This is a genomic window from Methanovulcanius yangii (assembly GCF_018687785.1).
Classification (GTDB): Archaea; Halobacteriota; Methanomicrobia; order Methanomicrobiales; family Methanomicrobiaceae; genus Methanovulcanius; species Methanovulcanius yangii.
In genome coordinates this window covers 1095366-1208418 of record NZ_LTBL01000001.1, presented here as the reverse complement: position 1 = coordinate 1208418, position 113053 = coordinate 1095366, and the positions used below count along the sequence as shown (strand labels likewise).

The window sequence follows — 113053 nt, the reverse complement described above, 5'->3', positions numbered from 1 at the left end:
ATCCCTGAACCTGCACTGCTGCAATGATTTTTGCATCGAGGCCCTGGTCAAGTGCGGAGATGACGGGGGCGGCACCGACATAGGCGACATCAATCTCCCCCGCAAGCATTGCCTGCATCTCGGGTGCTCCGGTCGGGAACTTGTGGTCGGTGATGGTGGTTATGCCGAATGGTGCAAGATCCTCTTCCCACCAGCCCTTGTCCTTTGCCACCATGTAGGCAATCTGGTGGGTGGAGGGCTGGTACCCGAAGGAGAGTTCGGTCTTTTCTTCTGTCGGTCCGCCGTTTCCGCCATCAATACATCCGGCGGCAAAAATGACGGCGAATGCAACGAGTGCGGTCATAATAAGAAGTGATTTTCCTTTCATACGGTATGCCTCGTGAACGTTTGCAATGAAACAGTAGAAATTTCGGGGGACTCTTATAAAATAGTATCCAATTACACACAATTATTTGCCCTTATTGGGAAATAGGTGGCGTGACATTTTCCTCTGTGTATGGTTGCTTCCGTCCCCGGTATTCATGTTCGCCGTCGGGAGGAGGGAATGGATTTAACATTTTTCCCTTCGCTCTAATAATAAGGAGTAATCAGAGGGAGAACACACATGAGCGGGGATCTGGTACGACGGGGACGGTTATCCGCAGCCCGTCCGGAATTGGTCACGGAATACCTGTCGTCGATGGACACTGACCGGTGGATTGCGATGGCTGATATCAGGGTCGATATCGCCCATCTGCTGATGCTTGACCGGCAGGGGATCGTCAGCAGGGATACCTCGTCGGCCGTGATGAAACAGTTGATAGGGATGTACGAAAACGGGATTCCCGAGTCGGCGTTCGATGAGCAGTATGAGGATATCCATGCCGGCATCGAGGCTCACATCATCGCCGAGGCCGGCATGCAGCACGGGGGGCGCCTCCATATGGGGAGATCCCGCAACGACGAGGTCGCAACCTGTATCCGGATCCGCCTTCGAGAGGATATACTGGGGCAACTGGAGGCTCTTCTGAAGCTCCGCAGGACGCTTCTGGAGATAGCGGGTGCGAACAGTGGGACGATCATGCCCGGATTCACGCATCTCCAGCATGCACAACCGACAACGCTTGCGCACTACATGCTCTCGTACGAACATGCATTCGGCCGCGATTTCGAACGGCTTGTGGATGCCTATGTGCGCGTGAACCGCTGTCCGCTCGGTTCGGCGGCTTTCGCCTCCACGGGCTATCCAATCGACCGTGCCTACACGGCAGGGCTCCTCGGATTTCCTGATCTCTCTCTCAATACGATGGATGCCGTATCGGCGCGTGACTTCGCACTCGAGACGGCTGCCGCATGCACCATTCTGATGAGCACCATGAGCAGGCTCTGCGAGGAACTCATTCTCTGGAGTTCGGCCTTTGTGGAATTCGTTACCCTTGATGACGCCTACTGTTCGACGAGCTCCATCATGCCCCAGAAAAAGAATCCCGACACCGCCGAGATTATGCGGGGGAAGACCGGTGCGGTTGCCGGAGCATTTGTGGCGGCGCTGACGACGGTGAAAGGGCTTCCGATGAGCTATAACCGGGACCTTCAGGATCTGACCCCCTCCCTGAGAACGGCGATCATGGAGGCGGGGCGTGCCGTGGAGATTGCCGCCGGCATGCTTGCGACGGCGACGTTCCATCCCGACCGCATGCGTGCGGAGGCGGGGAGGGGCTTTTCCACCGCGACTGATCTTGCGGACCTTCTGGTCCGTTCCTACGGGCTTGCCTTCCGTGAGTCGCACAACATTGTCGGGCGTGCGGTGAAGAAGGGCTCGGTCGACCTGGCGTCCCTTGATGAGGCCGCCGTGGAGATTACCGGGACGACGCTTTCGGCCCGCGGGCTGACACAGGAGGCAATAGAAGAGGCCCTGGACCCCGGTTATTCGGTCAGTGTCCGGCGGGCTGCCGGAGGGCCTGCGCCTGAAGCGGTCGCTGCCCAGCTGGAGGTCCGGCGGGAGGCCATGGGTGAGGATGAAGCCTGGGTCCTTGATGAACGCTTACGCCTTGCAGAGGCGGAAACGGCAATGTTGGAAAAAGGACGGGAGTTGATAGCATACCACATTTAACATCTGGAACGAGGGTTGCCTGCAGTTTTGCGGGGATCACAACGGAAGGTACCTATATCACCGACCGTGACGGCATGGCGGTCGTCAAACTGGATAGCGGATATAATATCGGTGTTGCACCGGAATCTCTCTCATTTCTTGCGAAAGGAGAAGCGCAACCGGCGTTTCACACGGAGGTCGTCCAGAACCCCTCCCTTCCCGAACTCTCGATCATCTCGACGGGCGGGACGATTGCAAGCCGGGTCGATTACCGGACGGGCGCGGTGACCAGCCAGTTCACGGCAGAGGATATCCTGAATGCGATTCCCGGGCTGGGAGATATCGCCAGGTTCCGGGCGGAGGTACTGGCGACCATTCTTTCGGAGAATATGAATGTCAGCATTTGGAAGGACCTCGCACGGGCCGTCTACCGGGATATCAGGGAGGGCGTGGAGGGAGTCATCGTGACACATGGTACGGATACGATGGCCTACTCTGCCGCTGCCGTCTCCTTCATGCTCGAGACGCCTGTCCCTGTCGTCTTCGTCGGGTCCCAGCGGTCTGCCGACCGACCGTCGAGTGACAACGTCATGAACGGGCTGTGCAGCGCCGCGGCCGCCACCTCCGACCTCGGCGAGGTTGCGGTGGTGATGCATGCGTCGACAAACGATGATGCCTGTGCCATCCACCGGGGCACCCGGGTGAGAAAGATGCATACGTCCCGGCGCGATGCGTTCCGTTCATTCGGAATGAGTCCTCTCGGGACGGTGCAGTATCCCTCGCTTGATGTGACCCTCTCAGCGGATGCGGTGCGGCGGCGTGACGATGAGCCGGTCCTCCACGATACGCTGGAGGAGAAGGTCGGTCTTCTCACCTTCTATCCCGGAATGGACCCCGCGCTTCTGTCCGCCTTTGAGGGATGCCGTGGTCTGGTCGTCAGCGGTACCGGGCTCGGTCACACCTCTGCCGATATGATTGCGGGCATCCGGGAGCTCACCGATGCGGGAACCACCGTCGTCATGACCTCGCAGTGCCTCAACGGCAGGGTCTGCGACCGGGTCTATGATACCGGCCGCGACCTTCTGGCGGCAGGCGTCATCGAGGGGGAGGAGATGCTTCCCGAAGTGGCCTACGTGAAACTGATGTGGGTTCTCGGGCAGACGAACGACGCAGAGGAGATACGGCGGCTGATGGCAACGCCGCTTCGCGGAGAGTTCGGGAGGTGTTCGGTCCATGGATTATGAGACACTCGGCCTGAAGGCGGGCATTGAAATTCACCAGCAGCTCGACACCCGTGAGAAGCTGTTCTGTCACTGTCCCACGGTGCTTCGCGATATAGGGGAGCGAAACGAGGAATTCTTCCGCTATCTCCGGGCGACGGTCTCCGAGATGGGGGAGATCGACCGGGCGGCCCGCGAGGAGATGATGGTGATGCGGCCGTTCACCTACTATGCCTACGACACCACCTGTCTCGTGGAGCACGATGAGGAACCGCCCGCACCCCTCAACCCCGAGGCGCTCGAACTTGCGCTTACGATGGCACGCATGATGGGAATGACGGCGGTGGAACAGGTCCATGTGATGCGCAAGCTCGTCATCGACGGCTCGAACACGAGCGGGTTCCAGCGCACCGCCCTCGTGGCCCTCAACGGGATGCTGCCCGCAGGGGCCCGCATCGAGTCGCTCTGTCTTGAGGAGGAGGCGGCCCAGCGGGTGGAAGGGGTGACCTTCTCCCTCGACCGTCTGGGCATTCCTCTCGTCGAGATTACGACCGCACCGGATATGCACACCCCCGAGCAGGTCCGTGAAGTTGCAGCCTATATAGGTATGCTGCTTCGGTCCACCGGGCGGGTAAAACGGGGCCTTGGGACCATACGGCAGGATGTGAACATCTCCATCCGCGAGGGTGCCCGGGTCGAGATTAAGGGTGTACAGGAGCTCGCTCTCATCGATGAAGTGGTGCGGCGCGAGGCGAGCCGGCAGGTGAACCTCGTCGCGATACGGGATGAACTGCTGGGGCGCAATGCATCGATTGACGAGCAGACGCATGAAGTGACGGCACTCTTCGCCGAGACCGGGTCCGCCATCCTGAAGCGGGCAAAGTACATCGGCGCGGTCTGCCTGCGCGGGTTTGCCGGATGCGTGGGAAGGGAGATCCAGCCCGGACGGCGTCTGGGAAGCGAGATGTCCGACTACGCGAAGAAATGTGGTGTCGGCGGCCTTTTCCATACAGACGAGCTGCCGGCGTACGGGGTAACGGCGGAGGAGGTGGACACCCTGAAGTCGGCACTCGGCGCCGGGGAGGAGGACTGTGTCATTCTTGTCGCAGATACGAAGAAGAAGGCACTCTGTGCCCTCGCGCAGATCCAGCGCCGTGCACGGATGGCACTGGAAGGTGTCCCTGAAGAAACCCGCAAGATGCTTGAGGAGGGGAGTACGGCCTACATGCGTCCGCTCCCGGGAGCAGCCCGGATGTATCCCGAAACGGATGTGCTGCCGGTACCGGTGTCCCCGGGATATGTCGCAGGGCTTTGCGTTCCGGAACTTTTGACGGCAAAGGAGGATCGTTTTGTTGCGGAGATGGGGCTCGACCCTGCCCTTGCCCACCAGCTTGCCTTCTCTGCACAGGTCGGGCTCTTCGAGGACGTCGTCTGTGCCGGGGTCAAACCGAACCTGGCTGCGCGGACGATTCTTGCCACTCTTCGCGAACTATCGCGCGATGGTGTTGCGGTCGAAGCCGTCGGTGACGACGATGTGCTCGCCGTCCTCCTTGAGGTGGAGAACGGTTCTGTTGCAAAGGAGGCAATTCCGGATATCTTCCGGGCTGTTGCCGGGGGTATGAACGTCCGTGCCGCTGTCGAGTCGGTTGCACCGGGCATCTCCGAAGATGAGCTCCTTTCCATCATCCGCACCATCCTCTCGGAGCGCGTGGATTTCGTTCAGGAGCAGGGGATGCGTTCTGTCGGCCCGGTAATGGGCGTTGTCATGAAGGAAGTCCGCGGCCGTGCCGATGGCAAGAAGATCAGTGATCTGCTGAAAAAAGAGATACAGGGAATGCTGTGAGGGATCCTAATCTCTCATGGTTACTTTTATGAAGATACCTGTCGTAATACATAAGGAGTTGAAATATGGGCAAAACCGGATCCACAAAATGGACTCAGATTAAGAGTGTGACGGGACAGATCAGGCTGGTCCCCGAGAAGGAGACGAACTACAAAAAGCCAGGTCCCAACCAGCGGTTCAAAACCGGCACACAGCTGAAAAGAGCACTGCGTGCAACACAGGATGACAGCAGGGGCCGTGGCGGCCGTGGCGGTCGCGGGGCCCGCGGTCGTGGTCGTGGTCCCGAGAATGATCCGCGCTTCCGCAGGCGCATGCGCCGCTCGGCAGCATCGATCAAGGGAAGCAAATAATCCTCCCTGAAATACCGGATAATCACCTCCACATTTTTATACGAGACGTACAGTAGGTTTTGTGATGAATCAAAAAGAAGCAGTCACCGTGTATCAGTTGTCAGAACGGTCGAAATCCGAACTGATCGCTGCATCACAGGTCATAGCCACCCTTATTGATTACAAAGGGGCGGAAAAGGTCGGTGCAAAGCGTGTTGTTGTGAGCTTTCTCGAGCTGTTCCGTTCGAATCTCCAGCTTGCACACAATATCTCAAAGGATGTGAATTTTTCAAAGGCGGCCGGTATTGTTAGCGATGCCATCTCCGCGATCGAAAGTGAGGAATACGAGCAGGCATCGGCAAGGATTGCCGAGGCGATCGGTCTTGCCACCACACCCGCACAGGAATCATGGGCATTCCTGAAGGACAATGGATTCCTCTGATTTCCTCTCATTTTTATCGACCCGTTCATCAGTACGTGACTTTTCGGATGAACCCCTCACCGAGGAGCAGATCGCATCGATTCTCCGGTGTGCGGGGACTGCACCCTCGGCGGGCAATCGGGAGTCATGGGATGTCATCATCGTGACGGATGAGGGGCTGCGGGAGGATCTCTCGGATGCCGCCTTCCAGCAGGAACACGTGATGGCAGCGCCTGTGATCCTCGTCGTATGTGCCAACTATGTGCGGTCCATGTCCCAGTACGGGGAACGAGGCATCCTGTATGCCATCGAGGACGCCTCGATTGCCGCGACCTACATGATGCTTGCAGCGCACGCCGGCGGGATGCATTCCTGCTGGACCGGCGCATTTGACGAGGAAGGAGTCTCGGAGATCCTCGGGCTGCCTCCTCACATCCGGCCTCTTGTCCTTCTTGCGGTCGGGAAGGGCACGCTCCCCCCGGTTCGTACCGGCCGTATGCCGATTACCGATCATGTGCATGAAAATATCTGGTAGGAATTGATTGAAATGAGCGATTATCTCATCACCATGGAAGCAGCATGGGTGATCCGTGATGTCTATACACTGGACGATGCCATCGGCATCGCCATCAGCGAGGCAGGAAAGCGGCTTAACCCGTCGGCAAAGTTTGTTGAAATCGAATCAGGGATGACCATCTGTCCCTTCTGCGAACAGGAGCTTGCAAAGGCCCTTATTGTAGGAAATATCGCCCTTGTCGGCCTCACGCTTGAGATGAAGGTGTTCAAGGCCGAAACCGAGGAACATGCGGCGAGGATTGCAAAATCCGTCGTGGGCAAGGCACTCCGGGACATTCCTCTCAAGGTCCTGGAAGTCGAGAAGATATGATCGCAGTCGTTGGCCACACGGCCATTGATCACATCTTTTCCGTTCCGGTGCTGCCGGAACGCCATGGCTCGACCTTCATTACGCGGCATACGGTCTACTACGGCGGAGGCGCCGCCAATATTGCTGCAGGGATAGCGCGTCTGGGGGGGGAAGCGGAGCTGATTTCAGCGGTCGGTGGAGATTTTCCCGGCAGCAAGTACGAGACGTGGATGAATGAACTGGGCATCCGCCGCCGCCTCTTTATGGTAGGAGACGAGCGGACGGCTACCTGTTATCTCTATAATGACGCAGACGGGGACCAGATGACCTTCTTCGAGTGGGGGGCCTCCAGTGCGTTTGCAACGGCCGAGGCGCCGGCGCTCGATATGGTGCATCTGGCAACGGCCGACCCCTCCTTCAATGTGCGGGTGGCGGAGAGAGGGAGCTTCGTCTCCTTCGATCCGGGTCAGGATCTGCTGCGCTACTCGAAGGAAGATCTCGAGGCCATCATAGCAAACACCGACATTCTCTTCGCCAACCGGCATGAGGTGCGAGGGATGTGCACCACGATGGGCATCACCAAGGACGCGCTCTTTGCGCAGGTGCCGCGTGCCATCTGCACGATGTCGGGAGACGGCAGTTTTCTGATTGAGGGTGGAGAGCGGCGTTTTGTCCCCGCCATTCCCGTCGGGCTGGCCGATCCCACGGGGGCGGGGGATGCCTACCGGGCGGGCTTCCTGACCGCTCTTTCAGGGGGGTATGACGCCCTCACCGCCGCGAAGGTCGGCACCACCGCGGCCTCCTTCGTGGTCGAGGTGACGGGGTGTCAGACGAACCTTCCGACCTGGGAGACGATGGGGGCCCGGTACCGCGAGCATTTCGGTGCGCTCCCGGCGCCAGGTGAATGACGGGGGATTCTTATTTCCCTTCCTCCTTTTCGTCCAGATTATATAGTCACTCATCGTAAGTACAGCAGAATGGATGCTTCCGCCGGCCGGGAGATCTGACTGGAGCCTTAAGTCCATGAGCACGCAAGGAAATACTGCCCTCGAAGGCCTGAGCAAATACATCTTTGCTGCTCCGGAATGGCCGCGATCCCTGGGCATCATGGTCCTTCTGGGTCTGTTCATCGATTTTTCCGGGTATTTTGCCGGTACGGAGTATGTGATATCCTTCGGGATACTGGGATTCGGGATCTTCGGGTACCTGATTCCGGCACTCGTTGCGTTTATTCTTACCAAACCGCTCGTGGAGATATTCGGGCAGAAGATCACCTGGAACCGTTCCGCGCTTCTGGCGATGACCTGCATGGTCTTCCAGATCATTTTCAGTTTCCTGCCGCTCTTCTTTACCGAGCGGGACGTCTACCCCCTACTCTTCGCGATAGCAGTGAGTGTCGTCTTCTCGATACGCCTGATAACCCTCCTTGCGATCGCGGATTCACGGGTGACGCGGATGCTTCTTCCTGCGCTTATCCAGAGCATGGCGGCACTCGCGGCGGGATACTTCTATTTCGGCTTTGATCTGGTCCTGTTCGCCCTCATCCTTCACCTGCTGTTCGCCGGGGGGGTGCTGCTGTTTATCTGGATGGTGGAGAGACCGCTTCGGAGAAATTTCGATATCAGCGCACTGGCGTTCATCAATGCGTTCATCGCCCACAATACCGACGGGTCAAAGAAGCTGGAGGAGTATTTCATGGAGATCGGCGAGGACGTCTACGTCCCGCAGGCGAGCATCTTCTTCCGGCGAGAAGGGAAGGAGGAGACGATTCTCACGGTTCCGAACCTTCACCCCGGACCTATGGGGGAGATCGGCGGGGGGAATCTCCCCGCGGTTCTCCACTCCTCCCTCGGGCCGGACAGCTTTGTGTTTCATGGGTGCGCCACGCATGACTTCAACCTCGTCTCGGAGAGCGAGGTGCCGCGTCTTGCAGAGGTTGTCCGTGAATCGGAGAAGAGCGCGGTCTTTGCAGCGACCGCATCCGTTCCCCGGCGCTATCAGGTCGGTTCGGTGCAGGTGCTCGGGCAGCGGTTCGGCGATACGCTGCTTCTCGTTTCGACCCGGTCGCCAGCCAAGACGGAGGATCTCGACTTCTGCATCGGGCTTGCGATCATGTCGGAGTGCCATTCGTGGTTTCCCAACGTGGCATTCGTGGACGGGCACAACTGCATGGTCGATGTGACCGAACCGGTGCTTCCCGCCTCGCTCGAGGCCCATGAGTACTACCGCGTCTGTGCGGAGGCGGCACGGGATATTGCGTCCCTGCCGGAATATGCGCTCGAGATAGGGACGTCGCAGGTGGATGTTCCCTTCTCCCGCGAGGAAGGGTTCGGCGATCTCGGCATCCAGGTATTCGTATCACGGGTGGACGGGAAAGTCATGGCCCTCATTCTTTTCGACGGCAACAACGTCCATCAGGGTGTGCGGGAGGAGATCATCGCGGAGATTGGCTCCATCGTCGATGAATGCGAGATCCTCACGACCGATTCGCACGTCGTCAATACGATATCCGGCAAGAACCCCGTCGGCTTCCGCGTGCCGGTCCGGGATATCATCCCGTACGCGAGAAAGGCGGTCCTCATGGCCCTCGACGATCTCGCCCCTGCTGAGGCGGCCGGGGCGACCGGGTGGGTCGAGGGCATCACGGTCTTCGGGTCGCAGCGGATCTCCCAGCTCGCAAGCACGGTCAACGCCATGCTCATCTACGTCGCCCCGCTGGGAGTCGCCATTCTCCTCTTCGCGTTCCTGCTCTCGCTGATTGCGTATATCCTGCTGTTGTCGTGAGGGGAAAAAACAGGGATACGGGTTTCCAATACCAACACTTTTTGCCTTTCCTGTCGATGGATAGTAACGCAAGGAACGGATGTTTCCGACCGACTTAAAAAACGGAAATTGAAGGATTTGCGCATCACCTGCGAGAGTAGCCAAGCCAGGCCAAAGGCGCTGGACTTAAGATCCAGTTACGTAGGTATTCAAGGGTTCGAATCCCTTCTCTCGCATTTTAAAGAATTCCTGAAATCGAGAATAATCATATTTTTGAATGCTAATTCGATTTTCTCATTCTGATTGCATCAACATTTATACTATTTGGAATTGACCAGAATGTATAACATTGGCAAGATGGTAGATTGAAAAATCAAACAAGAAATATCGAGAGTATAATTTTTCAAAAATTAAACTCATCAAGAAGAAAAAGAGGATTAAAACCCTTAAAATCAAATAAGTGCTATGCCAAATTATCGCTCGAACATAGTATCATAATGTCAAATAAGAACTGTATTTTTCATGGCAATAATGTCAAAAAAATTCAGATTTGCCATAATTATATTTCATTAGATCCATTGTGGACAAAAGACCGTATCTATCTTTCAGGGTATCTAGCCTTTCTGATATTTAGTTATATATTCAATAGTATGTTGGGTATAGGACTCATTATTGTGAGCGCGATTATTTTCGGAGTAAATTTTCATATTATTTTTGGAGCATTACGAGGTCATAGAGGATATTATGCCGGTGAAAATTGTGCAGTAATCTCAACTGGATATGTAAAGGGTTTTAAGCGCGAAATTATCTCTGATCAGGACATTGCGTATGCCCTCCATAAAATCTGGATGGGTAGTCCAGGTCATCGTAAGAATATTCTCGAAAATAATTTTTATCGTGTTGGAATCGGTGTCCATAGGAAAGGTAGCAAATTCTATGCGACAGAATTGTTCAGTGATTAATTCATCTGAAGTAAGACAAAACTAAACAAATCATTAATAAATCTCCCTCCAGCCGCTATTCCTCCTTCACCGCCTCGTGGATCTCCAGCTTCCTTCTCTCAATACCGGCCCTGGAGACGACACTCAGGACATATCCTATGGCGACCATGATGAGCGAGATGCCAATTCCAAACCCCGCGACCATAATCCCGTCTTCGGCCGTGGTGACATAGCCAAGGAATGTCACGGGGAGGACCACGAGGATGACGATGAGAAGGCGGCCCTTTAAGGATTCCAGTGAAGTGGTATTCAGCCAGTCGGGAAGAATGAGATCCGGATCGATGAACAACTGGTACAGGCCAAGGGCAATGATGATGAGGACCACCCCTATCAGGAGCAAGTCGATCATCTCCGACACCGCGACCGAAAGAAGCGTTCCCGCTTCACCGGAGAGGATACCTTCTGTGAGGAGAAATGAACCGATCCGGAATAATTGGCCGACTCCGGCTATCATGGTCACGACAGAGCCGATCATAAGGCCGATAATGGCAATAACGACCAGAAAGCGGCTGAACACGAACATGGCCTTCAGCCAGTACCGCTTTTTCGTCACCTCACCCGCAGGACTGTTCTCGCTCATACGATCGTATAGACTACGCTTCCGGTTTATAGACATTCTCCAAAAAGGACAATCACCATACAGGTGATCGGGTTTCCGGATGACCGTATGGAAAAACGGACAGAAATGCACGAAATAGGAACCTTCCTCGGAGCATTGTCGAAATTATATAAAGTGGAAGAGGACCCGGTGCTGTTATGAACGCAATGGAATCGAGTGGCCTCCTCTCAGAAACAGGAAGGTGAGAAGATTACTTCCTCTCCCTCACTTCCTCCTGAATCCTCTTCATCCACTCCGGAATCCTCACCTCATCTGCCGGATAGAACTCCCGCACATGCGGTTTGATGTCGAGGACGGGGCTCCCGTCGATGGCGTCGAGGCCGGTGACGTGGAGGGTGGTGCCTTCCCTTCCCACGAGGCGGACAACGGTGGTGAGAATCGGGTTGGGGCGGGCCGGGCTGCAGGTGGAGAAGAGGCCGACGAGAGGATAGGCAGGGTTACCCATCGGGTGGACCTTCTTGAGGGCACGGCCTTCGCGGGGGACGCCGTGGGCCCAGTAAAGGATCTTGATATGGGAGTATTCGTCGATTCCATCGAGGAGGTCGGCAAGGTCTCTGTTGAGGACGACCTCGGAGATCGTCTCCTCGGTCCTGCGGACCTCCTCGATGGTCGGCGTCAGGTCGTCGCGCATGGAAAGGCCCTGTTCGTTCGCGATGAGGAAGGGCTGCTTGGTGGTATTGCGGATCACGCCAATCGGGTGCAAAATGATATCGTCGAATGTTGTATCCATCATCAGTCTCCTATTTTCATAGAATTGGCGAAGTGGCTATTTATACCGTTCATATGTCACAATAGTTCCGGGAAAGGGATTTTTTTACTCTCATTTTCCTCCGGCATCTCCGGGAAATGAGATGCGGACCAAAGATTTTTCATCCTTCGGGAACACCCTCCTCCCGGGAATTCCATGCAGGGAGGAGATACCGCGAAACACCCCTGTGATCGCCACATCGTGCAGGAAGCTATCGAAAAAGCCCTATCCCTCGGTGCGAGCGTCGCAGGCTATGTCCCGGCACGGCTGCTTCGGGACTGCCCGTCGGCACGGGTGGAGGGCTACCGGGGATGGAACACCTTCACCGGGACGGTCATTGTCCTCGGGCTCTATCATGACCCGAGACGGCCGGAGATGGACTGGTGGGAAGAGGGCCGGAGTACCGAGGGGGACAGGATGCTTAGGACGGTGACGACCGCCGTCGCAGACTGGCTTTCGGTGAAGTACGGTCGGGAGGCTTGGGACATCCCCTACCAGATCGACGACGGCGGGATTTTTTTGAAGGATGCAGCGGTGCTTGCGGGCCTCGGGTGCATCGGGAGAAACAACCTTGTCATCGTTCCGAAATACGGTCCGCGGGTGAGGTTTCGGGCCCTTTGGACCGACCTCGAGCTGAAGGAACCGGTGAGTGTGATCCATCCTTCTCCCTGTGACGAATGTCCCGGCCCCTGTGAAAGAGCCTGTCCCCAGAAGGCCCTCTCGGGCGGCAGATACATTCGCGAACGATGTCTGAGCAGGATGGACGCGGACAAGATGGAGGCGGCCAGGAAAAAAGCGAAGTCGGGGAATCCCGAGCCGGTCGATCACTGCCGGACCTGTGATCTCGTCTGCACGGCCGGGAAGGAGTCCGGGAGGTAAAGAACGGTTGGCGAAGGTCCACCCGTTCTGACCACCATTGTTTTCTTCCCGGACCGGTACACAACGCATAGCATTATCTCCTCGGTATTACACACAAATTTTCATGGAAAAAATCATCGACGCGAACAAGACCGAAACCGGTGTTCGGGTGATTTTTCTCTCAGGGCTCCAGCCGGTCGCCGAGTACTTCAGCATCGAGACCCTGAAGTGGATGGACATTCATCCTCTGGACCTGCTCGAACATCCGGGGCGGTATGCCATCAATACGTCCGAACGAAAGCTGGTGCCGCTTCTGGTTCCTCCCGAAGAATAACCGGAATATCTCCGCCATATCTCACATTCTCGAAAATATTCCTCATTTTCTAACGTTCCGGGCCCGATCATACAGTTTCCATCCGGATGTTAGGCCTTGCAAGGGAGCACCCGCAGTCTTTCTTTCATGTCGGTGAACCATGAGGTTTTTGACAATAGGTTTATGTTCCTCCATGCGGTTATTGGGATTTTGTCGGGTCATGATGAACGATGGGGGTTCAACGTGTCTGACTGGATGGTGAACAACGTGAACAAAAGAATTTGTATTGTGTTGATTGTGCTGGGGGTCCTGACTGCCGGGTTGTGCGGGGGAGTTTCAGCCAAAATGGACGCCGGCAGTGATGCATGGGTGAAAATATCCGGGGTTCCCGATGAATATGTGGGGGTAACCGACGGGATTGACGGGACCCGGGAAAACTCCTATGCATGGGCGATGGAAATCTTCGACGGATATCTCTGGGTTGGAACAAACCGGAACATCTTCGGTACCATGTTTACGATGGGGGGCATGCCAACGCCGGGAGGCATACCGGTGGAGATTCCCCCGATAACCGATATGCGGCCGGGAATTTATCGAATGGACCTCGCAACCGAAGAGTGGGAAACCTATTATGTGCCGGATGACATGACGGGTGGTATGAGTCCTGTCCCCATGGGTATCGACCTTGGGTACCGGATGATGAAGACCTTCGAGATGGAGGGCGGTGAGCCTGTCCTGTATATCGGGAGTCTGGGTTATACCACCAGCCTGATCGCAATCGACGGCGACGGCGGGATGGAACGGGTCTTTACCATGTCCGGGGAACGGCTTCTTTCGATCCGTGGCATTGCGGAGCATGAAGGGTATCTCTTCTGGGCGACGGAAGATACTTCGGGCGGGGTGATGAAGGCGACGCCGGCACTCTGGTATGCGAAGGACCCGCTGGGAGCATTCAGGGGAGAGCCTTCGGTTGTGTATCCGAGGGTGAATGTGCCGGAGGAATGGCTCGGGGAGAGGGGGGCTGAAATCCTCGACATGGTCAGCTACAACGGGGCGCTCTATGTCTTTTTCCTGCCGTACGAGGATAATGAAGGGTTCTGGTGCGGAAAACTCACAATGAACTGCGAGGATTATACATGGGATCTCATCGTCGGGGATCAGAGTCTTGGCGCCCGGTATCCGGCCGGAATGGGGAGTCCCGTCAACGGCGGCGCAGTTCCGATTGTCTTCAAGAACAAGGTCTACGTGGGGACAATGGATGGTGCGGCATTCCGTCTGATGAATGGCATATCACAGCCCGTTCCCGGTGATCTCACGATGGGAGGCACCCATGGCATGCAGATCTACCGGTTCGGTTCAAATGACAAATGGGACCATGTGATGCCGAAACACAACGTCAGGGATGATGAGACCCTTGCAGTACTGAACGGGTTTGAAAACCCCTACAACAAGTATATCTGGCGCTTTGGCATCCAGGAAAACAGGCTCTATGCAGGCACCTTCGATATCGGCACCGGGACGCAGGTCATTTCGGCGGCATTTGGGATGGATGCTCCGGAACTTCCGACCCCCCCCGGATTCGACATGTTCTGGACGGTTGACGGCGAACAGTGGCGCGAGGTAACATCCGATGGTTTTGGGGACAAATTCAATTATGGGACGCGTGCCTTCGTCACCGACCCGGCAACGGACACGCTCTATATGGGGACGGCCAATCCGTTTTACGGATGCCAGATCTGGAAGAAAGTGGCCTGAAACCTCTTTCTCCTACATTTTTTACGATTTGGACCTCCTGATCCCGGTATCCTCCGTGTTCCGGCCTTAGGTGATATCGGGCACGGAATCGTAATTGCCGTCCAAATCGCAAAATGTCCTCGGCAGTCCTGCGACACATTAATTCCCTCTCTGGTGCACCTGACTACGTTGAGTCATGCCCTCCGATGCCGTCATCATCTTTCCCCATCAGCTCTTCGAGGTACATCCCTCCCTTTCGCCAGGATGTATGGTGTTCCTTGTCGAGGACGATCGTTTCTTCACTGATTTTGCCTTTCATCGCAAGAAGCTCCTCCTTCATCGTGCTGCGATGCAGTATTACTCCGATTTTCTCGACGAGAAGGGATTTCGGGTGACCTATATCGGGAACCGGTCGAAACAGACGACTCTCGAGGATCTCTTCCGGCTCCTCGGTGAGATGGATGTTCATGCGGTCCGTATGGCGGAGGTGACGGATCATCCTCTGGAAGAGCGCATCGGGACTCTTGCGGATGCCGGTGGCGTGGCCGTCACTATCGATCCGTCACCCGCATTCCTCACTCCCGCCGCCGTCATCCGTAAGGAATTCGGTGGAAAGGAACACTACATGATGGATCATTTCTACCGGCACCAGCGTGTCCGGATGAATGTCCTGATGGAGGATGACCACCCGGTCGGGGGGAAATGGAGCTACGATGTCCTCAACCGGCGCCCCCTTCCCCCGAAAGAAATCGTCCCTCCTCTCCTCTCCCTCCCGCCATCCCGGTACGTACGGGACGCGGCCGCTTGGGTCGATGACCGGTACCCGAAAAATCCCGGGTCGACGGAGGGGTTCCGGTACCCGGTCACCCACGCAGATGCCCGGTTGTGGTTCAGCGATTTCCTCGAACACCGGCTGGCCCGGTTCGGTACATATGAAGATGCCATCAGGAGAGAGGAAACCTTCCTCTACCATTCCGTCCTCTCCCCCCTTCTCAACACCGGCCTCATCACTCCGGGGGAGGTAGTACACCAAACCCTTGCCTATGGAGGAGATCACGACACTCCGCTCAACTCTCTTGAGGGATTTCTCCGGCAGGTGATCGGGTGGCGCGAGTTTGTCCGGGCCGTCTATCTCTGCCGGGGAGAGGAAGAACGCCGGTCCAATTACTGGAATCACCGGCGACGCCTCCCGTCACCCTTCTATGACGGCACGACGGGGCTTGTCCCGGTGGATATCGTGGTCAGGAGAGTTCTCGAACATGCATTCACTCATCATATCGAACGCCTGATGGTGCTTGGCAATATCATGTGCCTTGCGGAGATCGACCCCGATGACATCCACCGGTGGTTCATGGAACTCTTCATCGACGCCTATGACTGGGTGATGGTCCCGAATGTCTACGGCATGTCCCAGTATGCGGACGGGGGACTCATGAGCACCAAACCCTATATCAGCAGTTCCAACTATATCCGGCGGATGAGCGACATCCCCGAAGGTGAATGGTGCAGGATATGGGACGGGCTCTTCTGGCGGTTTGTGGAGAAAAACAGGAAAAAAATCAGCGAAAACTATCGGATGAAGCTCATTCTCGCAAATCTCGACCGGAAGAGTGATGAGGAGAAAGAGGCGCTCTTCGGGGTGGCGGAAGAATTTCTGGCCCGCCTCTGAAGACGTCCGTGGACCGGAAAGATACCCCTCTCACATGTATATGGCTGATTGCATCCCGTAATGGGGTATCCGGCCTCCGGAACGGATCCTGGCAAAAAAGGTACCGGGGGCTGGAAGGGTGGACGATGAACCCGTCCGCGGGCCCCGGGCGAAATGATTCAGTGACGTCCCCGAAGGATGCATGCCAGTGCAAGCCCGGCGCCCACACCGAAGAGCGGGACCGGCGTTGCGGGAGCGCCCATATCAGCGGCCTCTTCCATGTGGCCTGAAAAATCCAGGGTGATGCCTGTGACCCGGTGCACTGTCCGTTCAGGGGATACATTCTCCCCGACGATGGTAAGGGGCCAGTTCCTGTCACCCGGTGTGAAGGGGTCGCCATCCACCGCATTTGCCAGGATGTACGCATGACTCTTCATCGTCTCGGCCGCGGTAAAGGACGCCTGTTCACCGGCATCCCCCTCCACCACGATGGCATAGGCATTGGTCTGTGCAAGCGTCGTGTTGTATGCCCGGTTATTGACGAGGTTTTCATCATGCTGGATGTCATCATCCACCCAGCCGGCAAGCATGTAGAGGGGCATGCCGGTCCAGACATGCCCGTCGGTATCGGTATAGGATACAAGATGACCGCTGGCCCGCTCACCGCAGGCGAGGCCCTGTTCAAACTCTTTCCTGCTTATGGCGGTGGTGAGATAGCCGTCAAGTGCAAGTTCCCATTCATTGGTGTCACGCGGGTAGATCTCCATGGTCGCGACATTCCGTATGGCAAGCCCTGCCGCAGACGGATACTCAGTTCCCTCGCACCAGTAAAAGCGCCAATATGCCTCATCGGTGTAATCCATCATGTCCTGGTTGCCGAAGGTTTGGTCATCGGCGAGGAAGAAGAGGGCCGGACCACCGGTATATGCCGGAACATACCCCTGTTTTTGCGTCCACCACGCAAGAATCGGAAGGCCCTGGGCGGGGTGTGGTCCATAGATGTTTCCGTACATGAGCTCGACGACATATCCGTCGGTCGCTGTCATCCGCAGTTCGTCTCCTTCCTCCATGCCGCCGACGAGATCACAGAGATCGCACAACGCCGTCCCCCGGACAATCTCTTCGACCTTGGCGAGGTTTTTATTCTCAGCCGGATTCCAGAGATCGGTTGTGTCGAAGGTCGGGCCCTGGAAACGGTAGGGGGTCACGGTGTCACCATGGATGGGAAGATGCTCCTCCATCCATGAACATCCGATCTCCGTCATGTTCAGGATGGGGCCCCCATCCGTCTCTCGTCGAAGGATGGTGACAACACAGGTGGTATCTTCCGGGACGCCGGTGATTGCCGGCCCGGCAAGAGTGATGTCCATGATGTTGCCAATTCGCATATCCGCAGAAACGTCCGGTCCGATCAAGAGCAGCGGGGCAATCTTGATGTCGCCGTCCTTGGCAGGGAGGGGGAGTCCGTTGCAGGTGTCGGCAACCAAAAATCCGTTCTGTGTGATATCCCCCGCGGAGAACGACCGGTCATGCCAGTCGGTCGCCCTGATGATGACGGTATACCCTTTTGCCGGAAGGGAGGAGTTGTACGAGGGGTCGTCGCCGTCATCGACGAGACCGATGAGGTAGGTGAGAGGCAGACCACCGTACACATCTCCGGAGGTATCAGTAAACGTGGCACCAGAGGTTGTACTGGCCGAGATGAATTCTTCTCCGGTAAGGGTAATGGTTCGGTCACCGATGAGGGTAAGTTCCCACTGCGATTCATCCGGTGAGTCCCGGGCCGTGCACACCGGGCAGACGATGAGGAAGAGAGCCATGCAGGCAATTAATGGGCGGAGTATGGTATTAGTCAGTATATCACCACTTTTAAAATATTTACAGATAAATCGTGGATTTTGATTTGATTATGGAAAAAATTGCCGATATAATCATCAAATGTAAATTTAACCCTGTTATCGTGCGTATAATGTGCCGAAAACCCCCGGTGACGGGGGGTCCGTTTGTTTCAGGGATTTGGGGCTCATCGGAGAGCATTCAGGGGCCGCAGATATGCTCTCTTGCCTTCCATCATACCGACGGGAGGAAACCACCACCGTGTCGTCAGCCGTAGGGCATTTCCATCAGCACAGCCCTCGCCCAGAGGATGCGGGGTTCTTTCACAAATTCGAACCCTCTTTTCTCTGCTGCTAAGATGGTGTCGGAAAATGCCTCCTCACTGACATGCATCGTGGGTTCGGCAAGAAGGAGGTATCCTCCCGGCTTTATCACCCGGGCAATCTCGCCCAACGCACCGGAAATATCGGGCAATTCATGCATGACATAGAAGGCAAGGGCAAAGTCGACGGGTGTTTCGGGGTCGAGGTTCAGGGTACCTTCTCCCGCCTGACGGCATTGGATTCTTGGGGCGAGGTCCTCCTTCGCGGCCTTGATACGGAGGATTTCAAGCATCTCCTCCTGAATGTCAACAGCGATGACCTTCCCCGATGTCCCTACCATCCGCGCCATTGCCCGGGTGAAGAACCCCGAGGCGCATCCGATGTCGAGAGCCGTGTCCCCCGGCCTGATATATGGGCCGACAATTCTTTTCGGCGGATGGAGGAGGCTTCTCAGGGGGTTGTCGAGCCAGCGTGCCAGACGGGCCGGACAGATTCTGTCATCGGGCATATCTTTCTCATTGCTCTTTAGAACTAAAGGATATTGCGCAGGGAATCCGACAGTTCATGCACCGGAGAGGGCACTCTTCCTCTTCAAATAGATCATGAGGGGAATTATCAGAATATAGAGCCAGTTTGCATTTTCCGGCGATATGGCGAATGCAAATATGATGACCAGGATGCAGATGAAGGGCGTGACGAGCGAGCGTCTGAGTGCCATGTCGATTCTCTCCTGACTGACCTCCTTTTCTATCAGGCGATGGTTTCCTGATGCATAAGCCCATGAGGCCGCCCCGAATATCCCGATGACCATGAGATTTGCCGCAAGGAGGGAGACCGCGAGGGGATAGCTCTCGAAGCCGCTGTTGATGCTGATCGTAAAGGGCACGAGGGCGACGAAAAACAGTCCGAGAAAATGGAGCCAGATGTAGGTATTGTCCACATGGCGCAGGCTTCTGGTCTGGCGGTAATGAATGATCCAGAATGCGACGAGGATAAAGAAGGCGATGGCATAGTTGATGACCGCCGGAATGAAGGGCAGAAGGATGTCAAGGAAGGTTCCTCCCGGAGGTATGGGAGGGATGCCTTCGTCATTGATGGTCAGAACCCCGATGGTAATGACGATGGCATAAAATCCATCGGTCATTGCCTCCAGGCGGTGTTTTGATAAATACGCGGAATCATCGGGGATCATCGCGCCTCCGGATGGTATGTATACAATCTCGGCAGGATTCTGTATCACCCTTTCCATCGAAGGTGATGCCATTTGCATGGTCCTCCCACCCCGATGGATTGGCGTTATGCCGGGAGGGAGAATCAATTCTTTTTTCGAAAATGCCGGGGAATGATTCTCCCCGTCCTCTGCATGTAGGCACGGTATTCGTCCCCGAATGCCTCCTCCATCATCGTCTCCTCCCTTGGCACCCTGACCAGATAGAGGGGGAGAAATGTGGCGAGCATCGAAAACCCGGCAATCCAGTTCCACAACAGAAGGGGTTGTGCAAGCGCCCAGAGGAGATGTGCTGCATACATCGGATGCCGGATGAACCGGTAGACCCCGCCCGTCACCAGGTGCTGTCCTTCGGTGATCTCGGTAACCGGGGAAAAGGCGGAGCCCAAGTCGGCATGGGAGCGCCACAGGAGGATGAAGGCGGCGGCATACACTACGGTCCCCGCCCATCCTGCCCATTGCGGCAGGAAATAGTCGGCAAAGGAGAGCAGGGGTGTCAGGATATAGACTGCCGGAACCAGAATCATTCCGAGGACGGGCAGATAGACAAGAGGAGTGTCCACATGAGGCCGATTACCCGCTGTTCGTGCCCGCCTCCGGTATGTGCGGGTGTAGTGCCACCGGATTGTACTTCCCGCAAGAAGCCCGAGAAGATAGACGGCTATGAACACTATGTCAGCTGCCGGTTCTCCTGTTCCGGTCGATGTCTGCACCAGCTATTCCTCCCGGTTTCTCTTTCGATCCGGTAGGGAGAGATAGATGTGAATCAGCAGGAGTATCAAAAAAGGCCCCCAGGAAAGCGTGTGGATGATATATGAGGTGGACTTCTGCAAAAGTCCGAAGGTTGCCGGTTCGATGATGTATGGGTGGGTAATCCCGAACCCCGTTATGAGAATGAGAAGGGTAAGGATGAGAAGACAGCGGGATACCCAGAACTGCGCCTTTCGTCGATTCATCATGTCCTCCGCTTTAGTCCGGAAAGCTCCTCTCAAGGTCCCCGTCATTGGCAAATCCTCTCCGTTCCCAGTAGCCCTGATACGATGCATCGTCGGAGACTTCGATCGCCGTTATCCATTTGATCCACTTGTACCCCCACTTCTCCTCTGCGACCAGCTGGAAGGGATAGCCACGTTCGGGAGGCAGGGTCACTCCGTTCATCGAATATGCCATCATGATGTCGTTTTCATAGAAGTACTCCACCGGGAATGATGTGGTGTACCCGTCATGGGCAGCAAATATCACCGTATGTGCCACGGGGTCTACGCCCGAGGCATCGAGAAGGTCGCGGACGAGGACTCCCTCCCAGAGGATGGTCACATCCCACCCCTCGACGCAGTTGAGGGTCACCACCTTCGAATAGTGGGGGAATCCCTCAAGAACGGCGGAATACCGGTATTCCCTCGGCTCATCGACCATCCCGTACACCTTCAGTGAATAGGAGCTGTTTGCGATATACTGGGGCCCTTTTATCGAATTTTCCCGAAAAGCCGTTATCGAGGAGAGATCCTCTCCCTCGTACTCGCGGATCTCCGCGGGGGCAAGTTCCTGCACCTGTGAATCCCGGACACCCGATAATGCGATGAGATCCACGGCATAGAGTGCCGCGACGATAAGAATTGCGATGATGATAACAGTCTGCCATGGATTTCGCATAGCTTGTCAGGAGGACTGGTGATGCATGAGCATATGAAGGTATTGGAGAATTCAGTCACTAATTGTGAAGTTTTCAGGGCACCATGAATCCAGGCCAGCCTCGTCCGCCTCTACATTCCCGCAGACGGCGCTCGATGGTATGGAGGGGTCCTGCAGGTAGGCAAGAATGCAGTCCATGGCCTCCCGGTTGGAGGGGAGGGAGATATGTGAATATTCATCGGGTGAGGCAGTGAATCTCTCCGTATCGGCCGGGAGAATATCCAACTCCGCCCCCGGAAGGAAGGAATCGATGTGCGGGATAACCCCGTCCCCCGCATACGTGAGTACCCATCTGCCATCCGGTGTGTGCGCCCATGTCTTGCCGTCCAGCCAGGGAAAGAGTGCCGGTGTTCCTGTTTTGTTTTCGGTCAGGATCATCCTGTATCTGATATCCTTTCGAATTCCTGCCTTCTTCAGCTGTATCATTGTCCGGCTCCCCGCGCACAGCTCCCTTGTCATGATATCCTGTGAGGGATCATAATCCCTGGGAACAAATACCCTGCCAAGCATCCTGAAGAGATCCGGGGCGTAGATCGGGTGATAGAACAGCTCCGCCATGGCCGATCCGTTGTTCGGCGGTGCGAGGGCAATCAGCTGGCGGATTTTCTGATCGTACGAGGGGGTATCCAGCACCTCCAGCAGGTACCTGACGATGGCAGTTCCGGCAGAGTGGCAGACGATGTCAACGTCTCCCATATAGCCGGATGCTTCGCGCCGATCCCGGATAAACTCCCGGAGACATACCGCTATCTCGGCCGGGGCGGCATTCATGCGGGCATGGGAAAAATTCCAGTGAACAATCGATGCCTCTTCGAGACGTGCACAAAGAGCCGCCCAGACCCGGGGGTGACTTTTCCAGCCATGGACCAGTACGACCGGACATGTGGTTGCAGGACTCTTTGTCATCGGACCCCCATGAAATCAAAGGTTCTGCACATTACTGGGCCCGTAAGGACGAAAGAAATTGCGCTGCACATCGGTGGAAATGAACCCCCGGCAACGAAACCGACCCTGTCCGAATATAAGGAACCGTTCAGGGTTCCCGCCGGTGTGGCATACGATCCTCTACCGGTTAAAGGGACGAATATCTGCGTAATTCCGGAGTATTCCGACAGGCGCCCCCGGAGACGGGCAGACCTGCGGATGATTGCGGTATGAAAGGCCTCTTCGAATTGAGAGGAAGAATCTGCCGTAAAGACAGCTTCTGAACTTTGCGATAAAGCAAAAAATTCGTTCCTTCAAAAAAAATTCAGTGAATATTCACTGTTGAGTCACGTACACTATTGAAATATTCAATCGGTGCGGAATCTAATCTTAGTAACGCGGGCGGTATTCGCTGCGGGGTTTCGGGGGGCGTGCTTCGTCGATTCTCATCGTACGTCCCTCGAAGACGGTCTCATTGAGTGCTTCCATTGCCTTCTCGGCTTCCTCGGGAGTTCCCATCTCAACGAATCCGAATCCCTTGCGCTCAATGACCCGAACTTCTTTCACCTCACCATATTCAGAGAAGAGCTCTTCGAGCTGTTTGTCTGTGACCGAATAAGTAAGATTACCAACGTAAAGTTTGCTGCCTTGCATAATGGCTTCCTTCTATGTTCATAATTTAACTCTTGCGTATATCTAACTATGGACGGTTGAATTATTTTTCAGGTCAATTTCCATGAAAAATTAATGTATAATAATTAATTCAGTGAGGGGGATGTTCTGTTCATGAGTGGGAAACCGGGATCATGGGGGGGAAAGTGACCCCGAATTTTCGCTGTTGCGCGCAGGGTAATGCCGGTTGTTGCATCTATGTAATGCGCTCTGTCATTCAGCAGGGGCTTCGGTGACGTGCGCGGGGAACCGCGGCGGTTCTATCCCCTGTCGCTGCAGTTCAATCCATGCACGTCGCGTCACCTCGGAGCGAAATTCGAATTCCGAACGAAGATCATTGACATAGGCTTTTGCACGAATGCGTTTGTAGTATGGAAAGTCTGCGAGGAGGATGGTATAGGGGCGAGTGGGCGATATATAGACATATTTCGAGGTGACGACCGCATCACGCAGAATCGCCATTGCTGTACCTGCATCACTGTGTGCGTCGATAAACAGATCGATGACGACCATCATCTCTGTTTTTCCTGCATTGGCACTTGCAGTAGCTTCATTGAAGACGGAAAAATTAGGGATTGAGACGGATGAATCGTCCGGAGTGACAATACGGGTCGAACGAAGCCCGATATCTTTTACTTCGCCGTATGTCCCCTGGACGGAAATCTTATCGCCAATCTGATACGGTCGTTCAAATGCAATGACGATGCCCCCGATGATATCGGCAAAGACATCCTTGAGCCCGAATCCGAGCGCCGCTCCGAAAAGCCCTGAGAAGGCGACCAGCTGTGAAAGGGACGGCTGGAGGACGGCGGCAATGATGAAGTACAGTGCGGATGCGTAGATGACTATCTTCAGGAGAGGGATGATCATCGTTGCCGTAATCCGGTAGCTCCCGGCTTTATCGGCAATTCTTCGGAGCAGATAGGACAGAATCTTAACGAGGACGTAGGCAACGACAATGATGTAGACAATCTCCAGTATCATCCCCGTGTCAAAGGTCCGGAATGGCCACTCGGCAATCGCTTCCGTTTCATTCAGCGTCGAGATCACCATTTACCACACCATCCGTATTCGTCTGAGATGGGATATGACGCAGTTGAGGGTCTCCGGATTGACCCGGTAATATCCCTTATCTTCTTCAATGAGCCCCTGTCGTGTCAGCCGATAGAGGGTCTGTTCGATATCGATCTCGGGGCTTGCGATCTCTGCGAGGTCGGTAAAACTGATCGACTCCATCGAGAGCACGATATTGAGGAGAAACGACTCATTGATATCAAGATCGACGGCACATGGAGGGTCGGGGATGCGGCTCAGTTTGAGCTCAGGATAGTCAAGGCTGCGTTCCCATATGCGCAGCGCAACCCCGTAGTTTCCTTCGGCTATCCGGGTGATCTTATCGAAGGCCACTTTTTTGGCATCAGGTTCTTCTTCGGTGGTTTTCGCAGACGTACCCCCGCCTATGTTCAGCCGGGGCCAGGGAATGTCCCGGGAATATCCGAACGGCAGGGGGAGACGGACCCGTTTTGTGGTAACAACAGGCTGTTCCCCGGGCGGTTCCACGTCATCGATAAACTGTATGTCCCCCTCATAGTGGGATAGCACTGCAGACATCAGCGCCTTACTGTCCATTTTTGGAACCTCGATTACAACCGGAAAAAATTTATCGATATCCTTGACCGCCCGAAGGTAGGACCATGTGAAGCTGTTCCATGATGTGATGAACATCTTCTTGTCGGACATTGAGATCATGTCAAGGAATGCATCGAGCATGGCAAATCCGCCAATCCTTCTCAGGGCAAGGAAATGACACCGGTCCATCAGGACGATGTCTTTCGTCCCGTAGGTGGAGGTGATGGCCTCCTTTCCCTTCACGACATTGAAGAACGGGATATATGTGACGGTACCCGGATTTTTTTCCCGTATTTCTCCCATGATCGTATTTTGTCCTGCAAATGGTTCGCCTATCAGGGCAATATGGGAGAATTCACCCTTCGGAAATGCATCGATGGCATCCTGGATGCGGGTGATCTCCTTCTCAAAAAGGATGAAATCCTCCTTCTCCATTTCCTGCCCGGCGGGTTCGTCTTCCATACTAGTAGAGAATAGCTCCTGTGTCATATTCTTTTGGTCGCAGTGTTCTGGTGGCGCCGGAGATGAAGATCGCCGATATTTTCGGAGGAATGAGACTAACCACCCCAACAAAATCCGTCCGGACCTGACAGTACAGACGGTACAGCGGGAATGTGACTTCAGAGTGGGTGGTGATAAGCCAGTCAGGCCGTTGCATTTAATGTGGGCGGTGTCAAATTTTTACCGGATATGGTTCAGGTCGGAGATGTGGTGCTGGCATCGGGACTCTTCCCCGGGGACCGTAAGATACGACCTGCGGTGGTCATTTCCGGAGACGACCCCTCGTCCATCGTTGTCTGCCCGGTCTCATCGAAACGGCCGACGGATACTGCGTGGATAACGATCGACCTGCATGATTTTGCCGAAGGGGGGCTGGATGTTTTCGATGAGAGTTATGTCATCATCGGACACCGGTGCAGGATACGACGAACCTCCATTGTCGGAAGCCGAAAGGGCCGCCTCTCTGGTGATGTGATTCGGACCATCTGCATCACTGCCGGAGACCTGTGAAAAAAAGGGCGGGCCGGGCACCCTCATCTCCGGTATCCGGCCGTCAGAGGTATCCTGCCATTACCCCCGGCATCCGTCTCCTGTTTTTGCCCTTTTTTTAGAGGGCGCAAAGTATCCCCGTGGGACCGGGGTCTACAGGCCGTATTCCCCCGGGGTCCCCCGAACTGCGCAGGGTCGCACGTGCCGGGAAGGAGGATCGACACATTCCGGGTCCATACCTATTTATATCCAAATTTCAAAATTATCATCAGGACACGTCCTTTTTCAACATTCTTCAAGGAGATCATCCAGATATGAGCAGCCTGAACGACGTGGTGGATATCGCCTATCCCCAACAACCCCATTGCCCGACGGTTCTCCTTCTCGACACATCCGGTTCCATGTCCATCGGGGGAAAGATCCACGATTTGAGTGCGGGAATCCGTACGTTCAAAGAGGAGATCGAACTGGATGACCTCGCCCGCAAACGGGTCGATGTGGCGGTGATCACCTTTGGCGATACGGTAAGCGTGACAAATGGATTCTCTCCCGTGGAGACCTTCGAACCCCCGGAACTTCATGCAGACGGTCTGACTCCGATGGGTGAGGCAATCTGCCGTGCCCTCGATCTCGTGGAGGACCGAAAGGCAGCCTACCGGGAGGACGGCATCGATTACTACCGTCCGTGGATCTTTCTCATCACCGACGGGGAACCGACTGATATGCTCGATGGGGACGACCGATGGAGGGAGGTCACCGCGAGGATTCATGAGGGGGAGGAAGCGGGCAGATTCCTCTTCTTTACGGTCGGCCTGGATGAGGCTGATATGGGACTTTTAAAAAAGCTGTCCCCGCCGAACCGTGCCCCGGTGCGCCTACGTGACCACCGGTTCCACGAGATGTTCCTGTGGCTCTCACGGAGCCAGGTGAAGGTGTCGGCGTCAGGGCCGGGCGATCAGATTATTCTTGAGGATTTCTTCGGCCCCGATGGCTGGGGAGAGATCCAGGCCTTCTGAACAATGCTTCAGGGAAGCCCTTCCGGGAGGGGAGAAAAAATTGTGTGCGGCGCATCCGTCGCCGGGAATGGCCGCCGAAAGGACGGTGGGAAATGTCAGGATGCGTGGGGGACATTGCGTCTCCCCCTCAATGCCGTTGTGATTGGAGTGGCAGACGGGTTCGGGAGTGCCTCGCGGGGTGGAACCGGAGCGCGGAGAGCAGTTGATATCGCGCTTGAAAGGGTTGCAGGATTTTTTCATCCGGCCGATGATGAGGGCGATGTGCCTGCATTTTTTGAAAAAAACCGTGATATTGTGCGTGCCGGCATCGTGTCGGCACACGAGGCCCTCTGGAGCCTTGCCGGTGCAGAGGGATTATCCCCGCGGGAGTTTGCCTGCACCATGATTCTGGTCCTCTGGTACGGCTCTTCCTGCACCGTTGCGCATATCGGCGATGGCGGTGTCGTTGTGCGGACACCGGACGGGCTCATCTGTCTGTCATCCCCGCAGAAGGGGGAGTATGTCAATGAGACCTGTTCCCTTGCGGCGGCCGATTATACCGAAAATCTCCGGGTTATCGAGAATGTGCCGGGAACCAGTGCCTGTGCGCTCTTTACCGATGGCGTCGAACGATCTCTTCTCGTGAAAAATGGTGCAGCATGGGAACCCTATGGTCCGTTCTTCTCCCCTGCATTCATATATCTGGAGACGCTATCAGATACTACCGGAGGTGGGGATGAGATTCGATCATTCCTCCTCTCAGAACGAATGCAGAACCAGTCGGATGATGACATGACGCTCGTCATGGGAATTACGGCAGAAGGAACATGTGATGACTGAACGCACCGTCTACGATGAATCCGGAACACCCATCGTGCTGTCCGGACCGGTGAAGAAAGGGGGCGAGGGTGAGATGTATCTCACGAAGACCCCGGAGCACCTCTGTGCCAAACTCTATTACGAACGGCGTATGACACAGCTTCTTCAGGCCAAGATTGCTGCGATGGTCAGAAATTCCCCCGTGGATGTAAAACCGGAGACGCGGCGGGCCGGTCCCCGTGGAAGCGCACTTGCCTGGCCCATCTCTCTTCTGTATGACTCCCCTCTCGGAAGCAGGTCGTTTGTCGGGTATCTCATGCCGCTCATCGACACCACACTCTATATGGAAGCCCACCGGTTCTTTGACCCGGATGACCGGATTCGGCTCTTCGGGGGAGGGTTTTCCTGGCGGTACCTGCTGACCGCTGCGTACAATCTGGCGTCGGTGATGACGGATATTCACTCCCGCGGGCACTGTATAGGGGATGTGAGCAGCAGAAACCTCCTCGTCGCCCGGACGGCAGCGGTGGCGATCATCGACTGCGATTCCTTCCAGATACTGGATACGGAAAATGACCGCGTCTTCTATTCGCGGGTCGGGACCGGAGAGTACCTCCCTCCCGAACTTCAGGGGGTGGATTTTGGAAAGGAGGATGTCGACCGGTATGCCTCCGACCTCTTTGGCCTTGGCGTGCTCGTCTTCCGGTTCCTGATGGGAGGGGTCCATCCGTTCCAGGCAAGCGGTGAAGGGGTGAGCGGTGCCCATTCGATAGAGCAGAAGATACAAAAAGGAAAGTTTGCCTACCTCGCATCCGACCCTTCCGTTGCTCCCCCGAAATTTGCCTATGATTACCGCATCATCCCGGCGTCATTGCAGGATCTCTTTTACCGCTGCTTTGTGGAGGGAATATCCCATCCGGCAGCGCGGCCTCCGGCGGAGGAGTGGAAACGGGTGATTCTTTCGGAACTGATGGAGATCCGCCACTGCAGCGCCAACCCAAACCACTGGTACGGACGACACCTGACGGCGTGTCCGTGGTGTGCCTATGAGGAAACGGGCGATCCGTTTCCCCGATGGGTCCGGACGCCAGAACCTCCGGCGCCGGCGGACGAAACCGTGGAGTCTGGCGGGGAGCCGGAGGAAATGCCGGCCATCGAGGCATCACCGGCCGAACTCGTCCTACCCGCTCCCCACATCACCATTCATGATGTGGCGCGTGACATCGTCATCCCATATTCCCTGGTCCTCAACAACCGGGGGGATATGCGCCTCTTTGGGACTGCAGAATCAACAGTTCCCTGGATAACCGTCAATCCCGGGGATTTTACCTGCGATGAAACAATTGCCCTCACCCTTGACATCAATACCGGAGATATGGACGAAAAGGATTTTCAGAAGGCAAAGATCCGTATCTTTTCGAACGGCGGCAATGCCGAGGCAATTGTATTCGTGAGTCTCCAGCCGGATTCGTAAGTCAAAGAATGGCCGTCATCAGGACGGTGACGCCCGCCATCCCGATGCCGGCGCAGCTGAGAGGAAGGGTAAACTGCTTCAGGACGTCAGGGACCGTATCGCCGGTCGTCCGTCGAATGAGCCAGAAGTACGGGTCGGTGAAGATGCTCAGAACCATGGTGCCTGCCACCGTCATGAGGACGAACGGAATGATGCCGACGGCGCCGGGAATACCGGTCCCCGCAAGGATGGTGGTGGTGACGATGGCGGTGACGACACGCGAACCCTGGGATGCCTGCAGAAGTGCAGCCAAAAGGAAGGGAACGAGGAGCGGGGCGAACAGATCCCCGTGGGCGAGGACGAAATCGGTAAGCCCTCCCTCGGCGGCGATGACCGCTCCCAGCCCACCCGCACCACAGAGGTCGAAGATGATAATGCCGGCATTTTTTGTTCCGGATGCCGCTGCCTCTTCCCGCAAGTCAGGCGTGCAGACCGCAATTGCAGCGACCAGTCCTCCGATGAGGGCGAGGTTGATATTTGCAAGGAACGCCAGTGCCGGAACAAGATTTCCGGTGATAAGAAGGGCGATGGGCAGGAGTACCGGCAGCCATCCTGCCTGGAGAGGGACCGGTTGTTCCCCTGCCGGGGTTTCCGGCCGGCAGCAGCGCGCTTCCGGCCTCATCAGGGCGAATGTTGCCAGAACGAGGATGACAAGGGAGAGTGGGAATGCGGTCAGCATGTACGCCGGGACATCGAAAGTCATGGTCGCATCCAGCCCGCTCACGATGGCATAGGTGACAGGAAGGGGATAGAGGAGGACGAAGGAGACGACCGACCCGATGGCGCCCACGTAGTATATCCTGGTTGTCAGGCCGTACTGCGAGCGGACATGGCCGAGAAGGGGGGCAAGGACGATGAAGGGGGTGATGCAGCACATCATGGGCACGGAGAGGAGATATCCCGCAACACCTGCGGCGAGATGGGGGCGGCGGGTGGCTCTCCCGAGATCGGTTACAATCCGTTCCACTCCCCCGTTTCTGCGGATGACGGCTGCAATGACCGCTCCACAGAAGATGGGGATGGCCAGAAGGGAGAAGATGGCCCCGGCGCCCTTCGTGAAGGAGGCTATCGCCTCCGTGCTCGTCCCGGTGAGAAGGGCGAAGATCAGCGCACCGACAATCAGTGTGAGAAACGGCGGATACCGCGACCGCCAGGAAACGACGCAGAGAAATGCGAGGGTAAGTGCCAGGGCAGGAAGTGCTGATATCATGTATCCTCTTATTTCTGATACTCCAGACGTTCCCGAATCCGTTCACAGGCACATTCCCGGTAGGCCGGATCGATTTCGTAGCCGATATACCGTGTGTTCAGGGTGATCGCCGCAAGCGCGGTGCTCCCGATACCCATGAACGGGTCGCACACCACGGTCTTTTCATCAAATCCGTGCAGCCGGATGCACATCTCCGGAAGTTTTTCCGGGAAACTTGCCGGATGGGGCCGCGAGGTCCGGATCGTCCGGTAGGGAATGAACCAGACGTTTCCCCGGTCACGAAGGTCACGGTCTGCCTGCTTCCAGCGGCCGATGTTGCTCTTGTCCTGGTATTTGACTCCGACCCCCAGTTTGTCGAGAGGAACGCCCCCGTTCTTTGTGAAATGAAAGAGGTGCTCATGGCACTGGCTCAGGTACCGGCGGCTGTTGACCGGCTGGTAGTGGCCGACGGCAACATCCTTTGTGATCCCGTCGTATGCCCCGATGTCCGCCTTTTCGATGGCGACCGACTTGACCCAGTGAATGACGTTCTGGAGTTCGTAATGCTCACGAAAACGGGCAAGGACGTCATAGGGAATCCACTGGTCGCTGGGTTTCCCCCCCACATTCAGGAAGAATGAGCCCTCATCCTTGAGGATGCGGCGGGCTTCGGCGGCGACCCGGCCCATCCAGGCAAGATACTCATCCCGCGGCATCGTGTCGTTGTGCGAGTTGTATGGTTTGCCGATATTGTAGGGCGGCGAGGTGACGATGATGTCTATGGATGCGTCGGGAAGTTGCTGCATCCCTTCGATGCAGTCGCAGAGGTGGATGGAATCAAGATATCCTGCAAGGCCCGGTGCTGTCTGGTGGATGGTCATGGGTAAATCCGTCGTCAGGGAATCCTCCTGCAAAAATATTGTTCTCTCTCTTTATTTCAAATGCCCTGGATGTTCCGGCCGTGATGGAGGGGGGAAATGGTTCCATATACACAATATTCAAGGAGGGAGTGGAGTATCTGTATAAGGAAGAGGGGGGCGAGAGGAATGTCGAGGAACCAGTACCTGTACCGGCAGAGGGACCACTATGCAGAGGAGCTTGATGCCCTGAGGGCGTATCCTGTCGAAGAGTTCGTCGGGGCGGTGGCCGAGATAGGCTTCGGATGCGACTGCTGCAGCCGTTGCTGCACCCGGGCGTTCAATGATCATGTCTTCCTGCTGGAGGAGGATGCCGTCCGGGCACAGGAGATCGACCCTGCGTCCCTGGTGCCGGCCCCCTACTATGAGGCCTGCGACCAGAACGGGACGTTTTATGTCTCCGGATATGCGCTCAGGACCCGTGAAGACGGCAGGTGCATCTTCCTTGACGACGAGGGAAGATGCCGGATCTATGACCGGCGCTTCTCCATCTGCCGGGTCTACCCGTACATGCTTCACCGGGAGACCGGGGAGGACGGGGCGTATGACTGGCGCCTGATTAGCGGCCTCAACGAGCACGGGACTTATCACAACCCGATTCCCGACGAGGAGTGCCGGCGTATCGCAGCGGAGACGGTTGCCTATGAGACGGCGTATCTCGAACAGGAGATCCGGTTCTTTGATGCTCTTGCAGTGTACTTCGAGGAGAACGGCCTTCGCCATATCCGGCGGACGTTCGACATGAATATGCGGGAATTCGAGAAGGGAACGGAAGTCCGGGTGCGGGTCTATCACCAGGGACAGTTCTTCGATCACTGCGTCTCGAAATATGATTACTGACACCGGTGTTGATTGACACAGGGCAAAAGGAGTGTGGAATGATTATGGGGAAAAAAGGGTCCCGTACGGGAACGCTGGTGAAATTTGTTCTGCTGGTGCTCGGGGTAGTTGTCATTCTCACCGTTCAGTGGGATTTCATGGTCTTCCTCCCCGCCCATGGCGGGAATGGAGACGATGACGGCCTGAAGGTCGGTGCCTTCAATGTTCAGGTCTTCGGAACGACGAAAGCCGCGAAAGAAGAGGTGATGGATGTGCTGGGGGATGTCATACGGTCCTATGATATCATTGCAATCCAGGAAATACGTGACAGTACGGGGACGGCACTCCCTGCGCTTCTCGAAGAGGTGAACAGCGACGGGTCGGCCTATGCGTATGTTGCAAGCGATCGTCTCGGGCGGACGGTTTCAAAGGAGCAGTATGCCTACTTCTATGACACGCAGACATGCTGGCTCATCGGCACCCCGCAGACCTATCCCGAACCGGAAGGCGATGTATTCCATCGTGAACCCTACGCCGCCTACTTTTCCAGCCGTGAGGGGGCATTTACCGCAGTTCTTATCACCGTCCACACAGACCCTGATGAGGCGGAAGAAGAGATTGATGCCCTGGCAGAGGTCGTACCGTGGGCCATGGAGGCATTCGGCGGCGAAGAGGATGTGATCGTCATGGGCGACTTCAATGCCGACGGGGTGTATTTCGATGAGGAGACATATCCTTCCCTGAGGGCGTCGGGGTACACCTGGCTCATCACCAATGATATGGATACGACGACTGGGCCTACGGACTGCACCTACGACCGCATCGTTATCACGGACAGCCTCCTCCTCGACGGGTATACGGGGAGCAAAGGGGTCGACCGGTTCGATCTGACGTACGGCCTCGACGCTGGCCTGACATCAGCGGTCTCCGACCATTATCCGGTCTATGCGGTATTTGCTGATTAGTTCTTCGTTTACTTTCACCCTCCCTGGCCCCTGTTCATATGGGGAAGGACAGATGGTAAAATGGGGAGGAGGACGCCCCCCATTCAACACCTCCGCATGCGAGGGGAATACACCGCGACATGTTCCTCCCGTATGAGAAGCTTTCATTCCACACCAAACCATCCTACCTATTTTTTCGGTTTCATCATCTGCAGACGATGCCTGACCCGGTGTTCATCACTGGAACGATGTCATCGCAGGGCGGATATTTCGAAAAAAAGAGATGTTCGCCGGTACGAACCGAATATCAGAGAAGGCCGACAATCTCTTCAAAGGATGAATTTTTTGGAACCCACACCGTCTGGCCGGTATAGTTCAGACCCGGCGTCTCCCGGAGTGCCTCGAGATCGTACACCCGTGGACCGTACTGGTATTCCGCTTCCTGGTACCACCATGCAGGATAGCCGGGTTCGTCGACCTCTTCGGTCGCCGGGTCGGTGATCAGGCCGTTTGAATATTTGACGATGAGCATTCCCGTCAGGCGCTGCCACTCATCGATGATCTCATCGCCCCTCTGCACGGTGAAATTGGTAAGGAGACGTCGTGCACCGTCGTCATCGCCGTCTGCAATGAGGGCTGCCGCCTCCTGATCGGTCACCTGGATCGCTTCAATGGATTGTAATTCCAGTTCCGACTGTTGTGCCTGTATATCCACAATCATTGCGTCATAGCGGAGCATTGCCCAGTTTGTCACGAAGTCAAACGTCCAGTAGGCGGCATCGGGGTCGTACTGCGTCCTGTTGCCGATGAGATAGGACGAGGAGACGTTCTCTGCACCTGCGTACATCGGAGCATAGACGGTTTCATAGGCGACCGCCGGACCGAACCACAGGACGCCGCCGACCGGGTCGGGAAGTGTGGAGCGTGCCTGTGCAACATAACTGTAGGAACAGAATATTGCGGAAACCGGCCGCGGGTTTGCCCCGGCCCGAACTTCGATGTATGATGCATTCTGGAAATCGGTGTGTGCATCGGCCGGTCCCAGGTAACGGTACGGGTTCTCGAAGGGACCTGCGGCGATGCCTGTCGTCAGGTCGAATTCCGTTCCTTCGTAGTGATCCCTGAAGATGGAGAGGGCTGTCGTGATGTTGACCTTCTCATCCGGTTCGATGGTAAAGGGAAGTGCCCGTGTGTAGGAGTTCCCGACATACGGGCTGAGGTTCAGCGAGGGTGCGAGCCGGTTTTGTATGCTCCATACCCGCATGAGTGAGTAGTAGGGGTGGGAATACTCGCCGTAGCTGGTCGCTTCCAGCCAGTCGAACGTCCCGTTAGCAGGTGACCACATGCCGTGTTCTTCTGCTACCTTGAAGAGGTCGGTTGCATAGAGCATGTCGGGGTCGCCCGGCACGACATCCCGAATCCGGAATTCGTTGCCTGCCACGAAAATCTCCCCGTCGGGGATCCTCTGCGCGACCCAGAGACCGCCGGTCCCGTCGGGGCTGCAGCACATCTCGATGACCCACGCCTCCTCCGGGTCGGCAAAGATGAGCGTCTCGCCGGTGCCGTAATAGCCGTACGTCTCGATCAGTTCTCCGACCAGTTCCACTGCCGCACGGGCGGTCGTGCAGCGTTCGAGGGCGAGGTTGGAGAGCTCGGACGAATAGAAGATCCTCTTTCCCTCCTCGGCATCCAGCTGGATTTTGGCATACTCGGTACACTCGGCGGAGAGGAGCTGGTGCTCGTTCATCATGCCATAGGACGCCGTGTAGTATCCGTAGGTGTGGGGCACCTGATCGATGTATCCGAGAACAGGGGCGGAACCATCGCCCTGCGAATGCCCGGCTGCATCGGAACCGCTGACGGGATCGAATACGATGACCCGTTTCTCACCCGGTGCATGATCGGCAGCCGGAATATAGGTCAGGCTGATATCGTCGCGTTGTCTCCAGTCGAATCCGACACCGTCATTTGTATGGCCCGCATACATCGACCCGTCGTCCGATGCACCGGGGGTGACGGCGAATACCGTGCATGCTGCTGCGGTTCCTGAGAGCGTCGCGAGAATCAGCAGAATCAGCAACAAAGTGGGAATTCCTTTTCTATTCCGTATGGCTGTCCAGAGCATAGTAGAATGTCGGAGGAGCGCTATAAATAGGATGGGTCTTCTCTTTCGGGATTGCTGTCCGGCCGAATTGGGTATTATGATGTCCCAATTGTCATTATGAAAAGGAAGGTTTGGAATTCCTCACGGAGAGTCGGACAAAGGCCTTCAGCATATCTCTACACCGGGTTTGTAAGCGTCGGGGAGAGAATTCATCGGGCCGGGGGCACGGTCAATGGGATACGGGAAAATAAATGACAGTCCTGAAAACTTCTTATTTAAACGAATAACAACAAAAGAGCTCAAACAGTGTTTTAATGCTGATATGGGGATTCGAACCCCAGTCGCAGGAGTGAGAGTCCTGCATGATTGGCCGGACTACACTATATCAGCAGTGTTGTAGTGCCTACATAGATTGGGAATAAAGGTACTTAAATGTGCGGATTTGGCTCCGGCAGGTGGGCGAACGTCCGGTTGCCGTTCCCTCCGGTTCCTCAGCGAAACAATTCCTGTTTCTGTAATAATCCGGAGATATCGCTTTCATATGGAAGATGTCAGCCGGAAGTTCCGTTCAAGAGGGGTGAACGGGGGCAAATGCTTTATCAGAGGCGGAGTTATCATCACACAAAGGGGACCGATGTGCCGTTTCAGGAGATAGCCCGGATACAGGAGGCAGAGACAGAGGCACTTGCGTCAATCGAACAGGCGCGTCGGGAGGCCGACACCCGTCTGAATGATGCACGCATGGAAATGGAAAATGCCGCAAAGGCGTCACGGGAGAAGGCGGCATCCGAGGCGGCCGCCCTGATATCTGCCGCCGAGGCGGAGGCGGGAAGCGAGCGGGAGGAGATCCTCGCAAAGGCACAGGTGAAGAAAGCGGCCATCCTGGCGGCGATCGAGGCCCGTCTCGATGAAGCGGTGGCCTATGTGGTGGCGGAGGTGACCGGGAATGTTCAGGACCGCTAGGATGGTTCGGGTCACCGCCGGGGTGCATGCTGCTGCGAGGGATGAGATGGTGGCCGCCCTGCACGAGGCCGGTGTCATCGAACTGCAGCCCGTAACCGGGACCCGGGACCCGGGAACTCTTATCCGTCCTGTTCCCCGCTCAGCATCGGTCCCGGAGATTGCAGAGGTCCGTTCGCGTCTGGACCGGGCGATCGAGATCCTCGAATCCGTGATCCCGGAACCGAATCCGATAACAGCCCTCTTTGGCCGGGGAGAAATGAAGAGGACATCGTTCACCGGCATCGATGCACCGTCGGTTCTTGCAGAGGCGGAGCGGTTCAGGGAACCGGTCTCCACGATTCTCTCCCTGCATTCCCGCGACATTGCCCTCGGTGAACGTATGGCGCGGCTCGATGAGGAAGAGGAGATGCTCCGGCTGCTGACGCCCTTTGGTATCGAACCGGGATGGCTGAAGGCCGCCGAACTTGTGGAGGTGCGGGCGGGCATCATCCCGGACGGAGAATGTGCGGATATTGAGGCACATTTGCTGGAGAACGTACCTGACCTCGCAACGGCTGCTACCGTCTGCGGGGTGGGTGACCGCCCGACGACTGTCGTGACGATCGCCCATCCCGATGCCTCGCAGAAACTGGATGCGGTGCTCCGGGCCATTGCATTTCATGAATTCGTTCCGGAAACGGCAACCGGTTCGGCCGAAGAGGGGATAGCAGCTGTCAGGGAGGAACGGGGCGGAATTCGGAAAGAGCAGGAGCGAATACACTCCTCGCTTTCCGCCATGGCAGCTACCCACCTTGTGCCGCTGCGGGCGATGGCGGAGGAGCTGGCGATCATACGGGATCGCGAAGACGCAGCCCCGCTCTTCGGAAAGACGGAGACCATCACGGTTTTGGAAGGATGGGCCCGGGAAAAGGACATCCCCCGGATTACTGCGCTCTGTTCCTCCTCGTCGGCGGGGCTTGCATTCTGCACCACGGTGCCTGCAACGGGAGATGATGTGCCCGCGGCGTTCGATCATCCCCGATGGCTGGCCCCGTACGGCTTTCTCACGACGATGTTCGGAATGCCGGAATATGGAAAGGTGGACCCGACGGTGTTTCTTGCGCCGGTTCTCGTCCTCACCTTCGGTCTGATGCTCGGCGACGCGGGATACGGCATCCTTCTCGCTCTCATCGCCGCCCTTCTTCTCCGAGGGGCCGGGCATGCGCCCGGTACCGTGCGTGACCTGGCAATCGTCCTCATCGCATGCGGTATCGCCGGGACCGTCTTCGGCCTTCTGATGGGGAGTTTCTTCGGCGATCTCCTCCCGAGGGTCTTTGGGGTAACCCTCCCCGGAACTCTCATCGAACCTCTGAAAGATCCGCTTTCAATCCTCATCATCGCCCTTGCCATAGGGATTGCACATCTCAACCTCGGGCTCTGTATTGCGGCTGCCGAACACCTTCGGGAAGGGAAAGTGCGTGCGATGCTCCTCGAGGAGGGTACATGGTTCTGTCTTCAGCCCTCCGCAGCGGTCCTGATCCTCTCGTTCTTCGGATGGGGCACGTTCTCCCCGCCGGTCATGACGGCTGCCTGGGCCGGTGCCGCCCTCGGCATCGGCGGTATTATGGTGAACGAGGGCCCCCTTGGGTTCTTCTCCATCACCGGGTACCTGGGCGACTGGCTCAGCTATGCCCGTATCCTCGCCCTCGCCCTTGCGACCGGCGGGATTGCGATGATGATCAACACCCTCTCGGGGATGATTGCAGGCATCGGACCGGTCTTCGTTATCGTGGGTGTCATCTTCGCCGTTGTCGGTCATGCGGCCAACCTGATTCTCCAGTCCCTTGGGGGATTCATCCATGCGTTGCGCCTCCAGTATGTGGAATTCTTCGGCCGGTTCTTCACCGCCGGCGGGCGGGCGTTTGCACCCTTCGCTGCACGGCGCAAGGTCACCGAACCCCCGGGAGGGAGCAGATGACGGTCGATGCGGGGCTCATTCTTGCAGTGATTGGGGCAGGCCTCGCGGTCGGCCTCTCTGCCATCGGGTCCGGCATCGGTGTCGGGATAGCCGGTGCCACGGGAGCGGGTGTCATTGCCATTCGGCCGGAGAAGTTCGGGCGTGCCCTTGTCTTCCAGGCGGTACCGCAGACGCAGGGGATGTACGGCCTCCTGATTGCGGTTCTCATCCTCCTCTCGACGGGTGTCATCGGTGGTGACGGAGGGAGCGTCCCGCTCCCCCTCGGGCTGGCGGCGGTGGGCGCCGGGCTTGCGACGGGAATTGCAGGCCTCTCTGCCATCGGTCAGGGCATTGCGGCATCGGCGGGCATCGCCGCCACGGCGGAACACGATTCAGCGATGGGGCGAAGCCTGATATTTGCGGTGATTCCCGAGACACAGGCGATCTATGGTCTTCTGGTTGCCATCCTGATCATGGCGTTTTCCGGACTTCTGACGGGGGACTCCACCGCAACGGAGGCGACCGGGCTTGCTGCCATCGGGTGCGGCCTTGCAGTGGGTATTGCGGGGCTCTCTGCCATTGGTCAGGGCATAGCCGCCGCCGCGGGGTCGGCGGCCTCCGCCGAACACGAGGAGAGTTTCGGGAAGAACCTGATATTTTCGGTCATACCGGAGACGCAGGCCATATATGGCCTCCTGATCGCCATCCTGATCATGGCGTTCACCGGGATGATCGCAGGCTCGCCGACGGCGGATATCGCCCTCGGATTTGCAGCCATCGGGTGTGGATTTGCCGTCGGCCTTGCCGGCATCTCGGCCATCGGTCAGGGCATTGCGGCCGCTTCGGGTACCGCGACCACCGCGGAGCATGAGGGAACGTTCGGGAAGAATCTCGTATTCTCGGTGATTCCCGAGACGCAGGCGATCTATGGTCTCCTCGTTGCCATCCTCATCATGGTCTTCACGGGCATGATCACGCGTGACGTCACCGCCACCCTTGCCGCGGGGTTTGCAGCCATCGCATGCGGGTTTGCGGTGGGCTTTGCCGGCATCTCGGCCATCGGTCAGGGCATCGCCGCATCCGCGGGCATTGCCGCAACGGCGGAAAAAGAGGAGATGTTCGGGAAAGGTCTGGTCTTTACGGTGATTCCCGAGACGCAGGCGATCTATGGCCTTCTGGTTGCGATCCTCATCATGGCGTTTACCGGCATGATCACCCGCGATGTGACCGCGACGGCGGCGGCGGGTCTCGCCTCCATCGGTGCGGGATTTGCCGTAGGCCTCGCAGGTCTCTCAGCCATCGGGCAGGGGATGACCGCCGCTTCCGGAATCGGAGCGACGGCCCAGCGCCAGGACGCCATGGGTGCAAGCCTTGTCTTTGCGGTCATGGCCGAGACGTTTGCGATATTCGGGCTCCTTGTGGCCGTTCTTATCATGTTTGGCATCGGCCTCTTTGGAGGTGCCTAAGTGGGGGTGGAGGAGATCATCGCACGAATCCGTGCCGATACGGCTGCTGAAGTGGAACGGATCTGCCGTGAGGCCGCGGATGAAGAGGCCCGGATTCGTCGCGAGGGGAACATTGCCGCCACCAGGGAATATGCCGCCATCCTTGAAGCCGCGGAACGCGAGGCAAAGGCCCGGCGCAGAAAGATCCTTGCCCTGGCGCATCTGAATGCACGAACAGGGATTCGTGAGGCACGCGAATCCGGGATCACACAATGTTTTGCCGGAGCACACCGCGACCTATCCGCCCTCCCGGGTTTGCCCGCCTATCGGGCAGTTCTTGAGCGACTGATCGCCGAAGGGCGGGAGATCGTCGGTCCCGGTGATGTGCGGGTTCTCTTCCGGGAAGAAGACGAGACGGCAGCACATGGCGCCCTTGAGGAGTTCCCGGAGATTGTAGCGGAGGTTCTCCGGGAGAAGACGCCGGACCGCGGGAGCGGGGGCGTCGTCGTCACACGGGGTGCTCACCGGTGTGACCAGCGGTTCTCTGCACGATGTGAGCGGATGCGGGAGCGCCTGACCCGGGAAACGGCGCGGATACTCTTTGGTGACGATGACTGACAGCACACTTGACATGATGTTTGCAGGCCTGCTTGGTGGTGGCGACGGGTCGGCATTTCTGGTGGTTGCCCTCGTGATCGCAGTCCTCATCGCCCTGTTGATCGCTGCATCGGCTGGATATTTTCAGGTAATCCTGAACATCGCTGCCTTCGCCCGCCCGGATGCACGCGTCCGGGCAATCGGCAATCCCATGGTCGACCGGGAAACCGTGAATGTCGTTCTCGAGGCGCACACCCTCCACGACCTCTTTGACCGTTTCAGGACGGCGGGCCATCCCTTCTCCCCGGCAGCGGAGATGGACATCGATATGGCGGAACAGTCCATTCGCAGCCATTATTACCATTCGATGATACGTCTCTCGGAGAACGTTCCTGACAGTGTCCGACACTTCTTCAGGGCCTATACGGAGATGCTCCTTGCGGGAGAAGCGGGATGGATCATGTCCGCAAAAGCACGGGGCGTCTCCCCGGCCGACCTTGAGCGGCGGGCTTCCCCTGCCGGTCCCCTGACCCCTGAAATGATACGCAAGGCGGTGCATGCCGCAGGACCCGATGATGCGATAAGCCGTTTTTCCTCAGCGCCGTTCGGACCACTGCTGGCTGAGGTGTATAAGGAGGCAGCAGGGGATATCTCCGTATTCTCCACTCATCTCCACCGGGCAGGCATGAGAAATCTCTCACTTGCCGCACGAGAGGTCGACATCTCCCTTGCTCCGCCGGTGACCGAAGTTGCCGGACGACTGGTCGACGTCGCCAACATCCGTGTGCTTGCCCGGGCCCTTGCCTTCGGGATGGAGAGGGAACGGACCGACCACCACCTGATCTTTGACGGCGGGTTCGAACTCATCGGGGAACGGTTCCAGCGCGCCCGACGTGCGGGATCTCTCCCGGATCTCGTATCGAGCCTTGCAGGAACGCAGTATGAACCGGATCTCTCCGAACGGCCGGATGCAATCCGTGATGAGAATATCCCCGTGATGGAGGCGGCCCTTGACCGCTGTCTTCTGAATGCCGTCCGGGCGGTGTCAAACCAGTATCACCTCGAAAGCGGGCCTCTCCTCCGGTATCTGGTCGCCCTCAGGTATGAGTCGCAGAATATGCGGGCCATTGCAAACGGAGTGGAGGCGGGCCTATCGCCGGAGGAGATTGAAGAGGTGCTGGTTCTGGAGGAGAAGGAAGAATGAAGATCATTGCTATTGGTGACCGCATGACAACCTCTGCCTGCCTGGCGGGCGGAATCGCCCACACAATTACCTGTACTGACATAACCGACGCAGAACATGCCCTTGAAGAGGTGCTCGCGGATGAGGAGACGGCTATCGTTCTCGTGCTTGATCGGTACCTCACGGAAATTTCGCTGCCTCCGTTACGGGGGGCATACCCGGTCATTATCGGCATACCCGGGCCGTCAGGCCCGGTTCATGGTGAGGATGCGGTTACACGGGCGGTCCGGAAGGTGGCGGGCAGACATATGCCGGGGGTGAGGAGGTGACCGGACGGATCATCCGGATCACCGGCCCTGTCGTGGAAGCGGACGGAATGCGGGGTGCCCGGATGTATGAAGTGGTCCGTGCAGGAACGGACGCCCTCATCGGCGAGATCATCGGGCTTGCCGGTGATGTGGCAACGATTCAGGTGTATGAGGACACGACCGGCATCGGCCCCGGTGAACCGGTGGAACGGACCGGAGCGCCCCTCTCCGTCGAACTCGGACCCGGTCTTCTGGGCATGGTCTATGACGGAATACAGCGTCCCCTTGAGGTTCTCCGCGATGAGATGGGGGACTTCATCATCCGCGGCGCATCGCTTCCTGCCCTCGACCGCGAACGGAGGTATGAATTCACTCCCCTCGCCGAAGCCGACGGAAAGGCGGTCCCCGGGACCATCGTCGGGACGGTGGCCGAGGGACGGTTCGAACACCCGATACTCGTTCCCCACGGAATAGCGGGGGTCTTTACGACCGTCGCCGGTTCCGGAAGGTATGCAATAACCGAAGAGGTTGCTGGCGTTCTCACCGCAGGAGGAACGGAGGTGCCCCTTTCCATGATGCGTCGCTGGCCTGTTCGGGTTGCGCGACCCTTTGCGGAGAAACTCCGTCCCGATACCCCGCTGGTCACCGGGCAGCGGATCATCGATTCCTTCTTCCCCATCGTAAAAGGCGGAACAGCTGCCGTCCCCGGTCCTTTCGGGGCGGGAAAGACCGTGGTTCAGCACCAGCTCGCCAAATGGTCGGACGCCGATATCATTGTCTACGTGGGGTGCGGGGAACGGGGCAACGAACTTGCGGATGTGCTCCGGCAGTTCCCCGCCCTCACCGACCCCCGGAGCGGCGACCCTTTGATGGACAGGACGATTCTCATCGGCAACACCTCGAACATGCCGGTTGCCGCCCGTGAGGCCTCGGTGTATACCGGCATAACCATCGCGGAGTATTACCGCGATATGGGCTATGACGTAGCCCTGATGGCGGATTCCACTTCCCGGTGGGCCGAGGCGATGCGGGAGATCTCAGGGCGGCTGGAAGAGATGCCGGGTGAACACGGGTATCCCGCATATCTTGCCTCCCGGCTTGCAGGATTCTATGAGCGCGCCGGAAAGGTCCGTGTGCATGGGCCGTCCGGGAAATCGGGTTCTGTCTCGGTCATCGGGGCGGTCTCTCCGCCCGGCGGGGACTTCTCCGAACCAGTCACCCAGAACACGCTGCGTGTTGTCCGGGTTTTCTGGGCGCTGGATGCCGATCTTGCGCATGCACGCCACTATCCGGCGATTAACTGGCTAAGTTCCTACTCCCTCTATCCCGACGACGTCCAGGAATGGTGGAAAGGCCGCGGCGGGGAGGAATGGAATGCGATGCGGGGTGCAATGATGGCGGTTTTACAGAAGGAGAGCGAACTGGAGGAGATCGTACACCTCGTCGGCCCGGATGTACTTCCCGAGGATGACAAACTGTCGCTGCATGTCGCGGAGATTATCCGGGAGTGGTTTCTCATGCAATCGGCGTTCGACCCGGTCGATACGTTCTGCCCGCCGGAAAAGCAGTACGCCATGATGCAGCTCATCACGGATTATGCCAGGTTCGGGAGAGCGGCGGTCGCCCGGGGAAAGACCGTCGCAGAGATACGGGCGCTTCCGGTCACCTCACGCCTCGCCCGTCTCGGAACGGTTCCCAACGATGAATTCGAGGGGTATGTTGATGAGACCGAACGTGAGATGGCTTCGGCGTTTGGCGCCGGGGAAGGAGGGAGTCGATGACCTCGCCTGCACGTGAATACACCTCGGTCGCCCGTGTGTCGGGTCCGCTGATGGCGGTCTCGGGGGTCGGTGACGCCGCCTACGGGGAGGTGGTGGAGGTGCGGCTGCCGGACGGGGAGAAGAGGCTCGGACAGGTCCTCGAGAGCCGCACGGATGTTGCTGTGATTCAGGTATTCGGCGGGACGCGGGATCTTGACACCGACATCACCTCGGTCCGCTTTACCGGCGAACCTCTTCGGATGGTGGTAAGCCCCGAGATCCTGGGGAGGATCTTCGACGGGTCGGCAGCACCGGCGGACGGGGGGGGCGCGGTCATCCCGGGAAAAGTCATGGACATCTCCGGGTCGCCCATCAACCCGACCGCCCGTGCCTTCCCCGAGGACTGTATCGAGACCGGGATATCCGCGATCGACGGGATGAACACCCTCGTGCGGGGGCAGAAACTGCCGATTTTTTCGGGGGCGGGGCTGCCGCACTCAAGTCTGGCCGCACAGATTGCCCGTCAGGCCCGGGTACTCAGGGATCATGAGGAGTTTGCCATTGTCTTCGGGGCGATGGGGATCACCAACGAAGAGGCGCGCTTCTTTTTGAATGAATTCGAAGAGACCGGTGCGCTTGGCCATGCGGTGGTCTTCATCAACCGGGCGGACGATCCGGCCATCGAGCGGATCATCACACCGCGCCTGGCACTTACCGCCGCAGAGTACCTGGCCTTTGATCTCGGGATGCATGTGCTCGTCATCCTGCAGGACATCACCGCCTACTGCGAGGCTTTGCGAGAGGTCTCCGCGGCCCGCGATGAAGTCCCGGCACGGCGTGGATATCCCGGGTACATGTATACCGATCTCGCCTCCATCTTCGAACGTGCAGGAAGGATTCACGGGAGAACGGGGTCGATCACCCAGCTTCCCATCATCTCGATGCCGGACGATGACATCACCCACCCGGTACCGGATTTGACCGGGTACATCACGGAAGGGCAGATCGTTCTCTCCCGTGACCTCCACCGCAAGGGCATCTATCCCCCCATCGATGTCCTTCCCTCTCTCTCCCGCCTGATGTCCGGGGGAATCGGGGCGGGAAAGACCCGCGAAGACCATGGCAGTGTCTCTGATCAGCTGTATGCCGCCTATGCGAAGGGCAGGCGGCTGGAGAGCCTTGTGACCGTGATCGGCGAGGAGGGCCTATCGGAGGCCGACCGGCGATATCTCACATTTGCCGAACGGTTTGAGGAGGAGTTTGTTGGTCAGGGAATTGCACGGGGGCGGACGATTCGCGAGTCGCTGGATGCTGCGTGGGACCTTTTCCGGCTCTTTCCACCAGAGGAGCTCAACCGGATTGACCCGGCACTGATAGACAGGTACCGGGAGGGAGAGGAGGAGTGAGCCGGCAGATCATCCCGGGGACGCGCCCGACACGTATCGAGCTATTGAAGATCCGCAAGCGCATTGTCGTCGCGGAGAAGGGGCATGAACTCCTTCAGGAAAAACTGGATACGATGGTGATGGAATTTTTCCGTCTCAGGGACCGGCGGGATGCCCTGAGAAAGGAGGCGGAGGATGCCTTTGGGCGATCCTATCCTCCCCTCATGCGGGCCAGGATGGCCATGGGGCTCCGGGATCTTGAGGATGCGCTTTCCATGGCGCCACCGGTGGCAGAGGTGGCAATGCGAACCGAGACGGTGATGGGGACGGCCGTCCCCTCGCTGACTCTTCCCGACAGGCTTCGGGATGCCCATGAACCCGGTTACCCGCTTGCCGTCCCGTCGTCCCATCTCGATGAGGCGTACCGTGCGTGCGGGGAAGCGGTCCGGGCTGCGCTGGTGCTTGCCGAACTTGAGGGATCGCTCGTGCGCCTCGCAGAACAGATTGCCACCACCCGACGCAGGGTCAATGCACTGGCAAACATCCTCCTCCCCTCCCTCTATGATACGGCGGCGTATATCGACGGGTATCTCGAGGAGATGGAGCGTGAGGATATCTTCCGGAGAAAACGGGCAAAAGGGACCCGGTCCGGGGAGTTCTTCCCATGAAGCCGGAAGAGATCGCCCGCCTGTATTTTCTGCTCCGGATGGGCGGGTTTGTGACGCTTGTTGCCGGAGGGTTCATTCTCATCGTCCTTCTGGCGGCAGGTGCCACCTGACACCCTCGCCCGAAACGCCCCGCCGGACACACCGACATCCTGTTTTACGATGAAGACCGACTGAATTGTCCCAATCCCTGCCTGTCCGGAGAGGTCTGCGCGGCATTGCCCTTCAGCCGCCATGGGTGACTTCCTTATGGATCCGCTCATCATTTCTGTCTCCCGTTTTCATCGATACCTGCCCCATTTTCCCGGAATCGTATCAAAATGAAATGTATAAATACACTACCAATAAGTATCTCGAAATCCCACTTGTACCAACAAAAATGGCCTCAGTTGAAGAAGAGATTCGGGATCTTGAAGAAGAAATCCGCACTACCAAATATAATAAGGCGACCTCAGGGCATATCGGGAAACTCAAGGCAAAACTCGCCCGGCTGAAGGACGAGGCGGTCAGCCGGGCCATGGCCTCCAGCGGTGGTGGAGAGGGATATTCTGTCAAGAAATCCGGGGACGGAACGGTCGTCCTTGTCGGGTTCCCGTCGGTGGGGAAGTCGACGCTTCTCAACTGTCTGACCGGGACCCGGAGCGAAGCTGCGGCATATGCCTTCACCACGCTGACTGTGGTTCCCGGCTCGATGGAGCACAAAGGGGCCAATATTCAGATCCTTGATATCCCCGGGCTGATCGCCGGTGCTGCGATGGGCAAGGGGCGCGGCAAGGAAGTGATCTCGGTCGTCCGGGGTGCGGATCTCATTCTCCTTTTGGGAGACGTCTACAACGAAAAGCACATCGATGTCCTCATCCGCGAACTCTATGACGCAGGAATACGGATTAACCATCAGAAACCCGATATCACAATAAAAAAGAAATCAAGCGGCGGTATCCGGTTCAATACGGTGGGGGACGCTGGCCTCGACCTCGAGGAGATCCGTGCCATCCTCGCTGAGAACAAGTGTGTCAATGCAGATGTGCTCGTCCGCGGCCACGTGACCCAGGATGATTTCATCGATGCGATGATGAGCAACCGGGTGTATACTCCGGCATTCTTTGCCATCAACAAGGTCGACCTTGTCGACCAGGAGACAAGAGAGGAGATTGTCAGGGACGTGAGCGACCGGTTCGGGCGGCCTCCCATCATGCTCTCGGCGGCAAGCGGCTACAACATCGAACTGTTGAAGGATGCGATCTTCGATCACCTTGGCTTCATCCGCATTTACATGAAACCGGTGGGTGAAGCGGCCGACCTCGAAGAACCGCTCATTATCCGAAAACCCGCCACCGTGGAGGACGTCTGCAACAAATTGCACCGTGACTTCGTGGAGAAGTTCAGGTACGCGAAGGTCTGGGGAACGTCGGTCAAGCACGATGCGCAGCGGGTCGGCCTGCCCCATGAACTCGACGACGGGGATATTCTGACAGTCGTCACAAAACCCTGAAATTCCTTTAATACTACAGTATCAATCAGATGCATTCCCGCAGGACATCGAGAGGTGCCGTCGTCTTGAGTCCCCTCCCGTCATAGTGGGTCCGCGATGCCTCGTACCCTCCCTCCTTCAGGCAGGCGAGCACGTCGTCCATGCCCCGGGGCGAGGTGTGCCACAATTTTGCAAGCCGGTGATAGTTGTAGAAGGTGGAGGTGTCGAGTTCCTCCCCGAGGATGGCGAGGAGCCGTTCGATGGCGCCGGATGTGCCCAGCGGGACGGAGGGAAGCCCAGCCGCCATCGTATGAATGAGGTCCCGGTCATTGACCTGCCCCAGCCAGAGGGGTCCGGTGGGGGTCATACGCTTTCCGCACCGCGGACAGATGTGGCACCCGGCAACGATGCCCGGCTCTTCCAGCCGCTCAGGGCAGGCCGGACACTGGTGGATGTAGCCGATGCGGGCGACGGTCTTGTCGGCCCTCCCTGCGCCCCTCGTCACGCGGAGGTGAAGGCGGACAAAGTGCTCCCGGGCAAAACAGAAGAGGGGTTCGATGCCCCGGTCGTATTTGACCACTTCGCGGGCGACAAATCCGAGGAGCACACGGAGCCCCACTTCGCTGTGATACTCTGTGTTGAGAGGACGTGCCCCGTACCGCCGCATCCCGGCCTTCAGGTGTGCGCCGCAGAGGGGTGCGGTGTCGGTGGCCGTCACAAAGAGGTAGCGTTTTGCGCTGGTGGCCGCGCCATCGACGAAGGGAGCCGGTGTTCCGAAGGGATCGAGGTCGATTGCATCAAACCTGCGCCCTCCCATCAGCACCCTGCAGTCGGCCTGGGTGACGGTGATGTCTTCTTCCGTAAATCCAGTGGCATTGCGTTCGATCAGGTCGACCGCGTCGGGATTATAGTCGTTGATGGTAACCGGGATGCCGCATTCGTTGGCTACCCTGAGACCCCTGGCTCCGGATGCCCCCATGGCATCGAGATAGGAGCTCACATCGGTGTGCCGGAGGAAGAGAACGGTGGCGTCGCGGTTCAGTTCCATCCGGCGATTATAAAATACTGCTCCGGTTCCGGGGGGAAAGGAGCTATCGGCATCCTGTTCGGGGACAAAAAAATGCGTTGTACCCTCTCTTACTTCAACAAGTCCCATCGCTCTCAGAATGTGCGATTCAGGTAATCTTATAGCTTCTGATGCACAATAGTAATGGCAGCATTGTGGGCTTGTGGCCTAGCCTGGATAAGGCGTTAGCCTCCTAAGTTAATGATCAGGGGTTCAAATCCCCTCAAGCCCGTCTTCTTTTGAAAATCTTCTTCTCGGGTCAGCAGCATACCTGATGCATAATCAATGGCTCTCCCGTGGTATATCCGGATTCTTCGCCCCGTCAATGCAGTGATGGCGGGCATCGCCTCGCTCTTGGGCGTCATCGTGGCAACGGGAACCATCCCGCCGATGTCCCTGCTCCTCGTCCCCGTGGTGTTCCTCATTACGGGCGCCGGCAATGCGGTGAATGATTATTATGACCGGGACATCGATGCAGTCAACCGGCCGGACCGGCCCATTCCCCGTGGGGAGGTCACCCCCGAAGGAGCCTTCAGGTACAGCCTCCTCCTCTTCGTGGGGGGCGTGCTTCTCGCGACGCTGGCGTCGCCTGCCTGTCTCGGAATCGCCGTTCTCAATTCCCTCGTCCTTGTGCTCTACGCCCGAAATCTCAAACGGCTGCCTCTTGCCGGCAACCTCGCCGTTGCCTATTTTTCGGGGAGCATCTTCCTGTTCGGCGGTGCGTATGCGGGCGTGGAGGGGCTTCTTCTCAATATTCCCGTTGCAGGTATCACCTTCCTGTGCATGACCTCGCGCGAAATCCTCAAGGATGCGGAGGATATCGAGGGGGACCGGATAGGGGGCGCCCATACCCTTCCGATGATCACCGGGGTCCGAAACGCCGCAGCCCTGGCCTTTCTTCTCGCGCTCTGCGCTGTTATCGTGAGTTATCTCCCGATATTTCCCTGGTGGGGGGCGGTGTATGTCGGAGCGATCACCGTCGCAGACGTCATCATTCTTGCCGGTGCGGCCCTCTCCCTCCGGTGCAGCGACCCTTCGTGCGTGCGTGCATCGAATGCAACAGGTATTCTGAAAAACGGCATGTTTCTTGCTCTTGCCATCCTTATCGCATCCGCACTTCTTCTCTGAAGGGGTGCCTGGCAGGGGTAAGTGAATACCTTTATTATTCTTTGAAAAATGAGAAATAAACAATGAAAATTTACCGTCAGGGAGATTCGTTCATCGCACCACGCGGCTCATATTTCGACGGAAATGTCAAGGTTCCGGGAAATTTCATCGTCCCGCCCGAGACCCACATCTGGGGGCGTCTTGATGTGAACGGGACACTTGAGCTGGGGCCCATGTCCACCGTGGGAGGGGACGTAACCTGCGAGCGGGCGGTTATCGGAAACAAGGTGCGAATCAAGGGAACACTCGATGTCATCGAGGATGTCGTCCTCTGCGATGATGCAAAGGTTGCAACGGTGCGTGCCGGAGGAGATATTACCCTTCGCCCCGGTGTCAAGGTGGGAGAAGTCTCAAGCGACGAGACCATTTATGTCGTGGGAAAGATCCAGTCCGGTCGGCTGACCGGAAGAAATGTGAAAGTGCTCGGAAACGGTCACTGAGAACTCTTTTTTTCAATGCCGAGACAGGCGACATCATAGACGTCCGGCCAGTTGACGATCGTCTCGACACACCCGTCTTTCATGGTCAGAACGCCCATTGCAACGATCCCGAGTTTGTCTGCCATCTCGATGCCTTCCTTGACCTCCATCAGACAGCCCACTCCGATGAGGGCCTCCGGCTGGTATTTCTTCACCATGCGTTTGATGAGGGTGGAACCAGGGGCGATCCAGACCTTGTAGCCATAGGATTCCAAAATGTCGATATTCTCGCCCACCTCGCATCTCCCACACCTCTTGCAAACCAGTCCTTCAGGGGTCAGGTTTGCCGGGCACTGGGAATTTCTCAGGCACTGGGGGACGAATATTGCCCGTCTTTCCACCGGTATCGCGGAAAATGCCGTGGTGGAGAGGGTATTGTGCAGATGGATGAAAAAGGCCGTCAGCTCCTTGTCGTCAAGTCCGAAGAGTTTGCAGAGAGCCTTGACGGTCCCTTCCGTCAGGGTGAGGCCCGCCTTCAGGAGGCGGGGGAAGTAGAATTTGCGGTGATGGATGGAGAGAAAGGATATCGCAAGAACCACGACCGGGATGATGATAAAGAAGGCGAGTATGATGAGGGTGACCTCACCTATGGTGAATATCAGCTGGTCCCAGAATCCGGTTCCGGGGATGGCAGGGGTGGGAAGATGTTCGATCGACATGAATGGGTGGTGGGTGAATTATATCCGTGTTTTCAGGGTTTTCCTGCGCCCTGTTCTGTTATGATGGCGGTCACGAGGTCGAGCGGGGTGGCATCAAAGGCATAGTTGCGGGCCCGAACGCCATCCGGCATCAGCTTCCTGCCGCCGCATTCTGCAAGCTCTTCGCGGGCGCGTTCTTCAACGGTGATATCGTCCTCCGAGCGCTGCAGGTCCAACGTAGAATACGGTGCTGCTACGTAAAAAGGGATGTCATGGTGGCATGCACAGACTGCGTGCATGTAGGTCCCGATCTTGTTGAAGACAGCGTCCCGCGTGATGCGGTCGGCGCCTACTATGACCGTGTCAATGACCTTCTTTCGCATCAGGTACGCTGCGGTACTGTCAGTGATCGTCTCCACCCCGATACCGTCGCGGGCCAGTTCGAAGGCGGTGAGGCGCGATCCCTGATTCAGGGGGCGGGTTTCGCAGGAGATCACTTTTATCTCCTTGCCCATCGCCACGGCCGAGCGGACCACGCCGAGGGCCGTGCCCCATTCGACGCATGCCAGCGCCCCGGCGTTGCAGTGCGTCAGAACCGTGCAGCGGTCCGGAAGAAGTGCCGCCCCGTGGTCGCCGATGGCATGGCAGAGGCGGACATCCTCTTCCTCTATGGCACGGGCCTCTTCGAGTGCCCGCCGCGCCGCTGCCTCCGGTGTCTCCTCCCCGGAAAGAGCGCCGAGAACCCTGTCGATGCCCCATCCCAGATTGACCGCGGTCGGACGGGTGGCATTGAGCATCGCCGCATCACGGCGGACACTCTCCATGAACTCATCGTATCCTGTGCCGGCGTGTGAACGTGCGGAGAGGGCGACACCGTAGGCCCCAGCCACCCCGAGGGCCGGGGCCCCGCGAACCTCCAGACGGCGGATGGCTGTGGCAAGCCGTTCGACCTCCGTGGTCCTGACAATCTCGTACCGTTCCGGCAGGAGGGTCTGCTCGATAAACCGGAGGCATCCTGCCTCCTCGTCCCATGTGATCGTCCGGTCGGTGGCGGGCTTCATCACTCTCACCCGGCGCGGATGGCATCCCTGAATGCCCGCATGGCCGCGGCCTCGCCCTGTGTGACGCTATCCGGGATGTCCTTGGGGGCGACTGCCGCGCCAGCGATGTATATTCCAGGTTTGATGGTGTTCACCGGGGCGAGCTTCAGGTCTTCCGGCTGGAAGAAGTCATTGTCATCCACGGGAATTCCGAACTTTTCGGCAATCTCCTTTGCTCCCGTGGCAGGCTCCATTCCGACGGAGAGGACAACGATGTCGGGGGTGAGTACCTCGTACTCGGCGGTTTCCGTATCCTCGACAGGGACTTCCATCCCGGTCTTCGTACGGATGATCTCGCCGGGGATGCCGCGGAGGAACCGGATGCCCGCATCCTTGGCGCGTTCATAATATTCCTCGTAGCCCTTCCCGTAGGCACGGATATCCATGTAACAGATGGTGACCTCGATTGACGGATTCTTCTCCTTGATGAGGATGGCGTTTTTTATCGCATACATGCAGCAGACGCCGGAGCAGTAGCCATGCTTGATCGTCATGTCACGCGATCCGACGCACTGGATGAAGAGGATGCTCTCCGGGGCGGTCCCGTCCGATATCTTCCTGAGTTTGCCCCCGGTAGGTCCGCTTGCATTGATCATCCGTTCGAACTCGAGACTGGTGATGACGTCCGGGTATCGCAGATAGCCGTACTGGCCCTTGATCTGGGGGTCGAAGGTTGTAAAGCCGGTGGCAATGATGACGCTTGCGACGTGAAGGGTGAACTCCTTCTCTTTCTCCTCACGGAGGACGGCATCCTTGCCGCAGACATCATAGCAGAGGCCGCAGTCGATGCAGTGGTCCGCATCACGGATGGTCACGTCGGGAACAATCTGGGGGTGCGGCTTGTAGATGGCCTTTCGCACGCCGATACCGGCATCGAATTCGTTATAGACTTCGACCGGACAGACCTCAATGCAGTCTCCGCAACCGTTGCACTCATCCTCATCCACAAAGCGCGGGTGGCGGAGGACGGTAATGGTAAAATCCCCGACCTCACCCTCGATTCCCGTCACTTCCGAGAGGGTGTGGAGAATGATATTCGGATTTCGGGCGACATCGACCATCTTCGGCGAGAGAATGCACATCGAACAGTCGTTGGTGGGGAAGGTCTTGTCGAGTTGCGCCATGTGCCCGCCGATGGTGGGCTGGCGTTCTATGAGGTGTACCCTGACTCCGTGGTTGGCGACATCGAGTGCCGCCTGGATGCCGGCCACACCACCGCCGATGACCGCGACCTCAGCCATGGAACGTCTCCCTCCCGAGGCCGACATAGACCCTCGCATTCTCCACGATACCTGCTGCCTGTTCGTCGCTGACCTCGCGGACGACCTTTCCGGGAACTCCCATGACGAGGGAACGGGGAGGGATCTCCTTCCCCTCCGTTACCACGGCTCCGGCAGCGATGATCGAATCATCGCCGATGACGGCATTATTCATCACAATCGCACCCATGCCGATGAGCACGCGGCTCCCGATCGTTGCCCCGTGCACAATCGCGCCATGACCAATGGAGACGTCTTCTCCGATAACGACGGGGGAGGTCAGAGTATTGTGGACCACCGCGTTGTCCTGGATATTGCTTCCCCTCCCGATGGTGATGGAGTTCCTGTCAGCCCTGATGACGGCACCGTACCAGATGCTGACGTCCGGGGCGATGGAAACATCGCCGGTCACCGTTGCATTATCCGCGACAAATGCTGAGATTCCGGCGGGAGTATCGCTATTCATAATAGGTACAACGTTTAACCTCAATTTCCAATGAATATTATGGTGGGGGGCACATTCAGCCCGCTCCATGACGGCCACAAGAAGCTGATCGCCCGCTCGTTCGAACTTGCGGGTGATGCCGGGCATGTGGTCATAGGACTCTCCACGGATGCCTTTGCCGGGTCCAAAACCCATCCAATCATGCCGTTTGCAGAGAGAAGGCGCGCACTGGAGTCATTCATCCGGGCGTCGGAATTTTCCGCATCATGGGAGATCGAGCCCCTTGAAGATAAATTCGGGTCCACCCTGAACAGCGATTTTGATGCACTCGTCGTCAGCGAAGAGACCTATCCCGTGGGCCTCGAGATCAACCGCCTGCGAAAAGAGAAAGGCCGAAAAAAAGTGGATATTTATCAGATCACCTGTGTCCTTGCCGAAGACGGGCGGTGGATCTCCAGCACCCGTATTCACCGGGGGGAGATCGATGACCACGGCCGGGTGATCAGATGATGTGCTGGGCAAAGTCCGAATTGATCACCGTATCACAGTAGAGGCATCGCAGGCCGTTTGCGGTCACCTCGAAAGCGCTCTCGATGGGTTCGTTGGCATTGCTGATGCACCCCAGGTTGGTGCACCTGATGATGCCTCTGAGATGCCGGGGGATCTCGACCCCAATCTTTTCGACCACGTTGTAATCCCGGATGATATTGATTGTGGCATTGGGAGCAATGAGCGCGATCCTGTCCACTTCTTCCTTTGAGAGTTCCCGGTTGCTGACCTTGACGATGTCCTTCAGGCCCCCTGTGCCCCGAATCCTGGTCTCGACATTGGTGGCAATGGACAACCGTTCATCCGTCGACCCCGTAATTCCGAGTATCCTTAGTACGACCAGCGCCTCGCCGTGGGTGATGTGGTCGATGACCGTGCCGTCCCGTATCGGCCGGATCAGGAGGCCCTTCGGTTCCTCCTGCATTAGATCACCTCCTTTAACATGGCCATCCTGACCGGGACCCCGTTTTGTGCCTGTTCGAAGTACTTTGCACAGGGAAGGGCGTCGACCCGGGGGTCGATCTCTCCTGCCCGCGGGAGGGGGTGGAGGATAATCATGTTCTCTTTCCTCTCTTCCAGCAGTTCCGGGGTAATACGGTAGCTTTCGGCCACTTCGTAGTAGGATGCCGCATCCGGGAACCTCTCCCGCTGGATTCTCGTCGCATAGAGGACATCGAGTTCTGTTATTATGTCCGTGATGTCCTCGTGCTCGACGACCTCGCATCCCCGGTCCAGAAGTTCGCCGATGAGGGGGGTTGGCAGTTCGAGGGACTTGGGGGCGATGGTGTGGATGGTCAGGTCATAATTGGAGAGGGCATAGGCGAGCGAATGGGTGGTGCGCCCGTATCGCAGGTCACCGAGGAGTCCGACGTCGATTCCCTCAAGCGGCATCGACTGACGGATGGTATAGAGGTCGAGCAGCGTCTGCGAGGGGTGCTGCCCCGCGCCGTCACCTGCATTGATGACCGGGACCGAGGCGAACTCGGCCGCGAGACGGGCGGCGCCCTCCTTCGGGTGGCGAAGGACGATGGCGTCCACATAACTGCTGACCACCCGGACGGTATCGGCGAGGGTCTCACCCTTCGAGATGGAACTTCCTTCCACGCTGTCGACACAGAGAGTCGTTCCTCCCAGCCTCGCCACCGCAGAGGCAAAGGACATCCGGGTTCGGGTACTCGGCTCAAAGAAGAGGAGTGCCACCTGTTTGCCGTTCAGGGTGGAAAACGGGCCGGACGCTTCGTCAATCGCCTGTGCCTTGTCGAGGAGCTCATCGATCTCCCCACGTTCAAAATCCTTAATCGATATGATATGGTACATCCGCACTCCTCCGCATATGAACGATGTCCCGGAAAAAAAATCCTGCGGCACGGGACCCGTTAAGACCACATCCGCCGGCAGGATACGTCATGCAGAGTACTTCGCAACCGGACGTAATAGTAGTATCCCGGGACCTTAAAAAAAGGGGGAGTGTCAGTCCCCGATCTCTTCCGTCGAATGGATGTCCGTCGTCGTATGTTCATAGAGAACCGCCGCCCCGAGCGCCACCGCCGAGAACGGCAGTGCGATGACCAGCGGGTCGACGACCTGCCACGGCATGCCCAGCAGGGCGTCAGTTCCAAAAAGGAGTTTCGAGATGCCGAGCGGCGCGGACTCCTTCAGGTGCACGAACGCGGTCCACAGGAACCAGGCTCCGGCGCCTGCGATAAGACTTACCTTCGCTGCAAATGCCGAGGGCCGTCTGCTATAGAGTCCGTGGGTGAATGCCGGGAGGAAGGCTGCCGCGCAGAGGCCCATGAACATCGCGGTCGCCCGTGCGATGATGCTCCCCGGGAGGAGGTAGGCGATGGCTGTGCTGACGAGAATCATGGCCACGGTGCCCGCCTGGATGGTCCGCATGGACGGGGTGGCGTTCAGGTAGGTGCCGACCATGTCGTAGCCGATGGCCGACCCCATCGTGTGGTAGAGCGAGCTGAGGGTCGACATCGCCGCGGCGAGGAGGGCGAGCATGAAGATGATGATGAAGGCGTCGGGCATCGCCGCATTGATGTAGAGCGGGATGACCGAGTCCACATTGCCGCCTGCGGCATCAACGGCGGTCAGCCCTGTCGTCTGCACGAACCAGACATTCGTGAGCGGCCCGACCGTGAAGGCGACGCCGGTCATCATCAGAACGAATATCCCTCCGACGAGGACGGCACGATTCAGCGCCCGGTTGTCCCGGACGGTCATGAACCGCACCGCAAGCTGGGGCTGGGCGAGGACGCCGATCCCCACGCCGAGGACGAGTGTCGTTACCATCACCAGCCAGAGCGGCGAGAGGAAGTCCGGCATCGCCGTCCAGCCGTTATGGCCGGCGGCCGCAAGTCCGTCGGGAACCATGGGGGCGAGCGCTTCGAGTGCGGTATGCGCCTCGACGACGCCGCCGAGGTAGATGTAGGTGAGGACGAGGAGGAGGGTCATGCCGACGAACATGATCGCTCCCTGCAGTGCATCGGTATACATGACGGCGATAAGGCCGCCGAGGATCACATAGGCGGCGACGATGACGGCAAACCCGATGAGTGCCAGGTCATACGGCACGGCAAGCGTAGACTCGATGAACCTCGCGCCGCCGATGAGGATCGCCGCTGTATAGAGGGGCATTCCGACGATGATGACCAATGCACAGGCGTACCGCATGAATTGCGAGTGATAGATACGGCCCATCAGGTCAGGGAATGTGACCGCGCCGGTGCGATGCCCGATCTCACGGGTCTTTCTCCCGTATATCACAAAGGCGATGAAGACTCCCACGCCAATACACAGGACGGTCAGCCAGACGAGTCCCATGCCCAGCTGGGCGGAGATGCCGCCGAAACCGATGATGGCGGAGGTGCTGATGAAGGTGGCCCCGTAGGAGAGGGCGAGGACCAGCGGGTGAATCCGTCGTCCGGCGACCAGAAAGTCCTCGTGCTCCTTTGTGTGGCGGTAGCCCATGTAACCGAGTCCGATGACGGCAATCAGGTAGATGATGGTGAGGGCTGCAAGAGTCAGGGTGTCAACGGCCATGGTCATCAGCCCCTTCACGGTTCCACATGAGAATGCCGTAGGCTATACACGCGACGGTCCAGCCGATGGCCAGACCGTATCCTATCCAGATCTGTGGGTCAGAAATTCCGAGCATGGAAAAACCTCACGGTCTTTGGTGATGTGACGTTACAGGGGAACCGGCGGGAAGGGTCGGCTCCCTAACTAAAGAAGAAGGCAAAAACGGTGAAAAGGCGGGATGAGTCCCTGATGAATACTGTGCCTTTTCCTGTCATATCCAAAGTACCTGATACTCACTGGGATTGTATGTATATATACGTTTCCAGACCCGGACTGAAGGAAAAAATCCGGAAAACCGGGTGGTTGCCTCCGGGAAACCGGCCGTGGGGATGCACCGCCCCCTAGTTCTTCCGTGCGATCGTGATATATCCGGTATGGCCCACCCGTGTGGAGGGGCGGGTCCCGCGTTCGCTTCTGGTCAGTTCCCGTGCAAGGAGCTCATGACAGACCACTTCGGAGAAGAGGTCCCGTGCGGTGTCGATGACGGTGAAGGTCTGTTCGAGGAAGGGGGTGTAGCAGGCAAGGTACCCCCCGGGGGTGAGCAGGCGGTGGGCGTATCGGACATGATCCGCCGTGATGTGGAGGTCGAAGTGGACGACATCGTACGCTCCCTCTGCCGTCAGGACATCCCCTGTTATCACCTCGACGTTCTCCAGCCCCGCATCGGCAATATTCTTCCTGCACCGCTCGGCAAAGTCCTCGCGGACTTCATAGGTTGTCACATGCTCAGCAATCCCTCCGAAGAAGATCGCGGCAACACCCGACCCGGTCCCTGCGTCGAGGACCCGGTCGCGGCGGTTCATCCCGGTCAATGCGCAGACCATACCGATGTCCTTGGGCATCATCGGGGCGCCGGTCCGCCGGGCGTGGCAGAAGAAGTCGGTGGGTCGTGGTACCCTGATGAGAAAGGGTGTTCCCAGGTGCGAGGGGATGATCTCCCCTCCTTCCATGCCCGGCAGGAGCGAAAGGTCGATCATCCCCTTGTCGGTACTGAGCTTGCCCGCCCCGGCCGTCACATAGTATTCCTTGCCCTCATGGATGAGGATGACCCTGTCCTGGTTGTGTATCATGCACCGGTCAGTCTGATGATTGCATCGGCAATCTCGCCGTTTGATTCTATGAGGGCTGCACGTGCCTCGTCCGGTGAGACCTGTGCCTGTTCGGCGACAAGCATGACGTCCTCATCGGGGATTTCGATCTCCTTCGGCTCAAAGCGCGGTTCGCCCTGAAGCTGGTAGGTGGTTGTTCCCTGCATCGTTGTGACAACGACCTCGGCCGGTTCGAAGATATAGTTGCCTTCGCTCGTCTGTACAATGACCCGCTCGACGCCCTCGATGTTCTCCATCTTCATGCCGAGCTGCTTCATCATCTGTTTCATCTTTTTGGGATTCATTCCTGGCATCATGTCAGACTAACCTTCCTGAACGTACCTGTACTGCTACTCCGTAATTAAATGCCATCATCTCACTTCCGCAGAGAACGGCGCTCCCGGTCGCAATCAGGGTATCGTCCGGTAAAACAACGAGAACCTCATCCCCTGCAAGGATGCCTTCATCCGCAGAGAGGACGTGTTTTGCCATCGCGTTTTTTCCCTTGCCGACGAAGGGGGCGACGTCCTCCTGTACGGTGACGCGGTACGCCGGAGGGGGAAGAAACGTCCACAGGCGTTCAGCCCCTTCGATGGAGAGGGTAAGCCTCCCGTCCGATGCCCGTACGGTGGCAAGGCGGGTGCCGTCGAGGAGGATATACCGTATCCGCTTCGTCGTGGAGTACTGGAACTCCGCATTCTCCGGAAACAACGCCTCCCCGGCACCGCTGCCGAACTGATAGTCGGCGATGGTCCGGGCCCGTCTAAGTGAACTGGCCTGCAATGATTCTGTTGACACGATGGGCAAACTCCTTTTCAGCACTCGTGGGTATATATGCTCCCGCAGCTATCTTATGCCCTCCGCCCCCGCCGCCGACTTCCTCGGAGGCCAGGGTCAGTGCCGCCTGAAGATCGACGCCCCGCTGAACCATCCGTTCGTTGGTGCGCATGGAGACCTTGACAAGGTCGGGGTCGTCGTGGAGGTAACTGAGAACCATGATGGGTTTCTCCCAGTCCAGTTTGGAGAGTGCCATCCCGGCGCCTATGCCCACGATTGTGTCGGGGAACCTGTCGCCGGTGTGGATGAACTGGGTGTGGGAGAGGATGGTCGTCCCGGTATCGAGGATGTACTCCATCATCTCGCGGATGATGGTCCGGTGATGGCGCAGCATGCGTTCCCCGTCCTGGAGCATCGGGCCGCGGTCGCCGAGGCAGATGGCGCTGCCGATACGGGGCTCGGCCCACCTGCCACAGGCGTTGAGCATCGTCGCGTACTCGGAGGCGTTCCGGAGGGGAGTTCCCGGCGTCTCCTCGGGAAAGATGTAATGCTCGCCAAAGAGGCGGGACGGGTCCTCGCCGGTGGCAAGCATCTGTTCGACGAGGGCATTCATCACGATGCCTTTCTCCTCAACGGAGTACTCCTCCCACACTCTCCAGCTCCCCGACGGGGTTCTCTGTCGGATACCTATCTTCTCAAGAAACTCCTCTGCTTTCTTTTCGTTGTTCGAGATGCCGGGGATGAACGGATCATCGCTGTACGAGAGGCAGACCTTCACCGGGCGCGTCGAGATGCCGTAACAATTCAGTTCACGGGCTCGTATCTCGACGGTGCCGAATGTCACACCGTCTTCGGCGATGCTGCGGGCGGGGCCGACGAGGCCGCAGTGTTCCCGGGCCATCATGTCGCCGACATTTCCGATGACGGCAAGCTTTGCGAGCATCCCGAGAGAGGGATTGCCCGCGTCCATCTCCCGCGCGACAAGATAGGCCATTCCGGCCGCGGAGAAGTACCCGAGTCCGTGCTGTTGCGCATTGGCCTGGATATAGGGGGTGTCAGTGTTCTGGGGGACGTGGTGGTCGATGATTGCGACCTCCTCCACCTCCAGTCCCCGCTCGTCCATGAGGTCCTGCTGCCCTGCGCCGAGGTCGACGAAGACCTTGAGGCTGTCATCCTCCGGGACGTATTTCATCGTCATGGGTTCCAGCTGGCGAACGAAGACACTCTGTGCGGGAATGCCCTGGCTTCTTGCCGCCTGCATCATGACGGCTTCGCTGGTGATGCCGTCGGCATCGATATGGGATATGACCGTCACCGATTCGGCGTCACGGATGCGGTCGGCCACTATTCGTATATCATCTTCCAGACCCATTGGCACCGTTCCTTGCACAAAAGATGGGTTCTCCCTCCTGATGAAGGCGCGGGCCGTGATACCTGAATGTTAATGAAGGGGCAGGAAAGAATCAGAATACAGGAGTGAGAAGGTGAGGATGAGAGGGCTGCAGGAATTCTGTGAGACGGGCGTCATATCTGCCGGCCGGATGCGTGCGGTCGATGCAAACGCAATGGCACTCGGGGTGTCATCCCTCCAGCTGATGGAGAATGCCGGTGCGGGGCTCGCAGGGGTGGCCCGGTACTATGGGCCGGACCGTGTCCTGGTGCTCTGCGGGAGAGGGAACAACGGCGGCGACGGCTGCGTTGCCGCACGCCACCTGCACCGTGAGTGCGAGGTCACGGTCCTGGTGATGGGAGCTCGGGGAGGGGCCGGTGCCGGCCAAAATGCCGGGATCGCGATGGCCACCGCCGAGGGGGATCGGAACCTTTCCGTCCTTGCATCCTGCGGGGTGCCGGTCATTGATGTCCCGTGTGCTGAGAACCTTCCCGCCTGCAGCGAACTCTTCGAGGAGGCGGATGTTATCATCGATGCGATGCTCGGGACCGGGTCGTCGGGGCCGCTGCGTGAACCGTATGCCACGGCGGTGATGATGGCAAACCGGAGTCCCGCCCCCGTCCTCGCCGCCGACGTTCCGACAGCGGGGATCGTCCCGGACCGGATATGCGCCTTTCACCGGGCAAAGAGTGAAGGGGCGGCGGTCATCGATATCGGCATTCCCATCGAGGCGGAGTGCTGCACGGGTCCGGGGGATCTCTCCCTCGTCCTGCGAAAGGATGCGGACGCTCACAAGGGTGCCGGCGGTGAAGTGCTCATCATCGGGGGCGGCCCGTATCAGGGGGCACCGTATCTTGCCGGGATGGCGGCACTGCGCGGGGGAGCCGACATCGTCCGCATCGCAACCCCGCATCTTCTCCCCTGTCCCGATTTGATCGTCGAACAGCTCGAGGGGGGCATCATCGGCCCGGAGCATCTCTCCCGGCTGGCGGGTCTTGCCCGGGAGGCCGATGTGGTGGTTGTCGGCTGCGGTCTGGGGAAAAACAGCCATGACGTGGTGGCGTCGCTTGCCCCGGCCTGCAAAAAGGCGGTCTTCGATGCCGATGCCCTCCGCCGGCCACTGCCGGCGGCGGTAGAATGTATTTATACGCCGCATGCAGGGGAGTTTGCCCGTATGTTCGGGACGCATCTTACGAACGATATCATGGAGCGGGCGAGGGCGGTTCGCCGCGAAGCGGGACCGGGCGTCGTCCTTGCAAAAGGTCCGACGGACATCGTCTCGGACGGTGAGCGGGTCCGGTTCAACCGGACGGGGACCCCTGCGATGACCGTCGGGGGCACGGGGGATATACTTGCCGGGCTGGTAGGGGCACTCTTCTGCCGGCTGGATGCCTTCGATGCCGCCTGTATCGGGGCCCATGCCTGTGGTCTGGCGGGCGAGGCATGCGCCGGAGAGGGCGACGGCCTTGCCGCAACGGACCTCCTTCGCACCCTGCCCGGGGTGCTCTACGACAGGTGAGGATATTGCTTTAGTGCCCCGGGATGAATATAGAAGGAGTCCGGATGCAGGTGGAGCCTGCATCGATACGGGAGGAGAAAGAGAATGGATCCTGAATTTTCACATATCAAGGATGACAGGGTGTACATGGTCGACGTGACGGCGAAGCCGGATGTCCACCGCGAGGCAACGGCACAGGGGAGAATCTACCTGAAGGAGGAGACGCTGCAGGCGATTCGCGAGGGGGAGGCCGTCAAGGGCAACGTCCTTGCAACCGCACGGGTGGCGGGGGTGATGGCCGTCAAGAGCACCCCTGCGCTCATCCCCATGTGCCATCCGTTGCCGGTCGGCGGTGTGGATGTGGACTTCACTCACGGCGACGGGTTCATCGAGGCGAGCGTTACGGTCAGGACGTACGGAAAGACTGGCATCGAGATGGAAGCCCTGACCGGGGTTTCCGTCACTCTTCTGACGATCTGGGACATGGTCAAATCGGCGGAGAAGGATGAGAACGGGCAGTATCCCTCGACACGTATCGAGGGAATCATCGTGACCGAGAAGCGCAAAGGATTTTGAAGGGGCATCCCGGCCCCCCTGCTTTTTTATACTCTCACGGCAAAAATATACGAACCACTGGATGAATGTCCACTGGAACAAAGGGATGTGGCCCCCGTTACGTGGGCTGAACCTTCATGGTGAATCAACCAATGTCAAAATCAATGTACAGTTATGTTCGTGAGGCATGGAAGAAGCCTGACGAAACCGAAGTGAAAGCACTTCTCTGGAACAGAATGCAGCAGTGGCGCCGGGAAGGCAGTGTCGTGCGTGTTGAGCGCCCGACCCGTATCGACCGGGCACGCACACTCGGCTACCGTGCAAAGCAGGGCATCGTCGTTGCACGTGTGAAGGTGCGCCGTGGCGGTCGCCGGAAGTCACGCTACATTCGCGGTCGCCGGACCAACCGGATGGGCATGAGCCGCATTACCGCCGGTAAGAGCATCCAGCGGATTGCAGAGGAGCGCGCATCACGCAAGTTCGTGAATATGGAAGTCCTCAACTCATACTGGGTCGGCGAAGACGGCCGCTCGAAGTATTATGAGGTCATCCTCGTGGACGGCCACCACCCGGCGATCAAGAACGATCGCCACCTCGGATGGATGGCAGATCCGAAACAGCGCGGCCGTGCAGAACGCGGTCGCACCAGCGCAGGCAGGAAGGGGCGCGGCATGCGCAAGCGCGGGAAGGGTACCGAGCACACCCGTCCCTCGATCCGTTCCAACGCCAACAAGGGGAAATAATCCCCTTTACATTTTTCCAGCAACCGCCGGGAAGCGGCGGCGATTCCCGGCCCCAAAGAGAGCCATGAAAGCACCTGCCGCAGGAGTCTGGTGATGAATGTTTTCTACTGACGCAACAGTCCACCCGTACCCGGCCGGCGATACCTCTCTTCGAAGGTTTGCCCTCGAACTCAGGAGCCTCGGCTATGACAGTGCCGTTGCGACCGGCATCGCAGAGAGATGCGAATATGAGGGCGTCAGCTTTCTCCGGGGAACGATTATCCCCGGCGCGTCGATGAAGGAAGTCATCCGGGCAGTTCGCGAGGATCGCGGGGCATCGGATGTTGTCATGGTCTGTGCCGGCGATATGTCGTTCAACCGGGCCGTGCTTACCTACCCGGGAGTGCATGTCCTCAAGGGAGTGCATGCCGTTCACCGGAGTGCCTTCGACCATGTTGCGGCACGATCGGCGGCGGACCGGGGTGTGGCAGTGGATATCGATCTTACGGTCATGACCTGCCTGAAAGGGGTGCGCCGTCAGCGTGCGATGGAGCGCCTCTCGGATGTTGCGCGCCTGTCCCGGAAGTACGAATTTCCCCTTACGGTCTCCTCGGGTGCGCATTCCCTCCTTGGTGTGCGGTCCGTGCGGGCTGCTATCCATCTGCTCTCGGTCATCGGGCTGGATGATGCCGAGGCGGCGGCAGCCCTCGGGGGGGTCCGTACCGTCGTGGACAGGCCAAAACCTGTCGAGGTGATCGAATGGTAAAACCCAGGCCGCCAACGATGCGGACGAACTGGCGGTACATCGCAGCACAGATCGTTCCGGCTTCATTCGTCCCGGACCCTCGCGAGGTCTATTATGCGATCATCGATGCATCCACGTGGATGTGGGGTGATGTTGTGACCTCGGCGATGCAGCCGGCGGTCATCGAGGCAGTCGCCGGCCGGGTCATCATCCGGTGTGCACGCGGGCATGAGGATGCCCTGGAGGCTGCCCTTGCCGCCGTCACATCGGTGAACGGATCCCGCGCCGCCATCCATCCGGTGCGAACCTCGGGGACGCTCCGGGCCCTTCGCAGGGAGGTTCCCGTTCCTGCGCCTGAGGAGGACGGGAGGATGGTGGACATGAAGGGAGAATCCTACCGCATATTGAGTCAATCAGGTCAAAAGGTTGATTTAGTAAAGGACGGTATTAAAAAACAGGTATCACTATACGTTACTCAGGAAGACTTGGAGGAATACAATGCAACCAATGCAGGCACAGATGGGATATGACAGGGCGATTACGGTTTTCAGCCCTGATGGCAGGCTCTACCAGGTGGAGTATGCCCGTGAGGCAGTCAAGCGGGGAACAACCGCAGTAGGAATCAAGTGCAGCGACGGGGTTGTCCTCATCGTCGACAAACGTGTCAGTTCACGTCTTCTCGAGCAGTCGTCGATCGAGAAAATTTTCATGATCGACGAGCACATCGCCGTCGCGTCCTCCGGACTCGTCGGGGACGCCCGTTCGCTTGTCGACCGGGCGCGGGTGGAGTCGCAGATCAACCGGGTCACCTACAACGAGTCGATCGACATCGAGACGCTTGCAAAGAAACTCTGCGATCATATGCAGACCTACACCCAGTTCGGCGGCGCCCGTCCGTACGGCACCGCTCTTCTCATCGCTGGCGTGAGCGAAGGCGTGCCACGACTCTTCGAGACGGACCCGTCGGGCACGCTCCTCGAGTACAAGGCCACGGGCATCGGGACCGGCCGGCCGGCCGTCATGAAGGTCTTCGACGAGGAGTATGACGAGGCGATGGGAATGGCCGACGGCATTCTCCTTGGTCTCCGTGCGCTCCATGCGGCGACGGAGGGCAAGTTCGATGTTGATACTGTCGAGATCGGTGCGATCCCGAACGAGACCGGCATTTTCAGGAAGATGACGAAGGACGAGGTCAGTGAATACACGACGAAGTTCGAGGCCGCGACACCGGATCAGTCCGAGTAGGTGATGCGCATTGATCCCTCTTGACCAGGCAGTGGTTGCCAGGCTGGACAGTCACGGGGAACGGTTTGAGATACTTGTGGACCCCGATATGGCTGCCCTGATCCGCCAGGGCGAAGAGATCCAGATCGAGGATGCCGTAGCGGCACTGTTCATATTTGAGAACTCTTCGAAGGCGGAGAAGGCATCCGAAGAGTCGCTCAAAAAAGTCTTCGAAACAACGGAATTCGAACCAATTGCGCTCCGTATAGTCAAAAAGGGTGAAATCCATCTGACGGCGGAACAGCGCAAGGCGATGATCGAGGCCCGGCGGCGCAAGGTCGTCACGTTCATTGCGCGCAACGCCATCAACCCGCAGACAAAACTTCCCCACCCGCCACAGCGTATCGAGATGGCAATGGAGGAAGCGCGGGTCAATGTCGACCCGTTCCGCAACTTTGAGGAGCAGGTAAAAGACGTCGTCAAGGCGCTTCGGCCGATACTCCCCATCAAATTTGCCGAGATGAAATTCGCGGTAAAAATCCCCGGCGATTACGCTGCGAAGGCATATGGCGAGATTGCCGCCGCCACGACCATCGAACGTGACCAGTGGCAGAACGACGGGTCGTGGATATGCGTCGTCCGCATCCCTGCGGGGATACAGGATGAGTTTTACAGTCTCATCAATCGTGTCTCGAAGGGAGACGCGGAAGTGAAGATCCTGGATCAGGATTAATAAAGGTTAAGAGTAAATATATACAGACACATCAGGGGTATTTCATATGGCAAAGAAAGGAAGACAGAGAGCGAAAGGCCGTATCACCGGGAGTGCCGGCAGGTTTGGTCCCCGCTACGGCCGATTCATCAGAAAGCGTGTCAACGAGGTTGAGAAGGTATCCCGCGCAAAGCATGTCTGTCCGCGCTGTGATACGCAGGCAGTCTCGCGCCAGGGTACCGGAATATGGGAATGCCGCAAATGCGGATTTAAATTTGCAGGCGGTGCCTACGTGCCGCAGACCCCGAACCTCAAGGTCGCACTGCGCACCATTGAGCGTTCTCTTGTAAAGGAGTCGTGACGGTCCTTGGCAGGATATAAATGTGCACGGTGCAAGCAGAAAGTCGAGATCGACGTGAATGTCCGCTGTCCCTATTGCGGGCACCGTATACTTTTTAAGGAACGCGGAGCAGGAATCAAGCACCTGAAGGCCAGATGACACTGGTTACCACGTCGCGGAAACCTGTTCCCGAATTGCGAACCTTTTCTAAAGACCTTGCATTTACTCTGGAGGCGTCCTACAAGCCGCGGGGAAAGGCAGGCCTTGGCGTTGTCCTTGAAGAAGATACATGCGTTCTTGTCGTGTACCGCGAGGCTGGGGACATCATCGTTGACGTCTATGCATCCGGCGAGAATGTGGCTGCGCTGAAGTTTCCGTCATTTGAAGTGAAACGGCGTGAAGGGCCGCTCTCCCGGGGGATTCAGACGGGCAACCAAACGGTTTATAATGCACTGATAAAATATCTTGATGTTACTCTTACCGAAACCGGCGGAGACGTTGTTTCGTTTCACGGCCCCCAGGGGAGGCAGTATGTCCTCAGAAACGTCAAATGTGCAGGTGCATGAAGCAGTATTCAGGTTCATGCCGGACCGTCCGCATCTTGTATATCAGGCAGTTCTTCCCGAACTGGAGGATATCGGGCGCTCACGGGCTCTCCTCACGTGCGACGTGGACGGCGGTCTGACCCTGAGCGTTTCCGGGGAAGATGTGCCTGCCCTGCGGGCAGCCCTGAATACGTATCTTCGACTGGTGATGATTGCAGAAGAGATGCAGGAGGTAATATTTACATGAATTCGATACCACCCAAAGTCCAGAACCAGATTGCAATGCTGCAGCAGGTGCAGCAGCAGCTCTCCACGATTATGCAGCAGAAAATGCAGTACGAATTGATGGGAAAAGAGGCAAAGAAGGCGCAGGAAGAACTGAATGATATTGCTGAGGATGCAACTGTCTACGTGACCATAGGGAGCGTGATGATGCAGCAGAACCGTGACAAGGTCGCCTCGGACATCACCGAGAAGATCGATACATTCGAGCTTCGGATCAAATCGCTTGAACGCCAGGAGAAGGCCCTTCAGGCAAAGCTCGAACAGCTTCAGGCACAGGTGAAGGCGGCCCTCGAGGGCGGCCGTGCACCTGAGGCCCAGTAAATTCTTTTTTTTAAAATATTGATTACCTGGCCCTGTAGACCAGGTTGAGTGCATTGATCATGGCATCGACCGATGCGAGCACGATATTGTCCGACGATGCGGATGCATCGTAGATTCTGCCCTTCTCGTCCTCGACTGCTATCGTCACATGGCCGATGGCGTCACTGCCTCCCGAAATGGCGGAGACGGAGTACTCCTTCAGCTGCATGCCCCTGGGTACGATGCCCAGGAGGGCATTCATCGCAGCGTCGACCGGACCATTGCCCGTCCTGCAGCAGATCCTCTCAGCGCCGTCGACGGTCGCCTTGACGGTGGCGGTGGCCAGAACGTGGTTGCCGGTGAGGATGGCGATGTCATCCAGTAAGATGTTCTTCTCGATGGACGACTGGCCGATGACCGTCTCTGCAATCTCATAGAGATCGTTTTCCGTGACCTTGCGGCCTTTGCCCGAGATCTCCTTGATGCGCAGGACGATATCGTCGAGCTGTTCCGGGGACGTGGTGATGTGCGCCTCGGAGAGCATCTGGCCGACCGCATGGCGCCCCACATGCTTGCCCAGTTTCAGGCGACGCCGGTGGCCGACCATCTCGGGGGTCATGATGCCCGGTTCGAAGGTGGAAGCCTCAGAGAGGACTCCCTGGGAGTGGATGCCGCTTTCATGGGAGAAGGCATTGTCCCCGACCACCGGTTGTGTCGGCGCGATGCCGATCCCCGAGAACCGCGAGACCATCCGGGAGGTCTCGACCAGTCGTTCGGTAACGATGCCCGTCTCCATCCCGAAGATGGACGTAAGGGACATTACCGTCTGGGCGAGGTCTGCATTCCCTGCCCGCTCGCCGATGCCGTTGACCGTGACCTGCACCTGTGATGCCCCTGCCTCGGCGGCGGTGACGGTGTTTGCGACCGCCATCCCGAAATCGTTGTGGCAGTGGATGTCGATGGGGCAGTCCACGTTGTTGCGAATGAACCGGACCAGTTCATGCATGGAGGTCGGCGTTGCGATGCCGACCGTGTCCGGGACGTTGATGATGGTCGCCCCGGCGTCCACCGCCGTACGGTAGACCTCAATCAAATCCTCCGACGGGGTCCTGGTCGCATCCATCGCAGAGAACATTACCTCCCCGATATAATCGCGGGTATACCCGACGATATCAGCGGTGATGGCCAGGACTTCCTCGTGACTCTTTTTGATCGTGTGCCTGCGCTGTACTTCCGAGGTCGGGATGAAGACATGCACCATGTCGACGCCGCAGTCGATGGCGGTGTCCACATCACTCCGGATGGAACGTGCCAGGCCGCATATCTTCGCACCGGTGTTTTCCGATGCTATGGTGCGAACAGTCGCCTTCTCATCGACAGAGGATGCGGGAAACCCTGCCTCGATCACGTGGACGCCGATATCGGCGAGTTGATGCGCGATGGCTATCTTCTGGTCCAGTGTGAAGGAGACACCCGGTGTCTGTTCACCATCCCTGAGGGTGGTGTCGAAAATAGTAACAGCTCTCGTTTCAGTACATTTGTCGCCCAAGAAAGCGATCTGCCGCAGATTCTGCGACGGTTCCGTTTGATCTCAGTTGCTGAGACATGCACCCCTGTTATCTTTACTGGAATAAAAAGGGATGGTATCAGGACGATTCGGGGTTTCCAGCTCAAATCATAATCTTTAATACTTCAACTGTCATATATTGTAGAGCACCACGGAACCAGACCCGCCTTAACTCAGACTGGTAGAGTGCGCGGCTGTAGTATGGTTTGCCGAAGTAGGTAACTGCGCGGCTACCGCGATGTCCCCGGTTCGACTCCGGGAGGCGGGATCTGTTTAAAGTGTGCAAACGAGCCCAGGTAGTGTAGGGGCCTATCATGCAGCCCTGTCACGGCTGCGACACGGATTCGAATTCCGTCCTGGGCGTATTCATTTTTTGTTTTTCATTCGGCAGAGCGTGGAGCCTTGCGTTCCGCCACATGCTTTCGCATTCTCAAGACCATTCTCTTAGGGAAGGGGAAAGAAAAAATTGGAATTATTGACGTTCGGTCAGATGCCAGACCGGTGTTCCTTCCGAACCGAGGTCCACCTTGAGATATGCTTCCTCGTAGTTGAGGCTGGCAGGGACTTTGAAGAGTAACAATGCCTCCACCGTTTCCTTCCTGTCCAGATACTGCCGCGTGTATGCCTGCCCGAGGGGTTGCAGATAGCCTGACGGGGACTCTGCCGCGTACTCCTCTCCATTCCATATGATGGTGAACTTTGAGGGTTCTGGCGTCGTGATGCGCGAACTGCCGCCTCCGCGGTAGCCGTAATGGGTGACCTCGACGACAGGCAGGACGTATTTGTACCCGTACCCTGCGAGAACCTTCTCCTCCTCGCCATCTTCGTTGGTGGTGAAATAGAGTGTGGAACCCTTCACGCCGGTGATCTTCATGGAGATGTCGTTGACCTTCTTTGCGTCCTGGAACCGGTAGAAATCATGGAGGTACAGTGCATGGGGGAAGATGTCCTCATCGGGCAGATCAATGAGGGCCGTATTTATCGTACGCATATCCAGCCCCGCAAGGGCGTTGTTGTTGTGCTCGATCCCGGCGATGAGGTAATCATTGCCTTTCCGTATGGCATCCGGCTGGGTAAAGGCCGACCCGTACCAGAGCATGGCCCCGGCATACTGATAGTTGTCAATGCCTTCAATGAATTCAGCGATATCATCGCGGTACACGGGGCCGACGGGGAGGGCGGATATCTCGGTTTTTATACTGCGCGCTTCACTCATCAGCTGCATTGACGCCTCCTTCATCAGGTCGAAGTCATTGTTCAGGGCACCCTCCGATATGCGGGAGACGATGCCGTTGAGTGCGATGGTCTGTTTTTCAATGGTATCGCGGATCTCTGACGGTTGGACATAAAGTCCGTATTTGTCAAATTCCTCATAGGAGATGCCCGGGTCAACCTCGGGAATGAGCCGCTCATCGGGGTCTTCATAGCCGCAGCCGACGAATGAATCGTCATAGCGCAGTTTCGTCCAGTCATCCTGGCAGATGTAGGAGCCGCCGCCCCATCTCCCGTCAAATGCTGCCAGTTCTTCTGCGGTGATGAGTGCGTAAAAGACGGGAGTGCCGGTGTCCTGCGTCACAAATGAGACTGCGACAAAACCTGTATCCGATCCTGCATCGCTGGTCATGACGGTACGGGTTATGGCGGTCGCATCAACTTCATATCCCCAGAGGGTATTTTCGAGCATCCCCGGTGTCCCGTTGATGACCACGGTGGCCATCGCTCCGTATGGACGCCCGAGATGAGCGGAATTCCCTAAATCGGGGTCGGTGAAGAGATTGTAGGTCGTCATCTCATAGGAGGTCATGGCCTTCCCTGCACCCTCGAAGGTCTGTGACGCTTCGATGAATGCCGAGAGAATCTCCTTCTGATAGTTGAAACTGCTCTCGGTCTCACTGGCGCTCACCGTCCCTTCAATCGACGGCCGCGTCGGCACCTCCCGGAGGGCTTCGGAGCCTGCCGGGTTGGTCAGGTTGCCGATGGTATGGAAGAGAGACGCCTCTGCCGGGGTTACATTGACGGTGGCCTGTGAGGAATTATTCAGGAAAAATGGCATTGTGCCACTGTCAATAGCGATGCCCCCTGCCATTATGATGAGTACCACAGTGACAGCAAGGACAGTGTATTTTCTTGTTTTTTGTGGGGTGTCAGCCATACGATCTCCTGGTGTCCTGCCTCTTTACCATGTAAAGAGAGAGTTCATTTCCATAATAATTTTTTACTGCGGCAAATGAGAAAGTTTACTATCGATTTCCCGAAACCTTGTGCAGAGATGGAAAGGTGAGTACCAATGGACCGTCTAAATGAGATAAACAGCATCATCTCCTCCTGCCTGGAAACCGATCCGAAAGCCAGAGGTGCCGCTATTCGGGAATTTGCCCAGCTGTATTCGGATGAGACGGGAATGGAAATGGCGCTGCAGCTGAAAAACAACGGTAAGGAACAGCGTGCCCGTGCCATGGAGGCCCTTGCCGCTGCGTCACCTGCAAGCCTTCCCCTTCTCATCTCGCTGATGGAGGATGGGGACTGGATTGTACGGTACCGGGCCGCCGAAGCACTCGGTCTTTCGGGCGATGCGGGTGCAGTGGAAACGCTCCGTTCGCACCTGACGGATACAAAGGACCATGTACGGTATATGGCGGTGAAATCCCTCGGACTGCTGCATGGCGAAGTCGCGGCAGAGGAGATCGCAGAACGTCTCTGTACGGATGAAAATCCGTATGTCCGGCGCATGGCGGTGCGCACCCTTGCCCGGATGGCTGCCGCGGACTATGCAGATCTCTTCCGGTGTGTCCGGCAAACGGAAGGGGATGCAACGGTCATTGCCGCTCTTGATGAGGCTCTTGAGGGAATGGGGGAGAATGTCTGAACCGCGGGATGAGATGGAGTGCGACAGAAAGGGGGCGGTATTTTCCGTTCTCCTCGTCGCCGTATCGCTGGTCGTTCCGGTTTCGGTGTATTATATCGGAAACGGCATCGGTGCGGGTGTTGCCTTTCCGCTGTTCCGGTACCAGCAGACGTATCTCGGCCCCTCCCTGATTACGCTTGTCAGGGATGTCGACCTTGTGACATCCGGCGCCATCACCGGAAGAAGTGCACTGGTCCCGTTCTTCTGGCTTGGGGGGGTTCTGTTGTGCTGCGTGGCACTTGTTTTTGCCTGCCACCATGTCCGGAAGCATTCCGGAAGTAGCCGAAGATATGCGGGAATATCCCTCATCGCGGCCGGGTTGGCATATCTGGGAGGTACCATCGCACAATACGGGTTCTCATTTGCCGGGTCGTCCGGCTTCGCCATACCGATAGGTGCTCTCTTCATGTGTGTGGCCGGGTGGTTCATTGTCGCCGGCTATCCCGGCATCTGCGGTTACAAAGAACGGGACGAAGGTCTGGCTGAGGACGACCCCCTCCCGGACTATTTCGGAGAAGAATAAACCCGGATATCAGATATCCTGGTCATCTGTTTTTGGAAAGAGTGTCTCCATTGCACCCATGTCGCCGTGGGCGGTGGAGTCGAGGGTGATCGGGGTGATGGAGACCATGCCGTGATGGACTGCATACACATCGGTCCCTTCGGGTGCCTCGTCGACCAGAGGTCCGTTGATCCAGTAGTACGGGCGCCCCCGGGGATCGACGCGTGTCTCGACACCGGTGTGAAAGAGCTTGTGGGCAAGCGTGGTGACGGCATAGCCTGCATAGGGGCCCGGAGGCATGTTGACGTTGACGACATCGGTATTCGGCGGAAATCCGGTCTCCAGCAGTCGGAGGACGATGTCGCGCACTGCTGTCTTCGCATGCTCGAAGTTCGCCGACGAGTACTGCGGGTTGTCGAACTTTTCTCCCTGGTCCGAGACCTGGATGGAGAAGGCGACGGCAGGCGGTCCGTGATTCGCCGCTTCCAGTGCCGCACCGATGGTCCCCGAGGTCATGATGGACTCGAAGGAGAGGTTCTCCCCGATGTTGATGCCGGACACCACCAGGTCCGGTTTGATGCCGAAGGCATACATTGCAAGGATGACACAGTCGGTCGGTTTGCCGTCGACGGCATGGGCATCCCGGCCGTGAAGAACCACCCTGTGCGCCCGGATGGGGTCGAATATGGAAATGGAGCGGCCCACGGCGCTTTGCTGGGTAGAGGGTGCGAAGACATGGATCTCGGCGATATCCGCAAGTGCGTCATACGCCGCCCAGAGGCCTTCCGATGTCACCCCATCGTCGTTTGTCAGGAGAATAACCGGTTTCATCCAATCTCAACCATCGTTGGGACGAGAAGATGAAAAAGGGTCCGATCGTCATACTCATCTCTCCGTCAGTGCAATACTGTGGCAATGAAGGTATTACTGGCCGAATATTCCGTCTTTCACGACCCGGTCCTGGCCCCCGAAGGGGAGGCGATGCTCAGGGTCATTGGCGACAGTTTTACCCGGTGCGGGTATGATGTAGTGTCTCCCGAAAAGGGCGACTTTGCAGATGAGCTCCGGCGGCTTGCCCCGGAATGCGATTTCGGGCTGGTGATCGCGCCGGACGCCCTCCTCGGGCGATATACAAAGATCATCGAGGATCTGACGCACAACATCGGGTGCGGCTCTCTGAATTGTGCGCTCTGTGCCAACAAAATTCAGGCAGGCCGCATTCTCGCCGGTCATGGGATTGCGGTGCCTGAAGAAGTGGAGTCGGGCAGGCGCGTCATAAAGGAGGTGTCGGGGGCAGGAACGGTCAATATGCGCCTTCGGGATGAGGAGCCGGGCGCTGGTGAATTCGGCCAGGAATTTATCGAGGGAGAGCATCTCAGTGTCAGCCTTGTCGGGAGCAGGTTTGTGGGGGAGGCCTGCCTCTACTACAGCGGGGCGGAACCGCTGGTTCTCTCTCTCAATGCGCAGCACATCGCTCTTGACGGGGATATGTTCTCGTTTTCCGGCGGAACAACGAATGTCGATCACCCGCGCAGAGACGAGATAGTGGGGACGGCAGTGAAGGCGGCCACCGTCCTTGGGTGTCAGGGGTATGCCGGGGTTGATGTGGTGGTGACAGATGAGGTGTATGTGGTCGATGTCAATCCCCGTCCGACATCGAGTCTGGTGGGCATCGACGCCATCATGGACGAGGAGATTGGTGACATCCTCATTGATGCATCGAAGGGGATTCTCCCCGGTGAGGTGCACCTGACAGGCACGGCACGATACGACAAGTCCGGGCAGGTGGTGATCCGGTGATCGGCATCGATGTCGGCGGAGCAAATCTCAAGGTGGTGACTGAGGGCGGTGTGGATATCCATTATTGTCCCCTCTGGCAGGAATCCCCGATTGCCGATATCCTCGCGGCATACAGCGGCGAGTCTGCGGCTGTGGTGATGAGCGGCGAGCTTGCCGACGGATTTGCAAACAAGACCGAGGGTATCGGGTTCATCGTCGATGCGGTCCGGACGGCCCTTCCTGATGCGGTGTTCTACGGGACGGACGGCACCTTTCACGCCGGGGCGGACCGGAGCCTTGCGGCGGCAAACTGGCTTGCGTCCGCGGACTGGCTCAGGGGGCGGTTTTCCGATGCCATCCTTGTTGATATGGGGAGCACCACGACCGATATCATTCCCCTCGAGCCTTTTGATGCACTGAAGGGCCTCACCGACGTCGACCGTCTCCAGAGGGGGATGCTCGTGTATACGGGCATTCTCCGCGCTCCCGTGGCATCGCTCCTGCGCTCGGTCTGTCTTGCGGGAACGCAGACACTGGTCAGCAACGAACTCTTTGCGGTCAGTGCGGATGTTCACCTGGTCCTGGGGCATATCGGTTCCGGTGAGTATACGGTCCCGACGCCCGACGGCGCGGCCGTGGACATCCCTGCTGCACTTCAGCGCCTCTCGAGGGTGGTCTGTTCCGACCTGGACGAGATAGGAGAAGTTGGGGCCCGGGAAATTGCCGGGGCATTCTGGGAGGAACAACTCTCGCTCATACGCTCACAGGTGGAGCGGCATGACGCTCGGCGGGAGAAGGAGCTGGTATTTGCGGGTGTTGGCGCACGGGTCATTGGTGGCGCCCTTGGTGGGGTGGTGCTTTCCGACCTTATTGGTGAGATGTCGGATGCCCTGCCGGCATGTGCCGTGCGGGAGGTGGCGCTACGGACCGAAGGGCACTGAGCATTCTTCTTCTGGTCGGCTCAGCTCTGGTATCTGTCATCTTATGGATGGCCGGGTTTCCGTTATTTTTTCTCTTCCTGTTTATTCCACTGATTCCGTTTGCCCGTCCCCATCGCAAGAAGAAATGCCCGGTGTGCGGGTGGGAGACGGGCGGAGCCGAAGAGTTCTGTCCGTGGGACGGAAGTCCGCTCGGGCCCCTGGAATGAACGTGCCGAGAGGTCAAAGATGGAGAGGGGGATGTCAATCCCGTACATCTCGATGACTTCGGGGTGGGGGAGGTCATTTCTCCCGGCATAATTTCTCAGGGTTCCCCGGTCGACGATGATATTGAGTGACCGGAGAATTCTGGCGGCATGGTGAAACGGATGTTTTTCTATAAGGGTGGTGCAGAGGTCCACCACCGGCATTCCCATCCTGGTGTCCGGATAAAAGGGTGAGTCGGCGTAACAGAGGCGACCGCACTCCGTGCAGTAAAACCTCTTTACGAAGACATGAATCTGCCTGCGTGCTCCTTTCTCGAGGATCGTTGCATATTTTTTCCGGCGCATGTCATGGGCCTTCACCTCGCCGCCGCAGAACGGGCATGCTGCACACTCGGAAAAGATCGCGTCGTCAGCCGAGGTGATGGCCGAGGTGACGATGTCGCCGAGCATCGAGGGGATCTGGACTTTGCGCATGGATGTGTCTGCATGGTTTCTTTCAACCGGCACGTATAGTTCTTCCGACCATTGCCGCCCTGCAGGGAATTCTGCTGTCGGAAACGTCAGGATTAATGATGATGCCGACGATGAATGTTGGTTATCGAATATTCCTGCCGTCCGTTAAGGAGGGTTGGAAGGTGATATGATGTCACAGAGGGCAGTTGACGCGGTATTTCAGGGACTCTATCTCTTCACCGATCTCCGGGCCGTCCTCCGGGAGACGGCTCCGGCGCACCGGCTGGATGAGGAGCAGAAGGCGGCAGTGGCAAAGGCACTGGAGAAGCTACGAAAACAGGTGGATATTCTTGAAAAGGAGCTTATAAAATGAAATGTGCAGGGGATATCGATACCCGTGAGGTCGAGGAGCTCTATGTCAATATCGATCCCATCCAGGCAGGCGGACGCCTGACGCCGGAGGCACATAAGGCCGTCATCGCCTTTGCCGACGGGTATTCGGTCTGTGACAACTGCCTCAAGCCGTTCCGGCTGGACTATATCAATAAACCGCCGATTGCGCAGTTCCACCGGGATGTTGCCGAATGGCTCAATATGGATCAGGTTCGGGTGGTTCCCGGCGCACGGCGGGGGTTTCAGGCGGTTGCAAGCACGATGGTGAAGAAGGGCGATCCCGTCCTCCTGACGGCGCTCTCCCATTATACCGAGTTCGTCTCCCTCGAACAGTCGGGAGGGGACATCCACGAGATTCCCAAGGATGCAAACAACCGTATCACGGCGGAGAACGCCGCCATACGGCTCGATGAGGTGACGAAAAAGTACGGCCGCGCGCCCGCCCTCCTTTTCGTCGAGCACGTGGACTACCAGTACGGCAATATCCACGAAGTGAAGGAAATTGCAAAGGTGGCACACCAGTACGACGTCCCGGTGCTCATGAACGGGGCATATTCGGTCGGCATCATGCCGGTGGACGGGAAGGCGTTCGGTGTTGACTTCGTTGTGGGGTCCGGCCACAAGAGCATGGCGGCGCCCGCCCCGTCGGGAGTCCTTGCCGCAAATGGCGAGTATGCCGAGCGGGTCTTCCGGACGACCCAGGTGAAGGGAGATGTGACGGGCAGAACCTTCGGCATCAAGGAAGTGGAGATGATGGGGTGCACCCTGATGGGGGCCCCTGTCGTGGGCATGATGGCCTCCTTCCCTGCAGTGAAGGCCCGCGTCGAACAGTGGGACCACGAAGTGGCAAACAGTAACAGGGTGGTGGATGCCCTCCTCTCCATCGAGGGGACGACAGTGGAGAGCGAATACCCGCGGCGGCACACCCTGACCCGCATCAACACGCTGGGCTCCTATGACAAGGTGGCGGCGACGCACAAGAAGAAGGGATTCTTCCTTTCGGGCTCGCTGAAAAAGAAGGGGGTCATCGGGGTGATCCCCGGGTCGACGCGGGTCTGGAAGTTCAACACCTACGGACTGAACGACATGCAGATAGAGCATGTCGCCCGCTCCTTCGTCGAGGTCGCCGAAGAGAACGGGCTGTCCGTCTCCTGACCTTTTTTTATATTTTTTACTCGTCGCGTTCAATGAGGCTGCCGTTGCGGGCTGCATGGATGGTGACATGTTCGATGGCGGTCTCCACGAGCGATGCAATGTCGAGCGGCGCTTCGTCTTCGAGGACGGTTGCCGGTTGAGCCGCGATTGCCGGATGTTTGGGGACGACCCGACATTCCAAATCGCCGGCGCTCTCGCGGAAGGTGCCGATGGAACGTGCGAGGGTGACGATCTCATCCTTGTCGTAGGTGATGAGGGGCCGGAGGATCGGAAGTTCCTGTGGTGCGACCGCCTCGATCACGCTCATGTTGGCAAGCGTCTGGCTTGCGACCTGCCCGATGTTATCCCCCATCACGATGGCGAGGTGCTGCTGGCGCCGGGCAATTTCCGCGGCCACCCGTACCATGAAGCGCTTGCAGAGGAGGCACCTTGTCCGGGTAGCGCCTGATGCCACCATGGCATCGAAGAATGCCTCCATCGGCACGGAGATGAGGCGCAGCGTGCGTCCCGGGCACCAGGTGGAGAGGGTTTCGAGGTGGCGCAGTGCGCCGGGTTTGACCTGCTCGCCGGCATATTTTCCTCCGTCCATGTGAATCAGGGTGGGGATGCATCCCCGGCGCATCATCAGCCAGGTCGCGACCGGGGAGTCGATACCGGCGGAGAGGAGGGAGAGGACATGGCCCTGTGTCCCGAGCGGGAGGCCCCCGGGTGCCGGGAGGATTGCATCATAGACGAGACCGCCGAACTCCCTCGCCTCGACGTGGACTTCATAGTCGGGGTTGGTCAGGTCGACGGTGATGCCGGGGACGGCATCGAATATCCTTGCCCCCGTGGAGGCCCCGAGTTCCTGGCTGGTAAAACCCTTCATGCCCGAACGCCGGGCCCTGACGGCAAAGGACATCCCCTCCTTCATCGTTCGTGCCGCAAGCTTTGCTGCTGCGGTCTCGATCTGCTCGCGATCCGGTTCGGTCCGGATGCAGCGGGCGACGCCCACCACCCCGAAGAGACGGGCGGCGGTCCGTGATATGCCCTCTATGTCCGGGCCTTCGACCAGAATGCGTCCGCGGTACACCTCGATGGTGTGGTCGATTGCTGCTGCGTCCAGTGCCTTGGTGAGGTTTCCCGTGAGTATGCCGATATAGTGGCGCATGACGGGTTCGCTCTTGAGAAAGAGTTCCCCGAATTTGATCATGACTACGTGTCGTTCTTCCATCCTTTGTGTCCTTTGTTAGTATTGACCGGAGATTTCTTATGGTTCGCTGGCGGGTGCCTGGTCCGGTGCGATTATGGTGACATCCGGAAAGCCAAGCTTCCGGAGGGCGCCCGCGTGCTCCCGGATTTTCTGGTGTTCGGATGCCGCTGCCTCCACGACTGCATGGCCGTTCTCGTTCCTGACCCGGAGCCGCCCTTCTACGTGGGGGCGCAGGAGCGCCTCCGCCCGCCGGATGCGGTCGATTTCGGCGCTGGTGAGATGGGTGTTGCAGGGAAAGCGCGTCGCAAGGCAGGAGGAGGACGGGACGGTGGGGACGTGATACGTCCGGGCCAGCCGCCGGATATCCTCCTTGCCGATGCCGCAGGCGGTAAAGGGGCTCACAATCCCGTACTCGGTGAGCGCCTGCATGCCGGGGCGCTCGTCCGGGCGGTCATCCGCGTTGGTCCCGTCCATCACGGCACAGAATCCTTCTGCTTTTGCAAAGGAGGTGATGATCCTCATCATCTCACGTTTACAGGCGAGGCAGCGAAGGGGTGCATTTTCCAAGACCTCCGGAATTCCCAGCATGTCGCACCGGAGAAACCGGAGAGGGATTCCCTCGCGGTCGGCGAAGTCTGCTGCCCGGTCCGGTTCGCCTGCGGGGGTAAGGCCCGTGTCGACCATCACCGCGGCAAAACGGGCGCCAGCAGCCTTTGCAACAGCCGCAAGCGTCAGACTGTCGGTTCCTCCCGAGAGTGCGATGAGGAACGGTTCGTGTGCGAGAAAGATCGTCCGGAGGCATTCCTCTGCGCCCATAGTGGCTTTGATATTGGCGGGGATATTCATCAAGGTTTGGAGAGAGGGGGCATGTTTTCCGAACTGGATTTGGGGTGCATGCCGGGCGGGAGGCAGCGCATTCGATGCCGGGGCAACTGCGAGCCATTTTTGTAGGGAAACGAGAGGGGGAAGGGCGCGCTAGCAGGTAGGCATAGAGCGGTTCCGGGTGCTCTACTCGAAAATACTAATATCGTCCCTGTGTAAGTGTGTACTACTATGGCGCGGAAGAAGAAGGAAACAGCGGAACCGCAGTCGGTCCTGTACTATTTTTACACGCAGGAACGCTGGGACAACTGGTTGAAGACGCTCGAAGAGATGAGTTTTGAAGAGGACCCGGAATCGGAGGATATGCCGGAAGGCCTGCATTCGCTCAATAATTTTACCGAGGATATCAATGTCTCCGTCCTGAAGATCGTCAAGCTCTTCCAGAACGGGAGTTATTCGGCACCGACTGCCACGGAAAAGCTCAATGAGGTCGAGGCAATCATCATGGGGCCGATTCCCGATTCCGAGATCGCCGATATCATCGCGGGTGTCCAGATGCGCTTCCTCGTCCTTTTTGCCGCCTGCAAGAAGCTTTTTGAGGGGAGTGCCTCCGGTGAGATAAAGGACCTCGTCAAGGACGGACGGGCCCTCGGGGACGAGAAGGCCGAGGAGTCACTGGAGGTCGCGGCGACGATCGGCGCCCTCGTCCTCGATGGCGGCTCGTGCTGCGGGAAGTATCTCCGCGGCGACTTCGAGGAGCCATGCCTCTTCGACGACTGGCTCATCGAGGTGGATGAGATGGGCACAGCAATGAAGACCCTGAAGAACTTCGAGGAGCAGTTCGGGGAAGGGATCTGATACCCGCATCTGATGATGCACCTGACATTCTTTTTTTCAGGAATTTCAGCACAAATCCGGGTGGAATCTTCATTTGATGAATTTTCAGTTGATACATCTTCATTTGATATCTGGTGAACCGTCGTGATTGCCGCAAAGGCCCGGTTCCGGGCTGCCAAGAAACTTCAGAGCATGGTGGGGTACCGCATCCCCGAGAAGGTCTTTTCCGGGCCGTTTCTCGAGGTGATGGTCTCGAACATCGATTACGACAACCTCGACCGCGGCCTGCGCGAGCAGCTGATGAACATCTTCAAGGACTTTCTCGACTGCCGGTGCCGCGACTCGCCGATGTGCGGCTGCCCGGAGCGAAAGTTCACCCGCACCATCCTGGAACTGCGGATGGAGGGCCTCGACCACCGGGGCATCTCCCAAGTCCTCCTTGACGAGTACGGCATCGAGCTCTACCCGATGGATATCATGAGCTTTCTCGAGGAGAGCGTGCACGTTCTCGAGGCGGTGTGCGACGTGGCCGAGATCGAAGGAAGCGAGGAGATCGTTGAGAAGACGAAGGATGCGTTGAGGGGGCTGGAGGGGTGATGTTCTATTTCAGGATGCGGAAGGCCTCGTGTGCGATGAATTTTGCAAGAGATTGCAATCGTGTTCTTTCCACTCTATGATGGAATGATCCTGTCATCCGTACATCTCGCTTCTGAATGGTAATTTCGTCGATTATGGCTGACATTTTTAGGCAAAATTTTGACGATAATCGATGATTTCCCTCACCATGTATGAATGCACCGATTTCTCATTTTTGTGGAGGTCTTTATAAGAAACGCTTAAATATGGGGTATTTTTGGAAAAACAGCGCGAAAAATAGCATCGATACAGATGCAAAATGCGGGCGGATCGCACTCTCTCCCGACCACTGGCACCTGCGAAAAAAAGAGGTCCTGAAACGGCGAATATCGTCCTTGGAATATACTCTGTTTTGTAAATAGTAGGCGAATCATCCTCCTTTCCTCAAGGCCCGATAATCACGGACAAAAGGGTCAAATTCAGCTTCTTTTGGCCTGAAATATGGGGTTTTTCACCTCATTATGGAGGGGGTATGGCCCCATTCTGTGCATAACTGTCTGACGAATCGATCCGTTCAGTCGCTCTTCTTCCCCCGAAGGATACCGAAGATCCCGAGGATCTCCCCAGCAAATTCCGCGTTCAGCTTGTAGAGGCTTCCAAGATAGATGACAGCCCCTACGGCGACGACGGCAAAGAGGGTGATGATGGAGTCGATGTCGATGAGCGCGTTCAGGACGGCTATCACGATGCCCATTAGAAGGGAGGCGACGATGATATGGGTGAGCATGGAAACGTTCACGTTGACGCGGATGTGCTGGCGGAGGAAGAGGTAGCGGGTGCCGAGGATAACGGCGCCTGCCATGACGGTTGCGACGCCGGCACCGGTGAGTCCCATGGAGGGGATGAGGATGATGTTGAGAACGATATTGAGGGAGGCCCCGATGAGGGTGGAGAGGGCGGTTTCTTTGACGCGATCAATTGCCGTGAGTGTGTTGCCGAGGATCATATTGGCACAAATGAAGATCTGGAAGATCAGCAGGAAGATCAGAACTGTAGAACCCGATGAGAAATCGTTGCCGTAGAGAATGGGGAGAAGCTCATTGTGAAGCACGATTCCACCTGCTGCCATTGGCAGTGCAAGGGTGAGGGCAAAAGGGATTGCCTTTTTCAGGCCATTTTCAATGGCACCGATATTACCTTCTGTTGCAGAGCGGGAAAATCGTGGATAGATAGTGGATCCAATTGCTGTTGCGGCAAAATTTCCAATCACGGTAAGCTGGAATGCAATGGCGTATACACCGACTTCGCTGTTGGTGAAGAAGTAGCCGAGCATGATGCGATCGGTGTTGTTCAGGAGGACGGCGCCGACGACGGCTCCTGCGGCGAAGAATGCGAAGATGATGAGCTGCTTGATATGGGTCCGGGAGAATGAAGCGAATCGAAGGGGGATATGCCGAAGCAGCATCACGATGCCTGCAAGGTATCCGAAAACAAACCCGCCTACCATACCTGAAATGGAAAATCCTAAGAATACTGCGATGACTTGAATGATAATCCGCAGAATACTGGTTAACAGGTTTGAGATCTCGCGAAGGCCCCAGTTCCCTGTCGCCTGCATTCCTGCCGCAAGCATCCCCCAGAACGAGGCAAGGACAATTGCAGCAATGAGCCATGGCATAAGGCCGCTTTCGTTGAGATCAACGAAGAGATCCTGGGTTATGTAGAGCGCTGTGACAACGCAAATGAGCAGAATGATTTTCAGGGAGAGATAGGCGGAAAAATACTGGTTCTCTTCTTTACCCTCAGAAACCTTCTTGACCACTGCCGAGGTGATACCGGTATCGGTAAAGAGGGTGATGATTCCAAAGTATGAAAGGAAAAGCGCGTAAGCTCCGTACCCGTCGGAACCGATTACCCGGGCGATATATATGGTGGAGAGAAACCCGAGTGCCGTGATGATGATCTGCGAATTGAAGGATATCAGGCTCTGGCGACGGATGGGGTCGATGGACAGGACGCGTTCGATGGCTTTCTTCATTGATGATTAGATATTGATTGGGGCAGGTTTCCACATAAATCTATGAGATATTTCTTATTGCCTGAAGGAGATATGAGAACGAACCGAAGAATGCAGTTGATCCAGAGAAGGGGCATACTGCAGTTCATGGCGATGGAAGAGGAGTACAATGGGGTTATTTGGATCATCGGGTATCAGAAGGGAATTTTCGTCGTCGCTCGTTGAGATATGCCTCCGGGTTGGGCAGATTATGGGCGAGGGAGCGCAGACAGTGATACTCGGCCGCGATGCCCGGACGACCGGCCCCCTCCTTGCGCACGCGTTCTCTGCCGGGATCCTTGGTTCCGGGGGATGTGTCTGGGACGGGGGCGTCGCTCCGACCCCGACGGTTGCCTATGCGACCCGGGATGCCTCGGCCGGTGCCATGATCACCGCGTCACACAACCCTGAACCGTACAATGGGATTAAGCTCTTCAATCCGGATGGATCGTCGTTCTTTCTTTCCCAGCAAAGTGAAATTGAGGAGAGGATTGGGTCAGGTGTCTATCCGCCGGTGACAGGTAGGGGTCGGAATGATCGCCGGGATATTGTTACGCCGCATATGGACGCAATCCTCGGGAAAATCTCCCTTCCCTCAAAAAGCAGAATTGTTCTCGACTGCGGGAACGGTGCAGGTAGCGTGATTACGCCCCGGCTTTTCGGTGCAGCCGGGGGGAAATGCCTTGCCGTAAACGCGAATGTCTGCGGGCGGTTTGCCCGCCCGTCCGAACCGCTGGAAGAAAATCTTCACCACCTTCCTTCACTTATTCGGGAGAACAGCGCGACCTGTGGCATCGCCCATGACGGCGATGCCGACCGGATGATGGGCTTTGACGCGAAAGGAAGGTATATCTCCGGGGATATGATGCTGATGCTCTTCGCCGAATGGCTCGGGGCAAAGAAGGTGGTGACGACCTTCGATGCGTCGATGGCGATCGAGGAGGTTGCCGAGGTACAGCGTACCCCTGTTGGGGACTCCTTCGTTTCCGAACGCCTTGCGTCATGGGGCGACTTTGGAGGGGAACCATCTGGGAGCTGGATCTTCCCGGATCATTCCCTCTGCCCGGACGGGATTTATGCGGCTGGACTCTTTGCGATGATCGCTTCGGAGTGGGATGTCGCCGAGTGGTATGATACGGCACCGCAGTATCCCGTTCTGCGGGACTCGGTCCGGTGTGTTGATGCCCCTGCGGTGATGAAAGCGCTTGGGGCGGAGAGCCCGACCATCGGCCTGCGGCGTGAGCAGGAGAATGGGTGGATTCTCATCCGGGCGAGCGGGACGGAACCGAAGATACGGCTTACTGTTGAAGCACAAGAGAAGGCAGATGCGAAAAAATACCTTGAAATCGGCCATTCTCTCCTTCGTGAAGGGATAACAAAGATTAGGAAAGAACAATAAGAGAAACCTATGCAATGCGTGCTTCTTGCGGCAGGTATGGGGAAGCGGATGTGGCCGCTGACCGCGACCCGTCCCAAGGTGATGATTCCCATCGCAAACCGACCGATGCTCGCCCATCTTGTGAGCGCTGCCGCCGGTGCCGGCTTCGATGACATCGTGTGCGTCGTCGGGTACCGTGAAGAAGCCGTCCGGAGCTATTTCGGAAAGGGCGAACGCTGTGGTGTGAAGATATCCTATGTCGTCCAGAGGAGCCAGCGGGGGACAGGGGATGCTCTTCTCTCGGCCGAGCACCTGCTGGAGGATGAGTTTGTCCTCCTGAATGGTGACATGCTCCTCTCAGAGGAGGATCTCCGGAGGATCTCCGGGACGGGAGGTGTCTGCATGGGGCTTGCAGAGGTGGAAGATCCGAAGGAGTATGGCGTCGTCGAGGTGGAGGCCGACCGGATCACCGGACTGTACGAGAAGACACCGAATCCACCGACGAACCTGATCAATGCGGGGGCGTACCGCCTTGACGCACGGATTTTCGGGTACCTGCGCACCTGCCCTGTCTCGGAACGGGGCGAGGTCGAACTCACCGATGCGCTCCAGGAGTATATTCGCAGTGGAGAACTGCAGGCGATGCTCCTCTCCTCATGGATGGACATCGGTCAACCGTGGAACGTTCTTGATGCGAATGCCCTCTGCATGGACCATATGGAAACGAAGGTTTCGGGGACGGTGGAGGAGAATGTCATTTTGCATGGGCCGGTCGTGGTGAAAGAGGGCGCCGTCGTGAAATCAGGCACCTATATCGAAGGACCGTGTATCATCGGGGAGAACTGCCGCATCGGGCCGCATGCCTATATCCGGGGCTCGACCGCTATCGGAGCGAACTGCCACATCGGGCACAGTGTCGAGGTGAAAAATTCCGTCATCTTCCCGAACACGAACATCCCCCATTTCAATTATGTGGGCGATAGCGTCATCGGTTCGGGATGCAATCTGGGCGCAGGGACGAAGGTTGCGAACCTCCGGCATGACAACCGGTCAGTGAGGGTGGGTAGTCAGGATACGAAGAGGAGAAAGTTCGGTGCTGTCATCGGCGATGACGTCCTCTTCGGCATCAACTGTTCCGTGAACGTCGGCGCCGCCATTGGCCGGGGTGCGAGAATCGGCCCCCACTCGTATGTCAGCGGCATCGTCGGGGAAGATGCAATTATCAGGTGATACATGATGCAGGCAGTCATTCTTGCCGGAGGAGAAGGGTCGCGGATGCGGCCTCTCACGAAGAACCGGCCCAAGGCAATGATCCCCGTGGGGGGAAAACCGATCCTCGGACATGTCATCGATTCGGTCGTCGCGGCCGGAATTCGAGATATCGTCGTGGTGGTGGGATATAAAAAAGAACAGGTGATCCGGTATCTCGATACCTTCGACCTGGATATCACCGTGGTCATCCAGAAACGACAGTTGGGAGTGATGGATGCCCTCTCGTGTGCCCTGGATGTAATCCGTGATGATTTTGTTGTGCTTCCGGGGGACAATTACATCGATGCCGCCTCAATCCGCAAGGTCGCCGGTGAGCCGCGTTCACTTCTTGTCACCCACCACCCGGAACCATCGAACTTCGGGGTGGTGACTGTCGCGGATGAGATGGTACGTAAAATCGAGGAGAAACCGGGTCATCCGGAGAGTTCCCTTGTGAGTACCGGTGTATTCCACCTTGACCCGGCGGTCTATCCCTATCTTGGGGGCGGGGAACTTCCTGACGCGGTAAATGCTGCCATTGCGGATGGTTTCTCCTTCCGTTCCGTGTGGGCGGATGCGTGGGACGATGCCGTGTTCCCCTGGCACCTGCTCAGGCTGAATGAGAAGATCCTCTCCTCTCTTGAAGGCTCCACCGGGGGAACCGTCGCCCGCGATGTGGTGATCGCAGGGTCGGTGCGAATTGGGAAGAACAGCCGAATCCATCCGGGTGTCGTCATCACGGGGCCGGTGGTCATCGGGGACAACTGTGATATCGGTCCTCATGTTGTCATCGATGGGGGCACGTCCATCGGGTCCGGCGTGCGAATTGCGCCGTATTCGCATCTGGGGACATCCCTCGTGATGGACGATGTTCACGTGGGCCCGTATTCATCCCTTCACAGGGCAGTCATTGGCGAAGGCGTGGATCTCCAGTCCCATACCGCCATCCACCCCACGAAGAGCATCGTCGATATGGGGGAGGGGCTCATCCGCGCAAAGTTTGGGGCGGTCATCGGTGACCGTTCCTCATCGGCACCATTCACCCATTACGCCGGGGCTATCGTGGGAAGCGATGTCCGTATCGGAACCGGACAGAAGATCGAGGGGACGATCCCCGACGGAACTCTGGTGAGATAGCCATGTGCGGGATTGTCGGGTATGTCGGCTGGCGCAATGCCGAATCGGTTCTGGTGCAGGGGCTGCGGGCGCTGGAGTACCGGGGGTATGATTCGTATGGGCTTGCGATCTCGGATGGTACCCTCTCGGTGGTAAAGGACGCAGGACGAATATCCGATTACCGTACCAATGGCGTCTCTTCAGGAGCCGTCGGTATCGGCCATACCCGATGGGCAACCCATGGGGTTCCGTCCGCGAAGAATGCCCACCCGCATACCGACTGCACCGGGAACTTTGCGATCGTCCATAACGGGATCATTGAAAATTACTCGGCTCTTCGCGCGGAACTTTTAGCCGCCGGACACATCTTTTCCTCCGATACCGACAGCGAGGTGATTGCCCATCTCTTTGAAGAGTGTTATGACGGTGATCTGCTGGGGTCGCTCCGGGAGGTTGTTGCGCGGCTGGAGGGGTCGTATGCGGTGCTCGTGATCTCTGCACAGGATGATGCCATCGCCGCCGCCCGGAACCGGAGCCCGCTTGTGATAGGAGTGGGGGACGGTGAGATGGTGTGTGCCTCCGATTTGCTTCCTGTCATTCAGTACACGAGGGATGTCATCTTTCTCGAGGACGGGGATTGTGCGCTCGTTTCAAAGGATTCGCTCAGGATCGAAAACGGTGAAGGGCCGGTCGTACGGGCCCAACAGTTTGTGGCCTATGACCCGGAAGCGGCCAAAAAGACCGGGTTCGACCACTACATGATCAAGGAGATCTTCGAGGAGCCGGAGGCGTTTTCACGAACGCTTGCTGCCATGCAGGATATCGAGGAGATGCAGACAGTTTTGAAAGGGGCAAGGGGGATGACTGTCGTCGCCTCCGGGACCTCCTATCACGCCGGGATGATCTTCCGGTACCTGATGGAGGAATTCAGTGAACTTCCTGTCCGGACCGAGATAGCCTCGGAATTCCGTTACGTCCGGCCGTCGCCGGACGAGGTGGTGCTCGTAATCTCCCAGTCGGGGGAGACGGCAGACGCGCTCGCGGCACTTCGGCGGGCGAAGTTCCACCGGTGCCGCACTGTGGCGCTCACGAATACCCTTGGAAGTTCGATCACGCGTGAGGCGGACCATGTATTCTATACGGCGGCGGGGCCCGAGATCAGCGTCGCTGCGACGAAGTCGTTTATCGCGCAGCTCGCAGCGCTGATGAAGATCGTCTCTCTTTCGCAGGGTGCACAATGTTCGCTTCTTTTGGCTGACGTCAAGCAGGCGATCGAGGCGGTTCTCCAGCTGGATGTGACAAAAGCGACGGATGCCTGTGCCGGAGCGTCGACGCTCATCGCCATCGGGCGTGGCGTCTTCTATCCGGTGGCCCTCGAGGCCGCCCTGAAGATGAAGGAGATATCCTATATCCACGCCGAAGGGTATGCGGGGGGCGAGCTCAAGCACGGACCGTTTGCCCTTCTCAGCGAAGAGACGCCGGTCGTCGCCTTCGTTCCCCCGGGGGAGACGCGAAACCTGATGCTTGCGAATCTAAAGGAGATTGCATCCCGGCAGGCCCCGATCATCGCCATTGCCGACCCCGGAGATGTCGATGTGGCGGATATCGCAGAGGTGGTGATCCCGGTCCGGCACCGGAATGTCTTCGCCGATGTCGCCGCTTACACGGTAGCGGCGCAGATGCTCTCGTACGAGGTGGCAAAGCGGCTGGGGCGGGACATCGACAAGCCGCGAAACCTCGCGAAGAGCGTGACGGTGGAATAATTGTCTGGGCGATGGGGCCCAATAACATCAAAATTGTCCAATGTGCGTGGTGATAGGCATGTACTCTTGAAAAAGCTGGGGTCTTGTTATTAGTAGTGTAATTCAAATATTTACCCGTTCATCAATAGATTCTGGGATGGTGCGATCATTCACTTTGGTAAGAATACGTTAGGGGAGAATGCAATTATTTCAGAGAATGTTGTCTTTGGTTATCCATCACGGCAACGTCTGGAGGAAACCGACTTTCCGGGAACGGTGATTGGAAGAAATGCTGTCATCAGGTCAGGGACCACTATATACTGTGATGTCACAGCGGGAGATAATTTTTCAACAGGTCATAATGTCGTCATCAGGGAACATACGACCATTGGGAACAATGTCTCAATTGGCACAAATACCATCATCGAAGGGAATACCAAAATTGGAAACGGGGTAAATATGCAGAGCCTGGTGTATATTCCGACAGGAGTTGTGATCGAGGATGATGTTTTCATCGGTCCAAATGCGGTCCTCACCAATGATCCGTACCCCCCGAACGACCGTGGAAATCTCAAGGGCCCGATCATCAGGAAGGGGGCCTCCATCGGTGCCAATGCCACCATTCTGCCGGGCATTGAGATAGGGGAAGGATCGCTTGTTGCCGCCGGCGCTATCGTGACGAAGGATGTGCCGCCGCATACCCTCGCCGTCGGTGCTCCTGCCCGGTTCCGCGACCTTCCTGCGGAGGCTCAGAGATGATCCCTGTTGCACGCCCATTTCTAGGAGAAGAAGAGATCGCTGCAGTCGCCGAGGTGATGCAGTCAGGGATGCTTGCACAGGGGGAGGTGGTAACGGCGTTTGAGGAGGAGTTCGCCGCGTACTGTGAAACGAAGCATGGTGTGGCGGTCAATTCCGGGACGGCCGCCCTGCACGCCGCCCTCCTTGCACTCGGTATCGGACCCGGTGATGAGGTCATCGTCCCCTCCTTCACCTTCATTGCCACGGCGACGAGCGTGAGCATGTGCGGGGCACGACCGGTGATGGTGGACGTCGAGCCCTCCACCTATACGATCGACCCGGAGGCGGTCCGGTCCGCCCTCTCTCCGGCGACGAAGGCAGTCATCGGGGTTCACCTCTTCGGTCAGCCGTTCGACATCGACCCGGTGCTGAAGATCTGCGAGGAAAAGGGTCTTGTGCTGATAGAGGATTGTGCCCAGGCACATGGGGCGACCTACCGCGGGAAGAAAGTCGGCGGATTTGGTGATGTGGGATGTTTCTCCTTCTATCCAACGAAGAACATGACATCCGGCGAAGGGGGGATGGTGACGATGGATGATGCCGAACTTGCCTCCCATATCCGGCGTATCATCAACCACGGGCAGAGCGATAAGTACCTCCATACGGAACTCGGATACAACTTCCGGATGACGAACATCGGGGCGGCCATCGGGCGCGTGCAGCTCGGAAAGCTCGATGCGATGAACGCGAGGCGCGTGGCAAACGCAGAGTGGTACAATTCTCATATCCAGAGTCAGGGGATAGCGACCCCGGTGACCCGTCCCGGGGCAACGCATGTCTATCACCAGTATGTTCTCGACGTCGATGAGGAGTGCCCGCTCTCGCGTGACGGCCTGATGGCCTACCTGCGTGAGAAGGACATCGGTTCGGCGGTGCACTACCCGATGCCGGTACATCGGCAACCGCTCTATGCTGAAAATGGGAATGGGGACTCCTGTCCCATCTCAGACAGCGCATCACAACATGTGCTCAGCCTGCCGGTGCACCCCGGTGTTGGCAGGGAAGAATGCCTCTATATTGCTGAGATACTAAACGGAGTTAAGTAAGATGGATGTTGGAGTAATCGGCGTGGGTATGATGGGGAGAAACCACGCCCGCGTTTATTCGGAACTGAAAGGGGTCGATGATGTATGGGTATTCGACCTGAATTCAGAGGCGGCAAAGGGGGTGGCAAAAAGTACCGGTGCTGTCCAAGCGGGCAGCATGGACGAACTCCTGCGAAGTGTCGATGCGCTGAGCCTCTGTGTTCCCACGCCCTATCATTTTGCAACCGCAAAAGAGGTGATCGACGCAGGCGTGAACTTACTCATCGAAAAGCCCATATGCCTCACCTCAAAGGAGGGAGAGGAACTCATTGGGTCAATACCTGATGAGCTCGTCGTCGGCGTAGGGCACATCGAGCGCTTCAACCCCATCATCCCCGAACTTGCCAGGATCGTGAAAGACCCCCTTTATGTCGAACTTAAACGGCATAATCCGGCGTCGTCACGGGTGACAGGGAGCTCCGTGGTGGAGGACCTGATGATCCATGACATCGACATCATCTTCCACGCCCTCTTTACCGGGGATTATTCAATGGAAGCGGTGTGCACCTTTGACGTCTGTGGCGCTCTTTTTGAGTTCGGGAAGACTCCCGTCTATCTCTCGGCAAGTCGGAAGGCCTCAAAGAAAGTTCGCAGCATCTCTATCGAGATGGAGGAGATGACGGTCGAAGGGGATTTCATGACACAGGAGGTCTATGTCTACCGTAAGCCCGAGAACTACCACATGGAAGCCCAGCGTTATGTACAGGAGAACATCATCGAGAAGGTGATGGTGGGGAAGATAGAGCCGCTGAAGACCGAGCTCGTCACGTTTCTCGACAGCGTGAAAAGTGGCCGGCCGTTCCCCGTCACCCCGGCACAGGCACTGGAAAATGTACATATCTGCGAATCAATTACCGGGCGAATGCATACATGAGCGGGAAACTTAAACGAATTTTGGAAGACCGCGGCCCTATCCGTACGGTGGGGGTCATCGGCATGGGCTATGTAGGCATCCCGGCGGCGGCCCTCTTTGCGGATTCGCCGGCGTTTTCGATGGTGTATGGTTTCCAGCGGGACTCAAAGAGTTCCGGCTACAAGATTGCGATGCTCAATGCGGGCGAAAGCCCCCTCAAGGGAGAGGAACCTGGTCTGGAAGAGCTTCTCGGGAAGGTGACGGGTGCCGGGAAGTTCCGGTGTACGGCTGATTTTTCCCGTATTGCAGAATGTGACGCGGTCACGCTTGCCATCCAGACGCCGTTTGCAAATCCAAAAGACCTTATTCCGGACTTCACCCCCCTCGTTGAAGGGCTCCGCAACGTCGGACGCTATCTGACGCCTGGCACGCTTGTCGTCCTGGAGTCGACGATTACGCCGGGCACGACGGAAGGGATGGCCCGGCAGATCCTCGAGGAGGAGTCAGGGCTTGTTGCAGGGGAGGACTTCTGTCTTTCCCACGCCCCCGAGCGTGTGATGGTTGGCCGTCTTTTGCAGAATATCCGGGAGCACGACAGGGTTGTCGGGGGAATCGACGAGGTCTCCACACAGCGTGCATGTGAGCTCTATGGTCCTGTCTTGACGAAGGGCCGGCTCATCCCCATGAGTGCAACCGCAGCTGAGGTCACGAAGACCGCGGAGAATACCTTCCGCGACATGCAGATTGCAGCAGCCAACCAGCTCGCCCTCTACTGCGAGGCGATGGGAATCAACTTCTACGATGTACGGGCGGGTATCGACTCCCTGAAGGGCGAGGGGATCACCCGCGCCATCCTCTGGCCCGGCGCCGGCGTCGGCGGGCACTGCCTGACGAAGGACACGTATCATCTGGAGCGGGGTGTGGAGCAGCTTGGGCCCGATGCCCTCGACTGGCCGGATGACATCGCATCCCTCTACATCACATCGCGCCGGATCAATGACTTCATGCCGACCCATATGCTCCACCTGACGGAGTCGGCCCTCCGGCAGGCAGGAAGAGACCCAAAAGCGCCCCTGAAGGGCGCGACAATCGCCCTCCTCGGCTGGGCCTTCCTCAATGACTCCGACGACGCAAGAAATACCCCGGCAGCGCCCTTCTATGAGGCGGCCCGTGCCGCCGGCGCCGAGGTCCGCGTCCACGACCCGTGGGTCGACCAGGAGACGGCACCGGACGTGCCGGAGGGTGCGGTGATCAGCCGCGACCTCGCTGACGTCCTGACCGGGGTCGATGCGTTCGTAATATTTGCTGGGCATAGGGAGTACCGGACGCTTGGTCCCGTAGAAGTGAAGAGGCTCTGCAACCATTCCCGGCCCGCTATTATTGATGGCAGGAACGTTGTCCATCCTGGTGCTTGGATAGACGCAGGTTTTGTCTACCGCGGTATCGGACGCGGCGATAAGAATGGCTATACGATATCAGAATAAATATCACATTGCAATTAGAGGGAATGTACTACTTTGAAATCTCCACAATTACTATTAATAAGGTTCTGTCATGGGAAGTGAATATCTCGAATTACTTAAAGATCAACCAGAACTATGGGATCATTTTACAAGAAAGGAAGAATATAATCCTGAATTTAGCGATCAGTATGATCGTTTTCCCTATTACCTAAGCAAAACAAGAGATATTTTTGACCCAACTGTTTCGAAATACCTAATGGATTCGGGATTTAGACCGGAGTATCCCGATGGTAAGAAATTCGCAGTCTGTCTCACCCACGACATCGACAATGTTTACCGCAGTATTCCTCAAAGAGGGTTCCATTTGGCAAAATCTCTATATTGTCGAGATAAAAATGGATTCATACGATCGTTAAAAGGTACATTCAATAAAAGGAAGCCCTTGTGCAATTTTGAAGAAATAATGGACCTGGAAGAACAATACGGTGCAAAATCGAGCTTTTATTTCCTTGCCTTACAACCAGGAGATCAGGATTATTCATATGATATCATGGATTTAAAAGATGATATCAGAAATATCAGGGACAGAGGATGGGAGGTGGGACTTCATGGTGGGCATGAAGCATATAATTCCTACGAACGCATCTCTTCAGAAAAAAAGAGGCTGGAGAATGCCCTTGGTTCTGATGTAATTGGATATCGGAACCACTATCTTCATTTTAAAACACCCGATACTTGGGAGCACCTTGCAAAAGCTGGATTCCTTTATGACACAACATTTGGTTATGCTGATTGTACCGGTTTTAGGAATGGAATGTGCCACCCATTTCAGCCATACAATCTGAATTCAAATTCAATGATTGATATCATTGAGATCCCTTTGGTCGTCATGGAAGGGACGTTATTTACTAATTATATGAGGCTTACCGGCGACGTGGCATTACAATGTGTAATGCACCTTATTGATAGAGTTTCAGAATGTTTTGGCGTATTCTGTCTTTTATGGCATAACTCCATGTTGCTAGATGGAACCTTGGAGAAAGAGGCATATGAGAAAATTCTTGAATACTGCTACCAGAAGAATGCGTGGATTACAAGCGGTGAAATGGTATTATATAATTTAATGGGGAGAAACAAATAATGCAGGAATTGGAAGATATTCGAAAATTACTTGATGCAAGATCAAAACATGGGCATTACCAAATGTTACCTCCGGCCCTAATAAATATTGAGCCAACCCTTTCGCGATTTAGCCATTCACGAAGACTCGATAATGAGAGATATGAATGGTTCTCAAAAAAAATAAATTTTAAAAATAAGAGAATATTGGATATTGGGGCAAATATTGGTTATTTTTCTTTTAGATTGGCTACCGAGATGCAGGGAAACCTTACTACCTACGAACCATTTATCGATCATTCAATTGCTATCGACACATGTAAACGTATACTAGGGCTGGACGATAATTCTTTTAATAACGTAAATCAAGGTGTTTCCCTTAAAGATATTAAAAATCTAAAAAGATATGATATTGTGCTTTTTTTTAATGTTCTCCAGCATGCAGGGGAAGATTTTGATTCAAATTTTGTTCGTAGTGTTGATGATTGGCGTGATTATGCGGTTCAATATCTTACAGAATTGCGAAATATTACGGAGTACCTTATTTTCCAAACCGGATACACTTGGTTAGGGCATGAGGGGAAATTCTGTGATGATGATGATATTTTAGATTTCACAATTGATCTCTTACGTGACGCAGGATGGAATATTGAATATTGTGGGGTTGTAACAAATCATCAATCGCCGAATTATGTTGATTATGAAATATCTAATGATTCTAAGAATGTCCATCCATTAATTAGTTTTTGGACAAAGTATGGTATTATTTTTAAGAATAAATTTTTTAATGCAAACTTGGATTATAGATTCATGGAAAGACCATTATTTATTTGCAAATCATAAATATAGCTTTGTGTGATTGCTAATGAGAAATGTAGTGATAATGGCAGATGCCAATATACGGGCGGCGATTGCAACCATCCGAGCCTTGGATGGCTATGATTTAAATTTATTCATTTCCTTTAGTAGTAATTCGTTATTGAATAAAATTGCATTTTGGAGTTATATTCATCATACCCCGTTATATTATGACAAGACCTCAAAAGATGCTTTTATATCCTCATTAATATCAATGAAGAATGAACTCGGCGACTATACGCTACTCCCCTATGGCGAACAGCAATTGAGGTGGGCAATCGCTGAAAAAGACCATCTTACTAAATGTGGCATTACAGTGCCCACTGTTGATGTAAACACTTACGAATTAATTTCAGATAAGGAAAGTTTTGTAAATCTGTGTCGAAAATTTTCAATCGATGTTCCAAAAAATGGATTGTATGATAAAACAAAATTTCTACAAAAATTTGTAATTAAACCAAAAAAGCTGATTAGCAGCTCATCGGTGCTTCAGAGCCCTAAATTGATTGAAAATGAGAAATCATTGTCTGATTTAAATCGGATGGATCTGGATCTTGACTTACATTTTACCCAAGAATATATTTCTGGACCAAGTATATATTATTGTACATGTTACAAAGAAGGTCATAATCAGTTGAGCTTCACTCAAATTAACCTCCATCAACAACCAAATGGGAAGTCTGTGATTAAATCTGCCCCATATGAATTGCCACCTGATATCGTAATAAAAATCGATACCATGTTTAAAGAAATTGGGTGGGATGGTGTAGTGATGGTTGAACTTAAAAAAGATTTGAGTTCACAAAAGTATTATGCTATCGAAGCAAATCCAAGATTCTGGGGGCCTTTGCAATTATCTATTGATAATGGGGCGAATTTTCCTGCAATTTTACTCGGGTTTGGTAATCGAATCAATACGCCCCCCGAGGCTCGTATAGGATATATTTGGTTGGCAGGATATTTAGATGGTTTAAAAATTAAGTTAATAACAAGTTCAGAATTTCAAAAATATTGCTATGTTGAAGATAAAATAAAATTCAGGGATGTGTGGTTCAGAACAGATACTTTTTGCTTTTTTTTTATAGAACTATTAATATCCGCCTGTTCAATTTTATTTGGCTGTCTTTGGAAATTAAAAAAAATTGTGGAATAAACGATTAAAATGTAGGCAATTTGGCGATTAAAATTTTGTATATTTTGTATGGACTTATCTAGGATTCAATTTAGGCAATGAGGCAAATCTAGGATTGCGGTAATATTGTGTATTCGTAATTATATTGTTGTTATTCGGTAATTTTTCCATCATCCTTTTAAAATTTCAGATTATAATTAAATTTCTTGTTCGTAAAATTATATGAGAACAAACACGATCCTCATGAAATGATAAATAAATATTTAATTCTTTGATTGAATAGAGAAATGATTGGACATGAAAAAAATATTGCATATTTTCAGTGTTTTGGGATTTAGACCACTTGAGGGGCAAATAGATTTTATTAGGAAAAATTACGATGGAAACAACCATCATTTCATATGTCTGAATCAGTCACTGCAATCTATCCACGATAGATTTTCTGTTCCTGACATCACCAAAGGGATTCATCTGGATTTTGTTAGAATAAAATTTTACAATTTTTTGCAGGCGTATAAATTCCTTGAGAAATGTAATGGTTACGATTTAATTATTTTCCATTCAATCTTCATTCCTTTTAGTTTAACATTTCTTCTTTCGTTTAAGAATGAAATTTTAAAGAAATCGGTATGGATTGTTTGGGGTGGAGATTTATATGCATATCGAGAGAAAAATAAATCTTTAACTAATTATATGATGGAGGTACTCAGAAAGAGGATTATCCCATCGTTTTATTGTATTGTCAGTAATAACTGTGACTTTCAATTGTGTAGAAAATGGTATCATAGTGCAGCAATTAATTTTCAGGCATATTATCCTTATTTAGGGGTTCAGAATGAACTTTCGTATGAAAATAAGGATACGAAAGACGCAATACATATTTTATTGGGCAACTCCGCCACAAAATCCAATCGTCATATTGATGCACTAATGTATTTAAAGAAATTTAATGAGGAAAATATTAAAATATTTATCCCTCTGTCTTATGGCGATCAAGAATATGGTAAGTACGTTGAAACATTCGCAAAAGAAATTTTTGGAGATAAGGCTATCGCTCTAAATGATTATATTGACCGAGAAAGTTATGGTCAAATCTTATCCGAGATTGACATTGGAATTTTCAATCACAATCGCCAACAGGCAATGGGTACAATATATTCTTTAATTCTATCCGGTGCTAAAATATACGCTAATGCTGATAGTTGCATATTTGAAATATTAATAAAAGAAAATGATTTGAAGGTCTACTCTATTGATGAAATTGAAAATAATTCCTTTAAAGAATTTTATGAATTTGATTCTTCAATAGCATCAGAAAATAGACATAAAACTCAAGTATTTCTAAGTAATCAGAATTTAAAATTTCAATGGGATAAGGTATTTAGTTTGCCATCAAATAATAATCAGCTATCATGATACCATATAGTTCACCGAGTATTACCTCTCTAGAAATTGAGTATGTTGTAGATTGCCTCAAGAATAAGAGAATCAGTGGTGATGGTGAATATACTAAAAGGGTAACTGAAATTTTCAAAAAGAAATTCAATATCAATAATTTTCTTCTTACCACTTCCTGTACACATGCTCTCGAATTAAGTGCATTTTTAATCGATATTCGAAAAGGTGACGAGGTTATAATGCCCTCCTATACTTTTGTATCCACAGCAAATGCCTTTATGTTAAGGGGTGCAAGACCAGTATTTGTTGATATTGATCCTTTAACCTTAAATATGGATTCAACAACGATTGAGGAGCATATTACACCTAAAACGAAGGCAATATGTCCGGTCCATTATGCGGGTGTACCATGCGAGATGGATTCAATTAATGCAACTGCAGCAGAGCATGATATTTTTGTTATTGAGGATGCAGCCCAGGCGGTGGGTTCCACTTACCATGGAAAATATGCTGGCACTTTAGGAGATATGGGCTGCTACAGCTTTCATGAAACAAAAAATTACTGCATGGGTGAAGGAGGAGGCCTTGTCATAAATGACCCCCGCTATCTTGAGAGGGCAGAAATTCTCAGAGAGAAAGGGACAAACAGGAGCCAGTTTATTCAAGGGCTAGTAGACAAATATACCTGGCATGATATAGGATCATCATATTTACCATCGGATCTGTTAGCAGCATTACTTACTGCTCAAATGGAAAGATTTGAAGAAATAATGAGTAAACGCCTTAATATTTGGGACATTTACAATGAAGCCTTCAAAGAACTGGAGGATGACGGATTAGTTATTCGGCCACATGTACCTAATGGCTGCACACACAATGCACATATATATTATCTTATACTTCCCTCCGAGGAAATCAGAAATGGATTGTTGAATCACTTAAATAATAATAATATTCAAGCAGTATTTCATTACATGCCACTGCATATCTCGACGATGGGTGGGAAATTGGGGTACAAGAAAGGTGATTTACAAGTAACAGAACAATTAGCGAATAATATTTTGAGGTTACCAATTTTCGTGGATTTGGATGATAAAGAATTAATAAAAATTATCGATTTAATAATACAATTTTTGAAATATTGAATATATAAGATAGAGGGAATTATGAAATTATTACTATGTCTTAATACAAAAAAAGGATATTCTATTCTTGATTCAATAATTTCACAGAAAAAAAACGAAATTATTGGTTCCGTAATTTCATATACACAACGATTTGAAGAAGTAGATTATGGGTTTAAAATTCAAGAATTATGTGAAAAAAATAATATTGATTATTTGGATTGGCACGAAACAAAGCAGAATTTGGATGATATCATTGAAACAAGAGAGATTTCAGGAATAATTGCAATTGGGTGGCAATATCTTATACCAATGAGTTTAAACAATTTTCTACCAGATAAAATTGTAATATTCCATGATAGTTTATTGCCAAAATATCGAGGATTTAGTCCACTTGCGAATGCAATAATTAGGGGAGATTCTAAAACAGGTCTCACAGTATTATATGCAGCGGAAAAAGTGGATGCAGGTGATATTTTACTTCAAAAAGAGATGAAAATTGATAATTCTTCATATATTTCTGATTTAATCGATATAATGTCCGAAATATATATCGAAGCCTTTTTTGAGTTTTTGTCATTGGTTGAGAAGAGTAAATTGGCACCTATCCCACAAGATAACGATCATGCAACTTATGGTATTTGGAGAAACCCTGAAGATAATTTAATCGATTGGAATGGGTCTGCTAATACGATTCGAAATTTGATCCGTGCCTCAGGTTTACCTTATTCAGGTGCTTATTCATTCCTTTCCGGTAAACTGATTCGTATCTGGAGATGCGAGGTTTTAAATTATGATTTATTCTTCGAAGTTAGAGACAGCGGAAAAATTTGGCAAATCGAAGATGGGTTTCCAATAATAATTTGTGGACAAGGTCTTCTGAAGGTGACATCAGCATCATATAATGATGGATCCGATGCTCTTCCAATAAGAAAGGTAAGGCAACGGTTTGAATCGAAATGAATAATCATGAATTGCACCTTAATTTAATTTCATGAAAGGTATCATATTGGCTGGGGGTAAAGGCACCCGTCTCTACCCAATGACAATATCAGTATCCAAGCAGTTACTTCCCATCTATGACAAACCTTTAGTATATTATCCATTATCGGTTCTTTTACTTGCGGGAATTAAGGATATTTTAATCATTTCAACACCTGATGATATTAATTCATATAAGAGATTGCTTGGTGATGGTTCCCGCCTAGGAGTTAATTTTTCATATCTAGTGCAAAATCGACCAAGGGGGCTTGCAGAAGCTTTTATCCTTGGTGAGGATTTCATAGGAGATGACAATGTCTGCCTCATACTTGGGGATAATGTATTTTATGGGCAGGGATTCTCTTCCATTCTTGAGAAAGCAAGGACAAAAAAAGAGGGTGCAACCATATTTGGGTATCAGGTTTCGAATCCCAGTGAATTTGGAATAGTTGAGTTTAATGAAAATGGAAGGGTCCTCTCAGTTGAAGAAAAACCAAATAACCCCAAGTCCAAGTTTGCAATTCCTGGTCTATATTTTTATGATAATCAGGTCGTTGAGATTGCAAAAAATATTCGGCCTTCATCTCGTGGTGAAATTGAGATTACGTCTGTCAATGAAGAGTACTTAAAAAAAGGTGAATTAGACGTAATTCTCTTGGGAAGAGGTATGGCATGGCTAGATACCGGGACTCCTCAAGGCATGCTCCTTGCTAGTTCATACGTTGAAGCAGTTCAACAACGTCAGGGTCTCTATATCGCATGTATTGAAGAAATTGCTTGGAGACAAGGATTCATAAATGGCGATGAGCTTCGGGCTCTTGGGGATGATTTATATATGACTGACTATGGCCAATACATATTATCATTATTAGATTCTAATTGTGACTAGTTGTGAACATGACTAAAAGATACCTAATCACCGGTGGCGCCGGATTTATTGGCTCAAACTACATTATCCATATTATTACGAAATATGGGAAAAAAATCGATGTTATAAACCTCGATAAATTAACCTACGCTGGAAATCTTTCCAATTTACGTGAAGTTGAAGATTGTAAAAATTATTCATTCATACAGGGAGATATCTGTGATGCGAATTTAGTCAACAAAATATTTACGGAAAATAAAATTGATTACGTTGTGAATTTTGCTGCAGAAAGCCATGTCGATCGTTCGATTGAAAGTGCAGAAGATTTTGTGAGAACAAATGTTCTTGGCACACAAATCCTTTTAGATGCCGCAAGGAATTCATGGGAATATGAAGGGAACTATAAGCCTGGAGTGAAATTTCTTCAGGTTTCTACAGATGAAGTTTATGGTAGTCTTGGTGATGAAGGACTATTTACAGAGGGAACCCCACTAGATCCTCACAGTCCATATTCGGCTTCAAAAGCAGGAGCAGATTTTCTTGTAAAATCATATTTTGATACCCATGGATTGCCAATAAATATTACCCGATGTTCAAATAATTATGGTCCGTTTCAATATCCTGAAAAATTGATACCTCTAATTATCAAAAATTGCCTTCTAAAAAAGGATATCCCAGTTTATGGGGATGGTAAAAATATCAGGGATTGGCTATATGTTGAAGATCATTGCAGAGCGATAGATGTAGTTATTAAAAATGGGAAAATTGGGGATATTTACAATGTCGGTGGAAATAATGAACGAACAAATATTTCAATCGTCAATTTGGTAGTTGAGCACATAAAAAATAAAGCAGACGAATCCGTCAATGATTCTCTCATTAAATATGTCGATGACCGCAAAGGGCATGATCGAAGGTACGGCATCGATTCATCCAAGTTATCCAAAGAATTTAATTGGGAACCTATGATTAGTTTTGAAGAGGGAATTGTAAAGACAATTGAGTGGTACCTTGAAAACAGAGACTTTTTGGGGTGTTGAATGATTATTGGGTGCCACATATATTATATGGTAAATATGTAATGATCTCATAACAGAGAAACAAATTCATTATGGCAGATGAATCTGAATCATTATTATGCCGGGATTTTTAGGGGTATATGGAAATAAAGAAAATGGCTTTGGAAGCAGTTATAATCAAGATTTGATTATTGATACTATTGATTCAAATAAATTGTATATTGAAAGAAGAACGATTGATAAATTTTTGCAGGATAAATGTCTTTTTGAAAATGAAGACTACATTGTGGTTATTGAAGGGGTTATAATCAATCTGCATGATCTGAAAGAGCTTTATAAAGTAAAATGTGTTGAAGAATTAATCGGAATGATGTATGCGAGCGAGGGTGAAGCATTCATTCAACATTTAAGAGGGTCTTTTTCAGGGGCATTTTATGATAAGAAAAATGACCTGTTACTGATTTTTACAAACCAGGTGGGAGACAAATTTGTATTTTATACACAATTGAATAATAGAGTTATTTTTGGTTCTGAAATTGATTTTATTTTAGATTATTTTTATAGGAATAATATTAACTTTAATCTCGATATGGGAGGCGCATACAGTCTATTGACTTATGGGTATATGTTAAAAGATTGGACGTTAATTGAATCTATTCGGCGACTTCAACCTGGACATTACCTAAAAATTCAAGGAAATTCTACAGAAATTATTCAATATCATCATTTTTGTAATAAGGAATGTAATGAGCTCTCTGAAGAAGAAATGATTGAAAATATTAATAATTTATTTTTAAAAGCAGTTAACAAACAAATTAAAAAAAATAATGAATATGGATATAAAAATTTTGCATTTTTATCTGCTGGTCTTGATTCCCGGATGACGAATTACGCAATGAGAAAATTGACCAACTCAGATATTTTCAATATTACATTTTCAGAAACTGACTATTTCGATGAAATAATCCCCAAAAAAATAGCCAGAGAATTAAAGAACCATTGGATTTTCGCAAGTCTTGATAACGGTTTATGTACTTTTTATATGGAAAGAGTTGTTCCATTAATTAATGGGATGAGTGCATTTGGTGGGAGTGTAGTTGCTTTTGATATACTTTCAAATTTAAATTGGAATGAAATTGGATTAATCCATTCTGGACAATTGGGCGATGTGGTGGTAGGTACTTTTTTCAAAGAAAATGATCGTTCCTTGCCCTTTACTATATCGCCAAATTCGGGCGAGCATTCATCAAAATTATTCGAAAAACTAAAATCATACATCTTCGTGGACGAAGACGATTATGACAATAAAGAAATTGGTATGCTATATAACAGGGGTTTTAATGGTGCTTTAAGTTCCCATATGGCTCTACAAAATTTTACTGAAACGTTTTCACCATTTTATGATTTAGATTTTATTGAATACTGCCTCTCTCTCCCATCAAGTAAAAGATGGGCACATGGGATATATTATAAGTGGGTTGTTGAGAGATACCCCGAGGCGGCAAAATATGAGCATAATGGTTTGAAAATAACTGCATTAAATTATCCAGCATTTGTGTATAGAGGGGAAAAAATTAAACTAAATTATGCAATCTTTCGAGGATTGGAGCTAGTTAAGAAAAAAACGGGGCTATTTGATTCATCGAGAACATATAGTATGAATCCTTCTGAATATTGGTATGACCACAATCTAGGACTGAGAGAATATATGGATTCATATTTTAAAGCAAATTTACCATTACTAAAGAATTATCCTCATCTGTATGAGGATGCCCAAAAACTCTATCTCGACGGAAATTGTGCTGAAAAAAAGCAGGTTTTAACATTATTGGTGTATCTAAAACATATTAAAGAATTTGAAAACTTGACAGATCGTTAAGAGAATATTAATGAATTTTATTATTTTGATGATTTTTCATAATATTTCAAAATGAGATTATTGGGTATTTTTCTCTCCTGTATTGCCTGAAAAATTACCTTGTATATATCCAAGACCTGTGCACAGGACTACAAGAGTCACAACGAACAACTGATACAATGCGATTCGATTGAATTCCCTCAATTTTTCAGGTATGAAATCCTTAACCAGATTCCCCAGATACGAATATTCCGTACTCTTGTTCCCGGAAGCATAGGATTCGCTCTTTCCCATTTTAGCAATGGTATTTCCCTGGTTGTACGCCCGCTTCAACAGAGATTTGAGAAGGATGCGCCGGTGAGGGATTTTGTGGTGCACCATCGATTTCGGGTTGTAGATAACTTTATTTCCGGATTGTCGCACCCTCAGGAACATCTCCGAGTCTTCTCCCCCCACCCATTTGCCCGGCCGAATGCCGAGATCTTCACGGAAAGAGCCGATTTCATCGAGAACGCTCTTTCTGAATGACATATTCGCCCCGAATCCCCGTTCTGTTTCAGAAAATTCCGTTGGTGTAAGGGAGTAGGAACAACTGATCATCCAGTATAATTCCCTCGGGAACCACTCGTCATTTGGATCTTCCCACAAGGGGATGATATCTCCTGTAGATGCCCCAACACCATCATCCTCAAAGGAAATTATTGTCTGGGCCACCCAATCTGGATCCGGGACTGCATCATCGTCAAGATATGAGATTATCTCCCCGAGGGCATTTTGTATCCCAATATTGCGGCTGTAGGAAAGGCCTTTGTTGTCCGGATTAAAGAGGCACCTCATGTTTAAGGTACCAGCTTTTTCCAGGTAGTCACAATATTCCTGAAATAGTTCCCTGTTTTCATCAACAATGATGATTAATTCAAAGGATTGGGATGACTGGGTCTGCATCGATTGAATAATTTCGATGATGTCATCCCGGTGGGCAGGAGAAAAAGTACTCACAATGACGGAGACTGCACACTCTGTTGAAATATCCTGCATTTACATCCCACCAAGAATTTTTCTCCATTGTTTCTTCGTTTTTTGAACATAATAATAGGAATCACAGGCAAATCCTGAGAGATGCAGCACCATAAGTTGGGAGAGGATATATTTCCTGATTCCTGCGTATTTTAGGATATTTGGGTTTGGGAATGTAAATTTTCTCAGAATGGTACGTGCAACTAATTCATGGTTATTCTCGATTGCATCAAGTACCTCCCGATTCTGAGGGATACTGTGATGAAGACCTTTTACCGCAGAATAAAGAGTTGAATAAAATTGCGGATGGCGTTTCCAGTCATTCATCAGAATGGAGTTACTCGAACTCCCCTGGAGGGCTCCACATGCGTTGGCTCCATGCTGGCGATAATAAAATAAATTTTCGTCAATGTACTCGATTTTTGTTGCATAGAAAAGGACGAAGAAATTTATCCACCAGTCTTCAAATCGAAGTTCTTCAGGGACAGGAAATATCTTATCAGCAACAGATTTGGAAAAAAGCATCAAAGAGCCACTTAAGAGGTTGTTTCTTACCATGGGGAGCCAATGGGGATCCCACGAGAGAGTTGATGGATTCATATTCATCTCCCCGATGATGTTCAACTCTTTATCGCAGATGTATCCATTGTGATACACCGCCTCTTTTCCAGTGATGAGATGTTGTATTCTCCTCTCTATCGACTGATGCGCAAGGACATCATCGCAGGCGACCAACGTAATCGCTTCACCGGTAGCAGATGTAAATGCCGTATTGAATGCAGCTACTTTACCTCTATGTTCTGCAAAGATGCATTTGACCTTTGGATTGGTTCGATAAGCCGAGAGAATCTCTTTCGTACCGTCGGTTGATCCATCATCACAGATGATGAGTTCAATATCCTGATAGGTCTGGGAGAGTATTGACTCAATGGCCTCTTCGATATACTTCTCTCCATTATAGACAGCCATTAGAAGAGATACTCTCGCCATTCTCACAATATCCCCATCTCCCCCAGCCGCGCCGGGAGATACTCCTTCGTCACAAAATCCAGACCCCTGCTTGCAAAAGCCTGCTGTTCTGATTTGAGTCCCATCTCGAGCTGGAGCTTGATCTGCCTGCGCCAGTACTCCGTATCGAACCGCGGGTCGGTGAGCTCCGACTTCAGGGCCGCGATATCGCCCTCCGTCAGCTTGTCGGAGGGAAGGTTGTAGTCGCTGATGTCCGACGGCTGCACCCCGATGAACTGGGCCGCGGGGGTCGCAAGAATCTCGGACATGTGGGCGGCCTTGATGGAGCCATAGGCCACCGACGCATAGATGCGGTAGGACCACGGGTCCCCGTCCGTGAAGATGACGACCGGAAGGCCCAAGTCCTGGTTCATGCGCCGAAGCATCCGCCGCGTCGAGCGGGCCGGCTGGCCCTTCAGGTGCACGAGGATGGCATCGTGCTCCTCGTCAAAGCCGTTCTCCATCAGACGGGCGTACATACCGCCGGTCTCCATCGCGATGATGAACTTCGCGTCGTGCTCGACGAACTCGATGTTCTCCACGTTGTTCGGGATGGGATACCCCGCCTCGCCCACGTCCTGCTGGCAGTGGATGTCCCGCACCCCGCGCTTCGTCGTCTCCTTCAGGCGCAGTGGACCGTACACCGACGCCCCGTCCTCCTCGGGCCGGAGGTGGAACGCCTCGCGGGAGAGCTCGGTGATGATCTCCAAGTCCTCGACGAGCATGTTGGACTCGTCCTGGGCGGAGAACTTTGCCCTCTTCCATCCTTCGGAGATGTAGTACATCTCCCTTAACGTCGAGGACCGGGACTCCTGCAGCTGCTGCTTCAAAAATCCGATCACGTAGGCCATCTTGAGGATATGGAGCGCGCTCTTCTCCGAGTTTGCCGTCCGGGTCGTCCCGCGCTCTCCGTACTTCCAGACCTCGCTCGCCTCATCATACTCGATGTTCTGCTTCGTGCGGGTGGGGAGCGTCACCGAGGGAATTCGCCCCTCGGTAAACTGGTCATACCACGTCTCCGCGATGCCGACGAGCTGACGGCGCGCAACGGCATCCAAATCCTTACTGGACATCGAGGTCCACCACCACTTTCATCTTTTCATCCACTCCTCGAATATCGAGAGAGCCGCCGCCCTGGCCGGGATAGTGCACCCGCCAGTGGCTCTCGGGTTCGATTGTTATCTTCCAGACCTTGTTGAACTCATCCCCGAAGGCGTCCGTGAAGTCCGGCGGCTGGTCCGCCGCCGCCGCATCGTCGGCCGAGATGAGGTAGAGCATGAGCTCTGCAGGCGACCGGGTATAGTTGTGGACCGACAGTTCCACCGTCCCGTCCCGCGTCGTCTTGCGGGCGATGATCTTTCGCATGATCTGCCCCTCGATGGGGGCGATATCGGGGATGGGCCGTTCCACGATCTCGGCCACCTTTCCTGCGATGTCGGGGATGATGGAGCAGATGGCGCGTGCCCGGGTCTCGGCGAGTTTGCTGCGTTCCCGCTTGTTGATGAAGGTCTTGAGCTCCCGTCCCAGGTCCTGCAGGGCAAGGACGATCTCGCGTTCGATCTCGGGGATTGCGGCGACCGCGTCCTTCGATTCCGAGGTGAACGGAACGTTTGTCGACGCCACGTGCACGAGAATGAGCACCGGTCCCGTGGGAAGCCCCTGCTGGGAGAGGTTGTAGGCCTTCCAGTTCACCTCGGAGACGGCGTTCGTGATGGCGCATGCCCCCTGCTGATAGAGGAGCGGCACACGGTTGGCGAACCGCAGGAGCTGCCCCTGTCCCTCGGAATCGAGCTTGCCCCCGTACCCGAGCGCGGTCTCGACGATGAAGGGATGGCCGGAGAAGACCTGCGCCTTGCGGGTGCGGGCCCGTACGAAGTCCATCTGGAACTCCTTCTCCAGCCCCTGCACGATCATCTCCTCGCCGATGGGGGAGAGGCAGAGGGATGCGGGCGGCGGCGGCACGTTCACCGTCTGCATCGCATCGAGAAGCACCTTCAGCTGTTCGGCCGAAAGCCCCTTCGCCTTGCGGGTGCCCTTGATGCCCGCAATGGAGAGCATCTGCTCGGCGCTTTTCTTGCCGAGGCGCGAGAAACTGTTGATGAGAAACGTCTCGACATCATCGGAAGAGACCGATGCCATCCGTTTCAGGGTCCCGAATTCAATGCCGTGGGGGTGAGGGGCGATCGCCTCCGGGGGCGTGATCACTTCCTCGGAACCCCGGTCGAAGGAGTAGAACTCCCCGTCGATGTCCGCCTGGATGCGGGCGTGGGGATTGACGACCGCCGTATACCTGAGATAGTCGATGAGCCGTTTTTTCGCCGCCATCGTCCCGGTGAACTCGATCTCGATGCGTGTCCCGTGCGTCCGGTCCCATTCGACCTCCTCGTGGCGGAGGATCTCGGGTTCATTCTTCTCGGTCTTGATCATCAGCTCGAAGAGGTGGGCCGGCTCCCGGGCATCCGTCCGGGACCACACCTTCGCCGGGATGCCGGTCGTCAGCTGCGCATAGAGGACGGCCGCGGAGATGCCGATCCCCTGCTGCCCCCTGCTCTGCCGGATCTGGTGAAACCTCGACCCGTAGAGGAGCTTGCCGAAGACGAAGGGCACCTTCTCCGGGAGGATGCCCGGGCCGTTGTCCTCGACGGCGATCCTGAGCACATCCTTTTCCGTCTTGACGATGGAGACGAAGATATCAGGGAGGACCTCCGCCTCCTCGCAGGCGTCCAGTGAGTTGTCCACCGCCTCCTTGATGGTGGTGATGATCCCCCGCGTCGGCGAGTCGAAACCGAGGAGATGCTTGTTCTTCTCAAAAAACTCGGCCACACTGATGCTGCGCTGCTGGGCGGCAAGCTTCTCGGCTAGTGCCAACCTGTCGTCACCCCGTCCACGGCATCACCAATGCTGCATTCCTTCTGGGTTCCGGTGGCCAGCGCCTTGAGCGTCACCGTTCCCGATTCCGCCTCGCGGACGCCTGCCACCACGGCATAATCGGCCGTTTTGCCCGCGTGTTTCATCTGGCCGCCGAAGCCGCGGTCCAGGAGATTGAGTTCGGTGCGGATGCCTGCCTCGCGGAAGGACTTCGCCACCGAGAAGGCGTATCCCCGGGATTCGGGGGTATGCACAACCGCAACGACGGTGTCCGCCGCCGGAGGGATGTCCCCGAGGGCGACCAGCACCCGGTCAAAGCCGATACCGAATCCGCAGGACCCGACATCCTCGCCGCCGAAGAGCTTGGCAAGCCGATAGGCCCCACCGCCGATGACCTGGTTCTCTGCTCCGAGATTTGCGGCAAATCCTTCGAAGACCATCCCGGTATAGTAGTCGAGGCCGCGGACGATGCCGAAGTTGAGGGTATAGGCAAGCCCCTGTGAGTTAAGGATTTCAACCATCCGCTCGATCCGCTCCTTCTCCGGCACGTCGCCGCAGATGGCAAAGGCCTCTTCGGGTGTCCGTGCCTCCAGAAGGGCGGTGAGCGGCTCTTCGAGTTCAGTCCTATTGCACGCCGAAAGTGCTGCGGCAAGCCCCTCGTAGTTCTTCTTGTCGAGGAGCGCCATCACCTCACGGCGGACATCCTCTGCGAGATCGCGGAGGATGTGGCGCATCGGGGCGAGGTGACCGATATGCAGGTCATAATCGAGCCCGGCGGAGCGCAGAATGTCATCGGCAAGGAGGATGACCTCTGCATCGCCCTCGGGTGTGTCGGCACCGATCAGCTCGGCGCCGAACTGCCAGAACTGGCGGTACCGGCCTTTCTGGGGACGCTCGTAGCGGTAGCAGTCCGAGAGGTAGCACCACCGGATGGGACGGGAGAGGACCTTGGCTTCGTTGACGAACATCCGCAGCACCGCCGCCGTTCCTTCGGGCCGCAGTGCGAGTTCACGCCCTCCCTTGTCCTGGAAGGTATACATCTCGCCCACGATCCCCGGCCCCGACCGGAGGGTGTAGAGTTCCTGGTGTTCGAATGTGGGGGTGCAGATCTCCCGGTATCCCCAGTGGCGGGCGGTCCGGCGCATGACTGCCTCTTTCGTCCGCCTGAATTCCATCTCGTCCGGTAAAAAATCTCGTGTACCTCTGGGTTTTTGTAACATTGATGTGCTCCCTTGTATTCTCTCACTTGTTCTTCTGTTGCGCATTTGCTGTTCCCAGCAGCCGGTCGACCGTGGGGGTATTCTTCCCAAACACCTTTTCGCGTTTCACCCTGCCCTGGATATAGAGGGCGAGGAGGATGATGCCGAGGCCGAGAAATTCCGCCTGGGCATAGGCGAAATAGATTCCCAGCAGCCCGAGGGCGGTATAGAGAACTCCCATATAGGCAGCCTTGCGGTACCCCGGCAGTCCGGTCCGGTAAAATATTCGTGCATCCCTGAGCCAGAGATAGGCAATCACCAGTGCTCCGAACACTGTGACATAGAGAAGGTAGGTGGACGCCATGGCAATACGTAATTATTTAACGTAGACTAATATGATTATTATCAGCCATGAACCCCCATGCAACCCTCTCCGACATTCTGAAATCATTTCAATCCGGTGAGATATCACTCAGGGATGCGGAAATGGCCATTCACGGTATGGAGATTGAGGAGATCGGGGAAATTGCTCATTTTGATGCCGGACGGCACATTCGGTGCGGTATGCCGGAGGTGGTCCTCTCCGAGGGAAAAGAGGTCGGACATCTGGTGTCCATAGTGAACAGGGTGGTCGAAACGAGCGGGCGTTGTGTCGTCACCCGTGTTGCCGCGGAACGGTTCGACGCTCTCCGGGAGGCAGGACGGGAGAACGGATACGCCGTGGAAGAGAACCGGAATGCCCGCATTGCCATCGCATCACGGGTACCCCCTCCGGAAAAGAATCACGGCGTCGTCGGCATCATCACCGCGGGAACGTCGGATATCGCGGTCGCAGAAGAAGCACGCGTCATCGCCGAGGAGATGGGATGCACGGTCCACATGATCCATGACGTTGGCGCCGCCGGCATCCACCGCCTCTTCCCGGCACTGGGAAGGGTGCAGGATGCTGATGTCTACATCGTCGTTGCGGGAAGGGAAGGCACCCTCCCCACCGTGGTGGCAGGTCTCGTGGACCGGCCGGTCATCGGCGTCCCCGTCAGTACCGGCTACGGGTATATGGGGCAGGGCGAGGCGGCCCTTGCAAGCATGCTCCAGTCCTGTGCCGTCATCGCCGTCGTCAATATCGATGCGGGATTCACCGCTGGTGCCTTTGCCGCACAGATTGCACGAGGGAGCAGTAAACAATGAAAAACAGGGGTTTTTACATCGGGCGGTTTCAACCGTATCATAACGGTCACCAGTCGGTACTGGAGCGGATAGCAGAGGACGTCGATGAGATCGTCATAGGGGTGGGAAGCGCCCAGTTCAGCCATACGGTGAACAATCCCTTCACTGCCGGTGAACGGGTAATGATGATCACCCGTGCCCTCGAAGACCTCGGGTGCCCGTATTATGTCATCCCCATCGAGGACATTCAGAGAAATGCCCTCTGGGTTGCCCATGTGCGGTCCATTTCGCCCCCCTTCGAGCATGTCTTCTCCTCCAACCCGCTCGTCGTCCGGCTCTTTAAGGAGCAGGGCATCGATGTCATCTCCCCGGCGATGCTCGAACGGCATAACCTCAGCGGTACGGAGATCCGGCGGCGAATGCTTGCCGGTGAACGTTGGGAAGAGCTGATTCCCCCGGTCGTTGCAGAGATCATCGATGAGATCGATGGTGTTGCACGCCTGCAGCAGATAGCAAAAACCGACTAAAAGGAGAGAGGGAACACTATGGCAGGATTCCTGAAATCGATATTCGGCAGAAAAGAGGAAGAGCCGCACGCCATCGAGCTGACACTCACAGAAGTTCCCGCCTGGCTGGACGCACGGGAGAAGGAGATTCACGGCGACCTCGACGACATGGTTCTTGCATCGCGGGAGCGGGCGGAGGGCGCCATCGAAATTCTCAAGGTGCAGGTGGAGGGCCTCTCCCGGCTCCAGCCGCCGGCCGATCAGGTGTTGAGTCCGAAGCTGCGCCGGGTGGTTGAGCAGGGCATCCCCCGGTTTGTCACGGCGATGGAAAAGACCCTTGATGTCCGGCTCTCAACGGTGCCGGGAGAGTATTATGACGACTGTGTCGACATCATTGCCGGAACCGCCAAGAACATGAAGGGGCCAGGGCGGTATATCGCGACGGTCTTTCCAAAGGAGATGAAGGAGATCCGTGCATCGCTTGATATTATAGGACGGGATGTCAATGCGCTGGGGAAACGACTCGGCCCCGCCCGTGCGGAGATGGATGCGATCGAGGCCGCCCGGGAGGTCGCCGCGGCAATCGAAGCGGATATCGCAGAGTTCCGGCTCATGGAGAAGAATGAAGCCGAACTCAACGTTCTCATCGTGCGTGAAGATGCCGACCTTGCCGGGGCACGTGAGACTCTTGCCGGGCTGATGAAGGTGGAGGAGAAGGGCGCTGCCGATGCGCTCTCTACCGAGATGAACAACCTTGAGAAGAAGGAAAAGGGCATGAAGGCAGAGTTTGAACAGTTCCGTTCCCGGTCTGCCAACGTATTCAGGAAGGCTGCCCATGCCGCGGAGAGTGAGGGGGATGCCGGAACCGGAAAATCCATCGGGTCATTTCAGGCCTCCCTCACAAGTCTCGATGCTATTGACCTGCAGGGAATAGAAACACAGTATCTGGTGCTGTATCCTGCCCTGCAGGCGCTCATGGGGAGGCATGAGGGGATCATCAAGAACCGGGATGAGGAAGACCTCTTTGCAGGGCCCGATGCCTTCATCTCCCCCCTGACGGATCTCTGGAGGCGGTGGGCCGACAATGCCGCAAAGATACAGGATCTCAGGGCTGAACTGTCCACCTTCACCATCTACCGGCGGATTGACGATGCCGAGAAGGCGCTTCATGTCGTCGAGGTGCGCAGGGAACTGGATGAGAAGCTTCTTGGCGAAGCAAAGGGGAAGATGGACGCCCTGACAAAGGAGATCCCCGCAAGCGTGGAAGACCTCGGTGCACGCCTGACGGCCATCCGTGGTGGGGGTGTCAACGTTTCCGTCCCCTTCCCGTCCGGTTCGTAGGGGTATAGTTCTATATCTCCTGCTCTCCATCTTTTGAGTCACGTTCATGAAGCAGGTCAACCTCACCGAGGGGAGCATTCCCCGCGGCCTGATGGCGGTCGCAGCCCCAATCATCGTCGGCAATATACTGCAGGGTCTCGTCGAGGTGGCGGACCTCTTCTTCGTCGGGCGCCTGAGTCCCGAGGCGATTGCGGGTGTCGCCCTCTCCCTCACCGTCATCTTCGTGCTGATGACGGTCGTCATCGGCCTCAACGGCGGAACGACCGCATTTGTGTCCCGGTACTACGGGAAAGGGGATTATGAAGATGCCGGGCGTGTCCTCGTGCAGTCGCTTGCCATTGGATTTGTCTTCTCTGTTCTGATATCCATCGTCGGCGTCCTCTGGACGGAGGATATCCTCCTTCTCCTCGGTGCGGACGCGATGGTTGCGGCCGAGGGGTCGGCGTATCTCACCATCCTCTCGCTTGGCATTGCAGCCCTTGTCGAGTTCTGGATCATTGCCACCTTCTTCCAGAGCATCGGGGACTCAACGACGCCCCTCATCATCATCGCTATCATCAACATCCTCAATATCATTCTCAATCCCGTCTTCATCTTCGGCTGGTTCGGGTTGCCGGCGATGGGGGTGGCGGGCGCAGCCATGGCAACGGTTTTGACCCGCACCATCGGGCTTTGCACGGGAATCGCCCTTCTCTCACCCCTGAACGCACAGATGGGATTTACCCGGCACCTGCATATTGATCCGCCGCTGATCCGCAGGATCCTGAAGGTGGCCATTCCCAATATGGTCCAGTCGGGAATACGCAGCGTCACGTTCCTCATCATGTTCACCATCGTTACCGCCTATGGGACCTATGCCCTCTCCGCCTACGGCATCGTCAACCGGCTGGAGACCATGGTGCTGATGCCGGGATTCGGCATTGCGACCGCCGCGGCGGTCATGGTGGGGCAGAATCTCGGGGCAGGAGATCCCGCCCGTGCAGAACAGTCGGTCTGGACGGCAACGGCCATCTATGGGGCGTTTATGGTCGCAATGACGGCATTCTTTCTCGTCTTCGGCGCGAGCCTGGTTGGATTCTTTGATCCGAGCGGTATGTCGGAGTCCATCGCCCTGTCTTATGTGCAGGTCGTAAGCCCGTTTTATGTCTTCCTTGCCGCCGCCCTCGTCCTCTCGTTTGCCCTCAACGGAGCAGGGGACACAAAAAAACCAATGTATGCCGGGATTATCTCGTATTTTATCGTCCAGATACCTCTCGCCATCCTCCTGCCGGACGTGACCGGGACCGGCATTCGCGGGGTATGGTATGCAATGGTCGTAGGTCTCCTGGTGCAGCTCGTCGCCCTGTACCTGATGTTTCAGACCGGGAAGTGGAAAGAGACGTCTATCTGAAGAGCCGGAGAATAGAATATTATCAGAGGGAATCGAGGCTGACCCCGATGATGTCTTCAGACATCTGCGCGACGTCCTGCACGCCGAACGCCGTCATGACCGAGTGCATATCGATATCAATCGCCGCCTGGCACATATAATCGATGATGTCGACCGAGAGCTCTTTCTTCTGCTTGGATTTGCGCATCTGGTCGACGAGATGTGACAGGGTTTCGGGTGGCTCCATCCGCAACTTTGCCGTGGTGATGACACACATGTAGATTCGCGTCAGGTTCCGGTCAGTCCCGGTGATCGTCTCAAAGAAATTCCTGAGAATCTGGGCCTGATAGATCTCTCCACCCATGGTACAAAAGGTGTTCTTATTCAACCTAAAAATAGTTTGTGTCTGTCCCCGGCGAGGGCCGGGTTATTTTTTCGTCGAG

General features: G+C 55.4%; 119 protein-coding genes and 5 tRNA genes (2 of these 124 only partly in view). 78 read left to right on the top strand and 46 right to left on the bottom strand.

Annotated features, from left to right (window positions below; genetic code table 11):
* Positions 1–367, bottom strand: partial view of an ABC transporter substrate-binding protein gene (locus AZH53_RS06125; RefSeq protein ID WP_319642634.1) — the start only. The gene continues 638 nt to the left of window position 1, outside the view; 367 of the gene's 1005 nt are visible here — the first part of the coding sequence; it begins with the start codon at positions 365–367; its stop codon lies beyond the left edge, outside the window.
* 237 nt (positions 368–604) lie between these two features.
* On the opposite strand from AZH53_RS06125, the gene argH reads away from it, so the two are divergent.
* The 11 genes from argH (at position 605) to AZH53_RS06070 (ending at position 10474) form a co-directional block, all read left to right on the top strand.
* Positions 605–2092 carry an argininosuccinate lyase gene (argH, locus tag AZH53_RS06120; protein ID WP_319642633.1) on the top strand — a complete coding sequence of 496 codons (1488 nt, stop codon included), beginning with the start codon at positions 605–607 and terminating at the stop codon, positions 2090–2092.
* Positions 2080–3315: a Glu-tRNA(Gln) amidotransferase subunit GatD gene (gatD, locus tag AZH53_RS06115; protein WP_319643655.1), complete on the top strand. Its 1236-nt coding sequence runs from the start codon at positions 2080–2082 to the stop codon at positions 3313–3315. Before argH ends, gatD begins: the two co-directional genes overlap by 13 nt.
* Entirely contained in the window at positions 3305–5134 is a 1830-nt protein-coding gene (gene gatE / locus AZH53_RS06110; RefSeq protein WP_319642632.1) for a Glu-tRNA(Gln) amidotransferase subunit GatE, read from the top strand. Before gatD ends, gatE begins: the two co-directional genes overlap by 11 nt.
* 65 nt (positions 5135–5199) lie before the next feature.
* Positions 5200–5484: a DUF5350 domain-containing protein gene (locus AZH53_RS06105; protein WP_319642631.1), complete on the top strand. Its 285-nt coding sequence runs from the start codon at positions 5200–5202 to the stop codon at positions 5482–5484.
* Between the two features lie 64 nt (positions 5485–5548).
* Positions 5549–5905 carry a hypothetical protein gene (locus AZH53_RS06100; protein WP_319642630.1) on the top strand — a complete coding sequence of 119 codons (357 nt, stop codon included), beginning with the start codon at positions 5549–5551 and terminating at the stop codon, positions 5903–5905.
* On the top strand, positions 5892–6419 hold the full coding sequence (locus AZH53_RS06095) for a nitroreductase family protein (RefSeq protein WP_319642629.1): 528 nt from the start codon (positions 5892–5894) through the stop codon (positions 6417–6419). The genes AZH53_RS06100 and AZH53_RS06095 overlap by 14 nt, the downstream gene beginning before the upstream one ends.
* Positions 6420–6431: 12 nt before the next feature.
* Positions 6432–6770, top strand: coding sequence for a DUF555 domain-containing protein (locus AZH53_RS06090; RefSeq protein WP_319642628.1), 339 nt, complete (start codon positions 6432–6434; stop codon positions 6768–6770).
* Positions 6767–7657, top strand: coding sequence for a carbohydrate kinase family protein (locus AZH53_RS06085; protein ID WP_319642627.1), 891 nt, complete (start codon positions 6767–6769; stop codon positions 7655–7657). The genes AZH53_RS06090 and AZH53_RS06085 overlap by 4 nt, the downstream gene beginning before the upstream one ends.
* Positions 7658–7772: 115 nt before the next feature.
* Positions 7773–9533, top strand: coding sequence for a DUF2070 family protein (locus AZH53_RS06080; protein WP_319642626.1), 1761 nt, complete (start codon positions 7773–7775; stop codon positions 9531–9533).
* Positions 9534–9663: 130 nt separating this feature from the next.
* Positions 9664–9748: transfer RNA gene (locus AZH53_RS06075), tRNA-Leu, on the top strand.
* Between the two features lie 261 nt (positions 9749–10009).
* The gene (locus AZH53_RS06070; RefSeq protein WP_319642625.1) at positions 10010–10474 is read left to right on the top strand and encodes a CAP domain-containing protein; all 465 of its coding nucleotides are present in this window, start codon (positions 10010–10012) and stop codon (positions 10472–10474) included.
* Positions 10475–10529: 55 nt separating this feature from the next.
* Here the strand turns inward: AZH53_RS06070 and AZH53_RS06065 are convergent, their stop codons facing one another.
* Together AZH53_RS06065 and AZH53_RS06060 are read right to left on the bottom strand one after the other, a co-directional pair.
* The gene (locus AZH53_RS06065) at positions 10530–11093 is read right to left on the bottom strand and encodes a YqhA family protein (protein ID WP_319642624.1); all 564 of its coding nucleotides are present in this window, start codon (positions 11091–11093) and stop codon (positions 10530–10532) included.
* Positions 11094–11322: 229 nt separating this feature from the next.
* Positions 11323–11865, bottom strand: coding sequence for an SAM-dependent methyltransferase (locus AZH53_RS06060; RefSeq protein ID WP_319642623.1), 543 nt, complete (start codon positions 11863–11865; stop codon positions 11323–11325).
* 171 nt (positions 11866–12036) lie between these two features.
* Between AZH53_RS06060 and AZH53_RS06055 the strand changes: the two genes are divergently transcribed.
* The 3 genes from AZH53_RS06055 to AZH53_RS06045 all read left to right on the top strand — a co-directional run bounded on the left by AZH53_RS06055 (position 12037) and on the right by AZH53_RS06045 (position 14806).
* Complete coding sequence (locus AZH53_RS06055; protein ID WP_319642622.1) at positions 12037–12759, top strand: hypothetical protein; 723 nt, start codon at positions 12037–12039, stop codon at positions 12757–12759.
* 103 nt (positions 12760–12862) lie between these two features.
* Entirely contained in the window at positions 12863–13072 is a 210-nt protein-coding gene (locus tag AZH53_RS06050) for a hypothetical protein (RefSeq protein WP_319642621.1), read from the top strand.
* A 246-nt stretch (positions 13073–13318) separates the two neighbouring features.
* The gene (locus AZH53_RS06045; protein WP_319642620.1) at positions 13319–14806 is read left to right on the top strand and encodes a hypothetical protein; all 1488 of its coding nucleotides are present in this window, start codon (positions 13319–13321) and stop codon (positions 14804–14806) included.
* Between the two features lie 163 nt (positions 14807–14969).
* Here the strand turns inward: AZH53_RS06045 and AZH53_RS06040 are convergent, their stop codons facing one another.
* A complete protein-coding gene (locus AZH53_RS06040) occupies positions 14970–15104 on the bottom strand; it encodes a hypothetical protein (RefSeq protein WP_319643672.1) in 135 nt (44 codons plus the stop codon).
* Here AZH53_RS06040 and AZH53_RS06035 point away from each other — a divergent pair.
* Positions 15054–16454 carry a cryptochrome/photolyase family protein gene (locus AZH53_RS06035; RefSeq protein ID WP_319643654.1) on the top strand — a complete coding sequence of 467 codons (1401 nt, stop codon included), beginning with the start codon at positions 15054–15056 and terminating at the stop codon, positions 16452–16454. The genes AZH53_RS06040 and AZH53_RS06035 overlap by 51 nt on opposite strands.
* Before the next feature lie 158 nt (positions 16455–16612).
* Here the strand turns inward: AZH53_RS06035 and AZH53_RS06030 are convergent, their stop codons facing one another.
* The 10 genes from AZH53_RS06030 to AZH53_RS05985 all read right to left on the bottom strand — a co-directional run bounded on the left by AZH53_RS06030 (position 16613) and on the right by AZH53_RS05985 (position 25199).
* Positions 16613–18253 (bottom strand): hypothetical protein, encoded by a 1641-nt coding sequence (locus AZH53_RS06030; RefSeq protein ID WP_319642619.1) that lies wholly within the window; start codon positions 18251–18253, stop codon positions 16613–16615.
* 283 nt (positions 18254–18536) lie between these two features.
* Entirely contained in the window at positions 18537–19100 is a 564-nt protein-coding gene (locus tag AZH53_RS06025) for a class I SAM-dependent methyltransferase (RefSeq protein WP_319642618.1), read from the bottom strand.
* A gap of 54 nt (positions 19101–19154) precedes the next feature.
* Complete coding sequence (locus AZH53_RS06020) at positions 19155–19736, bottom strand: TMEM175 family protein (RefSeq protein WP_319642617.1); 582 nt, start codon at positions 19734–19736, stop codon at positions 19155–19157.
* A gap of 170 nt (positions 19737–19906) precedes the next feature.
* Positions 19907–20533 (bottom strand): protein-S-isoprenylcysteine O-methyltransferase, encoded by a 627-nt coding sequence (locus AZH53_RS06015; RefSeq protein WP_319642616.1) that lies wholly within the window; start codon positions 20531–20533, stop codon positions 19907–19909.
* Positions 20534–20536: 3 nt separating this feature from the next.
* Positions 20537–20779, bottom strand: coding sequence for a hypothetical protein (locus tag AZH53_RS06010; protein ID WP_319642615.1), 243 nt, complete (start codon positions 20777–20779; stop codon positions 20537–20539).
* Between the two features lie 10 nt (positions 20780–20789).
* The gene (locus AZH53_RS06005; protein ID WP_319642614.1) at positions 20790–21473 is read right to left on the bottom strand and encodes a molybdopterin-dependent oxidoreductase; all 684 of its coding nucleotides are present in this window, start codon (positions 21471–21473) and stop codon (positions 20790–20792) included.
* A gap of 51 nt (positions 21474–21524) precedes the next feature.
* Positions 21525–22418: an esterase/lipase family protein gene (locus AZH53_RS06000; RefSeq protein WP_319642613.1), complete on the bottom strand. Its 894-nt coding sequence runs from the start codon at positions 22416–22418 to the stop codon at positions 21525–21527.
* Positions 22419–22826: 408 nt separating this feature from the next.
* Positions 22827–23090, bottom strand: coding sequence for an RNA recognition motif domain-containing protein (locus tag AZH53_RS05995; RefSeq protein ID WP_319642612.1), 264 nt, complete (start codon positions 23088–23090; stop codon positions 22827–22829).
* 231 nt (positions 23091–23321) lie between these two features.
* Positions 23322–24161, bottom strand: a complete 840-nt coding sequence (locus AZH53_RS05990; protein ID WP_319642611.1) for a mechanosensitive ion channel family protein — start codon at positions 24159–24161, stop codon at positions 23322–23324.
* Positions 24162–25199, bottom strand: coding sequence for a hypothetical protein (locus AZH53_RS05985; protein WP_319642610.1), 1038 nt, complete (start codon positions 25197–25199; stop codon positions 24162–24164). It abuts the gene before it with no gap.
* 228 nt (positions 25200–25427) lie between these two features.
* Here AZH53_RS05985 and AZH53_RS05980 point away from each other — a divergent pair, with 228 nt between their 5' ends.
* From AZH53_RS05980 to AZH53_RS05965, 4 genes are all read left to right on the top strand, one after another.
* Positions 25428–25748, top strand: a complete 321-nt coding sequence (locus tag AZH53_RS05980) for a type II toxin-antitoxin system PemK/MazF family toxin (protein WP_319642609.1) — start codon at positions 25428–25430, stop codon at positions 25746–25748.
* Between the two features lie 293 nt (positions 25749–26041).
* Positions 26042–26743, top strand: coding sequence for a vWA domain-containing protein (locus tag AZH53_RS05975; protein WP_319642608.1), 702 nt, complete (start codon positions 26042–26044; stop codon positions 26741–26743).
* 42 nt (positions 26744–26785) lie between these two features.
* Entirely contained in the window at positions 26786–27562 is a 777-nt protein-coding gene (locus tag AZH53_RS05970; RefSeq protein ID WP_319642607.1) for a PP2C family serine/threonine-protein phosphatase, read from the top strand.
* On the top strand, positions 27555–29015 hold the full coding sequence (locus AZH53_RS05965; RefSeq protein ID WP_319642606.1) for a protein kinase domain-containing protein: 1461 nt from the start codon (positions 27555–27557) through the stop codon (positions 29013–29015). The genes AZH53_RS05970 and AZH53_RS05965 overlap by 8 nt, the downstream gene beginning before the upstream one ends.
* A 1-nt stretch (position 29016) precedes the next feature.
* Here AZH53_RS05965 and AZH53_RS05960 read toward each other — a convergent pair whose 3' ends face one another.
* On the bottom strand, positions 29017–30264 hold the full coding sequence (locus AZH53_RS05960) for a GntP family permease (RefSeq protein WP_319642605.1): 1248 nt from the start codon (positions 30262–30264) through the stop codon (positions 29017–29019).
* 8 nt (positions 30265–30272) lie between these two features.
* Positions 30273–31124, bottom strand: a complete 852-nt coding sequence (locus AZH53_RS05955) for a DNA-methyltransferase (RefSeq protein ID WP_319642604.1) — start codon at positions 31122–31124, stop codon at positions 30273–30275.
* A gap of 165 nt (positions 31125–31289) precedes the next feature.
* Here AZH53_RS05955 and AZH53_RS05950 point away from each other — a divergent pair, with 165 nt between their 5' ends.
* A complete protein-coding gene (locus tag AZH53_RS05950) occupies positions 31290–32000 on the top strand; it encodes a YkgJ family cysteine cluster protein (RefSeq protein WP_319642603.1) in 711 nt (236 codons plus the stop codon).
* 44 nt (positions 32001–32044) lie between these two features.
* A complete protein-coding gene (locus AZH53_RS05945; RefSeq protein ID WP_319642602.1) occupies positions 32045–32944 on the top strand; it encodes an endonuclease/exonuclease/phosphatase family protein in 900 nt (299 codons plus the stop codon).
* Positions 32945–33230: 286 nt separating this feature from the next.
* Here the strand turns inward: AZH53_RS05945 and AZH53_RS05940 are convergent, their stop codons facing one another.
* Entirely contained in the window at positions 33231–35006 is a 1776-nt protein-coding gene (locus tag AZH53_RS05940; RefSeq protein ID WP_319642601.1) for a dipeptidase, read from the bottom strand.
* A 336-nt stretch (positions 35007–35342) separates the two neighbouring features.
* Positions 35343–35417, bottom strand: a tRNA-Glu gene (locus AZH53_RS05935).
* A 201-nt stretch (positions 35418–35618) separates the two neighbouring features.
* On the opposite strand from AZH53_RS05935, the gene AZH53_RS05930 reads away from it, so the two are divergent.
* The 10 genes from AZH53_RS05930 to AZH53_RS05885 all read left to right on the top strand — a co-directional run bounded on the left by AZH53_RS05930 (position 35619) and on the right by AZH53_RS05885 (position 46761).
* Entirely contained in the window at positions 35619–35990 is a 372-nt protein-coding gene (locus AZH53_RS05930) for a hypothetical protein (protein WP_319642600.1), read from the top strand.
* On the top strand, positions 35974–37947 hold the full coding sequence (locus AZH53_RS05925) for a V-type ATP synthase subunit I (RefSeq protein WP_319642599.1): 1974 nt from the start codon (positions 35974–35976) through the stop codon (positions 37945–37947). The genes AZH53_RS05930 and AZH53_RS05925 overlap by 17 nt, the downstream gene beginning before the upstream one ends.
* Positions 37944–39392, top strand: coding sequence for a V-type ATP synthase subunit K (locus AZH53_RS05920; protein ID WP_319642598.1), 1449 nt, complete (start codon positions 37944–37946; stop codon positions 39390–39392). The genes AZH53_RS05925 and AZH53_RS05920 overlap by 4 nt, the downstream gene beginning before the upstream one ends.
* On the top strand, positions 39393–39989 hold the full coding sequence (locus tag AZH53_RS05915; protein WP_319642597.1) for a V-type ATP synthase subunit E: 597 nt from the start codon (positions 39393–39395) through the stop codon (positions 39987–39989).
* Entirely contained in the window at positions 39982–41172 is a 1191-nt protein-coding gene (locus AZH53_RS05910) for a V-type ATPase subunit (protein ID WP_319642596.1), read from the top strand. The genes AZH53_RS05915 and AZH53_RS05910 overlap by 8 nt, the downstream gene beginning before the upstream one ends.
* Entirely contained in the window at positions 41169–41480 is a 312-nt protein-coding gene (locus AZH53_RS05905) for a V-type ATP synthase subunit F (protein WP_319642595.1), read from the top strand. Before AZH53_RS05910 ends, AZH53_RS05905 begins: the two co-directional genes overlap by 4 nt.
* Complete coding sequence (locus AZH53_RS05900) at positions 41477–43240, top strand: V-type ATP synthase subunit A (protein WP_319642594.1); 1764 nt, start codon at positions 41477–41479, stop codon at positions 43238–43240. The genes AZH53_RS05905 and AZH53_RS05900 overlap by 4 nt, the downstream gene beginning before the upstream one ends.
* Positions 43237–44625 carry a V-type ATP synthase subunit B gene (locus tag AZH53_RS05895; protein WP_319642593.1) on the top strand — a complete coding sequence of 463 codons (1389 nt, stop codon included), beginning with the start codon at positions 43237–43239 and terminating at the stop codon, positions 44623–44625. The genes AZH53_RS05900 and AZH53_RS05895 overlap by 4 nt, the downstream gene beginning before the upstream one ends.
* Complete coding sequence (locus tag AZH53_RS05890; protein ID WP_319642592.1) at positions 44622–45272, top strand: V-type ATP synthase subunit D; 651 nt, start codon at positions 44622–44624, stop codon at positions 45270–45272. Before AZH53_RS05895 ends, AZH53_RS05890 begins: the two co-directional genes overlap by 4 nt.
* A 376-nt stretch (positions 45273–45648) precedes the next feature.
* Entirely contained in the window at positions 45649–46761 is a 1113-nt protein-coding gene (locus AZH53_RS05885) for an OBG GTPase family GTP-binding protein (protein WP_319642591.1), read from the top strand.
* Positions 46762–46786: 25 nt separating this feature from the next.
* Here AZH53_RS05885 and AZH53_RS05880 read toward each other — a convergent pair whose 3' ends face one another.
* Entirely contained in the window at positions 46787–47896 is a 1110-nt protein-coding gene (locus tag AZH53_RS05880; protein ID WP_319642590.1) for a tRNA (guanine(10)-N(2))-dimethyltransferase, read from the bottom strand.
* Positions 47897–47963: 67 nt separating this feature from the next.
* On the opposite strand from AZH53_RS05880, the gene AZH53_RS05875 reads away from it, so the two are divergent.
* The 3 genes from AZH53_RS05875 (at position 47964) to AZH53_RS05865 (ending at position 49413) form a co-directional block, all read left to right on the top strand.
* Positions 47964–48038, top strand: a tRNA-Arg gene (locus AZH53_RS05875).
* Positions 48039–48091: 53 nt separating this feature from the next.
* Entirely contained in the window at positions 48092–48934 is an 843-nt protein-coding gene (locus AZH53_RS05870; RefSeq protein WP_319642589.1) for a geranylgeranylglycerol-phosphate geranylgeranyltransferase, read from the top strand.
* Between the two features lie 62 nt (positions 48935–48996).
* Positions 48997–49413: a bactofilin family protein gene (locus AZH53_RS05865; protein WP_319642588.1), complete on the top strand. Its 417-nt coding sequence runs from the start codon at positions 48997–48999 to the stop codon at positions 49411–49413.
* On the opposite strand, the gene AZH53_RS05860 is transcribed toward AZH53_RS05865, so the two are convergent.
* Genes AZH53_RS05860 through AZH53_RS05845 form a run of 4 tightly spaced genes read right to left on the bottom strand, consistent with a single transcriptional unit; the run spans position 49407 to position 52915 of the window.
* Positions 49407–50111 carry a DUF116 domain-containing protein gene (locus AZH53_RS05860; protein ID WP_319642587.1) on the bottom strand — a complete coding sequence of 235 codons (705 nt, stop codon included), beginning with the start codon at positions 50109–50111 and terminating at the stop codon, positions 49407–49409. The genes AZH53_RS05865 and AZH53_RS05860 overlap by 7 nt on opposite strands.
* Positions 50112–50143: 32 nt before the next feature.
* Entirely contained in the window at positions 50144–51151 is a 1008-nt protein-coding gene (gene mtnA / locus AZH53_RS05855; protein ID WP_319642586.1) for an S-methyl-5-thioribose-1-phosphate isomerase, read from the bottom strand.
* A 5-nt stretch (positions 51152–51156) separates the two neighbouring features.
* Positions 51157–52431, bottom strand: coding sequence for a CoB--CoM heterodisulfide reductase iron-sulfur subunit A family protein (locus tag AZH53_RS05850; RefSeq protein WP_319642585.1), 1275 nt, complete (start codon positions 52429–52431; stop codon positions 51157–51159).
* Complete coding sequence (locus AZH53_RS05845; protein ID WP_319642584.1) at positions 52424–52915, bottom strand: gamma carbonic anhydrase family protein; 492 nt, start codon at positions 52913–52915, stop codon at positions 52424–52426. Before AZH53_RS05845 ends, AZH53_RS05850 begins: the two co-directional genes overlap by 8 nt.
* Positions 52916–52945: 30 nt before the next feature.
* Here AZH53_RS05845 and AZH53_RS05840 point away from each other — a divergent pair, with 30 nt between their 5' ends.
* Positions 52946–53404 carry a phosphopantetheine adenylyltransferase gene (locus AZH53_RS05840; protein ID WP_319642583.1) on the top strand — a complete coding sequence of 153 codons (459 nt, stop codon included), beginning with the start codon at positions 52946–52948 and terminating at the stop codon, positions 53402–53404.
* Here the strand turns inward: AZH53_RS05840 and pyrI are convergent.
* From pyrI to AZH53_RS05800, 8 genes are all read right to left on the bottom strand, one after another.
* A complete protein-coding gene (pyrI, locus tag AZH53_RS05835) occupies positions 53397–53867 on the bottom strand; it encodes an aspartate carbamoyltransferase regulatory subunit (RefSeq protein ID WP_319642582.1) in 471 nt (156 codons plus the stop codon). The two genes, AZH53_RS05840 and pyrI, sit on opposite strands and share 8 nt — an antisense overlap.
* Positions 53867–54760, bottom strand: coding sequence for an aspartate carbamoyltransferase (gene pyrB, locus AZH53_RS05830; RefSeq protein ID WP_319642581.1), 894 nt, complete (start codon positions 54758–54760; stop codon positions 53867–53869). Before pyrB ends, pyrI begins: the two co-directional genes overlap by 1 nt.
* Positions 54761–54913: 153 nt before the next feature.
* Entirely contained in the window at positions 54914–56509 is a 1596-nt protein-coding gene (locus tag AZH53_RS05825) for a sodium:solute symporter family protein (protein ID WP_406600376.1), read from the bottom strand.
* Entirely contained in the window at positions 56481–56606 is a 126-nt protein-coding gene (locus AZH53_RS05820) for a symporter small accessory protein (RefSeq protein WP_319642580.1), read from the bottom strand. Before AZH53_RS05820 ends, AZH53_RS05825 begins: the two co-directional genes overlap by 29 nt.
* Before the next feature lie 265 nt (positions 56607–56871).
* Positions 56872–57600, bottom strand: a complete 729-nt coding sequence (locus AZH53_RS05815; RefSeq protein WP_319642579.1) for a methyltransferase domain-containing protein — start codon at positions 57598–57600, stop codon at positions 56872–56874.
* A complete protein-coding gene (locus AZH53_RS05810) occupies positions 57597–57908 on the bottom strand; it encodes a nascent polypeptide-associated complex protein (protein ID WP_406600375.1) in 312 nt (103 codons plus the stop codon). The genes AZH53_RS05815 and AZH53_RS05810 overlap by 4 nt, the downstream gene beginning before the upstream one ends.
* Positions 57909–57936: 28 nt before the next feature.
* Positions 57937–58416, bottom strand: a complete 480-nt coding sequence (locus AZH53_RS05805; protein ID WP_319642577.1) for a PUA domain-containing protein — start codon at positions 58414–58416, stop codon at positions 57937–57939.
* Positions 58382–59767: a DHH family phosphoesterase gene (locus tag AZH53_RS05800; protein WP_319642576.1), complete on the bottom strand. Its 1386-nt coding sequence runs from the start codon at positions 59765–59767 to the stop codon at positions 58382–58384. Before AZH53_RS05800 ends, AZH53_RS05805 begins: the two co-directional genes overlap by 35 nt.
* A gap of 118 nt (positions 59768–59885) precedes the next feature.
* On the opposite strand from AZH53_RS05800, the gene AZH53_RS05795 reads away from it, so the two are divergent.
* The 12 genes from AZH53_RS05795 to AZH53_RS05740 all read left to right on the top strand — a co-directional run bounded on the left by AZH53_RS05795 (position 59886) and on the right by AZH53_RS05740 (position 66732).
* Positions 59886–61304, top strand: a complete 1419-nt coding sequence (locus tag AZH53_RS05795) for an NAD(P)H-hydrate dehydratase (RefSeq protein ID WP_319642575.1) — start codon at positions 59886–59888, stop codon at positions 61302–61304.
* An 84-nt stretch (positions 61305–61388) separates the two neighbouring features.
* Positions 61389–61859, top strand: a complete 471-nt coding sequence (moaC, locus tag AZH53_RS05790; protein WP_319642574.1) for a cyclic pyranopterin monophosphate synthase MoaC — start codon at positions 61389–61391, stop codon at positions 61857–61859.
* A 131-nt stretch (positions 61860–61990) separates the two neighbouring features.
* On the top strand, positions 61991–62581 hold the full coding sequence (locus AZH53_RS05785; protein ID WP_319642573.1) for a 50S ribosomal protein L15e: 591 nt from the start codon (positions 61991–61993) through the stop codon (positions 62579–62581).
* Between the two features lie 97 nt (positions 62582–62678).
* A complete protein-coding gene (locus tag AZH53_RS05780) occupies positions 62679–63326 on the top strand; it encodes an RNase P subunit p30 family protein (protein ID WP_319642572.1) in 648 nt (215 codons plus the stop codon).
* Positions 63320–63835, top strand: a complete 516-nt coding sequence (locus AZH53_RS05775) for an Rpp14/Pop5 family protein (protein WP_319642571.1) — start codon at positions 63320–63322, stop codon at positions 63833–63835. Before AZH53_RS05780 ends, AZH53_RS05775 begins: the two co-directional genes overlap by 7 nt.
* Positions 63804–64550 (top strand): archaeal proteasome endopeptidase complex subunit alpha, encoded by a 747-nt coding sequence (gene psmA / locus AZH53_RS05770; protein WP_319642570.1) that lies wholly within the window; start codon positions 63804–63806, stop codon positions 64548–64550. The genes AZH53_RS05775 and psmA overlap by 32 nt, the downstream gene beginning before the upstream one ends.
* A gap of 10 nt (positions 64551–64560) precedes the next feature.
* On the top strand, positions 64561–65262 hold the full coding sequence (locus AZH53_RS05765; RefSeq protein WP_319642569.1) for a ribosome assembly factor SBDS: 702 nt from the start codon (positions 64561–64563) through the stop codon (positions 65260–65262).
* A gap of 46 nt (positions 65263–65308) precedes the next feature.
* Positions 65309–65602 carry a 50S ribosomal protein L37ae gene (locus tag AZH53_RS05760; protein ID WP_319642568.1) on the top strand — a complete coding sequence of 98 codons (294 nt, stop codon included), beginning with the start codon at positions 65309–65311 and terminating at the stop codon, positions 65600–65602.
* 6 nt (positions 65603–65608) lie between these two features.
* On the top strand, positions 65609–65740 hold the full coding sequence (locus AZH53_RS05755) for a DNA-directed RNA polymerase subunit P (protein ID WP_319642567.1): 132 nt from the start codon (positions 65609–65611) through the stop codon (positions 65738–65740).
* Complete coding sequence (locus AZH53_RS05750) at positions 65737–66147, top strand: Brix domain-containing protein (RefSeq protein WP_319642566.1); 411 nt, start codon at positions 65737–65739, stop codon at positions 66145–66147. Before AZH53_RS05755 ends, AZH53_RS05750 begins: the two co-directional genes overlap by 4 nt.
* Positions 66140–66373 carry a KEOPS complex subunit Pcc1 gene (locus tag AZH53_RS05745; RefSeq protein WP_319642565.1) on the top strand — a complete coding sequence of 78 codons (234 nt, stop codon included), beginning with the start codon at positions 66140–66142 and terminating at the stop codon, positions 66371–66373. Before AZH53_RS05750 ends, AZH53_RS05745 begins: the two co-directional genes overlap by 8 nt.
* On the top strand, positions 66370–66732 hold the full coding sequence (locus AZH53_RS05740) for a prefoldin subunit beta (RefSeq protein ID WP_319642564.1): 363 nt from the start codon (positions 66370–66372) through the stop codon (positions 66730–66732). The genes AZH53_RS05745 and AZH53_RS05740 overlap by 4 nt, the downstream gene beginning before the upstream one ends.
* Positions 66733–66754: 22 nt before the next feature.
* Here the strand turns inward: AZH53_RS05740 and AZH53_RS05735 are convergent, their stop codons facing one another.
* On the bottom strand, positions 66755–68260 hold the full coding sequence (locus AZH53_RS05735) for a 2-isopropylmalate synthase (RefSeq protein ID WP_319642563.1): 1506 nt from the start codon (positions 68258–68260) through the stop codon (positions 66755–66757).
* A gap of 180 nt (positions 68261–68440) precedes the next feature.
* Between AZH53_RS05735 and AZH53_RS05730 the strand changes: the two genes are divergently transcribed.
* A tRNA-Tyr gene (locus AZH53_RS05730) sits at positions 68441–68546 on the top strand.
* Positions 68547–68568: 22 nt separating this feature from the next.
* Positions 68569–68641: transfer RNA gene (locus tag AZH53_RS05725), tRNA-Asp, on the top strand.
* Between the two features lie 109 nt (positions 68642–68750).
* Here AZH53_RS05725 and AZH53_RS05720 read toward each other — a convergent pair.
* On the bottom strand, positions 68751–70430 hold the full coding sequence (locus tag AZH53_RS05720; protein WP_319642562.1) for a hypothetical protein: 1680 nt from the start codon (positions 70428–70430) through the stop codon (positions 68751–68753).
* 135 nt (positions 70431–70565) lie between these two features.
* Between AZH53_RS05720 and AZH53_RS05715 the strand changes: the two genes are divergently transcribed.
* Positions 70566–71144, top strand: coding sequence for a HEAT repeat domain-containing protein (locus tag AZH53_RS05715; protein ID WP_319642561.1), 579 nt, complete (start codon positions 70566–70568; stop codon positions 71142–71144).
* Complete coding sequence (locus AZH53_RS05710) at positions 71137–71706, top strand: hypothetical protein (protein WP_319642560.1); 570 nt, start codon at positions 71137–71139, stop codon at positions 71704–71706. The genes AZH53_RS05715 and AZH53_RS05710 overlap by 8 nt, the downstream gene beginning before the upstream one ends.
* A gap of 9 nt (positions 71707–71715) precedes the next feature.
* Here the strand turns inward: AZH53_RS05710 and surE are convergent, their stop codons facing one another.
* Positions 71716–72516: a 5'/3'-nucleotidase SurE gene (gene surE, locus AZH53_RS05705; protein ID WP_319642559.1), complete on the bottom strand. Its 801-nt coding sequence runs from the start codon at positions 72514–72516 to the stop codon at positions 71716–71718.
* An 84-nt stretch (positions 72517–72600) separates the two neighbouring features.
* On the opposite strand from surE, the gene AZH53_RS05700 reads away from it, so the two are divergent.
* Together AZH53_RS05700 and AZH53_RS05695 are read left to right on the top strand one after the other, a co-directional pair.
* A complete protein-coding gene (locus tag AZH53_RS05700; RefSeq protein ID WP_319642558.1) occupies positions 72601–73485 on the top strand; it encodes an ATP-grasp domain-containing protein in 885 nt (294 codons plus the stop codon).
* Complete coding sequence (locus tag AZH53_RS05695; protein ID WP_319642557.1) at positions 73482–74405, top strand: hydantoinase/oxoprolinase family protein; 924 nt, start codon at positions 73482–73484, stop codon at positions 74403–74405. Before AZH53_RS05700 ends, AZH53_RS05695 begins: the two co-directional genes overlap by 4 nt.
* A 62-nt stretch (positions 74406–74467) precedes the next feature.
* Here the strand turns inward: AZH53_RS05695 and AZH53_RS05690 are convergent, their stop codons facing one another.
* A complete protein-coding gene (locus AZH53_RS05690; protein WP_319642556.1) occupies positions 74468–75082 on the bottom strand; it encodes a hypothetical protein in 615 nt (204 codons plus the stop codon).
* A 166-nt stretch (positions 75083–75248) separates the two neighbouring features.
* Here AZH53_RS05690 and AZH53_RS05685 point away from each other — a divergent pair, with 166 nt between their 5' ends.
* Together AZH53_RS05685 and pscS are read left to right on the top strand one after the other, a co-directional pair.
* Positions 75249–75434: a hypothetical protein gene (locus tag AZH53_RS05685; protein ID WP_319642555.1), complete on the top strand. Its 186-nt coding sequence runs from the start codon at positions 75249–75251 to the stop codon at positions 75432–75434.
* On the top strand, positions 75431–76609 hold the full coding sequence (gene pscS, locus AZH53_RS05680) for an O-phospho-L-seryl-tRNA:Cys-tRNA synthase (RefSeq protein WP_319642554.1): 1179 nt from the start codon (positions 75431–75433) through the stop codon (positions 76607–76609). The genes AZH53_RS05685 and pscS overlap by 4 nt, the downstream gene beginning before the upstream one ends.
* A gap of 16 nt (positions 76610–76625) precedes the next feature.
* Here the strand turns inward: pscS and thiI are convergent, their stop codons facing one another.
* Positions 76626–77822 carry a tRNA uracil 4-sulfurtransferase ThiI gene (thiI, locus tag AZH53_RS05675; protein WP_319642553.1) on the bottom strand — a complete coding sequence of 399 codons (1197 nt, stop codon included), beginning with the start codon at positions 77820–77822 and terminating at the stop codon, positions 76626–76628.
* 36 nt (positions 77823–77858) lie between these two features.
* A complete protein-coding gene (gene larE / locus AZH53_RS05670) occupies positions 77859–78617 on the bottom strand; it encodes an ATP-dependent sacrificial sulfur transferase LarE (protein ID WP_319642552.1) in 759 nt (252 codons plus the stop codon).
* A gap of 237 nt (positions 78618–78854) precedes the next feature.
* On the opposite strand from larE, the gene AZH53_RS05665 reads away from it, so the two are divergent.
* Both AZH53_RS05665 and AZH53_RS05660 read left to right on the top strand, forming a co-directional pair.
* Positions 78855–79481: a DUF2150 family protein gene (locus AZH53_RS05665; protein ID WP_319642551.1), complete on the top strand. Its 627-nt coding sequence runs from the start codon at positions 78855–78857 to the stop codon at positions 79479–79481.
* A gap of 123 nt (positions 79482–79604) precedes the next feature.
* Positions 79605–80057 carry a DUF5814 domain-containing protein gene (locus AZH53_RS05660; RefSeq protein WP_319642550.1) on the top strand — a complete coding sequence of 151 codons (453 nt, stop codon included), beginning with the start codon at positions 79605–79607 and terminating at the stop codon, positions 80055–80057.
* Between the two features lie 553 nt (positions 80058–80610).
* On the opposite strand, the gene AZH53_RS05655 is transcribed toward AZH53_RS05660, so the two are convergent.
* Positions 80611–82074, bottom strand: coding sequence for an oligosaccharide flippase family protein (locus AZH53_RS05655; RefSeq protein WP_319642549.1), 1464 nt, complete (start codon positions 82072–82074; stop codon positions 80611–80613).
* 148 nt (positions 82075–82222) lie between these two features.
* Here AZH53_RS05655 and AZH53_RS05650 point away from each other — a divergent pair, with 148 nt between their 5' ends.
* The 17 genes from AZH53_RS05650 (at position 82223) to AZH53_RS05570 (ending at position 102156) form a co-directional block, all read left to right on the top strand.
* Complete coding sequence (locus tag AZH53_RS05650; protein ID WP_319642548.1) at positions 82223–83491, top strand: phosphopentomutase/phosphoglucosamine mutase; 1269 nt, start codon at positions 82223–82225, stop codon at positions 83489–83491.
* Positions 83492–83500: 9 nt separating this feature from the next.
* The gene (gene glmU, locus AZH53_RS05645; protein ID WP_319642547.1) at positions 83501–84700 is read left to right on the top strand and encodes a bifunctional sugar-1-phosphate nucleotidylyltransferase/acetyltransferase; all 1200 of its coding nucleotides are present in this window, start codon (positions 83501–83503) and stop codon (positions 84698–84700) included.
* Positions 84701–84703: 3 nt separating this feature from the next.
* Positions 84704–85858 carry a sugar phosphate nucleotidyltransferase gene (locus tag AZH53_RS05640; protein WP_319642546.1) on the top strand — a complete coding sequence of 385 codons (1155 nt, stop codon included), beginning with the start codon at positions 84704–84706 and terminating at the stop codon, positions 85856–85858.
* A gap of 2 nt (positions 85859–85860) precedes the next feature.
* A complete protein-coding gene (gene glmS / locus AZH53_RS05635; protein WP_319642545.1) occupies positions 85861–87600 on the top strand; it encodes a glutamine--fructose-6-phosphate transaminase (isomerizing) in 1740 nt (579 codons plus the stop codon).
* A 255-nt stretch (positions 87601–87855) separates the two neighbouring features.
* Entirely contained in the window at positions 87856–88338 is a 483-nt protein-coding gene (locus tag AZH53_RS11415) for an acyltransferase (protein WP_406600374.1), read from the top strand.
* Positions 88335–89423: a DegT/DnrJ/EryC1/StrS family aminotransferase gene (locus AZH53_RS05625; protein ID WP_319642543.1), complete on the top strand. Its 1089-nt coding sequence runs from the start codon at positions 88335–88337 to the stop codon at positions 89421–89423. The genes AZH53_RS11415 and AZH53_RS05625 overlap by 4 nt, the downstream gene beginning before the upstream one ends.
* A gap of 1 nt (position 89424) precedes the next feature.
* Positions 89425–90336, top strand: coding sequence for a Gfo/Idh/MocA family oxidoreductase (locus AZH53_RS05620; RefSeq protein WP_319642542.1), 912 nt, complete (start codon positions 89425–89427; stop codon positions 90334–90336).
* The gene (locus tag AZH53_RS05615) at positions 90333–91799 is read left to right on the top strand and encodes a nucleotide sugar dehydrogenase (protein WP_319642541.1); all 1467 of its coding nucleotides are present in this window, start codon (positions 90333–90335) and stop codon (positions 91797–91799) included. The genes AZH53_RS05620 and AZH53_RS05615 overlap by 4 nt, the downstream gene beginning before the upstream one ends.
* 70 nt (positions 91800–91869) lie before the next feature.
* Positions 91870–92919 (top strand): polysaccharide deacetylase family protein, encoded by a 1050-nt coding sequence (locus AZH53_RS05610; protein ID WP_319642540.1) that lies wholly within the window; start codon positions 91870–91872, stop codon positions 92917–92919.
* Positions 92919–93740 (top strand): DUF1698 domain-containing protein, encoded by an 822-nt coding sequence (locus tag AZH53_RS05605; RefSeq protein WP_319642539.1) that lies wholly within the window; start codon positions 92919–92921, stop codon positions 93738–93740. The genes AZH53_RS05610 and AZH53_RS05605 overlap by 1 nt, the downstream gene beginning before the upstream one ends.
* A gap of 40 nt (positions 93741–93780) precedes the next feature.
* Positions 93781–94908, top strand: a complete 1128-nt coding sequence (locus AZH53_RS05600) for a hypothetical protein (RefSeq protein ID WP_319642538.1) — start codon at positions 93781–93783, stop codon at positions 94906–94908.
* Positions 94909–95184: 276 nt separating this feature from the next.
* Positions 95185–96303, top strand: a complete 1119-nt coding sequence (locus AZH53_RS05595; protein ID WP_319642537.1) for a TDP-N-acetylfucosamine:lipid II N-acetylfucosaminyltransferase — start codon at positions 95185–95187, stop codon at positions 96301–96303.
* The gene (gene rffA, locus AZH53_RS05590) at positions 96300–97430 is read left to right on the top strand and encodes a dTDP-4-amino-4,6-dideoxygalactose transaminase (RefSeq protein ID WP_319642536.1); all 1131 of its coding nucleotides are present in this window, start codon (positions 96300–96302) and stop codon (positions 97428–97430) included. Before AZH53_RS05595 ends, rffA begins: the two co-directional genes overlap by 4 nt.
* Positions 97431–97451: 21 nt before the next feature.
* Complete coding sequence (locus tag AZH53_RS05585; RefSeq protein WP_319642535.1) at positions 97452–98372, top strand: methionyl-tRNA formyltransferase; 921 nt, start codon at positions 97452–97454, stop codon at positions 98370–98372.
* Between the two features lie 31 nt (positions 98373–98403).
* Positions 98404–99279, top strand: a complete 876-nt coding sequence (rfbA, locus tag AZH53_RS05580; RefSeq protein WP_319642534.1) for a glucose-1-phosphate thymidylyltransferase RfbA — start codon at positions 98404–98406, stop codon at positions 99277–99279.
* A gap of 8 nt (positions 99280–99287) precedes the next feature.
* Positions 99288–100298, top strand: coding sequence for a dTDP-glucose 4,6-dehydratase (gene rfbB, locus AZH53_RS05575; protein ID WP_319642533.1), 1011 nt, complete (start codon positions 99288–99290; stop codon positions 100296–100298).
* A 97-nt stretch (positions 100299–100395) separates the two neighbouring features.
* A complete protein-coding gene (locus tag AZH53_RS05570; protein ID WP_319642532.1) occupies positions 100396–102156 on the top strand; it encodes an asparagine synthetase B family protein in 1761 nt (586 codons plus the stop codon).
* A gap of 57 nt (positions 102157–102213) precedes the next feature.
* On the opposite strand, the gene AZH53_RS05565 is transcribed toward AZH53_RS05570, so the two are convergent.
* The 6 genes from AZH53_RS05565 to AZH53_RS05540 are packed head-to-tail and all read right to left on the bottom strand — an operon-like array spanning position 102214 to position 108591.
* Positions 102214–103173 carry a glycosyltransferase family 2 protein gene (locus AZH53_RS05565; protein ID WP_319642531.1) on the bottom strand — a complete coding sequence of 320 codons (960 nt, stop codon included), beginning with the start codon at positions 103171–103173 and terminating at the stop codon, positions 102214–102216.
* Complete coding sequence (locus AZH53_RS05560; protein ID WP_319642530.1) at positions 103174–104142, bottom strand: glycosyltransferase; 969 nt, start codon at positions 104140–104142, stop codon at positions 103174–103176.
* A 2-nt stretch (positions 104143–104144) separates the two neighbouring features.
* Positions 104145–105233, bottom strand: coding sequence for a DNA topoisomerase IV subunit A (locus AZH53_RS05555; RefSeq protein ID WP_319642529.1), 1089 nt, complete (start codon positions 105231–105233; stop codon positions 104145–104147).
* Positions 105223–107028 (bottom strand): DNA topoisomerase VI subunit B, encoded by a 1806-nt coding sequence (locus AZH53_RS05550; RefSeq protein WP_319642528.1) that lies wholly within the window; start codon positions 107026–107028, stop codon positions 105223–105225. The genes AZH53_RS05555 and AZH53_RS05550 overlap by 11 nt, the downstream gene beginning before the upstream one ends.
* Positions 107019–108248, bottom strand: coding sequence for a histidine--tRNA ligase (hisS, locus tag AZH53_RS05545; RefSeq protein ID WP_319642527.1), 1230 nt, complete (start codon positions 108246–108248; stop codon positions 107019–107021). The genes AZH53_RS05550 and hisS overlap by 10 nt, the downstream gene beginning before the upstream one ends.
* Positions 108249–108270: 22 nt before the next feature.
* Complete coding sequence (locus AZH53_RS05540; RefSeq protein ID WP_319642526.1) at positions 108271–108591, bottom strand: ABC transporter permease; 321 nt, start codon at positions 108589–108591, stop codon at positions 108271–108273.
* A gap of 47 nt (positions 108592–108638) precedes the next feature.
* Between AZH53_RS05540 and larB the strand changes: the two genes are divergently transcribed.
* The 4 genes from larB to AZH53_RS05520 are packed head-to-tail and all read left to right on the top strand — an operon-like array spanning position 108639 to position 112631.
* On the top strand, positions 108639–109415 hold the full coding sequence (larB, locus tag AZH53_RS05535) for a nickel pincer cofactor biosynthesis protein LarB (protein WP_319642525.1): 777 nt from the start codon (positions 108639–108641) through the stop codon (positions 109413–109415).
* A complete protein-coding gene (locus tag AZH53_RS05530) occupies positions 109412–109921 on the top strand; it encodes a nicotinamide-nucleotide adenylyltransferase (RefSeq protein ID WP_319642524.1) in 510 nt (169 codons plus the stop codon). The genes larB and AZH53_RS05530 overlap by 4 nt, the downstream gene beginning before the upstream one ends.
* An 18-nt stretch (positions 109922–109939) precedes the next feature.
* Positions 109940–111241, top strand: a complete 1302-nt coding sequence (locus tag AZH53_RS05525; RefSeq protein ID WP_319642523.1) for a hypothetical protein — start codon at positions 109940–109942, stop codon at positions 111239–111241.
* 46 nt (positions 111242–111287) lie between these two features.
* Complete coding sequence (locus AZH53_RS05520) at positions 111288–112631, top strand: MATE family efflux transporter (RefSeq protein ID WP_319642522.1); 1344 nt, start codon at positions 111288–111290, stop codon at positions 112629–112631.
* 22 nt (positions 112632–112653) lie between these two features.
* Here the strand turns inward: AZH53_RS05520 and AZH53_RS05515 are convergent, their stop codons facing one another.
* Positions 112654–112974, bottom strand: a complete 321-nt coding sequence (locus tag AZH53_RS05515) for a hypothetical protein (RefSeq protein WP_319642521.1) — start codon at positions 112972–112974, stop codon at positions 112654–112656.
* A gap of 63 nt (positions 112975–113037) precedes the next feature.
* Positions 113038–113053, bottom strand: the final stretch of a protein-coding gene (locus AZH53_RS05510) for a redox-regulated ATPase YchF (RefSeq protein ID WP_319642520.1). The gene runs 1154 nt beyond the window's last position; 16 of the gene's 1170 nt are visible here — the last part of the coding sequence; the start codon falls outside the window, past its right edge; its stop codon occupies positions 113038–113040.

Excerpts from the sequence above, each read along its gene's own strand:
- argH (WP_319642633.1), top strand. The coding sequence starts at position 605 with ATGAGCGGGGATCTGGTACGACGGGGACGGTTATCCGCAGCCCGTCCG.
- gatE (WP_319642632.1), top strand. The coding sequence starts at position 3,305 with ATGGATTATGAGACACTCGGCCTGAAGGCGGGCATTGAAATTCACCAG.
- AZH53_RS06105 (WP_319642631.1), top strand. The coding sequence starts at position 5,200 with ATGGGCAAAACCGGATCCACAAAATGGACTCAGATTAAGAGTGTGACG.
- AZH53_RS06100 (WP_319642630.1), top strand. The coding sequence starts at position 5,549 with ATGAATCAAAAAGAAGCAGTCACCGTGTATCAGTTGTCAGAACGGTCG.
- AZH53_RS06095 (WP_319642629.1), top strand. The coding sequence starts at position 5,892 with ATGGATTCCTCTGATTTCCTCTCATTTTTATCGACCCGTTCATCAGTA.
- AZH53_RS06090 (WP_319642628.1), top strand. The coding sequence starts at position 6,432 with ATGAGCGATTATCTCATCACCATGGAAGCAGCATGGGTGATCCGTGAT.
- AZH53_RS06085 (WP_319642627.1), top strand. The coding sequence starts at position 6,767 with ATGATCGCAGTCGTTGGCCACACGGCCATTGATCACATCTTTTCCGTT.
- AZH53_RS06080 (WP_319642626.1), top strand. The coding sequence starts at position 7,773 with ATGAGCACGCAAGGAAATACTGCCCTCGAAGGCCTGAGCAAATACATC.
- AZH53_RS06070 (WP_319642625.1), top strand. The coding sequence starts at position 10,010 with ATGTCAAATAAGAACTGTATTTTTCATGGCAATAATGTCAAAAAAATT.
- AZH53_RS06065 (WP_319642624.1), bottom strand. The coding sequence starts at position 11,093 with ATGAGCGAGAACAGTCCTGCGGGTGAGGTGACGAAAAAGCGGTACTGG.
- AZH53_RS06060 (WP_319642623.1), bottom strand. The coding sequence starts at position 11,865 with ATGATGGATACAACATTCGACGATATCATTTTGCACCCGATTGGCGTG.
- AZH53_RS06055 (WP_319642622.1), top strand. The coding sequence starts at position 12,037 with ATGCAGGGAGGAGATACCGCGAAACACCCCTGTGATCGCCACATCGTG.
- AZH53_RS06050 (WP_319642621.1), top strand. The coding sequence starts at position 12,863 with ATGGAAAAAATCATCGACGCGAACAAGACCGAAACCGGTGTTCGGGTG.
- AZH53_RS06035 (WP_319643654.1), top strand. The coding sequence starts at position 15,054 with ATGGTGTTCCTTGTCGAGGACGATCGTTTCTTCACTGATTTTGCCTTT.
- AZH53_RS06040 (WP_319643672.1), bottom strand. The coding sequence starts at position 15,104 with ATGAAAGGCAAAATCAGTGAAGAAACGATCGTCCTCGACAAGGAACAC.
- AZH53_RS06030 (WP_319642619.1), bottom strand. The coding sequence starts at position 18,253 with ATGGCTCTCTTCCTCATCGTCTGCCCGGTGTGCACGGCCCGGGACTCA.
- AZH53_RS06025 (WP_319642618.1), bottom strand. The coding sequence starts at position 19,100 with ATGCCCGATGACAGAATCTGTCCGGCCCGTCTGGCACGCTGGCTCGAC.
- AZH53_RS06020 (WP_319642617.1), bottom strand. The coding sequence starts at position 19,736 with ATGACCGATGGATTTTATGCCATCGTCATTACCATCGGGGTTCTGACC.
- AZH53_RS06010 (WP_319642615.1), bottom strand. The coding sequence starts at position 20,779 with ATGATGAATCGACGAAAGGCGCAGTTCTGGGTATCCCGCTGTCTTCTC.
- AZH53_RS06005 (WP_319642614.1), bottom strand. The coding sequence starts at position 21,473 with ATGCGAAATCCATGGCAGACTGTTATCATCATCGCAATTCTTATCGTC.
- AZH53_RS06000 (WP_319642613.1), bottom strand. The coding sequence starts at position 22,418 with ATGACAAAGAGTCCTGCAACCACATGTCCGGTCGTACTGGTCCATGGC.
- AZH53_RS05995 (WP_319642612.1), bottom strand. The coding sequence starts at position 23,090 with ATGCAAGGCAGCAAACTTTACGTTGGTAATCTTACTTATTCGGTCACA.
- AZH53_RS05990 (WP_319642611.1), bottom strand. The coding sequence starts at position 24,161 with ATGGTGATCTCGACGCTGAATGAAACGGAAGCGATTGCCGAGTGGCCA.
- AZH53_RS05985 (WP_319642610.1), bottom strand. The coding sequence starts at position 25,199 with ATGGAAGACGAACCCGCCGGGCAGGAAATGGAGAAGGAGGATTTCATC.
- AZH53_RS05980 (WP_319642609.1), top strand. The coding sequence starts at position 25,428 with ATGGTTCAGGTCGGAGATGTGGTGCTGGCATCGGGACTCTTCCCCGGG.
- AZH53_RS05975 (WP_319642608.1), top strand. The coding sequence starts at position 26,042 with ATGAGCAGCCTGAACGACGTGGTGGATATCGCCTATCCCCAACAACCC.
- AZH53_RS05965 (WP_319642606.1), top strand. The coding sequence starts at position 27,555 with ATGACTGAACGCACCGTCTACGATGAATCCGGAACACCCATCGTGCTG.
- AZH53_RS05960 (WP_319642605.1), bottom strand. The coding sequence starts at position 30,264 with ATGATATCAGCACTTCCTGCCCTGGCACTTACCCTCGCATTTCTCTGC.
- AZH53_RS05955 (WP_319642604.1), bottom strand. The coding sequence starts at position 31,124 with ATGACCATCCACCAGACAGCACCGGGCCTTGCAGGATATCTTGATTCC.
- AZH53_RS05950 (WP_319642603.1), top strand. The coding sequence starts at position 31,290 with ATGTCGAGGAACCAGTACCTGTACCGGCAGAGGGACCACTATGCAGAG.
- AZH53_RS05945 (WP_319642602.1), top strand. The coding sequence starts at position 32,045 with ATGGGGAAAAAAGGGTCCCGTACGGGAACGCTGGTGAAATTTGTTCTG.
- AZH53_RS05930 (WP_319642600.1), top strand. The coding sequence starts at position 35,619 with ATGCTTTATCAGAGGCGGAGTTATCATCACACAAAGGGGACCGATGTG.
- AZH53_RS05925 (WP_319642599.1), top strand. The coding sequence starts at position 35,974 with ATGTTCAGGACCGCTAGGATGGTTCGGGTCACCGCCGGGGTGCATGCT.
- AZH53_RS05920 (WP_319642598.1), top strand. The coding sequence starts at position 37,944 with ATGACGGTCGATGCGGGGCTCATTCTTGCAGTGATTGGGGCAGGCCTC.
- AZH53_RS05910 (WP_319642596.1), top strand. The coding sequence starts at position 39,982 with ATGACTGACAGCACACTTGACATGATGTTTGCAGGCCTGCTTGGTGGT.
- AZH53_RS05905 (WP_319642595.1), top strand. The coding sequence starts at position 41,169 with ATGAAGATCATTGCTATTGGTGACCGCATGACAACCTCTGCCTGCCTG.
- AZH53_RS05895 (WP_319642593.1), top strand. The coding sequence starts at position 43,237 with ATGACCTCGCCTGCACGTGAATACACCTCGGTCGCCCGTGTGTCGGGT.
- AZH53_RS05885 (WP_319642591.1), top strand. The coding sequence starts at position 45,649 with ATGGCCTCAGTTGAAGAAGAGATTCGGGATCTTGAAGAAGAAATCCGC.
- AZH53_RS05880 (WP_319642590.1), bottom strand. The coding sequence starts at position 47,896 with ATGGGACTTGTTGAAGTAAGAGAGGGTACAACGCATTTTTTTGTCCCC.
- AZH53_RS05870 (WP_319642589.1), top strand. The coding sequence starts at position 48,092 with ATGGCTCTCCCGTGGTATATCCGGATTCTTCGCCCCGTCAATGCAGTG.
- AZH53_RS05865 (WP_319642588.1), top strand. The coding sequence starts at position 48,997 with ATGAAAATTTACCGTCAGGGAGATTCGTTCATCGCACCACGCGGCTCA.
- AZH53_RS05860 (WP_319642587.1), bottom strand. The coding sequence starts at position 50,111 with ATGTCGATCGAACATCTTCCCACCCCTGCCATCCCCGGAACCGGATTC.
- mtnA (WP_319642586.1), bottom strand. The coding sequence starts at position 51,151 with ATGAAGCCCGCCACCGACCGGACGATCACATGGGACGAGGAGGCAGGA.
- AZH53_RS05850 (WP_319642585.1), bottom strand. The coding sequence starts at position 52,431 with ATGGCTGAGGTCGCGGTCATCGGCGGTGGTGTGGCCGGCATCCAGGCG.
- AZH53_RS05845 (WP_319642584.1), bottom strand. The coding sequence starts at position 52,915 with ATGAATAGCGATACTCCCGCCGGAATCTCAGCATTTGTCGCGGATAAT.
- AZH53_RS05840 (WP_319642583.1), top strand. The coding sequence starts at position 52,946 with ATGAATATTATGGTGGGGGGCACATTCAGCCCGCTCCATGACGGCCAC.
- pyrI (WP_319642582.1), bottom strand. The coding sequence starts at position 53,867 with ATGCAGGAGGAACCGAAGGGCCTCCTGATCCGGCCGATACGGGACGGC.
- pyrB (WP_319642581.1), bottom strand. The coding sequence starts at position 54,760 with ATGTACCATATCATATCGATTAAGGATTTTGAACGTGGGGAGATCGAT.
- AZH53_RS05820 (WP_319642580.1), bottom strand. The coding sequence starts at position 56,606 with ATGCTCGGAATTTCTGACCCACAGATCTGGATAGGATACGGTCTGGCC.
- AZH53_RS05815 (WP_319642579.1), bottom strand. The coding sequence starts at position 57,600 with ATGATACACAACCAGGACAGGGTCATCCTCATCCATGAGGGCAAGGAA.
- AZH53_RS05810 (WP_406600375.1), bottom strand. The coding sequence starts at position 57,908 with ATGAAACAGATGATGAAGCAGCTCGGCATGAAGATGGAGAACATCGAG.
- AZH53_RS05800 (WP_319642576.1), bottom strand. The coding sequence starts at position 59,767 with ATGGGTCTGGAAGATGATATACGAATAGTGGCCGACCGCATCCGTGAC.
- AZH53_RS05795 (WP_319642575.1), top strand. The coding sequence starts at position 59,886 with ATGAGAGGGCTGCAGGAATTCTGTGAGACGGGCGTCATATCTGCCGGC.
- moaC (WP_319642574.1), top strand. The coding sequence starts at position 61,389 with ATGGATCCTGAATTTTCACATATCAAGGATGACAGGGTGTACATGGTC.
- AZH53_RS05785 (WP_319642573.1), top strand. The coding sequence starts at position 61,991 with ATGTCAAAATCAATGTACAGTTATGTTCGTGAGGCATGGAAGAAGCCT.
- AZH53_RS05780 (WP_319642572.1), top strand. The coding sequence starts at position 62,679 with ATGTTTTCTACTGACGCAACAGTCCACCCGTACCCGGCCGGCGATACC.
- AZH53_RS05775 (WP_319642571.1), top strand. The coding sequence starts at position 63,320 with ATGGTAAAACCCAGGCCGCCAACGATGCGGACGAACTGGCGGTACATC.
- psmA (WP_319642570.1), top strand. The coding sequence starts at position 63,804 with ATGCAACCAATGCAGGCACAGATGGGATATGACAGGGCGATTACGGTT.
- AZH53_RS05760 (WP_319642568.1), top strand. The coding sequence starts at position 65,309 with ATGGCAAAGAAAGGAAGACAGAGAGCGAAAGGCCGTATCACCGGGAGT.
- AZH53_RS05750 (WP_319642566.1), top strand. The coding sequence starts at position 65,737 with ATGACACTGGTTACCACGTCGCGGAAACCTGTTCCCGAATTGCGAACC.
- AZH53_RS05740 (WP_319642564.1), top strand. The coding sequence starts at position 66,370 with ATGAATTCGATACCACCCAAAGTCCAGAACCAGATTGCAATGCTGCAG.
- AZH53_RS05720 (WP_319642562.1), bottom strand. The coding sequence starts at position 70,430 with ATGGCTGACACCCCACAAAAAACAAGAAAATACACTGTCCTTGCTGTC.
- AZH53_RS05715 (WP_319642561.1), top strand. The coding sequence starts at position 70,566 with ATGGACCGTCTAAATGAGATAAACAGCATCATCTCCTCCTGCCTGGAA.
- AZH53_RS05710 (WP_319642560.1), top strand. The coding sequence starts at position 71,137 with ATGTCTGAACCGCGGGATGAGATGGAGTGCGACAGAAAGGGGGCGGTA.
- surE (WP_319642559.1), bottom strand. The coding sequence starts at position 72,516 with ATGAAACCGGTTATTCTCCTGACAAACGACGATGGGGTGACATCGGAA.
- AZH53_RS05700 (WP_319642558.1), top strand. The coding sequence starts at position 72,601 with ATGAAGGTATTACTGGCCGAATATTCCGTCTTTCACGACCCGGTCCTG.
- AZH53_RS05690 (WP_319642556.1), bottom strand. The coding sequence starts at position 75,082 with ATGCGCAAAGTCCAGATCCCCTCGATGCTCGGCGACATCGTCACCTCG.
- AZH53_RS05685 (WP_319642555.1), top strand. The coding sequence starts at position 75,249 with ATGATGTCACAGAGGGCAGTTGACGCGGTATTTCAGGGACTCTATCTC.
- pscS (WP_319642554.1), top strand. The coding sequence starts at position 75,431 with ATGAAATGTGCAGGGGATATCGATACCCGTGAGGTCGAGGAGCTCTAT.
- thiI (WP_319642553.1), bottom strand. The coding sequence starts at position 77,822 with ATGGAAGAACGACACGTAGTCATGATCAAATTCGGGGAACTCTTTCTC.
- larE (WP_319642552.1), bottom strand. The coding sequence starts at position 78,617 with ATGGGCGCAGAGGAATGCCTCCGGACGATCTTTCTCGCACACGAACCG.
- AZH53_RS05665 (WP_319642551.1), top strand. The coding sequence starts at position 78,855 with ATGGCGCGGAAGAAGAAGGAAACAGCGGAACCGCAGTCGGTCCTGTAC.
- AZH53_RS05655 (WP_319642549.1), bottom strand. The coding sequence starts at position 82,074 with ATGAAGAAAGCCATCGAACGCGTCCTGTCCATCGACCCCATCCGTCGC.
- AZH53_RS05650 (WP_319642548.1), top strand. The coding sequence starts at position 82,223 with ATGGGGTTATTTGGATCATCGGGTATCAGAAGGGAATTTTCGTCGTCG.
- glmU (WP_319642547.1), top strand. The coding sequence starts at position 83,501 with ATGCAATGCGTGCTTCTTGCGGCAGGTATGGGGAAGCGGATGTGGCCG.
- AZH53_RS05640 (WP_319642546.1), top strand. The coding sequence starts at position 84,704 with ATGATGCAGGCAGTCATTCTTGCCGGAGGAGAAGGGTCGCGGATGCGG.
- glmS (WP_319642545.1), top strand. The coding sequence starts at position 85,861 with ATGTGCGGGATTGTCGGGTATGTCGGCTGGCGCAATGCCGAATCGGTT.
- AZH53_RS05625 (WP_319642543.1), top strand. The coding sequence starts at position 88,335 with ATGATCCCTGTTGCACGCCCATTTCTAGGAGAAGAAGAGATCGCTGCA.
- AZH53_RS05620 (WP_319642542.1), top strand. The coding sequence starts at position 89,425 with ATGGATGTTGGAGTAATCGGCGTGGGTATGATGGGGAGAAACCACGCC.
- AZH53_RS05615 (WP_319642541.1), top strand. The coding sequence starts at position 90,333 with ATGAGCGGGAAACTTAAACGAATTTTGGAAGACCGCGGCCCTATCCGT.
- AZH53_RS05610 (WP_319642540.1), top strand. The coding sequence starts at position 91,870 with ATGGGAAGTGAATATCTCGAATTACTTAAAGATCAACCAGAACTATGG.
- AZH53_RS05605 (WP_319642539.1), top strand. The coding sequence starts at position 92,919 with ATGCAGGAATTGGAAGATATTCGAAAATTACTTGATGCAAGATCAAAA.
- AZH53_RS05600 (WP_319642538.1), top strand. The coding sequence starts at position 93,781 with ATGGCAGATGCCAATATACGGGCGGCGATTGCAACCATCCGAGCCTTG.
- AZH53_RS05595 (WP_319642537.1), top strand. The coding sequence starts at position 95,185 with ATGAAAAAAATATTGCATATTTTCAGTGTTTTGGGATTTAGACCACTT.
- rffA (WP_319642536.1), top strand. The coding sequence starts at position 96,300 with ATGATACCATATAGTTCACCGAGTATTACCTCTCTAGAAATTGAGTAT.
- AZH53_RS05585 (WP_319642535.1), top strand. The coding sequence starts at position 97,452 with ATGAAATTATTACTATGTCTTAATACAAAAAAAGGATATTCTATTCTT.
- rfbA (WP_319642534.1), top strand. The coding sequence starts at position 98,404 with ATGAAAGGTATCATATTGGCTGGGGGTAAAGGCACCCGTCTCTACCCA.
- rfbB (WP_319642533.1), top strand. The coding sequence starts at position 99,288 with ATGACTAAAAGATACCTAATCACCGGTGGCGCCGGATTTATTGGCTCA.
- AZH53_RS05570 (WP_319642532.1), top strand. The coding sequence starts at position 100,396 with ATGCCGGGATTTTTAGGGGTATATGGAAATAAAGAAAATGGCTTTGGA.
- AZH53_RS05565 (WP_319642531.1), bottom strand. The coding sequence starts at position 103,173 with ATGCAGGATATTTCAACAGAGTGTGCAGTCTCCGTCATTGTGAGTACT.
- AZH53_RS05560 (WP_319642530.1), bottom strand. The coding sequence starts at position 104,142 with ATGGCGAGAGTATCTCTTCTAATGGCTGTCTATAATGGAGAGAAGTAT.
- AZH53_RS05555 (WP_319642529.1), bottom strand. The coding sequence starts at position 105,233 with ATGTCCAGTAAGGATTTGGATGCCGTTGCGCGCCGTCAGCTCGTCGGC.
- hisS (WP_319642527.1), bottom strand. The coding sequence starts at position 108,248 with ATGTTACAAAAACCCAGAGGTACACGAGATTTTTTACCGGACGAGATG.
- AZH53_RS05540 (WP_319642526.1), bottom strand. The coding sequence starts at position 108,591 with ATGGCGTCCACCTACCTTCTCTATGTCACAGTGTTCGGAGCACTGGTG.
- larB (WP_319642525.1), top strand. The coding sequence starts at position 108,639 with ATGAACCCCCATGCAACCCTCTCCGACATTCTGAAATCATTTCAATCC.
- AZH53_RS05530 (WP_319642524.1), top strand. The coding sequence starts at position 109,412 with ATGAAAAACAGGGGTTTTTACATCGGGCGGTTTCAACCGTATCATAAC.
- AZH53_RS05525 (WP_319642523.1), top strand. The coding sequence starts at position 109,940 with ATGGCAGGATTCCTGAAATCGATATTCGGCAGAAAAGAGGAAGAGCCG.
- AZH53_RS05520 (WP_319642522.1), top strand. The coding sequence starts at position 111,288 with ATGAAGCAGGTCAACCTCACCGAGGGGAGCATTCCCCGCGGCCTGATG.
- AZH53_RS05515 (WP_319642521.1), bottom strand. The coding sequence starts at position 112,974 with ATGGGTGGAGAGATCTATCAGGCCCAGATTCTCAGGAATTTCTTTGAG.